General features: G+C 71.7%; 122 protein-coding genes, 2 pseudogenes and 3 riboswitches (2 of these 127 running past the window's edge). Of the genes and pseudogenes, 64 read left to right on the top strand and 60 right to left on the bottom strand.

Translation table 11 applies throughout. The features are described 5' to 3' along the window. Positions 1–285, bottom strand: the 5' end (the start) of a protein-coding gene (locus EES41_RS34445; RefSeq protein WP_123081803.1) for an NAD(P)/FAD-dependent oxidoreductase. It extends 951 nt beyond the left edge of the window; 285 of the gene's 1,236 nt are visible here — the first part of the coding sequence; its start codon is at positions 283–285; its stop codon lies off the left edge, out of view. 103 nt (positions 286–388) lie between these two features. Next, positions 389–892 (bottom strand): TspO/MBR family protein, encoded by a 504-nt coding sequence (locus EES41_RS34450; RefSeq protein WP_123081804.1) that lies wholly within the window; start codon positions 890–892, stop codon positions 389–391. 253 nt (positions 893–1,145) lie between these two features. On the opposite strand from EES41_RS34450, the gene EES41_RS34455 reads away from it, so the two are divergent. Both EES41_RS34455 and EES41_RS43330 read left to right on the top strand, forming a co-directional pair. Further along, positions 1,146–1,379 carry a DUF6480 family protein gene (locus EES41_RS34455; protein WP_123081805.1) on the top strand — a complete coding sequence of 78 codons (234 nt, stop codon included), beginning with the start codon at positions 1,146–1,148 and terminating at the stop codon, positions 1,377–1,379. A 52-nt stretch (positions 1,380–1,431) separates the two neighbouring features. Continuing rightward, entirely contained in the window at positions 1,432–1,944 is a 513-nt protein-coding gene (locus EES41_RS43330; RefSeq protein WP_250569220.1) for a DUF5133 domain-containing protein, read from the top strand. Positions 1,945–1,979: 35 nt separating this feature from the next. On the opposite strand, the gene EES41_RS34465 is transcribed toward EES41_RS43330, so the two are convergent. Together EES41_RS34465 and EES41_RS34470 are read right to left on the bottom strand one after the other, a co-directional pair. Next, a complete protein-coding gene (locus tag EES41_RS34465; RefSeq protein ID WP_123081806.1) occupies positions 1,980–3,149 on the bottom strand; it encodes a glutamate--cysteine ligase in 1,170 nt (389 codons plus the stop codon). Between the two features lie 104 nt (positions 3,150–3,253). Further along, the gene (locus tag EES41_RS34470; RefSeq protein WP_123081807.1) at positions 3,254–3,499 is read right to left on the bottom strand and encodes a DUF6479 family protein; all 246 of its coding nucleotides are present in this window, start codon (positions 3,497–3,499) and stop codon (positions 3,254–3,256) included. A 182-nt stretch (positions 3,500–3,681) separates the two neighbouring features. Between EES41_RS34470 and EES41_RS34475 the strand changes: the two genes are divergently transcribed. The 7 genes from EES41_RS34475 (at position 3,682) to EES41_RS34500 (ending at position 10,834) form a co-directional block, all read left to right on the top strand. Continuing rightward, positions 3,682–4,371: a HemK2/MTQ2 family protein methyltransferase gene (locus EES41_RS34475; protein WP_254211680.1), complete on the top strand. Its 690-nt coding sequence runs from the start codon at positions 3,682–3,684 to the stop codon at positions 4,369–4,371. Continuing rightward, the gene (locus EES41_RS34480; RefSeq protein ID WP_123081808.1) at positions 4,355–4,624 is read left to right on the top strand and encodes a CDGSH iron-sulfur domain-containing protein; all 270 of its coding nucleotides are present in this window, start codon (positions 4,355–4,357) and stop codon (positions 4,622–4,624) included. The genes EES41_RS34475 and EES41_RS34480 overlap by 17 nt, the downstream gene beginning before the upstream one ends. A gap of 23 nt (positions 4,625–4,647) precedes the next feature. Further along, the gene (locus EES41_RS34485; protein WP_174261777.1) at positions 4,648–5,676 is read left to right on the top strand and encodes an iron-containing redox enzyme family protein; all 1,029 of its coding nucleotides are present in this window, start codon (positions 4,648–4,650) and stop codon (positions 5,674–5,676) included. A gap of 37 nt (positions 5,677–5,713) precedes the next feature. Continuing rightward, on the top strand, positions 5,714–7,222 hold the full coding sequence (locus tag EES41_RS34490; protein ID WP_123081810.1) for an FMN-binding glutamate synthase family protein: 1,509 nt from the start codon (positions 5,714–5,716) through the stop codon (positions 7,220–7,222). Positions 7,223–7,243: 21 nt separating this feature from the next. Continuing rightward, a complete protein-coding gene (locus EES41_RS34495; protein ID WP_123081811.1) occupies positions 7,244–8,977 on the top strand; it encodes a thiamine pyrophosphate-dependent enzyme in 1,734 nt (577 codons plus the stop codon). Between the two features lie 107 nt (positions 8,978–9,084). Continuing rightward, entirely contained in the window at positions 9,085–9,252 is a 168-nt protein-coding gene (locus tag EES41_RS41715) for a hypothetical protein (RefSeq protein WP_164496023.1), read from the top strand. After that, positions 9,245–10,834 carry an NAD(P)/FAD-dependent oxidoreductase gene (locus tag EES41_RS34500; protein ID WP_123081812.1) on the top strand — a complete coding sequence of 530 codons (1,590 nt, stop codon included), beginning with the start codon at positions 9,245–9,247 and terminating at the stop codon, positions 10,832–10,834. The genes EES41_RS41715 and EES41_RS34500 overlap by 8 nt, the downstream gene beginning before the upstream one ends. Before the next feature lie 31 nt (positions 10,835–10,865). Here EES41_RS34500 and EES41_RS34505 read toward each other — a convergent pair whose 3' ends face one another. The 3 genes from EES41_RS34505 to EES41_RS34515 all read right to left on the bottom strand — a co-directional run bounded on the left by EES41_RS34505 (position 10,866) and on the right by EES41_RS34515 (position 12,929). Further along, positions 10,866–11,435 carry a GNAT family N-acetyltransferase gene (locus EES41_RS34505; RefSeq protein WP_123082883.1) on the bottom strand — a complete coding sequence of 190 codons (570 nt, stop codon included), beginning with the start codon at positions 11,433–11,435 and terminating at the stop codon, positions 10,866–10,868. Positions 11,436–11,475: 40 nt separating this feature from the next. Continuing rightward, positions 11,476–12,606, bottom strand: a complete 1,131-nt coding sequence (locus EES41_RS34510; protein ID WP_123081813.1) for a glutamate--cysteine ligase — start codon at positions 12,604–12,606, stop codon at positions 11,476–11,478. 101 nt (positions 12,607–12,707) lie between these two features. Beyond that, a complete protein-coding gene (locus EES41_RS34515; RefSeq protein ID WP_123081814.1) occupies positions 12,708–12,929 on the bottom strand; it encodes a hypothetical protein in 222 nt (73 codons plus the stop codon). 360 nt (positions 12,930–13,289) lie between these two features. Between EES41_RS34515 and EES41_RS34520 the strand changes: the two genes are divergently transcribed. The 7 genes from EES41_RS34520 to EES41_RS34550 all read left to right on the top strand — a co-directional run bounded on the left by EES41_RS34520 (position 13,290) and on the right by EES41_RS34550 (position 17,916). Next, positions 13,290–13,760 carry an SHOCT domain-containing protein gene (locus EES41_RS34520; RefSeq protein WP_123081815.1) on the top strand — a complete coding sequence of 157 codons (471 nt, stop codon included), beginning with the start codon at positions 13,290–13,292 and terminating at the stop codon, positions 13,758–13,760. Between the two features lie 446 nt (positions 13,761–14,206). Further along, positions 14,207–15,199 carry a polyphosphate kinase 2 gene (gene ppk2, locus EES41_RS34525; protein WP_123081816.1) on the top strand — a complete coding sequence of 331 codons (993 nt, stop codon included), beginning with the start codon at positions 14,207–14,209 and terminating at the stop codon, positions 15,197–15,199. 33 nt (positions 15,200–15,232) lie between these two features. Beyond that, positions 15,233–16,372, top strand: a complete 1,140-nt coding sequence (locus tag EES41_RS34530; RefSeq protein ID WP_123081817.1) for a YihY/virulence factor BrkB family protein — start codon at positions 15,233–15,235, stop codon at positions 16,370–16,372. 7 nt (positions 16,373–16,379) lie between these two features. Continuing rightward, the gene (locus tag EES41_RS34535; RefSeq protein ID WP_123081818.1) at positions 16,380–16,793 is read left to right on the top strand and encodes a phage holin family protein; all 414 of its coding nucleotides are present in this window, start codon (positions 16,380–16,382) and stop codon (positions 16,791–16,793) included. Further along, positions 16,790–17,197 (top strand): DUF3618 domain-containing protein, encoded by a 408-nt coding sequence (locus EES41_RS34540; RefSeq protein ID WP_123081819.1) that lies wholly within the window; start codon positions 16,790–16,792, stop codon positions 17,195–17,197. The genes EES41_RS34535 and EES41_RS34540 overlap by 4 nt, the downstream gene beginning before the upstream one ends. A 166-nt stretch (positions 17,198–17,363) precedes the next feature. Next, positions 17,364–17,600: a three-helix bundle dimerization domain-containing protein gene (locus tag EES41_RS34545; protein WP_123081820.1), complete on the top strand. Its 237-nt coding sequence runs from the start codon at positions 17,364–17,366 to the stop codon at positions 17,598–17,600. A 106-nt stretch (positions 17,601–17,706) separates the two neighbouring features. Continuing rightward, positions 17,707–17,916, top strand: coding sequence for an I78 family peptidase inhibitor (locus EES41_RS34550; protein ID WP_123081821.1), 210 nt, complete (start codon positions 17,707–17,709; stop codon positions 17,914–17,916). Positions 17,917–17,941: 25 nt separating this feature from the next. Here the strand turns inward: EES41_RS34550 and EES41_RS34555 are convergent, their stop codons facing one another. Together EES41_RS34555 and EES41_RS34560 are read right to left on the bottom strand one after the other, a co-directional pair. Further along, entirely contained in the window at positions 17,942–20,458 is a 2,517-nt protein-coding gene (locus EES41_RS34555; protein WP_123081822.1) for an NPP1 family protein, read from the bottom strand. A 136-nt stretch (positions 20,459–20,594) separates the two neighbouring features. Next, on the bottom strand, positions 20,595–21,797 hold the full coding sequence (locus EES41_RS34560; protein WP_123081823.1) for an erythromycin esterase family protein: 1,203 nt from the start codon (positions 21,795–21,797) through the stop codon (positions 20,595–20,597). 58 nt (positions 21,798–21,855) lie between these two features. Here EES41_RS34560 and EES41_RS34565 point away from each other — a divergent pair, with 58 nt between their 5' ends. Further along, positions 21,856–22,596, top strand: coding sequence for a TioE family transcriptional regulator (locus EES41_RS34565; RefSeq protein ID WP_123081824.1), 741 nt, complete (start codon positions 21,856–21,858; stop codon positions 22,594–22,596). A gap of 38 nt (positions 22,597–22,634) precedes the next feature. Here EES41_RS34565 and EES41_RS34570 read toward each other — a convergent pair whose 3' ends face one another. Both EES41_RS34570 and EES41_RS34575 read right to left on the bottom strand, forming a co-directional pair. After that, positions 22,635–22,910, bottom strand: a complete 276-nt coding sequence (locus tag EES41_RS34570; RefSeq protein ID WP_123081825.1) for a hypothetical protein — start codon at positions 22,908–22,910, stop codon at positions 22,635–22,637. A 238-nt stretch (positions 22,911–23,148) separates the two neighbouring features. Beyond that, entirely contained in the window at positions 23,149–23,811 is a 663-nt protein-coding gene (locus tag EES41_RS34575) for an EF-hand domain-containing protein (RefSeq protein ID WP_164496024.1), read from the bottom strand. 223 nt (positions 23,812–24,034) lie between these two features. On the opposite strand from EES41_RS34575, the gene EES41_RS34580 reads away from it, so the two are divergent. Further along, on the top strand, positions 24,035–25,282 hold the full coding sequence (locus tag EES41_RS34580; protein WP_254211681.1) for a glycosyltransferase family 39 protein: 1,248 nt from the start codon (positions 24,035–24,037) through the stop codon (positions 25,280–25,282). Positions 25,283–25,291: 9 nt separating this feature from the next. On the opposite strand, the gene EES41_RS34585 is transcribed toward EES41_RS34580, so the two are convergent. The 5 genes from EES41_RS34585 to EES41_RS34605 form a co-directional block, all read right to left on the bottom strand. Next, positions 25,292–25,987, bottom strand: a complete 696-nt coding sequence (locus EES41_RS34585) for a hypothetical protein (RefSeq protein ID WP_123081828.1) — start codon at positions 25,985–25,987, stop codon at positions 25,292–25,294. A 57-nt stretch (positions 25,988–26,044) separates the two neighbouring features. Next, positions 26,045–26,872: a phosphatase PAP2 family protein gene (locus EES41_RS34590; RefSeq protein ID WP_254211682.1), complete on the bottom strand. Its 828-nt coding sequence runs from the start codon at positions 26,870–26,872 to the stop codon at positions 26,045–26,047. A gap of 74 nt (positions 26,873–26,946) precedes the next feature. Then, complete coding sequence (locus tag EES41_RS34595; protein WP_073796402.1) at positions 26,947–27,900, bottom strand: YihY/virulence factor BrkB family protein; 954 nt, start codon at positions 27,898–27,900, stop codon at positions 26,947–26,949. A gap of 52 nt (positions 27,901–27,952) precedes the next feature. Then, positions 27,953–29,749: a diacylglycerol kinase family protein gene (locus EES41_RS34600; protein WP_123081829.1), complete on the bottom strand. Its 1,797-nt coding sequence runs from the start codon at positions 29,747–29,749 to the stop codon at positions 27,953–27,955. 194 nt (positions 29,750–29,943) lie between these two features. Then, the gene (locus EES41_RS34605; protein WP_123081830.1) at positions 29,944–30,513 is read right to left on the bottom strand and encodes a TetR/AcrR family transcriptional regulator; all 570 of its coding nucleotides are present in this window, start codon (positions 30,511–30,513) and stop codon (positions 29,944–29,946) included. 138 nt (positions 30,514–30,651) lie between these two features. Between EES41_RS34605 and EES41_RS34610 the strand changes: the two genes are divergently transcribed. Continuing rightward, positions 30,652–31,800: an NAD(P)/FAD-dependent oxidoreductase gene (locus EES41_RS34610; RefSeq protein WP_123081831.1), complete on the top strand. Its 1,149-nt coding sequence runs from the start codon at positions 30,652–30,654 to the stop codon at positions 31,798–31,800. Between the two features lie 176 nt (positions 31,801–31,976). Here EES41_RS34610 and EES41_RS34615 read toward each other — a convergent pair whose 3' ends face one another. Further along, entirely contained in the window at positions 31,977–32,198 is a 222-nt protein-coding gene (locus tag EES41_RS34615; RefSeq protein ID WP_123081832.1) for a helix-turn-helix transcriptional regulator, read from the bottom strand. Then, the gene (locus EES41_RS34620; RefSeq protein WP_123081833.1) at positions 32,198–32,683 is read right to left on the bottom strand and encodes a DUF2975 domain-containing protein; all 486 of its coding nucleotides are present in this window, start codon (positions 32,681–32,683) and stop codon (positions 32,198–32,200) included. Before EES41_RS34620 ends, EES41_RS34615 begins: the two co-directional genes overlap by 1 nt. 202 nt (positions 32,684–32,885) lie before the next feature. Here EES41_RS34620 and EES41_RS34625 point away from each other — a divergent pair, with 202 nt between their 5' ends. Together EES41_RS34625 and EES41_RS43335 are read left to right on the top strand one after the other, a co-directional pair. Next, complete coding sequence (locus EES41_RS34625) at positions 32,886–33,308, top strand: DUF3052 domain-containing protein (protein ID WP_123081834.1); 423 nt, start codon at positions 32,886–32,888, stop codon at positions 33,306–33,308. 180 nt (positions 33,309–33,488) lie between these two features. After that, a pseudogene (locus EES41_RS43335) lies at positions 33,489–33,632 on the top strand (IS630 family transposase); the annotation flags it as partial. A gap of 27 nt (positions 33,633–33,659) precedes the next feature. On the opposite strand, the gene EES41_RS34635 reads toward EES41_RS43335, so the two are convergent. Continuing rightward, a complete protein-coding gene (locus tag EES41_RS34635; RefSeq protein ID WP_123081835.1) occupies positions 33,660–34,322 on the bottom strand; it encodes a M15 family metallopeptidase in 663 nt (220 codons plus the stop codon). Between the two features lie 198 nt (positions 34,323–34,520). Here EES41_RS34635 and EES41_RS34640 point away from each other — a divergent pair, with 198 nt between their 5' ends. Both EES41_RS34640 and EES41_RS34645 read left to right on the top strand, forming a co-directional pair. Beyond that, positions 34,521–34,682 carry a hypothetical protein gene (locus EES41_RS34640; protein WP_037790678.1) on the top strand — a complete coding sequence of 54 codons (162 nt, stop codon included), beginning with the start codon at positions 34,521–34,523 and terminating at the stop codon, positions 34,680–34,682. A gap of 248 nt (positions 34,683–34,930) precedes the next feature. After that, positions 34,931–35,287, top strand: coding sequence for a PRC-barrel domain-containing protein (locus EES41_RS34645; RefSeq protein ID WP_008736995.1), 357 nt, complete (start codon positions 34,931–34,933; stop codon positions 35,285–35,287). A 100-nt stretch (positions 35,288–35,387) separates the two neighbouring features. Here EES41_RS34645 and EES41_RS34650 read toward each other — a convergent pair whose 3' ends face one another. Further along, positions 35,388–36,176, bottom strand: a complete 789-nt coding sequence (locus EES41_RS34650; protein ID WP_123081836.1) for an alpha/beta fold hydrolase — start codon at positions 36,174–36,176, stop codon at positions 35,388–35,390. Positions 36,177–36,327: 151 nt separating this feature from the next. Between EES41_RS34650 and EES41_RS34655 the strand changes: the two genes are divergently transcribed. Together EES41_RS34655 and EES41_RS34660 are read left to right on the top strand one after the other, a co-directional pair. Then, positions 36,328–37,224 carry a LysR family transcriptional regulator gene (locus tag EES41_RS34655; protein ID WP_123081837.1) on the top strand — a complete coding sequence of 299 codons (897 nt, stop codon included), beginning with the start codon at positions 36,328–36,330 and terminating at the stop codon, positions 37,222–37,224. A gap of 58 nt (positions 37,225–37,282) precedes the next feature. Then, complete coding sequence (locus EES41_RS34660) at positions 37,283–37,609, top strand: hypothetical protein (RefSeq protein ID WP_123081838.1); 327 nt, start codon at positions 37,283–37,285, stop codon at positions 37,607–37,609. A gap of 104 nt (positions 37,610–37,713) precedes the next feature. Here EES41_RS34660 and EES41_RS34665 read toward each other — a convergent pair whose 3' ends face one another. The 6 genes from EES41_RS34665 to EES41_RS34690 all read right to left on the bottom strand — a co-directional run bounded on the left by EES41_RS34665 (position 37,714) and on the right by EES41_RS34690 (position 46,268). After that, the gene (locus EES41_RS34665; RefSeq protein WP_123081839.1) at positions 37,714–38,436 is read right to left on the bottom strand and encodes a dienelactone hydrolase family protein; all 723 of its coding nucleotides are present in this window, start codon (positions 38,434–38,436) and stop codon (positions 37,714–37,716) included. A gap of 190 nt (positions 38,437–38,626) precedes the next feature. Beyond that, a complete protein-coding gene (locus EES41_RS34670) occupies positions 38,627–39,511 on the bottom strand; it encodes an ECF transporter S component (RefSeq protein WP_123081840.1) in 885 nt (294 codons plus the stop codon). Further along, on the bottom strand, positions 39,508–41,166 hold the full coding sequence (locus EES41_RS34675) for an ABC transporter ATP-binding protein (protein ID WP_123081841.1): 1,659 nt from the start codon (positions 41,164–41,166) through the stop codon (positions 39,508–39,510). The genes EES41_RS34670 and EES41_RS34675 overlap by 4 nt, the downstream gene beginning before the upstream one ends. Beyond that, positions 41,163–42,359: an energy-coupling factor transporter transmembrane component T gene (locus EES41_RS34680; RefSeq protein WP_123081842.1), complete on the bottom strand. Its 1,197-nt coding sequence runs from the start codon at positions 42,357–42,359 to the stop codon at positions 41,163–41,165. The genes EES41_RS34675 and EES41_RS34680 overlap by 4 nt, the downstream gene beginning before the upstream one ends. Before the next feature lie 4 nt (positions 42,360–42,363). Then, complete coding sequence (locus tag EES41_RS34685; RefSeq protein ID WP_123081843.1) at positions 42,364–43,344, bottom strand: hypothetical protein; 981 nt, start codon at positions 43,342–43,344, stop codon at positions 42,364–42,366. Further along, on the bottom strand, positions 43,341–46,268 hold the full coding sequence (locus EES41_RS34690) for a prenyltransferase/squalene oxidase repeat-containing protein (protein ID WP_123082885.1): 2,928 nt from the start codon (positions 46,266–46,268) through the stop codon (positions 43,341–43,343). Before EES41_RS34690 ends, EES41_RS34685 begins: the two co-directional genes overlap by 4 nt. A gap of 216 nt (positions 46,269–46,484) precedes the next feature. Beyond that, positions 46,485–46,554, bottom strand: a riboswitch (cobalamin riboswitch). Between the two features lie 120 nt (positions 46,555–46,674). Next, positions 46,675–46,813, top strand: a riboswitch (cobalamin riboswitch). A gap of 110 nt (positions 46,814–46,923) precedes the next feature. On the opposite strand from EES41_RS34690, the gene EES41_RS34695 reads away from it, so the two are divergent. After that, a complete protein-coding gene (locus EES41_RS34695) occupies positions 46,924–48,342 on the top strand; it encodes a hypothetical protein (RefSeq protein WP_123081844.1) in 1,419 nt (472 codons plus the stop codon). Positions 48,343–48,427: 85 nt separating this feature from the next. On the opposite strand, the gene EES41_RS34700 is transcribed toward EES41_RS34695, so the two are convergent. Next, entirely contained in the window at positions 48,428–48,916 is a 489-nt protein-coding gene (locus EES41_RS34700) for a DUF4430 domain-containing protein (RefSeq protein ID WP_123081845.1), read from the bottom strand. A 166-nt stretch (positions 48,917–49,082) separates the two neighbouring features. After that, positions 49,083–49,156: riboswitch (cobalamin riboswitch) on the bottom strand. Between the two features lie 142 nt (positions 49,157–49,298). Between EES41_RS34700 and EES41_RS34710 the strand changes: the two genes are divergently transcribed. Further along, positions 49,299–49,943, top strand: a complete 645-nt coding sequence (locus EES41_RS34710; RefSeq protein WP_123081847.1) for an L-threonylcarbamoyladenylate synthase — start codon at positions 49,299–49,301, stop codon at positions 49,941–49,943. 36 nt (positions 49,944–49,979) lie between these two features. On the opposite strand, the gene EES41_RS34715 is transcribed toward EES41_RS34710, so the two are convergent. The 4 genes from EES41_RS34715 to EES41_RS34730 all read right to left on the bottom strand — a co-directional run bounded on the left by EES41_RS34715 (position 49,980) and on the right by EES41_RS34730 (position 54,273). Next, the gene (locus tag EES41_RS34715) at positions 49,980–50,621 is read right to left on the bottom strand and encodes a carbonic anhydrase (protein ID WP_123081848.1); all 642 of its coding nucleotides are present in this window, start codon (positions 50,619–50,621) and stop codon (positions 49,980–49,982) included. A 94-nt stretch (positions 50,622–50,715) separates the two neighbouring features. Then, a complete protein-coding gene (tsaD, locus tag EES41_RS34720) occupies positions 50,716–51,777 on the bottom strand; it encodes a tRNA (adenosine(37)-N6)-threonylcarbamoyltransferase complex transferase subunit TsaD (RefSeq protein WP_123081849.1) in 1,062 nt (353 codons plus the stop codon). Between the two features lie 254 nt (positions 51,778–52,031). Then, positions 52,032–52,373 carry a hypothetical protein gene (locus EES41_RS34725; RefSeq protein WP_123081850.1) on the bottom strand — a complete coding sequence of 114 codons (342 nt, stop codon included), beginning with the start codon at positions 52,371–52,373 and terminating at the stop codon, positions 52,032–52,034. 196 nt (positions 52,374–52,569) lie between these two features. Next, positions 52,570–54,273: a redoxin domain-containing protein gene (locus EES41_RS34730; protein WP_123081851.1), complete on the bottom strand. Its 1,704-nt coding sequence runs from the start codon at positions 54,271–54,273 to the stop codon at positions 52,570–52,572. A gap of 502 nt (positions 54,274–54,775) precedes the next feature. Here EES41_RS34730 and EES41_RS34735 point away from each other — a divergent pair. The 4 genes from EES41_RS34735 to EES41_RS34750 all read left to right on the top strand — a co-directional run bounded on the left by EES41_RS34735 (position 54,776) and on the right by EES41_RS34750 (position 58,051). Then, positions 54,776–55,015, top strand: a complete 240-nt coding sequence (locus EES41_RS34735; protein ID WP_037790668.1) for a chaplin — start codon at positions 54,776–54,778, stop codon at positions 55,013–55,015. 236 nt (positions 55,016–55,251) lie between these two features. Next, complete coding sequence (locus EES41_RS34740; protein ID WP_123081852.1) at positions 55,252–55,899, top strand: fasciclin domain-containing protein; 648 nt, start codon at positions 55,252–55,254, stop codon at positions 55,897–55,899. 353 nt (positions 55,900–56,252) lie between these two features. Continuing rightward, positions 56,253–57,521, top strand: coding sequence for a molybdopterin-dependent oxidoreductase (locus EES41_RS34745; protein ID WP_254211823.1), 1,269 nt, complete (start codon positions 56,253–56,255; stop codon positions 57,519–57,521). Continuing rightward, on the top strand, positions 57,518–58,051 hold the full coding sequence (locus tag EES41_RS34750; RefSeq protein ID WP_123081854.1) for a hypothetical protein: 534 nt from the start codon (positions 57,518–57,520) through the stop codon (positions 58,049–58,051). The genes EES41_RS34745 and EES41_RS34750 overlap by 4 nt, the downstream gene beginning before the upstream one ends. On the opposite strand, the gene EES41_RS34755 is transcribed toward EES41_RS34750, so the two are convergent. Then, positions 58,021–58,695 carry a bifunctional 2-polyprenyl-6-hydroxyphenol methylase/3-demethylubiquinol 3-O-methyltransferase UbiG gene (locus tag EES41_RS34755; RefSeq protein WP_254211683.1) on the bottom strand — a complete coding sequence of 225 codons (675 nt, stop codon included), beginning with the start codon at positions 58,693–58,695 and terminating at the stop codon, positions 58,021–58,023. The two genes, EES41_RS34750 and EES41_RS34755, sit on opposite strands and share 31 nt — an antisense overlap. A gap of 361 nt (positions 58,696–59,056) precedes the next feature. Here EES41_RS34755 and EES41_RS34760 point away from each other — a divergent pair, with 361 nt between their 5' ends. Next, complete coding sequence (locus EES41_RS34760; RefSeq protein ID WP_123081855.1) at positions 59,057–59,908, top strand: helix-turn-helix transcriptional regulator; 852 nt, start codon at positions 59,057–59,059, stop codon at positions 59,906–59,908. Between the two features lie 29 nt (positions 59,909–59,937). Here EES41_RS34760 and EES41_RS41720 read toward each other — a convergent pair whose 3' ends face one another. Continuing rightward, positions 59,938–60,219 carry a hypothetical protein gene (locus EES41_RS41720; protein ID WP_164496025.1) on the bottom strand — a complete coding sequence of 94 codons (282 nt, stop codon included), beginning with the start codon at positions 60,217–60,219 and terminating at the stop codon, positions 59,938–59,940. A 406-nt stretch (positions 60,220–60,625) separates the two neighbouring features. Between EES41_RS41720 and EES41_RS41725 the strand changes: the two genes are divergently transcribed. From EES41_RS41725 to EES41_RS34785, 4 genes are all read left to right on the top strand, one after another. Continuing rightward, the gene (locus EES41_RS41725; protein ID WP_164496026.1) at positions 60,626–60,976 is read left to right on the top strand and encodes a hypothetical protein; all 351 of its coding nucleotides are present in this window, start codon (positions 60,626–60,628) and stop codon (positions 60,974–60,976) included. A 94-nt stretch (positions 60,977–61,070) separates the two neighbouring features. Further along, positions 61,071–61,778 carry a hypothetical protein gene (locus EES41_RS34770; RefSeq protein ID WP_254211684.1) on the top strand — a complete coding sequence of 236 codons (708 nt, stop codon included), beginning with the start codon at positions 61,071–61,073 and terminating at the stop codon, positions 61,776–61,778. 348 nt (positions 61,779–62,126) lie between these two features. Then, the gene (locus tag EES41_RS34780; RefSeq protein WP_123081859.1) at positions 62,127–62,387 is read left to right on the top strand and encodes a hypothetical protein; all 261 of its coding nucleotides are present in this window, start codon (positions 62,127–62,129) and stop codon (positions 62,385–62,387) included. Positions 62,388–62,446: 59 nt separating this feature from the next. After that, positions 62,447–62,782 (top strand): hypothetical protein, encoded by a 336-nt coding sequence (locus EES41_RS34785; RefSeq protein WP_123081860.1) that lies wholly within the window; start codon positions 62,447–62,449, stop codon positions 62,780–62,782. 49 nt (positions 62,783–62,831) lie between these two features. Here EES41_RS34785 and EES41_RS34790 read toward each other — a convergent pair whose 3' ends face one another. Continuing rightward, positions 62,832–63,674 carry a DUF4436 family protein gene (locus EES41_RS34790; RefSeq protein ID WP_123082887.1) on the bottom strand — a complete coding sequence of 281 codons (843 nt, stop codon included), beginning with the start codon at positions 63,672–63,674 and terminating at the stop codon, positions 62,832–62,834. 275 nt (positions 63,675–63,949) lie between these two features. Here EES41_RS34790 and EES41_RS34795 point away from each other — a divergent pair, with 275 nt between their 5' ends. Next, positions 63,950–65,521, top strand: coding sequence for an alpha/beta fold hydrolase (locus EES41_RS34795; protein ID WP_250569225.1), 1,572 nt, complete (start codon positions 63,950–63,952; stop codon positions 65,519–65,521). Positions 65,522–65,533: 12 nt separating this feature from the next. Further along, positions 65,534–67,144: an alpha/beta fold hydrolase gene (locus tag EES41_RS34800; protein ID WP_254211685.1), complete on the top strand. Its 1,611-nt coding sequence runs from the start codon at positions 65,534–65,536 to the stop codon at positions 67,142–67,144. 66 nt (positions 67,145–67,210) lie between these two features. Here EES41_RS34800 and EES41_RS34805 read toward each other — a convergent pair whose 3' ends face one another. The 5 genes from EES41_RS34805 to EES41_RS34825 all read right to left on the bottom strand — a co-directional run bounded on the left by EES41_RS34805 (position 67,211) and on the right by EES41_RS34825 (position 70,666). After that, complete coding sequence (locus tag EES41_RS34805; RefSeq protein WP_164496027.1) at positions 67,211–67,687, bottom strand: MarR family winged helix-turn-helix transcriptional regulator; 477 nt, start codon at positions 67,685–67,687, stop codon at positions 67,211–67,213. A 190-nt stretch (positions 67,688–67,877) separates the two neighbouring features. Continuing rightward, positions 67,878–68,825 (bottom strand): M56 family metallopeptidase, encoded by a 948-nt coding sequence (locus tag EES41_RS34810; protein ID WP_123081863.1) that lies wholly within the window; start codon positions 68,823–68,825, stop codon positions 67,878–67,880. Next, on the bottom strand, positions 68,822–69,202 hold the full coding sequence (locus tag EES41_RS34815; RefSeq protein ID WP_123081864.1) for a BlaI/MecI/CopY family transcriptional regulator: 381 nt from the start codon (positions 69,200–69,202) through the stop codon (positions 68,822–68,824). The genes EES41_RS34810 and EES41_RS34815 overlap by 4 nt, the downstream gene beginning before the upstream one ends. A gap of 148 nt (positions 69,203–69,350) precedes the next feature. Next, on the bottom strand, positions 69,351–70,292 hold the full coding sequence (locus tag EES41_RS34820; RefSeq protein WP_123081865.1) for a M56 family metallopeptidase: 942 nt from the start codon (positions 70,290–70,292) through the stop codon (positions 69,351–69,353). Continuing rightward, positions 70,289–70,666, bottom strand: a complete 378-nt coding sequence (locus EES41_RS34825; RefSeq protein WP_073780950.1) for a BlaI/MecI/CopY family transcriptional regulator — start codon at positions 70,664–70,666, stop codon at positions 70,289–70,291. Before EES41_RS34825 ends, EES41_RS34820 begins: the two co-directional genes overlap by 4 nt. Positions 70,667–70,786: 120 nt before the next feature. Between EES41_RS34825 and EES41_RS34830 the strand changes: the two genes are divergently transcribed. The 6 genes from EES41_RS34830 (at position 70,787) to efeU (ending at position 76,168) form a co-directional block, all read left to right on the top strand. Beyond that, a complete protein-coding gene (locus EES41_RS34830; protein ID WP_123081866.1) occupies positions 70,787–71,470 on the top strand; it encodes a DedA family protein in 684 nt (227 codons plus the stop codon). After that, on the top strand, positions 71,467–72,075 hold the full coding sequence (locus tag EES41_RS34835) for a phosphatase PAP2 family protein (protein ID WP_123081867.1): 609 nt from the start codon (positions 71,467–71,469) through the stop codon (positions 72,073–72,075). The genes EES41_RS34830 and EES41_RS34835 overlap by 4 nt, the downstream gene beginning before the upstream one ends. Positions 72,076–72,086: 11 nt before the next feature. Beyond that, the gene (locus EES41_RS43340; RefSeq protein WP_164496028.1) at positions 72,087–72,767 is read left to right on the top strand and encodes a phosphatase PAP2 family protein; all 681 of its coding nucleotides are present in this window, start codon (positions 72,087–72,089) and stop codon (positions 72,765–72,767) included. A 69-nt stretch (positions 72,768–72,836) separates the two neighbouring features. After that, positions 72,837–73,988 carry an iron uptake system protein EfeO gene (gene efeO, locus EES41_RS34845; protein ID WP_123081869.1) on the top strand — a complete coding sequence of 384 codons (1,152 nt, stop codon included), beginning with the start codon at positions 72,837–72,839 and terminating at the stop codon, positions 73,986–73,988. Between the two features lie 28 nt (positions 73,989–74,016). Continuing rightward, positions 74,017–75,300 carry an iron uptake transporter deferrochelatase/peroxidase subunit gene (gene efeB, locus EES41_RS34850; RefSeq protein ID WP_123081870.1) on the top strand — a complete coding sequence of 428 codons (1,284 nt, stop codon included), beginning with the start codon at positions 74,017–74,019 and terminating at the stop codon, positions 75,298–75,300. Between the two features lie 22 nt (positions 75,301–75,322). Continuing rightward, a complete protein-coding gene (gene efeU / locus EES41_RS34855; protein ID WP_123081871.1) occupies positions 75,323–76,168 on the top strand; it encodes an iron uptake transporter permease EfeU in 846 nt (281 codons plus the stop codon). Between the two features lie 52 nt (positions 76,169–76,220). Here the strand turns inward: efeU and EES41_RS34860 are convergent, their stop codons facing one another. Together EES41_RS34860 and EES41_RS34865 are read right to left on the bottom strand one after the other, a co-directional pair. Further along, positions 76,221–76,661 (bottom strand): ATP-binding protein, encoded by a 441-nt coding sequence (locus EES41_RS34860; RefSeq protein ID WP_254211686.1) that lies wholly within the window; start codon positions 76,659–76,661, stop codon positions 76,221–76,223. Beyond that, positions 76,658–77,539 (bottom strand): MEDS domain-containing protein, encoded by an 882-nt coding sequence (locus tag EES41_RS34865; protein ID WP_164496029.1) that lies wholly within the window; start codon positions 77,537–77,539, stop codon positions 76,658–76,660. The genes EES41_RS34860 and EES41_RS34865 overlap by 4 nt, the downstream gene beginning before the upstream one ends. A 327-nt stretch (positions 77,540–77,866) precedes the next feature. Between EES41_RS34865 and EES41_RS34870 the strand changes: the two genes are divergently transcribed. From EES41_RS34870 to EES41_RS34890, 5 genes are read left to right on the top strand one after another with little or no spacing between them, the layout of a single operon-like run. Beyond that, positions 77,867–78,670 (top strand): sigma-70 family RNA polymerase sigma factor, encoded by an 804-nt coding sequence (locus EES41_RS34870; protein WP_123081873.1) that lies wholly within the window; start codon positions 77,867–77,869, stop codon positions 78,668–78,670. Continuing rightward, a complete protein-coding gene (locus EES41_RS34875; protein WP_164496030.1) occupies positions 78,657–79,106 on the top strand; it encodes a hypothetical protein in 450 nt (149 codons plus the stop codon). Before EES41_RS34870 ends, EES41_RS34875 begins: the two co-directional genes overlap by 14 nt. Positions 79,107–79,126: 20 nt before the next feature. Next, positions 79,127–80,428: a class I SAM-dependent methyltransferase gene (locus EES41_RS34880; protein WP_123082890.1), complete on the top strand. Its 1,302-nt coding sequence runs from the start codon at positions 79,127–79,129 to the stop codon at positions 80,426–80,428. After that, on the top strand, positions 80,425–81,240 hold the full coding sequence (locus tag EES41_RS34885; protein ID WP_123081875.1) for a DUF1295 domain-containing protein: 816 nt from the start codon (positions 80,425–80,427) through the stop codon (positions 81,238–81,240). The genes EES41_RS34880 and EES41_RS34885 overlap by 4 nt, the downstream gene beginning before the upstream one ends. After that, entirely contained in the window at positions 81,237–81,899 is a 663-nt protein-coding gene (locus EES41_RS34890) for an alpha/beta hydrolase (RefSeq protein ID WP_123081876.1), read from the top strand. The genes EES41_RS34885 and EES41_RS34890 overlap by 4 nt, the downstream gene beginning before the upstream one ends. Before the next feature lie 56 nt (positions 81,900–81,955). Here the strand turns inward: EES41_RS34890 and EES41_RS34895 are convergent, their stop codons facing one another. The 3 genes from EES41_RS34895 to EES41_RS34905 form a co-directional block, all read right to left on the bottom strand. Further along, complete coding sequence (locus EES41_RS34895) at positions 81,956–82,978, bottom strand: MerR family transcriptional regulator (protein WP_123081877.1); 1,023 nt, start codon at positions 82,976–82,978, stop codon at positions 81,956–81,958. 34 nt (positions 82,979–83,012) lie between these two features. Next, complete coding sequence (locus EES41_RS34900; protein WP_123081878.1) at positions 83,013–83,711, bottom strand: SDR family NAD(P)-dependent oxidoreductase; 699 nt, start codon at positions 83,709–83,711, stop codon at positions 83,013–83,015. 79 nt (positions 83,712–83,790) lie between these two features. Beyond that, positions 83,791–84,294: a DUF427 domain-containing protein gene (locus tag EES41_RS34905; protein WP_123081879.1), complete on the bottom strand. Its 504-nt coding sequence runs from the start codon at positions 84,292–84,294 to the stop codon at positions 83,791–83,793. A 125-nt stretch (positions 84,295–84,419) separates the two neighbouring features. On the opposite strand from EES41_RS34905, the gene EES41_RS34910 reads away from it, so the two are divergent. Continuing rightward, on the top strand, positions 84,420–84,860 hold the full coding sequence (locus tag EES41_RS34910) for an SRPBCC family protein (RefSeq protein WP_123081880.1): 441 nt from the start codon (positions 84,420–84,422) through the stop codon (positions 84,858–84,860). Here the strand turns inward: EES41_RS34910 and EES41_RS34915 are convergent. Together EES41_RS34915 and EES41_RS34920 are read right to left on the bottom strand one after the other, a co-directional pair. Next, on the bottom strand, positions 84,857–85,222 hold the full coding sequence (locus EES41_RS34915; protein ID WP_254211688.1) for a UBP-type zinc finger domain-containing protein: 366 nt from the start codon (positions 85,220–85,222) through the stop codon (positions 84,857–84,859). The genes EES41_RS34910 and EES41_RS34915 overlap by 4 nt on opposite strands. 180 nt (positions 85,223–85,402) lie before the next feature. Next, positions 85,403–85,813, bottom strand: coding sequence for a RidA family protein (locus EES41_RS34920; protein WP_123081881.1), 411 nt, complete (start codon positions 85,811–85,813; stop codon positions 85,403–85,405). A gap of 77 nt (positions 85,814–85,890) precedes the next feature. On the opposite strand from EES41_RS34920, the gene EES41_RS34925 reads away from it, so the two are divergent. Continuing rightward, on the top strand, positions 85,891–86,259 hold the full coding sequence (locus EES41_RS34925) for a helix-turn-helix domain-containing protein (protein WP_123081882.1): 369 nt from the start codon (positions 85,891–85,893) through the stop codon (positions 86,257–86,259). A 10-nt stretch (positions 86,260–86,269) separates the two neighbouring features. On the opposite strand, the gene EES41_RS34930 is transcribed toward EES41_RS34925, so the two are convergent. Beyond that, positions 86,270–87,283, bottom strand: coding sequence for an NADP-dependent oxidoreductase (locus tag EES41_RS34930; RefSeq protein ID WP_174261778.1), 1,014 nt, complete (start codon positions 87,281–87,283; stop codon positions 86,270–86,272). A gap of 112 nt (positions 87,284–87,395) precedes the next feature. Here EES41_RS34930 and EES41_RS34935 point away from each other — a divergent pair, with 112 nt between their 5' ends. The 4 genes from EES41_RS34935 to EES41_RS34955 all read left to right on the top strand — a co-directional run bounded on the left by EES41_RS34935 (position 87,396) and on the right by EES41_RS34955 (position 90,307). Then, positions 87,396–87,992 carry a TetR/AcrR family transcriptional regulator gene (locus EES41_RS34935; protein ID WP_123081883.1) on the top strand — a complete coding sequence of 199 codons (597 nt, stop codon included), beginning with the start codon at positions 87,396–87,398 and terminating at the stop codon, positions 87,990–87,992. A gap of 371 nt (positions 87,993–88,363) precedes the next feature. Further along, positions 88,364–89,176 carry an inositol monophosphatase family protein gene (locus EES41_RS34945; protein ID WP_123081884.1) on the top strand — a complete coding sequence of 271 codons (813 nt, stop codon included), beginning with the start codon at positions 88,364–88,366 and terminating at the stop codon, positions 89,174–89,176. 50 nt (positions 89,177–89,226) lie between these two features. Continuing rightward, complete coding sequence (locus tag EES41_RS34950; RefSeq protein WP_123081885.1) at positions 89,227–89,862, top strand: NADPH-dependent F420 reductase; 636 nt, start codon at positions 89,227–89,229, stop codon at positions 89,860–89,862. A gap of 151 nt (positions 89,863–90,013) precedes the next feature. Then, positions 90,014–90,307, top strand: coding sequence for a hypothetical protein (locus tag EES41_RS34955; protein ID WP_123081886.1), 294 nt, complete (start codon positions 90,014–90,016; stop codon positions 90,305–90,307). Between the two features lie 74 nt (positions 90,308–90,381). On the opposite strand, the gene EES41_RS34960 is transcribed toward EES41_RS34955, so the two are convergent. Further along, complete coding sequence (locus tag EES41_RS34960) at positions 90,382–90,876, bottom strand: MarR family winged helix-turn-helix transcriptional regulator (protein ID WP_123081887.1); 495 nt, start codon at positions 90,874–90,876, stop codon at positions 90,382–90,384. A gap of 66 nt (positions 90,877–90,942) precedes the next feature. Here EES41_RS34960 and EES41_RS34965 point away from each other — a divergent pair, with 66 nt between their 5' ends. Next, positions 90,943–93,069 carry an MMPL family transporter gene (locus EES41_RS34965; protein ID WP_123082893.1) on the top strand — a complete coding sequence of 709 codons (2,127 nt, stop codon included), beginning with the start codon at positions 90,943–90,945 and terminating at the stop codon, positions 93,067–93,069. 68 nt (positions 93,070–93,137) lie between these two features. On the opposite strand, the gene EES41_RS34970 is transcribed toward EES41_RS34965, so the two are convergent. Next, a complete protein-coding gene (locus tag EES41_RS34970) occupies positions 93,138–93,374 on the bottom strand; it encodes a hypothetical protein (protein WP_123081888.1) in 237 nt (78 codons plus the stop codon). A gap of 270 nt (positions 93,375–93,644) precedes the next feature. Next, the gene (locus EES41_RS34975; RefSeq protein WP_123081889.1) at positions 93,645–93,851 is read right to left on the bottom strand and encodes a hypothetical protein; all 207 of its coding nucleotides are present in this window, start codon (positions 93,849–93,851) and stop codon (positions 93,645–93,647) included. A gap of 128 nt (positions 93,852–93,979) precedes the next feature. On the opposite strand from EES41_RS34975, the gene EES41_RS34980 reads away from it, so the two are divergent. Further along, entirely contained in the window at positions 93,980–94,855 is an 876-nt protein-coding gene (locus EES41_RS34980; protein ID WP_123081890.1) for an alpha/beta fold hydrolase, read from the top strand. Positions 94,856–94,865: 10 nt separating this feature from the next. Here the strand turns inward: EES41_RS34980 and EES41_RS43345 are convergent. Continuing rightward, a pseudogene (locus EES41_RS43345) lies at positions 94,866–95,051 on the bottom strand (TetR family transcriptional regulator); the annotation flags it as partial. 17 nt (positions 95,052–95,068) lie between these two features. After that, positions 95,069–95,992, bottom strand: coding sequence for a LysR family transcriptional regulator (locus tag EES41_RS34990; protein ID WP_123081891.1), 924 nt, complete (start codon positions 95,990–95,992; stop codon positions 95,069–95,071). Positions 95,993–96,063: 71 nt separating this feature from the next. Between EES41_RS34990 and EES41_RS34995 the strand changes: the two genes are divergently transcribed. Next, entirely contained in the window at positions 96,064–96,714 is a 651-nt protein-coding gene (locus EES41_RS34995; RefSeq protein WP_123081892.1) for a maleylpyruvate isomerase family mycothiol-dependent enzyme, read from the top strand. A gap of 209 nt (positions 96,715–96,923) precedes the next feature. Beyond that, positions 96,924–97,796 (top strand): DUF4394 domain-containing protein, encoded by an 873-nt coding sequence (locus EES41_RS35000; protein ID WP_123081893.1) that lies wholly within the window; start codon positions 96,924–96,926, stop codon positions 97,794–97,796. Positions 97,797–97,899: 103 nt separating this feature from the next. Here EES41_RS35000 and EES41_RS35005 read toward each other — a convergent pair whose 3' ends face one another. Beyond that, complete coding sequence (locus EES41_RS35005; RefSeq protein ID WP_174261779.1) at positions 97,900–98,673, bottom strand: response regulator; 774 nt, start codon at positions 98,671–98,673, stop codon at positions 97,900–97,902. A gap of 119 nt (positions 98,674–98,792) precedes the next feature. Here EES41_RS35005 and EES41_RS35010 point away from each other — a divergent pair, with 119 nt between their 5' ends. Together EES41_RS35010 and EES41_RS35015 are read left to right on the top strand one after the other, a co-directional pair. Beyond that, complete coding sequence (locus EES41_RS35010; protein ID WP_123081894.1) at positions 98,793–100,397, top strand: CHASE3 domain-containing protein; 1,605 nt, start codon at positions 98,793–98,795, stop codon at positions 100,395–100,397. Further along, positions 100,394–101,587 carry a PP2C family protein-serine/threonine phosphatase gene (locus EES41_RS35015; protein ID WP_123081895.1) on the top strand — a complete coding sequence of 398 codons (1,194 nt, stop codon included), beginning with the start codon at positions 100,394–100,396 and terminating at the stop codon, positions 101,585–101,587. Before EES41_RS35010 ends, EES41_RS35015 begins: the two co-directional genes overlap by 4 nt. Positions 101,588–102,003: 416 nt before the next feature. Here the strand turns inward: EES41_RS35015 and EES41_RS43935 are convergent, their stop codons facing one another. The 7 genes from EES41_RS43935 to EES41_RS43945 all read right to left on the bottom strand — a co-directional run bounded on the left by EES41_RS43935 (position 102,004) and on the right by EES41_RS43945 (position 105,983). Beyond that, complete coding sequence (locus EES41_RS43935; protein WP_302186182.1) at positions 102,004–102,126, bottom strand: hypothetical protein; 123 nt, start codon at positions 102,124–102,126, stop codon at positions 102,004–102,006. A 218-nt stretch (positions 102,127–102,344) separates the two neighbouring features. Beyond that, entirely contained in the window at positions 102,345–103,070 is a 726-nt protein-coding gene (locus tag EES41_RS35025) for a DUF4839 domain-containing protein (RefSeq protein WP_123081897.1), read from the bottom strand. Between the two features lie 326 nt (positions 103,071–103,396). Beyond that, the gene (locus tag EES41_RS43940) at positions 103,397–103,531 is read right to left on the bottom strand and encodes a hypothetical protein (protein ID WP_302186183.1); all 135 of its coding nucleotides are present in this window, start codon (positions 103,529–103,531) and stop codon (positions 103,397–103,399) included. A gap of 287 nt (positions 103,532–103,818) precedes the next feature. After that, positions 103,819–104,040 carry a hypothetical protein gene (locus tag EES41_RS35030; protein WP_164496031.1) on the bottom strand — a complete coding sequence of 74 codons (222 nt, stop codon included), beginning with the start codon at positions 104,038–104,040 and terminating at the stop codon, positions 103,819–103,821. 76 nt (positions 104,041–104,116) lie between these two features. Beyond that, positions 104,117–104,545, bottom strand: coding sequence for a hypothetical protein (locus EES41_RS35035; RefSeq protein ID WP_123081899.1), 429 nt, complete (start codon positions 104,543–104,545; stop codon positions 104,117–104,119). Between the two features lie 576 nt (positions 104,546–105,121). Next, positions 105,122–105,829 (bottom strand): DUF1345 domain-containing protein, encoded by a 708-nt coding sequence (locus tag EES41_RS35045; RefSeq protein WP_123081901.1) that lies wholly within the window; start codon positions 105,827–105,829, stop codon positions 105,122–105,124. A gap of 19 nt (positions 105,830–105,848) precedes the next feature. Further along, a complete protein-coding gene (locus EES41_RS43945) occupies positions 105,849–105,983 on the bottom strand; it encodes a hypothetical protein (protein ID WP_302186184.1) in 135 nt (44 codons plus the stop codon). A gap of 495 nt (positions 105,984–106,478) precedes the next feature. On the opposite strand from EES41_RS43945, the gene EES41_RS35050 reads away from it, so the two are divergent. The 3 genes from EES41_RS35050 to EES41_RS35060 form a co-directional block, all read left to right on the top strand. Beyond that, complete coding sequence (locus tag EES41_RS35050; protein WP_123081902.1) at positions 106,479–107,648, top strand: NAD(P)/FAD-dependent oxidoreductase; 1,170 nt, start codon at positions 106,479–106,481, stop codon at positions 107,646–107,648. Positions 107,649–108,033: 385 nt separating this feature from the next. Continuing rightward, positions 108,034–108,573 (top strand): hypothetical protein, encoded by a 540-nt coding sequence (locus EES41_RS35055; protein ID WP_250569053.1) that lies wholly within the window; start codon positions 108,034–108,036, stop codon positions 108,571–108,573. A 269-nt stretch (positions 108,574–108,842) separates the two neighbouring features. Continuing rightward, positions 108,843–108,939, top strand: partial view of a hypothetical protein gene (locus tag EES41_RS35060; protein ID WP_123081904.1) — the 5' end (the start) only. 434 nt of this gene lie beyond the right edge of the window; the window shows 97 of its 531 coding nt (coding positions 1–97); the start codon lies at positions 108,843–108,845; its stop codon lies beyond the right edge, outside the window.

Raw genomic sequence — 108,939 nt, forward strand, 5'->3', positions numbered from 1 at the left:
GAGCGTCACCCGGCGGGCCGCGGTGTCGAGCGCGGTGGCCGTCGCGCCGAGACGCAGGTCGACGTCGTGCTCGGTGTACCACTGCTCGGGATGTACGTAGGCCTGCTCGCGCTCCTGCGTTCCCAGCAGGTAGCCCTTGGACAGGGGCGGACGCTCGTAGGGGCGTTCACGCTCCGCCCCGATGAGGACGAGCGGCCCGTCGAAGCCCTCCTCGCGCAGGGTCTGGGCGGCTTTCGCCCCGCCCAGTCCTGCTCCGACGATCACGTAGGCGCTGTTCGTGGTCATGGCGGTCGCTTCCCTCGATCGGCGGGCGGTCCGGGTGGAGCCAGATTTCCACGGCCCGGCCCTCGCGCGTGGGTGCGGGGCGGCGGATCCGGCGGCGTGTCGCTCACCGGTTGCGCCGGGCGATGTCGGCGTTCAGCGCGGTCGCGAAGGCGCACCAGGCGACGTACGGGGTCAGGGCGAGTCCCGCCGCCGGGTCGATGCGGTGCACCTGGCGCAGCAGCCGGACGTTCGAGGCGTCCAGCAGGAGGGTGCCGGCCAGCCCGGCGCGCGGGCTTCTCCGGGCGAAGAAGAGCCAGCTCCACGCCGCGTTCAGGGCGAGGTTCACCCCCAGGGCGACGGCGAGCCCGCGCCGCTCGGGCCCTTCGGCCCGGTGCAGCGCCCGGCCGGCCGCCCAGGCGATCGAGCCGTACAGGGGTGTCCACACCGCTCCGAAGGCCCAGGGCGGGGGTTGCCAGGGCGGTTTCCGCAGCGACCGGTACCAGCGGGAGCCGGGGTCCACCGCCCAGCCGCCGATGACCGCGCCGGCGACGACGGCGGTCGCGCTCGCGGCGTAGCCCTTCCAGCCGGGCCCGCGTTCCCCGGCGTCGTGTCCCGAACCGAGCCTCATGCGAGGAGGCCTGCCCCGGGGACGCCGCCGTACGCACGCCTCCGTCGCCGACTGCCCCACCGGACGGACGGCCCCGTCGCGCCGCCGCCTGGACCGCATCGGTCCTGGCAGCCCTGCGACGATCCGTCCGTGTCACGCGTGAGGTGCCGGGGTACGGGTAGGGGCCGGGCACAGACGCTTTCGGAGCCCGCCGGATCACGCCGGAGCCACCCGTGGTGAGGCGGTCGCGGGCCGTCGGGGCGAGGAGGACACCATGTCCGTACACATTCCGGGCTCCGAACCGGCCCCGCGTGGTTCCGCGCCGCGTGTCGTTGGCGGCGTGCCGCCGGGGGAGACGCCGCCGGGCGAGTCGAGTACCGGCTCCGGCGCGGGCCCGTACCGGCCGCTCACGCGCGGCTGGGGCATGGCGCCGCTCGTGGCGATCTGCGCCCTGGCCGTCGTCTGCGCCCTGTTCTTCCTCGCCTACGCCATCGTCCTGCTCGTCTGACCGGGAACGCGGCTCGCGTCACGGCCCGCCGCGCCGCACGAAGGGGTGTGCCATGAAATCCAGAGCCTCGACGCCCCCCGCCGCGGCCGGCTCACGCCCGTACGACGCCCGAGGGGCCGCGGCCGGGGCCGCCGTAGCGTGGGCGGTCGGCATGACCATGGCGACCGTGCCCTGCTCGGCGCGTGACGCCGGGCGCGTCCTCGCCGCCGCGGCGGCCCGGGTCGAGATCAGCGTCGCCGAGCTGGCGGCAGCCATGGTCGCCGAGTCCCGGGGAACCCCGCCCCCCGCCCTCATCGGCCGGGCCCTGAGCCAGGCCGTCCAGGCGGCGCGGACCTCCCCCGACGCCCGGTCCGGCCGGGCGGTGCCCGGACTCATGCCGAGCACCGACGACGCCGAACACGCCCTCGGCCGGTTCTTCGAAGCCAGACTGCGCCTGGTCGCCACACCCGCCGACGAGCCCGCGCGACGCGCGCTGGAAGACGCGATCTACACCCTCTGCGTCCTGATGGCCGAGCCCGGCGCACATGCCGCCGTGGTCGCGGCCGTCCAGTACACGGAGACCTGAACACCGCGCCGTTTCGGCCGGCGAGTTCGGCGGGATCAGGCCCAGGTGGTGAGGTCGGCCAGGTGGTCGACCACGGCGCGCAGACTGCCGGAGCGGTGCAGGGCGGCGCGCTGGCGGGCCGCCCCGGTGCCCTTCCGCAGGAGCGCGCCGAGGAGCCGGTGGACCTCGGCCTCGTCGCCCGCCGCCCGCAGGCCCGGGGCGGCTGCCGCGACGAGGGCGGTGATCAGGGACCGGGCCGGTACGTGCTCGCCGGTGAAGGGGTTGAGGGCGAGGCCCGTGGGGCCGTACTGGGCGGCGTAGCGGTGGGCGTCGCGCAGGCGCGGGACGGGGACGTCCGGGGGCGGTCGCCGTTCTTCGGCCTGAGCGAGCAGCGTGGCGCACAGGCCGCGCAGGAGCAGGGCCACGAGAACGGTGGTGTCGAGGTCGGCGTTGGTGTCCGCGACGCGGAATTCCACGGTCGGCTGGTGCTCGGACGGGCGCGCGAACCAGTAGATCATCCGCCGGTCCATCAGGATCCCGGAGGCGACCAGGGCCGCGGCGGACTCCTCGTACGAGGCGCTGTCCAGCAGCGGGGAGGGCTCCGCGGTGGGCCAGCGGCCGAATTCCACGCAGCGCCAGCTCGCGAAGCCGGTGTCGACTCCGCCGGCGAACGGCGAGTTGACGGCGAGGGCCTGGAGGACGGGCAGCCAGGGGCGGACGTGGTTGGCGAGGAACAGGGCCTGCGCGCGGTCGGCGGCGCCGACGTGCACGTGGCAGCCGCAGACGATGCCCAGGTTGCCGTCCACGAGGGCGCCGAACTGCCGGGCCATACGGAGGTAGCGCGGGGTGTCGGTCACCGGGATCGGGGCGTCGGGGGGCACCACGGCCGTGCCCGAGGCGACGAGCAGGCAGTCCGAAGCGCGCGCCGCCTGGGCGGCGGCCGCCCGGAGCAGGGCCAGCTGGGCCCGTACGTCCGTGGCTGTGGTCGCCGGGCGGGTGCAGACCTCGACCATGCAGCGGTAGAACTCCTCCTGCACCAGATCCCCGAGGAAGCGCGAAGCCGCCTCGATCACCGGGCCGGCGCGCGGCACCGGGGCCCTGGTCAGCCGGTCGACGAGGAGGAACTCCTCCTCGACCCCGAGCGTCGGCACCACCGCCCGGCCGACGGCGTCGCGCCCCGGGAGCGGGACAGCGTCCGGAAGAACACCCTGCTCGGTGACGACCATGTCCCTCGTCTACCCCGAATGCGGTCCTGAAACAGGGGGGGGCGAAGGGGCGGGCATCGGCGACGGCCGGGGCCGTCGCCGGACCCGGCCGCGGTTCCCGCTGTTCAGGGGCGGTGCGGGGAATCGGATCCGGCTGCCGGGGCGTCCGTGTCCGGCGTCTCCCAGGACGACTGCCGCGCCCGTGCGGCCCGGCTCTGGTCCGACGGCCGCGCGCCCGGATCCTTGCCGGCCGCGTCGCGGCGGGTGCCGTACCAGAAGGCGGCGATCAACAGCACGGCCACGACCACGCCGGCCAGGATCAACAGGAGGGACGAGGAACCGGATGCTGCGAGTGGTGCGGGAGTAATCATGGCCCGCGCCTACCCCGCATCCGCCGGTTCGCACGCCCCGCCGGTTCGCACGCCCCGCGGGACGGACCCGGGATCCGAAGATCGCCCCGTTCCTGTATGGGACTCCCCTCAGCGGGCAGGCGAAGCGTGCCCGCCCAAGGCCGCCCCCGTCCGCGCGGCCCCGACCGACCCGGAGGAACGCGTTGACCAGTACCGCCCTCACCCGGGGGGACACCCTGTCCGCCGGCCTGATCGCCCTCCCGGGCGTCTACCGGCCCCAGGCGGACACCCGGCTCCTCGCCGAGGCACTCACCCGCGAGGACTTCGGGTCCCGCCGGGACGTGCTGGAGATCGGCACGGGAACCGGCGCACTGGCCCTGCACGCCGCCGGCAGGGGAGCCCGGGTCACGGCGGTCGACGTCGCCTGGCCCGCCGTCGTGACGGCCCGCCTGAACGCGCTGCGCCGGCGGGTTCCCCTGCGCGTCCTGCACGGCGACTTCGCGGCCCGCACCGAGGGTCGCCGCTACGACCTGGTCGTGGCGAATCCGCCGTACGTCCCCGCCCCCGCGACCCGGCCCCCCGCGCACGGCCCCGAGCGGGCCTGGGACGCGGGCCCCGACGGGCGCGATGTCATCGACCGGATCTGCGCGCGGGCCCCGGCCCTCCTGCGTCCCGGCGGCGTCCTGCTCATGGTGCACTCGGGGATGTGCGGGGCCGAGGAGACCGTCGACCGGCTGGCCGGGGCGCGGCTGATCGCGGAGGTCACGGCCAGGGCCTCCGTACCGTGGGGGCCCGTCCTGCGCTCGCGGCGGGCCTGGCTGGAGCGGCAGGGCCTGGCGGCCGGAGCCGAGGAACAGGAAGAGCTGGTGGTCATCCGTGCCCAGTACCCCTGACACCACCCCTGGCCGGGGCGGCGCGGCGGCGCCCGCCCGCCGGGTCCGCGTGGACCCCGAAGGCCCGGTCCTGGTCGAAGGGCCGGTCGAGATCGCCCTGGACGACGGGACGGTCGCCCGGTCCGACCGGTTCGTGGTCGCGGTCTGCACCTGCCGCCGCAGTCGCGCCTACCCCTGGTGCGACACCAGCCACCGCCGGCGCGAGCGAGCCGCCGCGCCGCCCGAGGAGCCCGAGGAGGGGAATCCGTCATGACACCGCCCACCGGGAGCCCGACCGTGACCGCTGACCGCCCTGCCCACCCCCGCCCCCGCCTGGTCGACGGGCGGGGCGAACTGTCCGGCGCCGTGACCCGGGCCCTGCGCTCCGGCGGCCCTCCGCGGTACGCCCACGAATCCGTCCTGAAGGCCGACCCCTGGGGCGAGGACCTCCAGCTCGCCCTCTACCTCCTGTACGAACCGCACTACCGCGGCTTCGACGGCGTGGATGACGCCCGCGAATGGGACCCGGAACTGCTGCGGCTGCGACAGGCCCTGGAAGCCCGCTTCCTGCACGCCCTGCGCTCCGAGCCGTCCGACGCGCCCCGATCGGTGGAGGAGGCCTTCGCCCCGCTGCTCGTCGAGCCCGTAGACCTCTCCGGCAGCCTCAGCCACCACCTGGAGACCGACGGCGAACTCTGGCAGCTGCGCGAGTACGCGGCCCTGCGCTCCCTCTACCACCTGAAGGAGGCGGATCCGCACGTCTGGGTGATCCCCCGCCTCACCGGCCGCGCCAAGGCCGCCATGGTCGCCATCGAGTACGACGAGTTCGGCGCGGGCCGCGCCGAGCGGATCCACGCGAGGCTCTTCGCCGACCTGATGGCCGACCTCGGCCTCGATCCCACGTACGGCCGCTACCTGGACCACGCCCCGGCCCCCCTGCTCGCGACGGTGAACCTGATGTCCCTCTTCGGACTCCACCGGGCCCTGCGGGGCGCCCTCGTCGGCCACTTCGCGTGCGTCGAGGTCACCTCCTCTCCCGGGTCGAGGCGCCTGGCCAAGGCCATGCGGCGGTGCGGGGCCGGAGCCGCCGCCGAGCACTTCTACACCGAGCACGTCGAGGCCGACGCCGTCCACGAACAGGTCGTGCGCCACGAGGTCATCGGCGGTCTCCTCGCCGACGAGCCGGACCTGGAGGGCGACGTCGCCTTCGGCTGCGCGGCGACCGTCCTGCTGGAGGACCGCCTCGCCCGGCACATCCGCGACGCCTGGGACCACGGACGCAGCGCGCTGCGCGCGCCCCTGCCCCCGGCAGACGCGCCGCGCTGACGCGGTTGACGTCCCGGCTTCGGGACACACGCGCGGCGTGCTGAAAATACTTCTCTTCGTCCTGCTCGGAGCGCTCGCGGCGCTGGCCGTCCACGACCTCGTGCAGCGCCGCCATTCCCTCCTGCGGAACTACCCGCTGCTCGGGCACCTGCGGTTCGCCCTGGAGGCGCTGCGCCCGGAGATCCAGCAGTACTTCATCGAGCGGAACTTCGACGGCCGCCCCTTCGACCGCGACACCCGCAGCATCGTCTACCAGCGGGCCAAGGGCACCGACGCCGAGGAGCCCTTCGGCACCGAACTCGACCTCTACCGGGCCGGAAGCGAATACCTCACCCCGTCCATGGCCCCGCGCCCCGTGCGCTCCGACCCGCCCCGGGTCCGGATCGGCGGCCCCGACTGCACCCGGCCGTACGACATGGCCCTGCTCAACGTCTCGGCGATGAGCTTCGGCTCGCTGTCCGGCAACGCCGTGCTGGCCCTCAACACCGGTGCCCGGATGGGCGGCTTCGCGCACGACACCGGCGAGGGCGGCCTTTCCGAATACCACCTCGGGCCCGGCGGGGACCTCATCTGGGAGATAGGCACCGGCTACTTCGGCTGCCGCACCGACGACGGGGACTTCGACGCCCGCCAGTTCGCCGAGAAGGCGGCGCACGAGCAGGTCAAATGCGTCTCGCTGAAAATCAGTCAGGGCGCCAAGCCGGGCATCGGGGGAGTGCTGCCGGGCGCCAAGGTGAACGCGGAGATCGCGGAGGTCCGCGGTGTCCCACAGGGGCGGACCGTGATCTCGCCGCCCTACCACCGCGTCTACTCCACGCCCCGCGAACTGGTCCGCTTCCTGGCCCGGATGCGCGAGCTGGCCGGCGGAAAGCCCGTCGGTTTCAAGCTGTGCGTCGGCTCCCGCCGCGAGTTCCTCGCCGTGTGCAAGGCCATGCTGGAGGAGGACACCACCCCCGACTTCATCGTCGTCGACGGCGCGGAGGGCGGCACGGGCGCTGCGCCGCTGGAGTTCGCGGACAACGTCGGCCTGCCGCTCGGTGAAGGGCTGATGACCGTGCACAACGCCCTCGTGGGCACGGGGCTGCGCGACCGCATTCGGATCGGGGCCTCCGGCAAGGTCGCCACCGGGAGCGACCTCGTCAAACGCCTGCTCCAGGGAGCCGACTACACCAACGCCGCCCGCGCCATGATGTTCGCGATCGGCTGCGTCCAGGCACAGCGCTGCCACACCAACGCCTGCCCCGTGGGGGTCGCCACCCAGGACGCGCGGCGGGCCCGCGCCGTCGACGTCGACGACAAATCAAGGCGCGTCGAGCGCTACCAGAAGGCCACGGTCAAGAGCGCCCTGCAGATCATGGCGGCGATGGGCGTCGACGGCCCGTCCGGGCTGCGCCCCCACCAACTGCTCCAGCGGGTGGACCCGCACACCGTGCGCTCGTACGCGGAACTCCACGACTGGCTCGCTCCCGGGCAACTGCTCGCATCACCGCCCGAGGGCTGGGCATCCGACTGGCGGGCGGCCGACCCGGACCGCTTCGCCGACTGAGACCGAGGGAAGGGCACTCCTGTGGCACGCACCGTGGCCCGTGTGATCATCGACGCGCTGAAGGACCTGGGCGTCCGGCACGTATTCGGCGTCGTCGGAGACGCCCTGAACCCGCTGACCGACGCGATCCGCACCACCGAGGAGCTGACCTGGGTCGGCTGCCGGCACGAAGAGGCCGCCGCCTTCGCCGCAGGGGCCCAGTCCCAGCTCTCCGGCACCCTCGGGGTGTGCATGGGCACGGTAGGCCCCGGCTCCGTACACCTCCTCAACGGGCTGTACGACGCCGCGAAGAGCCGTACGCCCGTCCTCGCGATCTGCGGACAGGTCCCGCTCGCCGAGATCGGCAGCGACTACTTCCAGGAAGTCGACAACGACCTCCTCTTCCGCGACGTGTCCGTCTACCGGGCCACCGTCACCTCCCCGGAGCAGATGCCGCGGATGCTGGAGTCCGCCGTACGCGCCGCCGTGACCCGAGGCGGCGTCGCCGTGCTGACCGTCCCCGGCGACCTCGGCGACCAGGAACTCGGCGACGACCGCCCGGCGCGCTTCGCCCTCGAACGCGCCGTCACCCGGCCCGACGGGCCGGCCCTCGCCGAGGCCGCCGAACTCCTGAACGCCGCCTCGCGCGTCACCCTCCTCGTCGGCCGCGGAGCCCGCGACGCCCGTACCGAGGTCCTCCGGGCCGCCGAACTGCTCTCGGCCCCCATGGTGCTCACCCTGAAGGCGAAGGAGGGCTTCGAGGACGACAACCCCTTCCAGGTCGGCCAGACCGGCCTGATCGGCAACCCCGCCGCCTCCCACGCCCTCGACCACGGCGACACCCTCCTCATGCTGGGCACCGACTTCCCCTACCGGGACTGGTACCCGAAGGACTGCAAGGTGGTCCAGATCGACACCCGTGAGGAGCACCTGGGGCGCCGGGTCCCCGTCGACGTGGGCCTCGCCGGCGACGTGGGCGCCACGCTGCGCGCCCTGCTCCCGCTGCTGAAGGAATCCGGGGCCCCCGACCGCGCGCACCTGGACGACGCCCGGGAGCGGTTCGTGAAGTGGGAGGAGGGCCAGCGGCGCCTGGCCGACCCCGAGCACGAGCACCGCTGGACCGGGAAGCTGCGCGCGGCGCTGGACAACCGTGACCACGAGATCCGGCCCGAGGCGCTGGCCGCCGCGGTCGACGCGTACGCCGCCGAGGACGCCGTGTTCACCTCCGACACCGGCATGGCCACCGTCTGGCTCTCCCGCTTCGTCACCATGCGCGGAAGCAGGCGCCTGATCGGCTCGTACAACCTCGGCTCGATGGCCAACGCCATGCCCCAGGCCCTCGGCGCCCAGCTCTGGGCCCCCGACCGGCAGATCGTCGCCTTCTGCGGTGACGGCGGACTCGGCATGCTCCTCGGCGACCTGATGACCCTGGCGACGTACCGGCTGCCGGTCAAGCTCGTCGTCTTCGACAACCGCCGGCTGGGCATGGTCAAGCTCGAACAGGAGCAGGCGGGCCTGCCCGAGTTCGGCACGGAGCTCGACAACCCCGACTTCGCCGCCGTCGCCACGGCGCTCGGCCTCACCGGGATCCGCGTCACCGATCCGGCCGATCTCCACGACAGCGTCCGCCGGGCGTTCGACACCCCGGGCCCGGTCCTGCTGGACGTACTGACCAACCCCGAGGAAGTGGCCGTACCGGGCAAGCCGACCGTGGCGCAGGGCTGGGGCTTCGCCATCGCCAAGATGAAGGAGATCCTCCCGAGCCGCGAGGGCTGACCGCCGGGAGGGCGGGATGCGGGGCGGTCCGGGGTGGCGCACGATGACCGTGACACCACCCCTGACACTGCCCCTGACACCGCCCCGTGGACGGAGGGACGTCTTCCATGGCCGTCCGGCATCAGCTGATCCGGCGCTCACCGCGCGAGGTCTCGGAGTCTGGCACCTTCCACAGCCCCGCGGTCGAAACCCTGCTCCAGCTCCGGCACCGGGGCAGGCCGGCCCGCCTGGCCACGGTCGTGGAGCGCGGCGGCGCCGGCGCGCGCCGTGCCTGACGCCGTGGTGATCGGCGCCGGGCCCAACGGCCTGGTGGCCGCGAACGTCCTCGTCGACGCCGGCTGGTCCGTCGAGGTCCTGGAGGCGCAGGAGGAACCCGGAGGCGCCGTCCGCAGCGACCGGGGCGTCCACCCCGACTACGTCTCGGACATCTTCAGCGCCTTCTACCCGTTGGCCGCCGCCTCGCCGGTGCTCGCCCGCCTCGACCTCGCCGCCGAGGGCCTGCGGTGGAGCCACGCCCCGTCCGTACTCGCCCACCCGCTGCCGGACGGCCGGTGCGCCGTACTGGAGCGCCGCACGGCCGATACGGCCGCCGGGCTGGCGGAGTTCGCCCCCGCCGACGGGGACGCCTGGCGGGACATGTACGAGGTGTGGAGCCGGGTCGGGCCGGACCTGGTGCGGTCCCTGTTCACCCCCTTCCCCCCGATCCGTGCCGGACTCCGCCTGGCGGCGAGGCTCCGGGCCGCCGGCGGGCTGCGGCTGGCCCGCAACCTGGCCCTTCCCGTACGCCGTCTGGGTGAGGAGCAATTCGCGGGGGAGGGCGGCCGGCTGCTGCTCGCGGGCAACGCCCTGCACGCCGACCTCGCCCCCGAGGCCGCGGGCAGCGGCGGCTTCGGCTGGCTGATGTCGATGCTCGGGCAGAGCCACGGCTTCCCCGTCCCCGTCGGCGGCTCCGGAGCGCTGACCGCCGCCCTGGTGAGCCGGTTCCGGCGCCGCGGAGGCGTTCTGCGCTGCGGTCAGCGGGTCACCTCCGTCGTCGTACGGGGAGGCAGGGCCGTGGGCGTCAGGACCGCGGACGGGGAGGGAACCAGCGCCCGGCGGGCCGTGCTCGCCGATACGTCGGCGACGGCCCTGTACCGGGACCTCGTGGGCGAGGAGCACCTGCCGGGCCGGCTGCTGCGGGACCTGGAGCGCTTCCAGTGGGACTTCTCGACCTTCAAGGTCGACTGGGCGCTGACGGGACCCGTGCCGTGGACGGCGCCGCGAGCGGCCGGCGCGGGCACGGTCCACGTCGCCGACGGCATCGACGCCCTGACCCGCTTCGCCGCGCAGATCGCGATGGGGCAGGTCCCCGACGAGCCGTTCGCCCTGTTCGGCCAGATGACCACGGCGGACCCCAGCCGCTCACCCGTCGGCACGGAATCGGCGTGGGCCTACACCCACCTCCCGCAGCGCGTCACCGCCGACGCCGGCCCCGACGGCATCGCCGGCCGTTGGGACACCCGCGAACAGGAAGCCATGGCCGACCGCCTCGAAGCGCAGGTGGAACGCTTCGCGCCGGGCTTCCGCGCCCGGATCCGCGCCCGCCGGATCCTGGCCCCCGGCACCCTCCAGGCGATGAACGAGAACCTCCACAACGGCGCCATCAACAACGGCACCACCGCCCTCCACCAACAGGCGATCTTCCGCCCCACCCCCGGCACCGGCCGGCCCGAGACGCCAGTGAGGGGCCTCTACCTCGCCTCCGCGGCCGCCCACCCGGGCGGAGGAGTCCACGGCGCGCCCGGGGCGAACGCCGCCCGGGCGGCGCTGCGCCGGCACGGCCTCCACGCCCTCCTCCACCACGCGCAACGCGTCTGACGCGTACCGAGGTGACGGCCCGTCGGCAGTCTCACGAAGCGCGGGCCCTGCGCGCCGCCCGCGGCGCATCGCGACGGGTCCGGTACAGCACGCACCGGCGGAGCGGCCCTTCCGGCACGCTCGGATCCTCGAAGTCATCGGCCGGGTCCCTGGTCATGCCGATCCGGCGCATCACCGCCTGCGAACGAACGTTCCCGGCGGTGGTCGTGGCGATGACCTCCGGCAGTCCGAGGACCTCGAAGCCGAACGCCAGGCAGCTCAGGGCGGCCTCGGTGGCGTAACCGTGGCCCCACGCCGAACGCGTCAGCCGCCATCCGACGTCCACCCCGGTGAACGGCATGTCCGCGTCCACCTCGTCCAAGCCGGCCCGGCCGATGAACTCACCGGTCGCCCGCACTTCGAGCGCCCACCAGCCGAAGCCCCGCTCGTCGAACTCGGCCCGCATGAGCGCCGCCACCGCGTCGCTCTGCTCCCGCGTCAGCAGTTCGCCCAGGTGCTCCCGGACTTCGGGATCGGCGTTCATCGCCGCCCACGGTTCGAGGTCGGACTCCCGCCACCGGCGGAGCAGGAGACGGTCGGTGCGCAGTTCCGGTTCCGGCATGCCGACCACCCAACGCCACCGCGTTCAGGGTGTCCAGCGGTTATTTCGAACCCCCGGCGCCGCCCGTCGTCCGCCGCGCGCAGTGCCGGACGACAGCGGCCAGGTCCCCGTCCGACCGCAGCAGGTCCCGCTGTACGCGCGCGCCGTTGCCGTGCTCCAGGAGGTCCGCGACGCCGGTCCGTACGAGGTGTTCGTCGCCGGAGTCGGCCAGCGCGTCGCCGACGTGCAGGAGGAGTGCTTCGATCGCCGTCTCGGGCGAGGTCTCCCGCAGCGAGCGGGGGTGCAGCAGCGGGCCGTCGAGCCCTGAGCGGCCCGCCTGCCAGGACGCGAGCCGCAGCAGACCGGTACTGACCTGCGCGGGCGGTTCGCCGGCCCGCCATTCCCGGGCCGCCGTCTCGACCAGCGCCCGTACGAGGCCGGCCAGCAGGACGGGGGTCGAGGCGTCGAGGCACACGTCCGCCACTCTGATCTCCACCGTGGGGTACGTGGCGGACAGCCGGGCGTCGAACCAGAGCATTCCCTTGTCGCGGAGCACGCCCGAGTCCACCATGGACCGCACCTCCGCGTGGTAGCGCGCCGGAGAGCCGAACACGTCGAAGGGCCCGGCCGAGGGGAGCCGGTTCCACACCCGGCTCCGGTAGCTGCCGTACAGGGTGTCCTCGCCCTGCCAGAACGGCGAGTTCGCGCTCAGCGCGGTCAGCAGGGGCAGCCAGGGCCGGATGCGGTCCAGCACGCCGACGCCTTCCTCGTCCGACTCGACCGACACGTGCACGTGGCAGCCGCACGTCAGCTGCTCCTGGGCGGTCATGCCGAACTGCCGCGCCACCCATTCGTAGCGGTGGCCCGGCGAGATGGAGGGCTGGACGGCCAGCGGGGACGTCGCGATCGCCGCCACGACCGCACCGGCCGTCGCGGCGTGCCGGGCGGCCTCGGCCCGCCACCGGACGATCTCCTGGTGCAGCTCGTCCATGTCGGTCACCGGTTTCGTGGCGAACTCGACCTGCTCCTCCTGGAGTTCCGACTCGAACGTGTGGCTGCGCCCCTCGCCGACCCCTTCGCCGGCCGCTTGGGCCCGGTCGGCCGCGGCGAGAACGGCTCCCGCCACGGCCAGCGGCGCCCCGCTGTCCGCGTCCGCCAGCAGCAGTTCTTCCTCAACGCCCACGCTCCGCATACGACCGCCCATCGCTTCGTCGACCCTTCTCCAGGTCGGTTGTCCCCGCCTGCCCGGGCCGGCGGTGGGTATGCGGAACCGCGGCTGCCGGGGTCGGCGGACTAGAGGCGGAAACGGCCGCCCCGTCCGTCGCGGTCGCCGCCCGTTTCGTCGTTGAACCAGTAATCACCGGCGGCCAGATACCGGCGGGAAAGCCCGCTCTTGCCGGGGATCTCGACGGTGACCGCGAAATCGCCCACCACGGGGACTCGACCGGGCGGGACCTCCGCCGACAGGGCGAAAGCGACCTTGGCGCGCTCCTTGCGCGGGGCACGTTCCAGCATCAGCAGCTCCTCACAGCGGGGATGGGGTACGGGCTCATCGTCGGCGGAGGACCCGCAGCGCGCATGCCGGCGCCGGTGCCATCACCCGACCGCTACACCTGGTGACCGAAGAGATGCGAACTGCCACCATCCGTGCGAGTTTTGGTGATGGACGGCGCGCGGAAACCCGAACAGGGCGGCGCGTGTCCCCCGCACGCAGGGCCCGGTCGGGCCGGTAGTCACCTCGGCCGGGTCCTGTCGCGCACTCGGGCCTCGATCGGTCCGGCACGGGGCGGGATGCCGACGGGGGCCCGCGGATGCACGATGGTCAGTACAAGAGGGCGTATGTCCCCCGGACGCACGGCCATGTGGAGGGACGAATTGAACACTCAGGTGTACCTCGCGTACGACTTCCCGCTGTTGAGCGTCCTGTGGACCATGCTGGGGTTCGCCATCTGGGTCCTGTGGTTCTTCCTGCTCTTCAAGATCATCTTCGATATCTTCCGCGATGACGCCCTCGGAGGCTGGGGCAAGGCCGGCTGGCTGGCGTTCGTCATCGTGCTGCCGTTCCTCGGGGTCTTCGTCTACCTCATCGCCCGCGGCAAGGGCATGGGACAGCGGGAGCTGGACCAGGCGCGAGCGCAGCGCAAGGAGTTCGACTCCTACGTCCGCGAGGCCGCGGCCCCGCCGAGCGGTGCCGAGCAGCTCGCCAAGCTGTCCGACCTGCGGGCGCGCGGAGACATCACGGACGAGGAGTTCCGCCAGGCGAAGGCGCTCGTCCTCGGCGACGCCGTCCCGGAGAGCCACGCCACTTCCGTCACCGGCCTCACCGGCGACGAACAGCAGCGCTGAGGAGCACCCGCCCGTGTGGGGGCCGTCACAGGTGTGATCTCCGGGTTACGGGACATACGCGTCTTCGGCTGGAGCTGAGCGGTTCCAGTGGGCTGGACCGTGCGCGCCGGCCTGACCGGCGCGCACGGCCCTCACTGAACCCGAGGGCCGCGCGGGGAACGTCCGGTTCTGGAAGATCGTTCATCCAGACGCGGGCGAGTATGTGGGCGATACCCGTGCGGAACCGATAGCCTGCGGAGTAGGGCATCGGGCCGAAGCCTTTCGGGCCACTGCGTCCAGCCCCCCTCATACGCCCTGACCTGTCACCCCCCCGGCCGGTCAGGGCCCGCCCCGTTCAGCCATCCCCCCCCCGGCTGGACGGGGCCCTTTGCGTTCCGTCCCCGTTCCGTCCGGCCGCGCGCGCACCGTCCGGGGCATCACCGCTGTGTGTGGGGTACACGCAGGGTATGAACCAGTACCAGGAAGAGAGCGGACCGCAGCCCGAAGAGGTGCTGCTCGCGGGTCTGAGCGTGGACGCGACCCGGCCGGAGCAGCCGGTACTGCTCGACGCGTCCGGAGCGCCGATACGGACCTGGAGGGAGAACTACCCGTACGACCGAAAGGTCCGGCGGGCGGAGTACGAGCGGACGAAACGCATCCTGCAGATCGAGCTGCTGAAGCTACAGCGCTGGGTCAAGGACACCGGCGCCCGCGTGGTGGTGATCTGCGAGGGCCGGGACGCGGCCGGCAAGGGCGGCACCATCCAGCGTTTCACCGAGCGGCTCAACCCGCGGAACGCCCACATCGTGGCCCTGGACAAGCCGAGCGAGCGGGAAGCCGGCCAGTGGTACTTCCAGCGCTACATCGCCCACCTGCCCGGTCGCGGCGAGATCGTCTTCTTCGACCGCTCCTGGTACAACCGCGCCGGCGTCGAGAAGGTCATGGGGTTCTGCACCGACGCGGAGTACCAGCGCTTCCTCCGGCAGTGCCCGGCCTTCGAAGCGATGCTCGTCGAGGACGGCGTCCTGCTGATCAAGTTCTGGTTCTCGGTCTCCCGCGCCGAACAGCGCACCCGCTTCGCGATCCGCCAGGTCGACCCCGTACGCCAGTGGAAGCTCTCACCCACCGATGTCGCGTCCCTGGACCTGTGGGACGCCTACACCACCGCCAAGGTCGAGATGTTCCGGGCCACCGACACCGACCACGCACCGTGGACGGTGGTCAAGAGCAACGACAAGCGGCGCGGGAGGCTGGAGGCGATGCGCAGCCTGCTGTGCCGCCTGGACTACGCCAGCAAGGACGAGGCGGCCGTCGGCCGGCCCGACCCGCTGATCGTCGGTGCCGCCGACACCCTCCTCGAAGCGGGCGAGGAACCGGCGGACCTCTCACCCACACCCCTGGGAGGCCCGCCCACCGGCCCCGGCCACCACCCGGGCCCGCGATTCACCGGGCCGTCATGACATGAGTGGCGCTGAGATGGACAGCCGCAGGACATGACACACGAACCGAAGCCGGCACCCGGCAACGAGCACGACGGCTCGCGAACCGGCCGCGCAAGCGGGGCCGGCCCCGGCCCCGAGGTGGAGGAGCGGGCGCCGGACCGGCTCTCGGACCTTCCCGGGCGGTCCTGGAAGGCCGTGCTGCACGGCACGCTCCAGGAGTTCAAGGACGACGAGCTCGCCGACCGGGCCGCGGCGCTCACCTACTACGGGGTGCTCGCCCTCTTCCCGGCCCTCCTCGTACTGGTGTCCCTGATCGGCCTCGCGGGCGAGTCCGCCACGAAGGAGGTCCTGGACAACCTGCAGAAGCTGGCACCCGGGTCCGCCCGCGACGTGGTCACCGACGCGGTCCGGCAGATCCAGGGCCACTCCGGCGTCGGATCCCTGCTGGCGATCGTCGGCCTGGTCGTCGCCGTGTGGTCGGCGTCCGGCTACATCGCCGCGTTCATCCGGGCCTCGAACGCCGTCTACGACATGCCGGAGGGCCGGCCGGTGTGGAAGGTCCTGTCGCTGCGCATGGCCCTGACCGTCACGCTGATGGTCCTGGCCTGCGCCAGTGCGCTCATCGTGGTCTTCTCCGGCAACCTGGCCCGGCAGGTGGGCAGCTCCCTGGGGATCGGAGACACCGCCCTGACGGTGTGGTCGATCGTGAAATGGCCGGTCCTGGTCATCCTCGTCACCATCATGATCGCGCTGCTCTACTGGGCCGCGCCGAACGCCAAGGGCCGCGGATTCAAGTGGGTGACCCCCGGCAGCTTCCTGGCGCTGGCGATCTGGATGGCGGCCTCGGCCGGTTTCGCGTTCTACGTCGCGAACTTCGGCTCCTACAACAAGACGTACGGCACCCTCGCCGGTGTGATCGTCTTCCTCGTGTGGCTGTGGATCACCAACCTGGCGATCCTCCTCGGGCTGGAGTTCGACGCGGAACTGGTCCGCCAGCGCGCGATCGCCGGCGGCCTGCCGGAAGGAGAGGAGCCCTACGTCCAACCCCGGGACACCCGCGCGTGGAGCGACGAGGAAGCGTCGGAGCACGGAGCGGTGACCGCGCGTGAACACGGCTCACCCGGGGAACCCGCGAGGAAGGCGGCCGACCGGCAGGTCGGCGCCTCTGATGGACCGAGGAAGGCAAGGTGACCTCGTCATGACCACGATGGAGCGGCCGGTCCGCCACACCGAGGAACCGGTGAGCGTGCTGGTCTCGCGAGCCTCGCAGCAGATCTCGGAGCTGGTCCGAGAGGAGATGCAGCTGGCCCGCGCGGAAATGACCCAGAAGGGCAAGCGCTTCGGGAAGGGCGGCGGCCTCTTCGGCGCCGCCGGGCTCCTCGGCATCCTGGCGGCCCAGGCGCTGGTGGCGGCCTGTATCGCCGCCCTCGCGCTGGTACTGCCGGTATGGGCGGCAGCCCTCATCACCACGGCGGCGCTGGCGGCGATAGCCGCCGGGGTGGCCCTGGCCGGAAAGAAGCAGATCGACAAGGCAGGCACCCCGGCCCCCCAGCAGACCATCGACAGCATCAAGGCAGACGTGGCCCAGATCAAGGAGAAGGCACACCAATGAACGACGAAGCACGCACCAACATCGGGACCCCCGCCCCGGCCTCCGAGAGCCCCGCGCCCGAAGAACTGCGCGCGCAGATCGAGCGCACCCGTGACGAGCTCGGGAAGACCGTGGAGGCGCTGGCGGCCAAGACCGACATCAAGGCGAGGGCGAAGCAGAAGGCGGCCGCCGTGAAGGAACAGGCCGCCGAGAAGGCCACTCTGGTGTCCGACCAGATCCGTACGAAGACCGAACGGGCCGCGCACCTGGTCAAGGACAAGACGACCGACCCCGACCCGCTGTTCGACCCGGCCGGCCGGGCCGCGACGGCCGCCCGCGCCAACCGCACGCCGCTCCTCGTGGCAGCCGGCGCGGCCCTGGTCGTCGTCCTCCTGGTGCGCCGCGGCCGGGGGCGCCGCCGGTAGCCGGCGCGCCCCGACCGCCCGGGAGCCCGGTCGGCAGGCGGAGCGGACCGGGTCGCGGCCCGGCGGCCGCCGCCGCATCTGGCTGATGATCTCCTTCCGGCTGCATTGTTTCCTCACCAATGTGGGCAGTGAGACTGAACGGGCACGGCTACAGAATTCAGGAGACATGACGCAGCGATTCCACGACGAGGACGGCACCCTCCAACACCTCGCCGACCGCCTCGCAGCCGCGTATCCCGACGTCGACGCCCGCATCGTCGAAGCCACGGTCGATGAAGTCAGCCGGGAGTTGAGGGGCGCGAAGCTGAAGACGTTCCTTCCGATCCTCGCCGAGCGCAAGGCCCGTCTCACCCTCGACCGGTATCGCGCCGCCCGATCGGAGGGCGAGCCGGAAGGCGTCTGACGGGAACGACCGGGTTCCCGCCGCCGGGCGGGATGCCGCGATCGCCGCCGAGGACCACTGCCGCCCGTGGGGCGTCGGGACGACGGAGCCGGGGCAGACGAGAGCCATGACTGCTACCTCGCCCCCCGGCCCCGTCGACGACCTGGCACGCTACGTCGGTCTCGAAACAGCTGAGGCCGAGCGCCGAGCCCGCTCACGGGGCTGGCGGATCCTGCGCTCGGTAGCGCCCGGCGCGATGGTGACCATGGAGTTTCGCGCCGGACGCCTCAACTTCGAGGTGGAGGAGGACCGGGTGAAGCGCGCCTGGCAGGGGTGAGCGCTCCGGGTCCGGCCGCCCTGGGTCAGGGGGTGAGGTTGTCGCCTCCCTGGTTCTCCCATGCCTGGACGCGGTCGCCCTGGATGACGAGGTAGTCGGCCCGGTTGTCGCCGGTGACGTCTCGGAAGGCCACGGCGGTGTCCGGGTAGAAGGACTCCTTCGCGAAGTACTTGTGCTCGGTCCAGTTGCCGTCGGACATGCCCGTCATGTGGTTGACGTAGGCGTGCACGGCTCCGGTCCTGCCGACGACCAGGTAGTCGGCCTTCCGGTCGCCGTTGATGTCGCCCAGCCGCATGCGGGCGCGGGGCCCGGCCTTGGTGCCGGTGGCGAAGGTGTCGATCTTGGTCCAGGTCATGGTGTTCGGCACGTGGACGTGGGCGTCCATCGAGCCCGCGGGGCCCACGACCAGGTAGTCGTCCAGGCCGTCGCCGTTGACGTCTTCCAGGCGCACGTCGTCGCGGGTCCAGCCGAGACTGATACCGCTCTCGTCACCCGGCTTCTTGGTGCCGTGGTAGTACGGGAACACCCGGCCCTGCGCCTCCCAGTGGATCTTCCCGTCGCTGCCCGGCCTGTTGAGGAACGACCACAGGGAGCCCTTGGCGCCCAGGATGAGGTAGTCGTCGAGGCCGTCGCCGTTCATGTCGGCGAAGCGCACGGAGTCCCCGGGCTGGCCCACGCCGGGGGCGATGATGCCCTGGTCCACCCAGTGGATCCGGCCGTCCGCCCCCTGGGTGTTCAGCGCGGCCCGCACCGAACCGTCCGGGAAGATCTTCACGTAGTCGGCCCGGTGGTCGCCGTTGAGCTGGACCAGGTCGATCCGGCCCGCCGGACCGCCCATTCCGGGGGCGATGACCCCCATCGGCTTCCAGCCCTTGCCCAGGTCGGCGGCGGAGTCCACGCCGCAGGTCTTCGGGTCGCCCTCGGCGCCGTCGGGGGTGCGGATCCATCCGCGCTGGTGGGCGGTGGTGATCCCGGTGAAGAAGGCCTTGGCCATCTTCCGGTAGCCCGTGTCGTTCGGGTGGGAGGTCTCGGCCAGGTCGGACGGGGTGACCGCGCCCATGCCGACGAGCAGGACGTGCTTGCCCTGCCCGGCCCGCTGGGCCACGACGCCCGGCAGCGCCGCGTTGAACGCGTCGATCTTCGGCTGCATGCCGGCCTTGACCGACGGGATCAGAGTGGCGACCAGCACCGTCGCGCCGGGTGAGTCCGCGAGCACCTGGTCGATCAGAGCGCCCATCCGCTTGGGCGCGCCCGCGAGGTCGTGGCTCTGGTTCATGTCGTTGGTGCCGATGTGCAGGGTCACCACGTTCGGCTTCGTCCGCGCGACCGTGCAGTGGGCGATGGACGCCACCTGGTCGATGCGCCGCCCCGGGTAGCCCTCGTGGTCGTCGTCGGGCAGGCTCCCCGACTGCTGTGAGCCGACGAAGGCCACGTCATCGGTGTGGGCCTTGAGGGACTTCCACAGGTCGGCCCGGTAACTCGACTTGGTCGAGCTGCCCACCCCGTACGTGATCGAGTCCCCGAGGGGCATCACCCGCAGGTGCGCGCCGGTGGGGCCCGGGGTGCCGCCCGGTTCCCCGCCCGGGTCGTCCGGCTCGGGCGGGAACCCGGGGGAGCCCTCGTCGCGGTCGAAGTCGAACGAGATCAGCGGGACCTGCACCTCGGTGCAGATGACGGTGCCCTCGACGGTCGTCGTGCACTCGCTCTGCGGTGTGGAGATCGAACCCTTGATGTTCGCCGCGAACTGCGAGTCCATGATGCCGATGGTGGCCTTGCCGAAGTCGTACTCGAACAGGTCGTCGCGCAGTCCGCCCGGGAAGCCGTTGTAGGACACCAGGGTCGAGCGCCGCCACTGCCCGTAGTGGTTCTCGGGCGGTTCGTCGCCCGCCGTCGCGAACCGGAAGGCGTGGGTGGCCCCGCCGTCCTTGTGGTAGACGATCTTCGGGTGGTTCCCCTCCCAGCGGACCTTGTCGGCCGCCATCACCTTGTACCCGCCGTGCGCCGAGGCGCCCACGTACTCGGCCTTGTCGTTGCGGACCCAGACCGCGATGTGCTCCCAGTCGTGGACGTGGCCGCCGGCGTCGGCGACGTTCTGTACGGCGACGTCCTTCTCGAAGTAGTAGTCGTAGAGGTAAACGCACCAGCCGGAGTTGCAGCGCTGGCGGGAGTAGGCGTTGGTGTTGTCCAGGTCCGACCGGTCGCGGCAGTCGCGTTCACCGGTGGTGTTGTCGTGGCCGAGGCCTTCGGAGATCCGGCCGTCGGGCCCGATGGCCGGGACGTTGTAGCAGCCGTCGGTGTCGTAGTCGAGGGCCGGCTGCCACTTCAGGTCCGCCGCGGTGGCGTTCTGCGGGAGGGCGCGCGGCGGGTCGGCGGCGGCCGCCGCCGCGGGCGGGGCCGGGAGGACGACGAGGCCCAGCAACAGCAGGACGGTGAGAGCGGCGCCGCCGGCGGCGCCGGCGAGCCCTCCGCGCGGACCGCGGTGCGCGCGTCTCGCTCTCTTCGCGTCGACGACCGGTGGGGTCGTCGATATTGCAAGGTGCATGCCAACTCTTTCTGTGGGGAGGCCCGCGAAGCCCGAGCGACCCGCGGTCCTCCGTAACACAAAGGATCATGCACACCGGTGTCCACGTTCCAGTGCGGACAGGAGCGGAAGACTGTCCACTCCTGTCCGACAGGCCCTAGCTCCGCGGCAGGTCCTTGACGAACACGAGGCCGTCGCCGTTCTCCAGATGGGCCGGGTCGAGCGGCGCGTAGCCGAACCAGGGGGACACGCGGCGCCCGAGCGGTGTGCCGCCGAGTGCGGCGGCCAGCCGAGGGGCGTCGATGACGCAGCGGTCCTCCGGGAGCGCGTACAGGAGTCCTTCGACGGTGTCAGGCGCCGGCGTGTCCACCCCCTGGTGCCGGATCGTGCCGAGGGCCGTGGCCACGAAGGCGTACTCCGCGCCGAGTTGGGCGCTGACCAGGGCGCCGGCGCTCCACCACTCCAGCGGCCCCTGCCACATCCGCACCGTGCTCTTCTCCCGTTGCAGATGGGAGTTGTGGGCATGGACGAGGGCCGGCCCGCGCGCGGCGACGGCAAGCAGATTGTGGGCCATCATCATGTCCCGCAACGCGCACAGCCGCGTCATGCGGGCCGGAGAGGTGTCGGCCATCGCGTAGTGGTAGCGCAGCAGGCCGGTCGCGGTGCGCCCGTACAGGCACGCCCGGTCCCAGTCGTCCCGTCCGGTCGCCGTGATCAGGTGCGGCGTCTGCGCGTCGAGCAGTGCCACGAGCTCATCGGCGAGCAGCCGCAGCCGACCGGCCTCGGCCGACTGCCCCACGGACCGGGCCGGGTCGGTCATCGCGGCGGGATCGGTCCACCGGTCGTCCGCGCCGAGCAGACGGTCGAGCGTTTCCGCGGTGCAGGGGAGAAGTTCCGCGTCCACCCCGGTCGAGAGGTAGCCGTGGAGTGCGGTGAGGGCCTGCCGGGGGCTCGCGGCGCCGGAGATCTCCAGCGGGCCGTCGAAGCCGGCGAAGCGGACCCGCTCGGATGCGGGCCGGCCCTCGTTGTGGGCGCGCATCCAGCGCACGAGCTCGCGGTTGGCCGCGAGAGCGCCCCAGGCGTGGCTGAAGCCGCGCTCCACGGCCTCGTCGAGGCTGCCCGTGCCCGAGGTGACGTAGTCATCGACGACCAGGCCCATGAGGCAGTCGCTCTCGATCGCGATCGTCCGGTAGCCCTCCTGTTCGACGAACTGCCGGAAGAGCTCGTTGCGCAAGCCGAGCAGCGCGTCCTCGCCGTGGGTGGGCTCACCCAGGGCCAGCAGCCGGGGCCGGCCCGGGAGCAGCCCCATGACGGCGGCAGCATCGACGGTACGGACGGCGTCCTTGATGTCAGTAGCCATGCCTTCAACGGTATCGTTGAACTTTCGGTTGAAACTTTTCCCCGATACCGTCGGCCTCATGCGGCAAAACCTTCAAAGCGGTGAGCGGCTCAGGCCGGTCGATCTGGCGCGCGGGCACGGTCTGTCCACACAGGCGGTCAGGAACTACGAGGAGGCCGGGATCCTCCCCGCCGCCGCCCGCACCCCCCACGGCTACCGCACCTACACCTCGGTCCACGCGAGCGCCCTGCGCGCGTTCGTCGCCCTGGTTCCCGGCCACGGCCACCAGACGGCGACGTCCATCATGAGGGCGGTGAACCAGGACGCGGTCGAGGAGGCGTTCCGGCTCATCGACGAGAGCCACGCGCAGCTCCTCGACGACCGGCGCACCCTCCAGGCCGTGGAGAACGCGCTGCGCGACCTGGGCCCCACCGCGGCGCCCGAGCCCGGCGACACGTTCATCGGGCCGCTGGCGGACCGGCTCGGCATCAGGCCGGCGACGCTGCGCACATGGGAGCGCGCCGAGCTGGTGCGCCCGCGCCGAGACCCGCGGACCGGGTACCGCGTCTACGACGAGAAGGACGTACGGGACGCCAGGCTGGCCCACCAACTCAGGCGGGGCGGCTACCTGCTGGAACAGATCGCCCCGCTGATCGCCCAAGTGCGGACGGCCGGCGGTCTGGAGCCGCTGGAGGCCGCCCTGGGCGACTGGCGCGGCCGGCTGTCCGCCCGCGGGCGGGCGATGCTGACCGGCGCGGCAGAGCTGGAGGCGTACCTCCGCAAGCGCGGACGGGACGCCGACGCCCACGCCCACGTATGACGAGGAAGACCGGCACCGGTGATCCCCGCGGCGCGGGGCTATCGGGGCTCGTGTGCCGCCGCACGGCAGGCGCCGTTCGCGGCGCCGCCGGGCACCCCGGCTCCGGTCAGCCCGTTCACACAGCCCTGGAGGTCGCCGCTCACGCCGCGGTGGCAGGCCGCGGTGACCGCTTCGGTGGCGCCGGCACCCGCCTGGGTGGCCATGCCGGTGCAGGCGGGGATGTCCGCCTGGGCGGCGGGGGCGGCGAGAGCCGCGCCGCCGAGTGCGAGGGTCAGGCCGGTGAGGACACCGGCGACGCGGGTTGACGTGCGCATGGGAGTCGCACCTGCTTTCCGGGATGTCACACGGAGGAAGGACGACGCCCAACAGGGCTCGGCGAGGGCTCCGAGGACCTGCCGGCGGGCCCGCAGCCGGCCCGCCCCCTCGCTCATGGCACGCAGGGAGTTACGGAGGCGCGCCTCCCGCTGCTTCCACCGTACGACCGGGGGCGCCTCGCCACGAGCGGGCGACGGCGCGCGCCGCCCCGCTACGCCCCGGGCGCCCGGCGCGGGCTCAAGGCGTCGTGTGAGGAGGCACCGTGTGGGGAGGACTCGGGGTGTAGCGGGGGAGGGGGCCGTAGAGCCAGTTGCCGGGGAGGTCGGGGTCGGTGCCGGTGAAGTACTCGTGGAACGCCTGGGCGAGTTCGTCATGGCTGATGCGACCGTCGCCGTCGCGGTCCAGGCGGGTGAAGGCGGTGGCGGCGTCGTCGGCGGCCACGCCGTAGGCGGCGAGCCAGCGGGTGAACTCGGCGGCCTGGAGGTGCTGGTCGCCGTCCGTGTCCATCGCGGTCATGACGGCTTCGACGACGGGCAGGACGGCGGTGCCGAAGTCGGTTTCGCGGGAGACGCCGTACCAGGCGGTGGCGAACTCGTCCTCGTCGAGCTCCGCGTCCATCCCGCGCCCGAGCTCGCTGGACATGCGTGCCCAGCCAGCGTCGTACTCGGCCCGCAGTTTCCGGGCGGTGGCGGAATCAGGCGCCTGACCTGCGGCTTCCGCCAGGCGTTCGGCGATCGCGTCGTAGTCGGCCTTGGTGACCCGGCCATCGCCGTCACGGTCGAACAAGCCGAACCGGTTGTGCAGTTTGGCCAAGATGAGCTCGTCCACGGAGTTCCGCCCGCTTCCCTCGAAGGTGGTGTCCTGTCCCCGGGGGAACGACCCGTGAGCCCGTTCGGTCACCGCTCCCACCACGTCCCTCGCCCGTCCGGCGGCGTCCGCGCCCGGAACGCGCGCAGCGGCTGCGCGGATCGGTGCTGGACGCCACTGCCGGGCGCGGCGGCCCGGCCCCCCGGGCCCCCGGGCAGGGGCCCGCAGGCCACGTCGTACCGTGTGGGTCTCAGCACGCGCACCCGGGTCCGTAGCGGCCGCCCGGCGCGCTCGGAACGGCCCGACAGGACGGCACGTGACACAGACCCGGATACGCGCCGGTTCGGACGGTTCGGTGGGGGGACGGCGAGCGGCGGCCCGTCCCGCCGCGAAGGCCTCCGGGGCCACGGCGGGCGGCGCGTGGGCCTCCTTGCGGCGCGCGTGGGCGGCGCTCGCGCTGCACGTCGCCCTGCGGCTGGCGGGTGTCGGCGTACTCGCGGTGTGGGCCCACCGCAAGGGGCTCGGACTCCACGAGGTGCTGGCGACGCGGTGGGACTCCATCTTCTACCTGAGCATCGCCGAAGACGGCTACACCGGCCCCATGGAGCCGGCCTGTCAGCTCGGCGGCCCCACCTGCAAGCTGGCCTTCTTCCCCGTGTACCCCTGGCTCACCAGGGGCGTGTCCACGGTGACGGGACTCCCCGTCAGCTGGGCCGCGTGGGCCGTCGCCCTGCTGGCATCGCTGATCGCCGCGTGGGGCGTCTTCGCCGTCGCGGAGAAGCTGCACGGCACGCGGGTCGCCTTCTTCGCCGTGGCCCTGTACGCGATCGTCCCGCACGCGCTGGTCCAGTCGATGGCCTATACCGAGCCGGTGTTCGTGGCCCTCGCCGCCTGGTCCCTGTACGCCGTCCTGTCGCGCTCCTGGCTCACGGCCGGGGTGCTGGCCATGGTCGCGGGAGCCACCCGGCCGTCCGGGTCCGCGGTGGTGGCCGCGGTCGCCCTGTCCGCCCTGTGGACGCTGCTCGCGTCCTTCCGCTCCCGGGGCGGGAGCGCCGCGCGGCGGCACACCGCGCGCCTGTGCGCCGCGCTGGTCCTCGCCCCCCTGGGCTGGACGGCGTTCTTCGTCTGGGTCGGCCACCGGCTGGGCCGATGGGACGGCTACTTCATCGAGCAGCGGGCCTGGGGGTCCACCTTCGACGGAGGCCGCTACACCCTGGAACAGGTGCGGCGCCTGTTCACGGCGCCCGACACCACCCTCAACCAGGTAGTGGTCGCGCTCACGGTGGCCGCTGCCGTCATCCTCCTGATCGTGCTCCTCACACAGCGTCCGCCGGCCGCGGTGTGGATCTACACCGGGGTGCTGGTCCTGATAGCCGTGGGCGGCGCGGGCTTCTTCCACTCCAAGGCGCGCTTCCTGCTGCCGGCGTTCCCGCTGCTCTTTCCCCTGGCCGCTGCGCTCGCCCGGGCACGGCGCACCACGGTCGTATGGGTCCTGGCCTCGGCGACCGGGCTGTCGGCCCTCTACGGCGGCTACCTCGTCCTGGTCTGGCACCGCTCACCCTGATACGGGAACTCAGACGCCCCGCGCTCCGCCGAGAGCCGCGCGGAGATCGGAGTCGGCGAGGTCGTCGAAGGTCGTGCCGAGGTGGTTGAGCTGGGCACGTCGTTCCGTGTCGCCCCGCTCGACCAGGGCCGCGGCCCACGAGGCCTTCCGCTCGCCGGTGACCCCGGCCGCCTCGTGGAACAGTGCGTACAGGGCGTACCAGCGCACGGAGTCGTCGTCGTCCTCGGCCAGCCGCAGGAGGGCCTCGACGACCCGGTCCTGCGCGCGCTCGGGGTCGGCCAGACAGGGCAGCGCGGCGGCGACCGCGAAACGTACGGGCTGCGCCGCGTGGGCCTGATGGCCGAGGACCAGATCGAGGGTCTCGTGGGCGTTGTGGTGGCCGAGGACGGAGATCAGCCACCCCAGGACCCAGGCGTCCGGCTCGCTGGGCATCTCCGCCAGGACGACTTCGACCGTCTCCGCGGTGAACGGCCGACGGCCCTCCTCGTCGTGGGCACCCAGCTCGCGCAGAACCCGCGCCCCGAGCTCCCGCTGAGCCGGCTCCTCGTGCCCCAGCAGGGATGCCGCACGCTCGAAGACAATTCGGGTGGGCCGCCCGTGCAGGGCGACCAGGCAGGGGACGGGACCGTCATCCTCCCGGCCGATCTCATCCAGGGCGCCCACGAACAAGTCGTCCGTGTCCGCCCCGACTTCATCGATCCCCATGCCGCTCCCTCTCGTGATGTTCCGATCACCAGTATCGGCTCCGCGGCCCTCACGCCCTCACCGCCGCCCGTCAGGACGGGCGGCGGCCGCCACGGAGGCTTCGGGGTCGGCGGCGGAGGAGAGTTCGGGCTCCAGGCCCTCGCTGACCGCCGTACGACGACGCCCGGTGTCGGCCCGCCAGGCCTCGAAGACCAGGGTCGTCGCGGTGACCACGGCGATGCCGAGCAGCCAGCCCCCCACGACGTCGCTCACCCAGTGCACCCCGAGGGCGACCCGGGTGTAGCCCACCCCGAGGACCGCCGTCACCGCGAACGCCCAGGGCACCGCCCGCCAGGCGCGCGGCACCAGCGGGAGCAGGACCAGGAGGAGGACGGCGCAGGAGGTCGTCGCCGTCATGGCGTGACCGGAGGGGAAGGAGAAGCCGGGCGCGTGGGCGACGGGTTCCGGCAGGTGCGGACGGGCCCGCTCCACGGCGTTCTTGACCAGGAGCCCGATCAGCGCGCTGGACGTCGCCGTGACGACGGCCCAGGTTGCCAGCCGCCAGGCCCGTCGGCTCAGGAGCCACACCACCAGAGCGGCCACCAGCAGGCGCATGGTCACCGGGTCCCACACCACGCCGGTGAGGAAGTCCAGGAAGCGCACCCAGGCCGGGTGTTCGAGGGCGGTACGGTGCAGCCGCTCCGCGGTGGTCCGGTCGAGCCGGTGCAGCGGCGCCCACTGGGACTCGACGAGTACCAGGGCCAGGGCGAACGGCACCGCCACGGCGGCCGTCGCCGTCACTGTCAGCACGAGTCTGCGGCCGAAGGCCGCGTCGGGCCCGGAGTGCCGGGAGATCAGTGCTCGGACGGTGTCGATCCGTCGGGTTCGTGCGGTGCGCTGTGCCATGGGGGCGCAGTCTCCCTTCAGGGGTGGGAAAACGGCCGGGTGGGTGTGGGTGCGGGTAGGAGTACGGCCTGGTGTCAGACCCCCGGGTCCCGGGTGACCGGCTCCTTCGTCCCGGCGCGCACGGCTTCCAGCTGGGCCGCGAAGGACAGGCCGAGGAACAGCGCCAGGGACGTGAGGTAGGACCACAGCAGCAGGGACATGATCGCGCTGAGGGGCCCGTACACGCTGGTGAAGGAGCTGCTCGCACCGACGTACAGGCTCAGCGCCCCGGTCGCGACGAGCCACAGCACCAGGTAGACGACGGCGCCGAAGGCGAGCCAGGTGTAGCCGGGCTGGGCGCGGCGCGGCGAAAGGCGGAAGATCGCACTGGTGGCCAGCACCGCCAGCAGCACGCCGACCGGCCAGCGCAGGAGGTCCCAGGCACGGGTGGTGGCCGGGGTGAAGTGGTAGACCTCGGCGAACGCGTGCGTCAGATGGGAGCCGAGGACCGTGAGGACGAAGCTGAGTCCCAGGGGGAGCCCCGCCAGGGCCGCCATGACGAGGCCGCGCGAGTACTTGAGCAGGAACGGCCGGTCGCGTTCGTTGCCGTAGATGCGGTTGGCGCCGCGCTCGACCTGGCACAGGCTCGTGGTGACGTTGACGAGGGAGAACAACAGGCCCAGCCAGAGGGCCGCCTGGCCGCCGTCGCCGGCGTGCCGGCGGCTCTCGCGCAGGGCCTCGTCGACCATCTCCTGACTGGGGCCGCTGGTGATCCGGCTGATCGTGAGCTCGGCCACGCGCCCCACGCCCTCGGTGTGCAGGACGCTGGAGAGGCCGATCGCGGCGATGGCCAGCGGCACGATCGACAGGACGGTCTGGAGTGCGAGGGCGCGGGAGTGGCTGAAGCCGTCCGCGTAGCGGAAGCGTATGAAGGAGTCCCTGGCCAGGCTCCAGCTCCCGTAGCGGCGCAAGGCGGCCCATGCCTCGTCGCCCGACAGCTCGTCGCCCTGCACGTCGCGTCGCTGCGGTACCCGGGTGGCGGTTCCCATCGTCTCGTCATCCTGACTGTGTGTGCTCCGGCGCGGTGGGCGCCGGAACGGTTCAGTGGTGCGCGGTGTGCGGCGTCTGCGAGCTGTGGCCGGGCGCGTGGGGGAGTGCGGTGGCGCCGGGAGCGCGGGGCAGTCGCATCCTCAGGGCGCCCGGTTCGATGCCGGCGGTCAGCAGGGCGCCCTCGCTCATGCTGTCGCCGTCGACCTCGCGGGCCTGGGCGCGGGCGAAGCGGACCTCGATCCGGGTGGCGCTGAAGTACTCCAGGGAGCCCCCGGCGACGACGTGGGGCCCGTTCGGCCCGTTCGGCCCGTCCGGATCGCCGGGGGAGGGGGCCGGGGCGGGCCTGCGTACGACACGGGCGGCCAGGTGCGTGGCCGCGGCGAGCCAGCCGGCCGCTCCCCGGGGGTCGAACAGTACGATCTCCAGCCGCCCGCTGTCCGGACGCGCCCTCGGCAGCAGTTCCAGGCCGCCCTGGAGCGTGCCGACGTTGCCGATGACGACCATCCGCGCCCGGCGCCGGATCCGGCGTCCCCCGTCGAGGCGGATGATCAGCCGCATCCGGGGGTCCCGCAGGTGCCGGGCCGCCGACAGGGTGTAGGCGACCCAGCCCAGGCGGGCCTTGAGCGCGGGAGAGGCGTCGCGGACCATGGCGGCGTCGAAGCCGGCGCCCGTCATGACGGCGAACCGGGTCGGCGGGAGGCCGTCACCCTCGACCCGGCCGACGTCGATCCCGAAATCCCCGCCGCCCAGGGCCTCTTCGAGCGCCGTCGCCGGGTCGGCCGGGAGGTCCAGGTTGCGGGCCAGGAGGTTGCCGGTGCCGCAGGGTACGAGCGCCAGCGGGATGCCGGTGGCGGCCACCACGTCGGCGCAGGCGCGCACGGTGCCGTCGCCGCCGCAGGCCACGACCAGATCCACGCCGCCCGCGGCGCACTCTTCGGCGAGGCCGCCACCGGGCCGTTCCACCGTGGTCGAGGTCCACCGCTGGTCGGTGAATCCGTGCCGCCCCAGCCGGGTGCGCACCTGGGTGGCCAGCTCGTCCGGGCAGTTGTGCGGGTGGCGTACGACGACGACCCGGCGGCCGGTCGGCCGACCGTCCGCGCGGGCGAGCCGGCCGGGCTGAGCGGGTACCTCTTCGGCCCCGCCGCGCGGAACTCCGTACGGTGTCCGGTCGCTCGCGGAGTCGCGGTCGCGGTCGCGGCCGTACAGGAACACGAACCCCATGACGAGCAGCGTCGCGCCCCCGTTGAGCAGGCCGCCCGCCACATCGGAGGGGTGGTGCATTCCCCGGTACACCCGGGACAGTCCGACCGCCGGCGGAACGAGCAGGAGTACCCCTGCCGTGAGGTACCGCCAGGGACCGCGCGTACGGCTCAGTACCAGGGTGGCGAGCCCTCCGTACAGGGCGACGGACGCGCCGACGTGCCCCGACGGGAAACTCGATGTGGGCGGCGCCCCGTCCAGCTGGGGGACATCGGGGCGGGGCCGTTCCACGAAGATCGTGACGAGGAGGAACACGGCCGACTGGACGGCGACCGACGCGCCCAGGAACACGGCCTCCGTCCACCGCGGGGCGCGCGGCAGCACCAGCAGCGCGGCGACGCAGACCAGCGTCACGCCGACGATGCCCTCCGTACTGGCCATGAGGGACAGCCCCGCGGAGAGGCCGTTGCCGAGGGGGCTCCGGTGCTCGGCGAATGCCCGGGGGAGCCGGTCCTCCAGGGTGAGCGGCCAATGGCCGTCCGCCACCCGGGTCACGAAGAATCCCAGGAGGATCATCAAGGTGGCCTGGGCCGCCACGAGCCACACATGTCGGAGGCGTCTCGCGGCCCCGCCGTTCTCCGTCGTCATGGAGCCCTTGTTGCCCGTCGCGGCCCGATGATGCGCCCGTATCCCCTGGTCATGCGTCGCAGGCGTGGCTGGAACTCATGGTCCCGTGCCAGTTCCTCCCGGGGGACGCTGCGGAGCGCAGGACCAGTCGTTGACGCGCTTGCACGGGTAGCCCTCCAGCATCCCGCCGTAGGACGAGTAAGTCGCCGCACGGCTCAAAGGCCCGTGGCGCTCCATCCGTTCTCAAGGAGATCGAAGGCGGCGTCGAGGGCTTGCTCGGCATCGGCGGCACCGCGCGCGAAGGCGGAGGCCTCCAGGGCGAAGCGGGCCAGCGCGGCGCTGCGCAGGTCATCGGACGGGGCGCCGGTGTCATCCGCGATGGCGTGGGCGAGGGCGTCCTGGCGGCGCATCCACATGCGGTGGGCGTAGTCGCTGAGGGCGGGGGTGCTGACCACCAGGTCGAAGAAGTCGCCGTAGCCGGTGTCGGAGTCGGCGTGGCGGATGCGGACGCGTCTGACGTGCGCGCGCAGGGCCTGGGGGATGGTCGTGCCGGGGGTGCGGTCGCGGACGGCGGAGACGATTGCGGCCTCCTGGTCGGCCTCTTCGTCGAAGACGAGGGCCTCTTTGCTCGGGAAGTACTTGAGGAGCGTGGTGGTGGACACGTCGGCCGCCTCGGCGACGTCGTGCAGGGTCACGCCGTCGTAGCCGTGCTCGATGAAGAGGCGCAGGGCGGCGTCGGCGAGCGCCTTGCGGGTGGCGGCCTTCTTGCGTTCGCGTCGTCCCATGGTGGTCGTCATTCTTGCATCGTACGCTATCTTGCCTGATGTAAAAACTTGCACCATTGAACTTATTGAGTCGTTGTGCTTTTGTGGAACCGCCGCCGTCGGTCGTCGGCGCGACCAGCCCAACCGAGGAGAACGCCCGTGACCCCCACCCGCACACCCGCCCGCATCGCCGTGATCGGCGCCGGCCCCGGCGGCCTGATCTGCGCCCGCATCCTCCAGCGCCACGGCATCGACGTCACCGTCTACGAACTCGACGCCTCCGCGACGGCCCGCGACCAGGGCGGCACCCTCGACATGCACCCCGACACCGGCGGGCACGCCCTGCGCGCCGCCGGCTTGTGGGACGACTTCGCCGCCTTGGCCCGTCCCGAGGGCGAACAGTGGCGCCTGGCCGGGCGCGACGGGCGGATGACGTTCGACGCGGCTCCGCCCCAAGGCGGCCAGGGGAGTCCCGAGATCGACCGCGGGCAGTTGCGCGATCTCCTCCTCGGCTCCCTCGCCCCCGGGACCGTCCGTTGGGGCCACAAGCTGGACCACGTCGAACCGCTCGGCGACGGCCGCCACCGCCTGCACTTCGCCCATGTCCACACCACCGACGCCGACTTGGTCATCGGAGCGGACGGCGCCTGGTCGCGAGTGCGCCCGTTGGTGTCCGACGCCATGCCCGTCTACACCGGAGTCACCTTCGTCGAAACCGGCCTGAACGACGCCGATGCCCGTCACCCGGCACTGGCCGCCCTCACCGGCGACGGCACGATGATGGCTCTCGACGACAACCTCGGCATCGTCGCCCAGCGCAACAGCGGTGGCCACATCCGCATCTACGTCGGCATGCGCACGCCCGAGGACTGGCACCGGCAGGAAGGCGTCGACCTGGCCAACCCCCGCGCCGTCCGCAACGCCCTGCTGGAACGCTTCGCCGACTGGAGCCCGGCCCTGCGCGGCTTCATCACCGAGACGGACACCGGTTACGTCAACCGTCCCCTGTTCGCCCTTCCCGTCCCCCACACCTGGAACCACACCGAGGGCGTCACCCTGCTGGGTGACGCCGCTCACCTGATGTCCCCGTTCTCCGGCATGGGCGCCAACCTCGCCATGCGAGACGGCGCCGACCTCGCCCGTGCCCTCGTCGACCACGCGGCCCTCGACGACGCCATCACCGCCTACGAGGAGCTCCTCCTGCCCCGCTCCATCGACGCGGCCGAGGGCGCGGCCGGCGCCCTCGACGGCGCCTTCGCCGCCGACAGCGCCGAACAGATCCTCGCGCACATGACCGCCCACCACTGACCGGGCACCCAGGCGATACGCGGACCAGCCCTTCGCGACCCGTCCCGTAGCCCTGTCAGTGACTCAAATGTTCTTGCCGCAAAAGCCGATGCCGGCCACGCCCGCGAGGGCCTGACCGGCATCGGCCGCAGGGGGGTACGGTCGGATCGGCAGTGGTACGTCCGACCTCGGGCGCGTCAGCCGTCCGCGGCGTCCTCGGCCTCCCAGCGCAGCAGGTCGCCCGGCTGGCATTCGAGTACGTCGCACAGCGCTGCGAGCGTCGCGAAGCGCACCGCCTTGGCGCGGCCGTTCTTGAGCACTGCCAGGTTGGCGGGCGTGATCCCCACGCGGTCCGCGAGCTCGCCCACGGACATCTTCCGCCTGGCCAGCATCACGTCGATGTCGACGGCGATCGGCATCAGATGACCTCGTCCAGCTCGGCCTGCATCTGCGTGGCTTCGACGTCGCGCGCGACCGCCTGGGCGAGCAGCATCCGCAGCACGAGCACGATGAGCGCGACCCCCAGGATGGCCAGGCCGATCCCGCCCATGATGACGGTGACGCCCGGGTCCTCCCGCTGGCCCGGCGCGTTGACGATCGTGACCGCGAACCACATGAGGGCAGCGGCCACGATCGCGCCGATCACGACGTCCACGTACCGGAAGGCGGCGTGGGAGAAGACGGTGCCGCGCCGCACCATCGTCACCAGCCGCCAAACGCAGACCAGGGCGGCCTGGGCCGCGAGCATGCCCAGGATCGTGATCACGCGCAGCGGGGTCAGCGGAAGCGTCTCGTCTTCCGGGTCGGTGAACAACGCCCACACCATCGATGCCTGTACGAACACGGTGCCGGTGAGCACCACCGCGAGCACGGCGCGCAACGCGCCCACTGCCAGCTTTCCCATAACCCCATCCCTCCATCGACTTACGATGGGAATCTATCGAATCTCGATAGGTAGAGCAAGGGGTGGAGGTGTGGGTGAGCGGCGGCCGCGGCCATCGACGCCACGTCCGTCTTGGTGCTACCTGCCCGACATCGCCCCCTTTCTCTGATTGGCTACCGGGGTGACGTGCGCCGTGGGGCGTGCCCTGGTGACGAGAGGCCCGGTGTCGGCGGCAGTGGATCAGGCGGAAGAGCGCGCGAGCGCGGCGGCGCGGATGGGGTTCGTGCCGGGGCAGGTCGTCCAGGAGATCGGCCATGGCGGTGACGTGGACGAGGAGCTCCGCGAGGGGATCGCCTCGCTGACCGGGAAGCCGCTGGAGGGGGAGGAGCTCGACGACGTCGCCGACGCGGTCCTGCTCTGGTTCCGCCTCGACGACGGCGATCTCACGGACGCCCTGGTGGACTCCCTCACCTACCTGGAAGCCGACGGTGAGCTCTGGCTGTGCACCCCGAAGTCAGGACGCGCGGGGTTCGTCGAGGCGGGCGACATCAGTGAGGCGGTGGCGACGGCCGGACTGTCCCGGACCAAGGCCATCGGCATCGCCGGTGACTGGACCGGCGTCCGCCTCTCCCGGCCGAAGCACTAGCGGCGCCCTGCGACGCCGCAGAAGCCATCGCCGTGCCCGTTTGGGCCCTTGGCAGACACCGGGCCAGGACCTGACGCGGACGGCTCGCGAACGACGTCCTCCGCCCCACAGCCCTGCCCGCGAAGGCCCGGCACGAGCGTGCCGGGCCTTCCGCCCTCGTCGCGTTTCAGTCGTCCTTGCGTCCAGACCCGGGCCCTGCACGCCTACCTCCGCTGGCACAACAAGAACGCCCGCCACCCCGACGTCCTGGCCGCCCAACGCCGCGAACGCGCGCGAATCCGCAGCGAGAAAGGCATCCGTTGGGGTGGACGACTCGCCGCGTGACCGGTCGGACAGGCAAGGCCAGGCCGGTTATCCGGGCGGGGTGATCTCCTTCGGGCCGTAGCAAGCGGCGGACTTCCCCGTGACCAGAGCCCAGTAGCGGTCGCCGAAGGACCAGTGCCACCATTCCGTGGGGTAGTTCACCAGCCCCGCCACCGCCAGCGCGGAACCCAGCAACCTCCGGTTGGCACGGGCCTCCTCGCTGATGTTGGCGGCATGGGTGTAGCAGGCGCCCTTGCTCTCCTCCGGGGCCGCGTTCATCCGTGTGCCCAGGTCCAGTTCGCGCCCACCAGCATCGGCCAGGGTGAGGTCGACGGCAGCGCCGGCGCTGTGCGGAGCGATGTCTGGCGGTGACACATACCGGCTCGCTGCCGAATAGATCTGCCGGGCGGACCATTCCGGGTGGATAGCCCGCAGCTGGCTCGCGTACTCCTCGAAGTACTCCCGCTGAAGAGAAGGGGGCCGATATCCCTCGACGAACAGCAGCCGCAAGTCCTGGGGAAGCCCCGCCTGGGCCCTGAGCAGCCGCTCCAGCACGCCTTCCCGCAGGTAGGCGAAGGCATCTGCCGGGTCTTGCTTGCGTGCATCGACCAGCAGCGAACCGGCGGCGCGAACGTCCACAAGACGTTCACCGCACTCCGCAACGGGTATGGCGGCGACCTTCGGGTCCGACATCAACACGATCTCGCTCATGACGCGATCATCCCGCAAGGCTCAACCCGCCGAACCTATGCGGTCAGGGCACTAGCAGGCCAGGAGCCGGCCGCGGCCGCGGCACGCCCCGGCCGGTCGGCGGACGCTATTTCCCGTCCGCGCCGATAAGAAACAGATAAATTTCGAGCGCATGGCTGCGGAGTGCCCGGGCAGATGACTGCTCGGAGGTTGATAACTATGGTTCCCCTGCTTCTCGTTCTTCTGCTGGTTCTGCTTCTTTTCGGTGCCGGTTTCGCGGTCAAGATCCTTTGGTGGATCGCGATCGCGGTGCTGGTCATCTGGCTGCTGGGCTTCGTCGCCCGCCCGAAGGGCGGCAGCGGTCGCTGGTACCGCTGGTAGCGGGCATGACTGCCCACCAGGTGTGATGTGGGGCCCGTACCGTCCAGGTGCGGGCCCCACACCTGTCTCCCGCGCCACCGTGGCCGCCCACGTGCGGGACCGCACTTGCGAAAAACTGTTCCGATTCGGATGCGTGGTCTGAATTCTTCAGGGCAGGCGTGATTCCGACGGCGCCGCTCTTCCCCGGTTCTCACGGATCGTGGGTATGAAGTGGCCTTTGGTACCGATCATTTTGGAGGGATTTTCGTATGACTGCCAATGTGTGGGGCTACCGCGAGACGTCCGGCCGTACCGCTGGTTCCGACCTGACGGGCTACAAGGTCGAGGCGACGGACGGCTCCATCGGCAAGGTCGACAAGCACTCCGACGACGTCAACTCCGCGTACATCGTGGTCGACACCGGTCCGTGGATCTTCGGCAAGGAGGTTCTCCTGCCGGCGGGCACGATCGAGCGGATCGACGCGCAGGAGGAGAAGATCTACGTGGGTCAGACCAAGGAGCAGATCAAGGCGGCTCCGGAGTTCGACAAGGACGCCCATCTGGGCAACCAGGAGTACCACCGCCAGGTCGGCGGCTACTACGGAGATCTGTCCAACCGTCTCTGACGGCACGGTGAAGCGGGTGTGGGGCGGGGCGGCAACCACCGGGTTGCCGCCCCGCCCCACACCCGCTTCACCGGTCACCGCCGCCCGGCGCGGCGGGCCTTCAGGCCGCCCGTTCCGGCATCGATGCGAGCGCCGCGCGCAGTGCCGTGTTGAAGCGCTCGGGCTGGTCCTGCTGGGACATGTGGCCCGCGCCCTCGATCACCGTGAGCCCGGCCCCCGGGATGAGCGCCGCGCACTCCCGGGGCACCTTGAGGGGGACCTCGGTGTCCAGCTCGCCGTGGAGGAAGTGGACCGGCACCCGGAGCCCGCCCAGGCGGGGGCGGGGGTCGTAGTCCGCCTGGTCGGCCACGAGGCGGTCGATCAGGTAGGTGGAGTCCAGGAGCTGTCGCACCGTCCGGTCGATCATGGCTCTGTCGGCCCCCGACCGATACCAGTGCGGCACGAAGTCGGCCAGTGCGCCGGCACGGTCCGCCCGCAGGTCGGCCAGCAGCCTGGCCATCGCCTCCCGCGTGCCGGCCGCGAAATGGTGCACCCCCGCGTCCACCGGGATCACCGCACCGATGCGCTGGGGCGCGGCCAGCGCCGCCTCCAGCACGAACGCCCCCGCGATCGACGAGCCGATCAGCACGGGTGCCTTGAGCTCCAGCGCCTCCAGGAACTCCAGGGTGTCGTGGGTGACATCGGCGATGGTGTAGCCGGTCGCGGCCCGCTCGGACCGGCCGCAGCCGCGCCAGTCGACGGTGACCACGTGGTGGTCGCGGCTCAGATCGGCGGCCTGCGCGTCCCACACTCGGCCACTGGTGCCCCAGCCGTGCAGGAAGACCAGCGGGCGCCCCGCGCCGTGCGCCTCGTAGTAGAGGCTGGTTCCGTTGACGTTCGCGACTCCCATGGCGGTCCCTCTCCGTTGTGCGGCCCGGTGTCCCTGCGCCGCGTGCGACGCAGGAGGTCATTCCAGCCGAGGAAGGCCTTCCGTCCAACGCGCGATCCGCACGTAGACTCATCGATGATCATGATGAATCGGGCGGGGACGGGAGGCGCTCGTGGAGCTGCGCCAGATCCGGTACTTCGCCGTGGTGGCCGAGGAACTGCACTTCGGGCGCGCCGCCGATCGGCTGCACATCGGTCAGCCGACCGTCAGCCAGCAGATCCGCAGGCTGGAGCGGGAGTTCGGCTCGCAGCTGTTCGACCGCACGACGCGGAGCGTCACGCTGACACACGCCGGGCGGGTGTTCCTGCCGTACGCGCGCGCCCTGCTGGACGCCGAACGGGCCGCGTCCGAGGTGATGACGGGGCTGCGCCGCGAGCAGGACGCCACGCTGCGGCTGGGTACCAGCACCGGCCTGGGCCGCCGGCTGGAGAAGACGCTCTCCGCCCTTGCCGAGCACGCGCCCGCGCTGATGGTGGAGCTGGTCAGCGTGCCCCTGGCCACGCGTCTGCGACACGTACGGGACGGGGAGCTGGACGCGGCCTTCGTCCGGGGCGCGGATTCCCTGCCCGGCTTGGAAGTGCTGCCGCTGTGGGAGGAGGAGCTGGTCGCCGCCCTTCCCGCGCGTCATCCACTGGCCGCGGACCCCGAGGTGGCCGCGGCGGACCTGGCCGGGCTGCCCCTGCGGATCGCCACGCACGAGGAGAACCCGCCGCTGGTCAAGGCCGTCACCGCGGCCTGCCGGGCGGCGGGCTTCGAGCCGACCCCGGGACCGGCGTTCACCAACGACCAGGACACCCTGGCCGCCATCGCCGCGGGCCGCCCCACATGGACCGTCTACTACGCCGCCCAGGCCGCGATCCAGCCGGCCCCGGGCGTCGCCTTCCGCCCGTTCGCCACGCCCGCACCGACCGTCCCGACCTCCCTCGCCGTGAGACCCCACCCCCCGTCCCGCGAGCTCGCCGCTCTTCTGGAGGCCTGCCACGGCCTCGACGCGGACAACCGCCGATGACGTGCTGTGCGTTCGGCCGGCCAGGGCAGCGTCAGTAGGTGCTGTGAGAGGGTGATGCGTGTCCTACTACCTGCGGTTTTTCTTCGAACACGGCGTTCACACCCCACTGTGGCCAGGTCCGTCCGGTGATCCCGATCTCGACAGTCCCTACGGATACCCCTGCGAACTGGAGCGGTTGCCGATCAGTTCGGGCATCCAGGCCGAACTGGCGCGACTGGCCGATCTGTACGACTCGTCGCTGGACTGGGAGTACCCGCCGAATCCGTCTCCGTGGCCCAAGGAACAACAGGAGCTGTTCACACGGGAGGCGGACGCCGCGTTGGAGGCTCTCCTGCGTGAGCTGGGTGAGGGCTGGACGGTGGAAGACCAGCGCCGGCAGTTCTGACCGCACGGTCGTTCACGATCCCTCCCGGACTTGTCGGCGGTGGGCGGCGTCCTGGTGGGCGCCGCCCACCGCCTACTGGTTGCTGCCGGGCCGGCGGCCCGGCGTCACTTCAGGTGGCGGTCGTAGAACCGGTTCCCGTCCTCCACCTCGAACCACGGGGTGCCGGTGTGTCCGCCCGGGTTGGCGTGCAGCGTCTTCTCCTTGCTGCCGAAGGCGTCGAACAGGTCGAGGGCCCGCTGCCGGGGGTTCCCCTCGTCGTCCCACTGCAGCAGGAACAGCAGCGGAACGGTGACCTGCCGGGCCTCCTCGCGCTGGGCGCGGGGTACGTAACCTCCGGCGAAGAAGCCGGCGGCCGCGATGCGCGGCTCGACCGCCGCGAGGTGGATGCCGACGGCGGTCCACCCCGAGTACCCGACCGGGCCGCCGATCTCGGGCAGCGCAAGGAGGGCGTCCAGGGTGGTCCGCCATTCCGGGACCGCCTTTTCGACCAGCGGGCCGATGAAGGACTCGAAGATCGCGTCGACCGGCTCGCCGGCCCGCATCGCCCGGCGGAGGTCGGCGCGCGCCTGCTCGTCGGCGGCGGAACGGGGCCGGTCACCGCACCCGGCGGCGTCGATGGCCGCCACCGCGTAGCCGTGCGCCGCAGAGTGCCGGGCCCGGGCCACCAGCCGGGCCGCCCCCCTGGGCAGGCCGTTGTTGTGGGCCATCAGGATCAGCGGGACCGGTGCGGCGGATTCGGGGGTCCACAGGGTGCCGGGGATCTCGCCGAGGGTGAATTCGCGTACGAGGACGCCGTCGTCGAGGCGCTGCTCGGAAGTGAAACGCATGGTCGTGCCTTTCGGGAGTGCTCGTGAGCGGCGCTCCCGGACGACCTGCCTATCGTCCGGCCGTGACCCCGGAGGGGAGCACCCATGTCGATACTGCGTTCACGGGTACCACCTCCTCGTTCTTTCGCACGGCCTCCGGAAACGTAGCAGTGGTCTCCGTCGTCCGCCAACCGCTTTCCGCACGGGCTCGTTACGGGCTCGCCGGCGGGGCCCCGGGACGGTCGTGGCCCGTACCGCCTTGGGAGCTGAAGCGGACGGGAGCTTGGAAGCGGGCCTTGCGGGCCGCGCGGCGGAAGACGGTGAGGACCGCCGGTCCGGCCAGGCAGACGCAGACGAAGTTCGTGACGGCGCGACCGGTGTCCCAGCCGAGCGACGTGGCCAGGTCGAAGGCCAGGTAGCGCTGGAACTGCTCGGTGAAGGGCAGTCCCGGCAGGTAGGCGATGGAGCTGTTGGGGTCCAGGGAGAAGGGCCAGAAGGAGAGGTTGAGGAGGAAGCCGAAGAGGTAGCCGGAGACCGATCCGTAGACGGCGAGCAGGCCGACCTCGCGGCGGCCGCCGGCCTTGGGAAGGAAGCCGGCGAGCATGCCGACGAAGGCGCAGCCGAACATCTGGTACGGCATCCAGGGCCCGACCCCGCCCGTGATCAGGGCGGAGGCGAAGAGCGAGGTGCAGCCGAGGGTGAAGCCGAAGCCCGGGCCGTAGACCCGGCCGGCGAGGACGAGGATGAAGAACACCGTCTCGATGCCCGCCGTGCCCGCACCGAGGGGGCGGATGGCGGCGTTCACCGCGGACAGGACGCCCAGCATGGCCAGCGCCTTGGAGTTGATGCCGCCCTCGGCGATCTCCGAGATCACGACGCACAGGACGATGACCAGCAGGACGCCGAAGATCAGGGGCGGGGCGTAGTTCGAGCCGAACTTCCCCGGGGCGACGAGGAACGGCCAGAAGAAGGCGACGATTCCGAGGAACGCCGCCATGGCGATGACGATGCCGGCGCGCGCGTTGATCCGGATCGCAGCGGTGCGTGCGGAGGCGGAGGCCGTGGCGGAGGCGGTGGCGGCGGCGGGCGCGGTCATGGGGCGGGGTCCGTTCCGTCGTCGGTGAGGGCGGAGGCCACCTGGGCGACCGTGAGGTAGGGGAGGGGGGAGAGGATCTTCGCGGTCTGCGGGGCGAAGACGGGGGAAGCGACGATGACCTCGGTGGTGGGGCCGTCGGCGACGATGTCGCCCTCGGCCATGACCACGACGCGGTCGGCCGCGCGGGCGACGAACTCGACGTCGTGGGTGGAGATGACGACGGCGCGGCCCTCAGCCGCCAGGTCGTCGACGATGCGGATCAGCTCGTTCTTCGCCTGGTAGTCGAGGCCGCGGGTGGGCTCGTCCAGGAGCAGCACACGGGGCGCCGCCGAGAGCTGGATGGCGAGGACCAGGGCCAGCTTCTGGCCCTCGGAGAGGTCGCGGGGGTGCGTGCCGTCGGGAATGCCCGGCGTCAGGCGGTCCAGGAGGGCGCGGGCGCGGACCCGGCCCGGACCGCTCACCCCCGATTCGCTGTCCGCCTGGTCGAGTTCCTGCTTGACGCTCTCCAGGTAGAGGAGGTCGGTGGGGGTCTGCGGGACCAGACCGACGAGCCTGCGGGCCTCGGCCGCCGACAGCTTCTGCGGATCCGCGTCCTTCCCGCCGTCGGCAGCGGGTACGGCGACGGAGCCCGCCTTGCGGGGACCGGAGCCCTGGAGCGCCCACAACAGGGAGGACTTGCCCGAGCCGTTGCGGCCCATGAGGGCGGTGATCTCCCCGCCGCGCAGGTCGAGGCCGACCTCGCGCACGGCCGGGACGCCTTGGTACGCGACGGTCACCCCGCGGGCCTTCAGCAGCGTGACGGGGTCGGCGGCGGGCGCCGGGCGCACGGGTACGGGCGTCGCGTCGGCCAGCCGTGCCCGCAAGGGTGCGGCGGCGCGTCGCGCGTCGCGGATCGAGAGCGGCAGCGGGGACCATCCGGCGGTGCGGCCGAGCTCCACGATGGGCGGTGCGATGGACGACGTACGGAAGACCTCGGCGGGCGGCCCGGAGACGACACGCCCGTCGCCGGGGAGGTGGATGACGCGGTCGGCGTACTGGACCACGCGCTCCAGGCGGTGTTCGGCGAGCAGCACGGTGACGCCGAGGTCGTGGACGAGGCGGGTGACGGCGGCCAGGACCTCCTCCGCGGCCGTGGGGTCGAGGGCGGAGGTCGGCTCGTCCAGGACGAGTACGCGCGGGTGGGCGGTGAGGACGGAGCCGATGGCGACCCGCTGCTGCTGGCCGCCGGAGAGCTCGTGCAGGGCGCGGTGGCGCAGGTCCGCGAGGCCGAGGAGGTCCAGGGTCTCCTCGACGCGCTTGCGCATGGTGGCGGGTGGCACCGCCAACTGCTCCATCGCGTAGGCGAGTTCCTCCTCGACGGTGTCGGTGACGAAGCCGTCGAGCGGGTCCTGCCCGACGACCCCGACCACGTCGGCGAGTTCGCGCGGCGGGTGTTCGGCGGTGTCGCGTCCGTCGACGGTGACGCGGCCGTAGAGGGTGCCGCCGGTGAAGTGCGGTACGAGTCCGTTGACGGCGCCGAGGAGGGTGGACTTGCCGACGCCGGTGTGGCCGACGACGAGACACAGCTCGCCCTCCTCGACGGTGAGGTCCACCTCGCGCAGGACCGGTTCGGCCGCGTCGTCGTACTGGACGGTGACCTGGTCGAAGTGGATCATTTGGGTTCCTCGTTGCGCTGTACGGGGACGGGTGCGGATACGGTCGCCCGGACGGGAGCGGTCGGGGGCGGGGCGAGGAAGCCGGCGGCTCCGGCGAGCAGGATCGCCGCCGCCGGCACGAGCGGCAGGGTCGGCCAACTAAGCGGGTAGATCGAGGGGTTGAGCTCGGCGGCGTTGAAACCGGCATTGCTGAACAGCAGGACGGCCGACACCACCCCGCACCCGGCGACGGTCCACTCCGCGGCCCGCCACGGGTCGGGCCGGTAGGTCGTACGGGTGATGCGGCGCCCGCCGAGCCGGAGTCCGGCGAAGCACAGCAGCGCGCCCGCTCCCATCGTGGGGAGCCCGAGCAGTTTCGGCGCGGTCGCGTCGAGGAGCCCGTACGCGCCCGCGCACAGCCCGCACATGCCGAGCAGCATCAGCGCACCGGTCAGGCGCCGGGAGCGGCGGGTGGCGGTCCCGGCGCGGCCGTAGCCACGGGAGTCCATGGCGGCCGCGAGCCGCAGCGAGCGTTCCAGGGCGTCCTCCAGAACGGGGACGATGATGCCGCGCAGGGCGCGCGGGCCCTTGGGGCGGCCGGCGCGCAGCCTGCGGGCGCGGTGCACGCGCTGGACGCTCGCCACCAGTTGGGGCGCGACGCTGATGGAGACGGTGACCGCGACGCCCAGCTCGTACAGCGCGCCGGGCAGGACCCGCAGGGCCCGTTTGGGGTTGGCGAGGGTGTTGGCCGCGCCGATGCAGCACAGCATGCAGGCGAGCCGCAGTCCGTCGGTGGCCGCGGAGAGCAGCGCTTCGAGGGAGACCGGACCGCCGAGCTGGATGCCCGCGTACCAGTCGGGGGTGGGGATGTGGGGGAGGGAGAAGAGGAAGTGGTCCCGCGGGGTGATGCCGGTGGCGAAGACCGCCCGGAAGGTCACCCGGATCGCGACGACCGTGAGGGCCAGGTAGAGGTAGTACTTGAAGCCGCGGGCCCAGGGGGCCTCGGTACGCCGCATGGTGATGACGTAGCCGAGGACCGCGAGGACGAGGAACAGCAGCAGCGGGTTGTTGGTGCGGCTGACGGCGGTGGCCAGGGCGAGCGCCCAGATCCACCAGGCGACCGGGTGCAGGGTGCGGGGCAGACGGTGGCCGCCCGGGTCCGGCGCGGTGCCGGACCCGGGCGGCGTGGCCGCGGCCGTGGTGGTGCGTGACACGCGGCTACTCCGTACGACGGCGGCGCTTGGCCGCGAACACGGCGGCGGCGCCGATCAGCAGCACCAGCGCCCCGGTGGCGACGGCGGGCAGGTACGAGCCCGCGTCGTGCTCGGCATCGGCGGCCGGCGCCGCCTCGACCACCTGGGGCCCGGGGGCCTGAGCGGCCACCGCTCCCGTACTGGTCGACGGCGACTGCGATGGCGACGGCGACACCGAAGGCGAGGGTGAGGGTGAGGCGCTCCCGGCGGGCGGGGCCGAGGCCGAGGGGGAGTCGGGGGCGGACGGGACGGGGGCCGCCGCGCCCTGCGCGGGCGGGGCCGCCGCAGGGGGTGTGCGGTCGGCCGGCGGCGGGTTCTCCGGCCTGGGGCCCGTGTTGACGTCCGGCGGCAGGGGAGCCGCCGTACGGGTGTCCTTCGGAGCCGGAGCCCCCGCGGGCTGGGTGTTGTGGGCCCGCAGCTGATCGGGGGTGACCGTGGGCTTGCCCTCGGTGCCCTCGATGTTCGTCCCGCCGAAGATCCACAGGTCGACGCTGCCCGGCTTCGGCTTGTAGAGCATCGCGCCGAGCTGGCTGTACTCCCAGGTGTTCTGCCCCGGGTTCGCATGCCAGTACGACCAGTACGCGGAGGCAGGCGGGGTCAGGACGCAGTCGTCCTGCTGCGGGGTCGGGTACTGCTTGCCGCCCTGGTGGCCGCTGTAGCCGATGCGGCAGATGAAGGCGGGTCCGTCGTGGCCGGTGCCGGTGGTGGCCCAGCCGCCCTGGTTGAGGAGCTCGTAGCCCGTGGTGGGCGTGGTGCCGCAGGAGCGGTAGACGGGCCCGCCCCAGTGGCTGAAGTCCACGGCGAGCACGACTCCGGAGGAGGTGGTGCACTGGCCCATCGCCTGGGGGGCGGCCCCGGCCGGGCCGACGGTGGCGGCGAGGGCCGCCACCGTCAGCCCGAGGGCCGCCGTCAGGCGGGCCAGGGCGCGTGTGACGCGGGAGCTCATCGGTCCTCCTCCGCAGGGTTGCGGCGCGTACGGGCCATGACGACGAGCCGCCATCCGGCCAGGGTCAGTACGGCCGCGGCGCCGGCCAGCGCACCGACCTGGACGCCGGTGGAGGCCAGGACTCCGCCCGAACCGCCGGTCACGACCGCGCTGTTGCCGCCGGCGGAACCGGTGGTGGTGCCGGTACCGCCGGCACCGCCGGAGGCGCCCGAACCGCTGCCGGAGCTGCCGGAGCTGCCGGAGTTGCCGCCGGCGGAGCTGGTGCCGTTGGAAGCGCTCGGGCTTTCGCCAGGGGTGATGATGACGGGAGTGCCGCTGGTGCCGCCGGATCCGGTGGTCCCGCCCGTACCGCTGGTCCCGCCCGTGGTGTTGCCCGTGCCGCCCGTCCCACCGGTGCCGCCGGTGCCGCCCGTACCGCCGGTGCCGCCCGTGCCGCCCGTTCCCGTCGAGGTGCTGGGGATGGGTTCGGGGGTGGTGCCCTCCAGGCTGCGGGTCAGGGTGGCGAAGGAGATGCCGGTGGCGCCGCCCACCGCCTGGGTGGAGGCGCGGACGTCGGAACCGGGCTGGCCGCCCTTGGCGACGTTGAAGCCGCCGTCGGTGTTCTGCTGGGTCACGAGGAACTTACGGGCCTTGCCGATCTGGGCGCCGTACTTCGGCGCGTCGAGGGACATGCCCTGGATGGCGAGGGCGGCGGAGTTGACCGAGTTGCCCGACGCGCCGGGGAAGCCGCCGTCGTCCTTCTGCTGGGTGGCCAGCCAGGCCAGCGCCTTGTCCACGGCCGCCTGTGCCTTGGCGTCCGGAAGCAGGTCGAGGGCCATGGCGGCCATTGCGGTGGAGTCGACCTCGGCCCCGCTGGACGTCCCGATCAGACTGGGCCAGGCACCCGAGGACTCCTGGAGGCTCTCCAGGTACGCGATCGGCTCGGCCGCCGCGGCACCGTCACCGGCGCGGACCTGGGCGATGATGCCGAGGGACTGGGAGAACACGGACGGGGCGTTGGTGTAAGCGCCCTTGGCGGCGCAGCTCCGGTCGGGCGCGGTGCTCGGGGCCGGGCAGACGGCCTTGGCGAGGGCGGCGATCAGGTCCTGTCCGCCGAAGGCGCGCGGGTTGCGGCCGACGGCCTCCGCGAGGACGGCGGTCTTGCCGATGGAACCCCCGCCGGCGTGCTTGGTGCCGATCAGGGTCCAGTCGTGGACGCCGCGCCCCTTGCCGTCCTTGCCGCCCTTGTCGAGGAAGTCGACGACGTTGCGCAGGGTGGCGTTGTCCTGGCCGGTGGCGGCCAGGGCGTAGGCGCCGTCGATGGTCAGACCGTAGTCGGCGAAGCCGCTGCCGGGCGCGTTCTCGTAGTAACGGCCCTGGATCAGACGGGCCTTGTCGGTGAGGTAGGCCGTCCCCTTCTTCGCGTCAGGCCCCTCGCCCGGCGCAGCCGTCGGCGGAACCGCCGGCGGGGTGGTCAGCGTCACCAGGTCGCTCTTGGCGGCGGCGAGCACCACCGGCGCGGCGGCGAACACCCGCGCGTCGGTCTCGCCCTCCTCGAAGCCGAAGCCGCCCGCGGGGAGTTGCTGCTTGGAGAGCCAGAAGAGGCCCGCGTCCGCGTAGGGCGTGTCACCGAGGGCGCGCAGCGCCTGGGCGGCCCGTGCGGTGGCGGCCGGGGCGCCGGTCGTCATGTACGAGGCGGAGGGCCAAGCCCCGGTCGCCAGCTGGGACTTCCTCAAGTAGGCCCGGGCCTTCGCGACCGCCGCGTCGTGGCCGCCGGCCCGCTTGAGGGCCAGGGCGATGAGCCCCGTGGAGGCGGCGTCGCTGTCGCACCATCCGCCGGAGCGGATGAGGATGCCGGTGAACCCACCGTCCTCGCACTGGAGGCCGGCCAGCCGGTTCACGGCGTCGGCCGGGGGCGTCACGCCGCCGTTCAGCAGGGCGATGACGGCCATGGCCTGGGCGTCCGACTGGCCGGTGGTGCGGAAATCGCCCTTGGTGAGGCAGCCGTCGACCGTCTCGCCGTCACCGATGTCCCGGGGACAGACGTACTTGACCAGGTCCCCGAGCAGGTCGTGCCCGCCGAAGGCCCGCGGATCCCTGCCGGTGGCCTCGGCGACGAGCGCGAGGCGCGCCGCGGCGGTGGCGTCGGGGATCCCGTCCTTGCCGACCGGGTAGGCGTACGCGTCCGTCTGCGCGGGCGTGGCGAGGAAGTCGGCGGCCTTGCGGGCCGTCGCGCTCTTGGGGTCGGCGCCCGCGAGCGCGTAGACGGCCTCGGTGGTGAGGAAGTGGTTCGCCGTCGTGGCGCCCTCGTCGACGACCCTTTCACCGTCGGTCAGTTGCCCGGTGAGCCACCGGGTGGCGGCGGGCAGGTCCACGGTGCCCGGCGGCACGGTGGGCGGGCCCGTGGGCCCGGTCGGGTCCGGGCTGGGGCCGCCGCCTGCGGCGCGTACGTCGTCGGGGGAGAAGGTGGGCTTGCCGGAGGTCCCGCCGATGTCCGTACCGCCGAACACCCAGGCGTCCACGTCGCCGTCCTTCGGCGTGCGGGCCATCGCGCCGAGGGGGCTGTAGGTCCAGTTCTTCTGGCCGGGCGAGGCGATCCAGTACGACCAGTAGGCGGTCGCCTGCGGTGTGAGGACGCAGGCCTCTTTGTCCGGAGTCGGGTACTGGGTACCGGAGTTGAAGGAGCCGTTGCCGATGCGGCAGATGAAGGCGGGGCCGTCGTGGACGGTGCCCTCGGTGGTGAAACCGGCGTCCCGGAGCAGTTCGTAGCCCGTGGTGGGCGTGGTGTCGCAGCCGCGCTCCACCTTGCCGCCGAACGGGCCGAAGTCGACGGCGACGACGGCGCCGGCCGTGGCGGTGCACCCCTCGATCGGGTCGGCCGCCGCGGACGTCGTCCCGGTGACGAAGACCGCGCTCGCGCCGAACGTCAGCAGCGCCGCCGACATCAGCGACACCAGCCTCATTCTTCCCGTGCGTCGCTCTGCTAGCTCTGCGGTCCCCACCACGGCCCCTCGTGTCAGCCGGGCGGACCAGTGCGTGGCAAAGGGCTTCCCGCACGCACGGAGCGCGGTGCGCAATGCGCGGTGCGCAGGGCGCGGAAGAAGCCTTCGAACCACGCCGTAGTCCGCGACGGCGTTTCTCGCTGCAAAAACCTGGCTCCAGGCATTCCGGCTCGCCCGGCGATGCCGGGCCTACGGTTGCGGGTCAGCGCCGGATTCAGACCGGCTTCCCCTGGAGCTGAGTGCTTATCAGTCGGAGTGGAACACGCTGATAAAGGCAGCGTCAAGGTGTCTTGCATCTCATCCAGGAGCGCTCCCGGCGGGTCCGGGCGGCCCGTCTCGCGGTGGCTGGCGGACCCTTGATCACTCGGGTAGCGTCCTGGGCTGCCAGATGGGGGAATCCGGTGGGAAGCCGGAGCTGACGCGCAGCGGTGTGGGACGGCGGGGGCCGTCTCCGAGCCCGAATGCCCATACGGCGATGCAGTACAGGAAGCCGTACCACGCGTTCCGGGCGGCGGCCCTCCGGCATGCCCGCCCGTGCGTCCGCACTGGACGTGGAGCGCCGGATGAGGTCGGCGTCCGCCGATTCCAGGAGCAGGCCATGTCCCGTCCCCGTCCCCGCACCTCCCGCCGCCTCGCGCTCGTCGTGCCCGCAGCGCTCGGCGCCTTCGCGCTCACCGCGCTCCCCGCGTCCGCGACCTCGTCACCCGCCCAGATCGCCACCTCCAAGACCAACGGTGTGGCATACCTCAAGTCCCTCCAGGCGGCTGACGGTTCGTACGCCGGCTCCGGCCTGTCCAACGAGTGGGCGTTCAGCACCTTCGCGGCGGCCGGCACTGCCGTCGTCGACGTCTACCCGGGTGGCGACACGACGAAGAACGCTCGCACCGTCTACCGCAACCTGCTGTCGACGGCGGGCTGGCCGCAGGCCTCCCCGGTGGTCACGGACTACGAGCGCGGCACCCTCAACGCGTACGCCGCCGGCATCGACCCTGCCCGCGTGTCCGCCTCCCGCAACCTCGTCGCCAACATCTACTCCTACTGGCAGACCGCGGAAGCCGGCTACTTCGGCCCGTCGGGCAACTTCAACGGCACGGTCTTCGCGGCCCTTTCGCTGGGCGGCGCCAAGACGCAGGCCGGCGGCGCCCGTGTCCCGCAGGCGCTGACGGACTCGATGGTCGCCCGCATCCGCGCCAACCAGCACGTGGACGGCGGCTGGACGTACCAGAAGGGCGAGGGCAATCCGACCGTCCTGAACTCCGCGGGCGACGTCGACATGACCGGCGCCGCCATGGCTGCCCTGTGCGTGTCCGGCGTACCGAACACCGACACGGACGTCGTCCAGGCGAAGAACTTCCTGAAGGGCACGCTGGTCTCCGGCAGCGGTGCCTTCAACTCCCTGTACGGGGTGAACACCAGCTCCAACGGCTGGGGTGTCGCCGGTCTCAACGCCTGCGGATTCAACCCGCAGACCGGGGACTTCCTCACCGGCAGCGGCAAGACCCCGATCGACTTCCTGATCGCCAATCAGTACAACCCGGCGGGCGGCTTCAAGTACAAGCCGTCCGACACCGTGCCCTCCGCCTACTCCTCCATCGACGCGCTGCGGGCCGTCGCGGGCGGCGGCTTCACGACGGCCCCGCCCGTTCCGGTCACCCCCGGGGCCCCGCAGTGGGTCGCCCAGTCCACCTTCACCGCCGGTACGGCCACCCAGCTGGCGCTGACCGTCGACGACGGCGCCGGCAGCCTCAAGGTGTGCTCGGTCGCCTTCACCCCGACCGGTACGACCACCACCCTCGGGGACGTCCTGAACGCGGCGACCACCGCCGCGACGCCTTCCGGCTGCGTCACGAGCGTGACCCCCTCGTCGGGCACCGGCACCGTCACGGCCGTCAACGGCAAGGCCAACAGCGGCTCCAACACCTGGAAGGTCAGCGTCGACGGCTCCGCCTTCGCCGGCGCGGCCCGCAACAAGGTCGTGGGCGTGGGCGACACCATCGCCCTGCGCTGGGGCGCCTGACCTCCGGACCCCGGTCGGTGCTGCGGGCCTTCGGGACCGCAGCACCGACCGTGTGCGAAAGCGCCGGCCGGGCGAACGTGCCGTACTAGAAGGCCGTCCAGGTGAAGGAGACCTGGTCACCGGCGTTGATCTTGAACTGGCAGCCGCCGACCGGGGTGGGGGCGCCGTTGACGGCGATGCTCCAGTAGGCGGAACCCCCGCCGCTGACGCTCTTTATGGTGTCGACCGAGAAGTCGTCGAAGGACGCGTACCAGGTGCCGTCCCAGGTGAAGCCCTTCTTGTGGGCGGCGTCATCGAGGGCGGCGGTCGGGGTCGGGACCTTGGACGGGTTGGCGCCGCCGTTGGTGCCGTCGCACTTGTGGGTGCCGCCGGTGGCCGTGGTGACGTCGTGGCCCTTGGTCTTGACCTTGCCCTTGAACAGCAGCCCGTCGGGCCCCTGGACGGTGAGGTTCACCTTGACGGCGGCGTTGGTGTTCGGCTTCGGCTTGGCCTCGGCCACCGTCGGAGCGGCGACGAGGGCGAGCCCGAGGGCGACCGTGGTGATCACGGAGCGGCGGGCGAGGATCTGGCGCATGGAGTGCCTTCCTGAGGGATCTCCGGGTCTGCTGACGCGAACCCGCCGACCCGCACTCGCGCACACCCGAGCCGGCGTCCTCGGGGAGGGCGCACGGGGGTGCCGAGTCAGGCTGGGGCTTCGAACTGCAGACCGTGACAGTGGGAAGCGGTGCACATCGCACCCCGGGTTCTCCGACTCACGGCGCGGATCGCGCCGTTCACGGTTGCAGGTCAGCGCCGGATTCCCACCGGCTTCCCCCAGTTGTGCATGCATTCGGTTGTGGGCTCAGGCCGCCTGGGCCGGAGCAGAACGCATCGTACGGCCTGAGCGGGTCGCCCGGAAGCGGTAGCCTGCGGGCGCCATGAAGTCGCGGCACGAGGGGCCGTGCGGAGGGAGAACGATGGCGCTTCGATTTGACTGTTCGGCCCAGTCCGGACGAGCCGAGGGTCTGCGCGAGGCCGCCGCCGCGGTGCGCCGGGGTGAGCTGGTGGTGCTGCCCACGGACACGGTGTACGGGGTGGGCGCCGACGCCTTCAGCCCCGACGCGGTCGGTCGTGTGCTGCGGGCCAAGGGCCGGGGCCGGCAGATGCCCTCACCGGTTCTGGTCGGTTCCCCGGCCGCCCTGGACGGCCTGGTCACCGATCTGTCGGGGCAGGCGCGAGAGCTCATCGACGCCTTCTGGCCGGGCGGGCTGACGCTGGTCGCCCGTCACGAACCGTCGATCGAGTGGGACTTGGGCGAAACACACGGCACGGTCGCGATCCGGATGCCCGCCCATCCCGTGGCCATCGGCCTCCTCGACCAGACGGGACCGCTCGCGGTCTCCAGCGCCAACCTGACCGGCCGGCCCTCCCCGCAGGACTGCGACGCGGCACGGGCCATGCTCGGCGACACGGTGGCCGTCTACCTCGACGCGGGCCCGACCCCGGCGGACGTCCCGTCATCGATCGTCGACGTCACCGCCAAGACCCCCGTCCTGCTGCGGGAAGGCGCACTGAGCGCCGCACGGCTTCGAGAGGTCGCACCGGACCTGCGGGAACGCTGAACACCGGCCGCAGTGTTCCGTGCGGCGCCCCCGATGTCACGAGGCCTGGACGGCGGGCACGGGAAGACCGTGCGCGGCGACCAGCTGCGCGCTGCCGTCGGCCAGCCGGTAGGACAGGCCGGCCACGGCGAGGCGGCCGGAGGCCACGCGCTCGGCGAGTACGCGGGAGCGTTCCAGCATCAGATCGACGGTGTGCCGGATGTGCTGGTGAAGGATCTCATCGGCAGAGTCACGCCCGGCGGCGCGGGCCGCCAGCACGCTCGGGGTGACCCGCTCGACGACGTCACGCACGAAACCGGCTGGCACCTGGCCGCCGTCGGCGGCGGCGGTGGCCGCCGCGATGGCCCCGCACGAGTCATGGCCGAGCACCACGACCAGCGGGCAGTCCAGCACGCTCACCCCGTACTCGATGCTGCCCAGCACCTCCGCCCCCACGACGTGGCCCGCCGTGCGCACCACGAACAGGTCGCCCAGCCCCTGGTCAAAGATGATCTCCGCGGCCAGACGGGAGTCGGAGCACCCGAACATCACCGCGAACGGCTGCTGTGCCGGGGCGGTCTCGGTGCGGCGCGCGGCGTCCTGGTTGGGGTGCTCCGGCGAGCCGGCGACGAACCGCAGGTTGCCGGACAGCAGCATCTCGAAGGCGTCGGCGGGCGTGGGCATCGATATCTCAGTCATGACCGCAGGCTACGGTCCGGCGCCGCGCGACGCACAGCCAGGCCCTACCGCCGCGCGGAGCTCGCCGGCCCGGGACCGGCCGGACGGTGGGGTTTCATCGGGGGACGGCTACGGGCCGGGCGGGGAGCGGCGTCAGGGAGGCGTATTCCAGGGGCGCGGACGGGTCGATGGACACGTTCAGCGGGGCGGGCTCCGCGCCGGAGCGGACCAGCAGGTCGCCGACGGCCGCGATCATGGCGCCGTTGTCCGTGCACAGGGTCATGGGCGGAACGCGCAGTTCGATGCCCGCAGAGGCGCATCGCCTTTCCGCCAGGGCCCTGACCCGCGAGTTCGCCGCCACGCCGCCGACCACGATCAGCGTCTTCACGCCGTAGGCGCGGCAGGCCGCGAGGGCCTTGCGGGTCAGCACGTCCGCGACGGCCTCCTGCAGCGCGGCGGCCCCGTCGGCGACCGGCGGCTCCTCCCCGCGCTGGCGGTGCTTCTCGGCCCAGCGGGCCGCGGCCGTCTTCAGGCCGGAGAAGGAGAAGGCGTACGGGTCGTCCCCGGGCCGGGTCAGCGGGCGCGGGAAGGCCACGGCCTTCGGGTCGCCGTCGCGGGCGGCCCGGTCGATGGCGGGCCCGCCCGGGTACGGCAGGCCCAGGATCCGGGCGACCTTGTCGAAGCACTCGCCCGCCGCGTCGTCGAGGGTGTCCCCGAGGTGCAGGATCGGCTCGCGGACCAGATCCCGGACCAGGAGGAGCGAGGTGTGGCCGCCGGAGACGATCAGCACCACGCACGGGTGGGGCAGCGGACCGTGTTCCAGGGTGTCGGCGGCGACGTGCCCGGCCAGGTGATGGACGCCGTACAACGGCACCCCGGCCGCGTACGCCAGCGTCTTCGCCCCGGCCAGACCCACCTGGAGCGCGCCCGACAGGCCGGGCCCGGTGGTGACGGCGACCGCGTCGATCTGGCCGAGCCGCAGCCCGGCCTGGTCCAGGGCCTGCCGGACGACCGGGTTGAAGGCGTGCAGGTGCGCGCGGGCGGCGATCTCGGGCACGACGCCGCCGAAGCGGGCGTGCTCGTCCATGCTCGACGCCACCACGTGCGCGAGCAGCTTGCCGTCCTTCACGATCCCCGCGCCGGTCTCGTCACACGACGACTCGATCCCGAGCACCACCGGAGAGCTCACCACAGCACCCCTCTTCCTGCCTGAGCGGCGTTATTGCAACCTTGTCGCAATAAGGATAGGGCACGGGCCGGCGCCGTCGTCGGGGGCATTTCCACTGGTCAAAGCCTGAAGGTCGGCCGCCCGTGGTCACCACGTCCGGCCCGAACGCGCCGGCCGTGACCGGCCGTCAGGGGCGTGGGGGCTGACTCCGCGGCCGGGAGGCGCCGCGAACGCCCGCCTCCCGGACCTGCGGTCATGCGCGGCTACGAGACGACGCACCACCAGGCGCTCTCGGGGAGCCGCCAGCCGGCACCGACCTTGGCGTCCGCGCGGTTGCCGTAGGTCGCGCGGCAGTAGCTGTAGATCCTGTGCTTGTCCAGGGTGCCGATCCACGTGATGGCGGCCGGGAAGGACAGGCCGTAGCAGTACAGGCCGTCCGGCGACCACGTGTAGTGGCTGGCGCCGAACACGCCACCTCCGTATTGCTGCTGGCAGGCACGGGTCGGATTCACCTGGTAGGAAACCGATGCCTGAGCCGGCGTGGCGGCCATGACGGACGTGGCCAGCGCCGCGGCCGTCATGAGGGAGAACAGGGCCTTCTTCAAGTAGACCTCCGAGTTTCCGGATGCGCGTCGTGGCTTGTGTGCGTCGGCGCGCCTGAAGTCTGCTCGTTCGGTCGGATGATCTGACCCCAAGGTAAAAAATATATGAAAGTATCAAATATCTGGTCGAAATCCATTCGTTGGATGACCTGTCTCATCGCCTTTCTGTCCGTTTGCAGGAGCCGCGCCTGCTGTCCGGCTATCCGAAGGTGAAGGCGAAGGCCTGGATCCCGGGGGCGGGGCGGAGCTCCAGCCGGCCCTTGCGCGGGTGGTCGTCGTCGGTGAGACGGTAGAGGGTGGGGGCGCCGTGGACCTGGATGGTCTTGGTCTTTTTGCCGTCGATGAGGACGGTGACGGGGCCCTCGCCGGCGAGGACGAGGTTGGCGTTCTTGGCGCGGTAGGTGATCGCGAGCCGGGCGTTGTCGCCGGCGGTGAACTGCTCGTAGGCGGCGGTCCAGGTCCCGTCGAGGGAGAGCCCGTTCAGCGGGATGGCCGCCGGGAAGCGGTAGGCGGCCGGCCGGCCCAGCATGAGGGGGGTGCCGGTGTAGCCGCGCAGGCGCGGGGTGTTCAAGTAGGTCTCGGGGGTGCGGCCGGCTGTGAGGCGGTCGTTCCCGCGGCCTGTCCTGGGCGGCAGTTTGACGCCGGGGTCGGCTTGCCGCAGCAGGGTGCGGATCAGGTCCTCGGTCTGGTCGTAGCGGCCCTCGCCGAAGGTGAAGTGGCGGACGGTGCCGTTGGCGTCGATGAGGTACTTGGCGGGCCGGAAGCGGTTGCGGTAGGCGTTCCAGGTGGCGAGCTGGTTGTCGAGGGCCACCGGGTAGCCGACGCCGAGCTTGCGGGTCTGGTCGGCGACGTTCCCGGGGTCCTTCTCGAAGGCGAACTCGGGCGAGTGGACGCCGATGACCTGGAGGCCGCTGCTCTTGTAGGCGCGGTCCCAGTCCCTGACGTGCGGCAGGCTGCGCCGGCAGTTGATGCAGGAGTAGGTCCAGAAGTCGATCAGAACCACTTTGCCCCGGAGCGCGGTGAGGTCGACGGGTTGCCCGTCCGGTGTGTTGAGCCACTTGGTGATGCCGTTGACGGGCGGGGCCTGTCCGCAAGGGCGGAGCTCGTTCACGCCGTCCTCGCAGGCGGAGAGCTCCTTGTTCGAGTCGTCGTAGAGGCCGGACAGTTGCCGGCGGGCGGTGTCGCTGTCCTCGACCTCCTTCTGCGCGGCGGCCGTGTAGTCGGGCAGCGTCCGCTGGAGGGCGGTGGTCGCGTCGAAGGCGAGGGCGAACGCGAGCACGATCGTCAGGGTGCCGGCGGCGATCCGCAGACCGCGGGAACGGGTGCGGAAGGCGGCGACCCGCGCGCTGACCCGGCGACCGGCGAGAGCGAACACCAGCAGCGGGATGGCGGTGCCGAGGGCGAAGGACAGGGTCAGGGCGACGATGTCGGAGCTGATCTGGCCGCGCGCACCGGCCACCGCGATCGCGGCCAGGACCGGACCCGCGACGGGCGGGAAGATCAGACCGAGGCCGGTCATGACCAGCACGCCCAGTCCGAGACGGCGGAGGATGTCCTGCGGCGGGCCGAGCGCCGAGATGATGGTGACGCCCAGCAGGGTGAAGAAGCCGAAGCTGACCACGATCCCCGTGACGACGGCGTAGGGGCGCCGGTTGCGGCGCGGGTGGGGCGGCCGGACCGGGGGATCGTCGACCAGTACGGCGCTGCCCCCGTCGGGGACCGGCCGCGCGACGTCCCGATCGCGCGCCGCCGAGGGCGGGCCCGTCTCGGATGGGCCCGTCTCGGGTGGGAGCCCCGCATCGCCTCCGCCGGCGAGGAACACCGCAGGCAGGACCGGCAGGATGCACGGGGACACCGCGGTGATGAGGCCGCCGAGCAATCCGATGAGGACCAGGGTGAGCATGGGGACCGCCTCCTACAGGGGGAGGGCCGGTCGGTCCGTCCTCCTCAGCGGGTGATTCGTAGCTCCGTCACTCTCGGATTGGCATCCTTCGCGCGATGTCGTGACCCGTGGTGCACGGCGATCCGAGCGGTCCGGTCCCCTCCCTCGCCGCCGCGCGCGGAGGCGCGCGACACGCGGAAGGGACACCACAGACGATCTTCAAGCGCTCCACGGCGATGACGCCGGACCGCAAGCGCCTCGGTCGCGGTCCCGGACGTCCTGACGTCCTGACGTGCTCACGGATCCGTGACGGCGCCGGCCCGGGAGCAGGTGGCCGGGGGAACGCGCCTCGCTCCGGTCATTCGGCCGTACGGCCGGAGCCGTCATCCGTTCGAGGGAAGGAGCCGTCCGCGGCCAAGCCGGAGCGGGCCCGGGCGACGAAGGGGGGACGCGGGCCTGATCCAGGGCCTGCGCATCGCCCCACACGGGGCGGCGCTGAGAGTTCGTCAAGGGAGACATCGTTATGTCGCGTGTTCTGAAGAGTGCAGCCCTCGCCCTGGCCGCCGGCGCCGTGGTGGTGGGCGGCGCCTCGATGGCTTCGGCCGACGCGGGCGCGCAGGGTGCCGCCATCGGCTCGCCGGGCGTGCTGTCGGGGAACCTGATCCAGGTCCCGATCCACATCCCGGTCAACGCGTGCGGGAACTCGGTCAGCGTGATCGGGCTGCTCAACCCGGCCTTCGGCAACACCTGCGTCAACGCCTGACGGCCGGCCTGAGCCCGGCCCTCCCCGCTCGCGGGGAGGGCCCCGCTCGTCAACACGGCAAAAGACCTTCACTCGATCGTATGAGCGGCCCATCCGGCGTGCTCGGGACGCCGAATGCAGGTCGTGAGGGGCACCGGATCCGGTCGCCCCGCATCGCACACCTGCTCCGCCGCCGTATCCGGTCCGCAGGTCCCGCTTCTTTCGTCACCACACACAGACATCCCATGGAGAACACAGTGCACACGCTTCGCTTCCGTCGTACCGCCGTCGCCGTTGCCGCCGCCGCCGTGCTGCCCTTCGCGCTGACCGCATGCTCCGGGGACAGCGACTCCTCCGCCGCGGGTTCCGCCGCCTCGGCGAGCACGGACGGATCCGCCTCGGGCGCCGCCTCCGAGCCGGCGATGGCGATGGACAAGCCGTTCGGTTCGGCGTGTGCGGGCGTCCCGAAGGAGGGCGCGGGCTCGTTCGACGGGATGGCCAAGGACCCGGTCGCCACGGCCGCCTCGAACAACCCGGCCCTGTCGACGCTGGTCTCCGCCGTGAAGAAGGCCGGCCTCGTGGACACCCTGAACAACGCCAAGGACATCACCGTCTTCGCGCCCACCAACGACGCCTTCGCCAAGATCCCGAAGGCCGACCTCGACAAGGTCCTCGCCGACAAGGCCATGCTCACCAAGATCCTCACCTACCACGTCGTGGGCCAGAAGCTCACCCCTCAGCAGCTGGAGAACGGCTCCTACGACACCCTGGAGAAGACCAAGCTCACCACCAGCGGTTCCGGTGAGTCCTACAAGGTCAACGACACCTCGAACGTCGTCTGCGGCAACGTCCCCACCGCCAACGCGACCGTCTACATCGTCGACACGGTCCTGATGCCCAAGTAACCGTACGGTCAGGGCATCCGTACGACAGAGCGCCGGGTGGGTCCGGTCACCGCACGCGGTGACCGGCCCCACCCGTGCGTTCACGGCCCGACCGCCTTTGCCCCGACCGGGGGAGTGAGGCGGTTCCGCGTGTCATGTGCGCGGTTCGGAGCGCGGGTGAGGGATGTTCTCCCCGGCTCTCCTGTCTGACAGGACCTGTGCGTACGGAGGTGTCCCGGTTGGATGCAAACGGTGGTGAGCGGGACCAGCGCGATCAGCGGGACCAGCCGGCCGGTGTCCCCGGGCGTCCGTCCGCCGCCCCGGTCCCCGAGCCGACCCCGACCGCGTCGGCCGCGGAGCGGGTGCGAGCCGCGGTGGGCCGGGCACGGGCGGCCGGCCCGCCGCCCGGACCGACGCGCCCCGGTTTCTGGCGCAGCCCCCTGCGCGGGCCGTGGCTGACCGGAGTGTTCGGGCTGGTCCTGCTGGCGGGGATCACGGTGCTGTTCGTGACGGGCCTGCTGTCGTACGCCGCCTACAACCCCGACCTCGCCGCGCGCAACGACCAGACACCGGACAAGGGGTGGCTCGGCTTCTACCTGTTCACCTGGCCCACCTCCCCGTACTGGCTCTACCGCCTGACGCAGGGCGTGCACACGGTCCTCGGAGTGGTCCTGGTCCCCGTGCTCCTCGCCAAGCTGTGGTCGGTCATCCCGAAGCTGTTCGAGTGGCCTCCCGTGCGCTCCCTCAGCCACGGGCTGGAGCGCCTCTCGCTCCTGCTGCTGGTCGGCGGCGCCGGCTTCACCTTCGTCACGGGCATCCTGAACATCCAGCTGGACTACATCTTCCCCGGCTCCTTCTACGTGCTGCACTTCTACGGCGCCTGGGTGTTCATCGGCGCCTTCGCCCTCCACGTGACCTTCCGCCTTCCCCGCGCCGTCCGGGCGGTGCGGGCGGGTCGGGGCCACCAGCCCGATTCCGGGTCGGCGGAAGCGGCCGGTCTGGTCTCTCCCCGTCCGGCGCCCGCGACGATCTCCCGACGGGGCGCGCTCGCCATGGTGGGCGCCGGCTCGTTCGCGCTGCTGGTGGTGACGGCCGGGCAGAGCATCGGTGGCTGGTGGCGCCAGACGGCCCTGCTGGCTCCGCACGGGCGTGACCCCGGGAAGGGTCCGAACGGCTTCCAGATCAACAAGACCGCCGCCTCCAGCGGGATCCGGCCCAGCGACATCGGCCCCGCCTGGAGGCTGACCGTCCGCGGCGCCGGGCGGCAGGAGGTGCTGACGCGCCAGATGCTGCTGGCGATGCCGCAGCGGCAGGCGGCACTGCCGATCGCCTGTGTGGAGGGCTGGTCCACGCCCGACCAGCAGTGGTCGGGCGTACGTCTGACCGATCTCGCCGCCCTCGTGGGACTCGGCACGGACACCCCGAAGGTGCTCGTCGAATCCGTCCAGCGCGGCGGTTCCTTCTCCTCCGTCGTCCTGGCCCCCAACCAGGCCCGTGACGAGCGGTCCCTCCTCGCGCTGCACGTCAACGGGGCCGACCTCTCGCCCGACCACGGCTACCCGGCCCGCGTGATCATCCCCGCGGCGCCCGGCGTCCACAACACCAAGTGGGTCACCCGCCTCACCTTCGGAGAGCCCGCATGACCCGCCCCGCCGACGGTCCGGCCGCTGCCTTCCGCAGCCGCTACGGCGCGTCCCCGCTCCACCTCCTGCTCACCCTGGCCTCCTTCGCCCTCGCCGGCTACGCCGGGATCCGTCTGCTGGCGGGCGACCCGACGGGCGTGGCCATCTGGTTCGTCGGCGCGGCCCTGCTCCACGACCTCGTCCTGCTGCCCCTCTACTCCGTCACCGACCGGGCCGTCCAGCTCCTCCTCCACGCGGACCGGGCCCCGCAGGAGGGCACGCCCCGGCCGGGCGTCAACTACCTGCGCGTGCCCGGCTTCGTCTCGGGTGTCCTGTTCCTGGTCTACTGGCCGCTGATCCTGCGACAGGGCGGCCACTACACCGCCTACACGGGCCTGTCCGCGGACGGATTCCTGGCCCGCTGGCTCCTCGTCACCGCAGGTCTGTTCCTCGTCTCGGCGATCTTCTGGACCGTACGGACCTGGCTGCGCCTGCGACCGGAACGCACAGCGGCCAGGGCTCAGACACACGCCCGCAGGGCCACGAAGTGACGTGTCCCGGGCACGGTCCACTCCTCGACGGGAGACCAGCCCGACAGCCGGGCGTACCGGACCACCGCCCCGGATCCCGCTCGGGCCCACGCGAAGACGGTGCTGATCGCCGCCTGCCCGGCATGGATCCGTACCCGTCGCCTCTCGTCCACCTCCGTGGGCGCGGCCTCCACGATCAGGAGCCCTCCCGGGTGTACCAGGTCGTGGACGCGCCGCAGCAGGTGGAGCGGGTCGCCCCCGATGCCGATGTTGCCGTCCATCAGGAGCGCCGTGTCCCACGTGCCCTCGTCCGGTACCGGGCCGAAGACCGTACCGCTGCGCGCGGGACCGCCCCGGCACACCGTGGAGATGACGGCCACCGGGGAGACGTCGATGCCCAGGACGGTGTGGCCCCGCGAAGCGAGTGCCTCGACGAGGCGTCCGGCCCCGCATCCGAGGTCCAGGACCCGCCCGGAACAGCGCTCCAGGACCGTCCGGTCTGTCGGGTCCACCAGCCGCGACCAGCGGCCGACCTCCAACGGGAAGGTCCAGCCCTCGCAGTCCCGCAGCGTGATGTCGCCGACGGGAGCGAACATCGCCTCCGCGTACGGGCCGCGGCTCCATGGCTCCGGTGATCCGATCAGCTGCCGTTCGGAGATGCTCACACGGGCTCCCTGAGAATCGTGTACCTGGCAAGAGCCGCCACCCGCGCCCCGGGCATCGGGCCCGGCCGCTCCTCCGCTCCGCCGACACCGGAGCGGACTCGCACGAGGCTAGAACGCCGGGTCCCGCCCCGCCCGGCGGGAGTGGCAGACGGCCGATCCGCGCCGTCCGGGGCGTGCGCCAACTGCGCGGGACCGGTGAATGCCCCGGCGCAGCGCCGGGCGCGTTGGGCCTCTGGGCTGAATAGGTGATCTTCGTGGTCCTGGTGTGGCTCCTTGGTGGTCCGGATACGCAGAATGCTTTTGCCGCTTGTCCTGGGTGTGCGTCTCAGTGTGAGGTCCTGTAGTCGGAGGTACACCGCCCATGGCGGCGAACGGAAGCCCCACCATCAGAAGGCGGCGCCTTGGTGCGGAACTCCGCCGCCTGCGCCGTGCCGCCGGTATGACGGCCCAACAGGTGGCGGGGCGGCTTCTGGTGTCCCAGTCCAAGATCAGCCTGCTGGAGACGGGGCGTCGCGCCATCAACCCCCGTGACGTGCGGGATGTGTGTGAGCTCTACGCGGTCACCGACCAGTCGTTCGTCGCCGCGCTGATGCGGATGGCGAGCGAGTCCGGACGGCAGGGCTGGTGGGTCGCCTACGGTGACGTCCCCTACGGCGTGTTCGTCGGGATGGAGACCGAGGCCGCCTCCATCCACTCGTACGAGCCACTGGTGATCCCCGGCCTGCTGCAGACCCCCGCCTATGCCGCCGCGGTCATCAGGGAAACGAACCCTCACATCACGGCCGGGGAGGTCGCCACCCGTCTTGAGGTGCGGTTACGGCGCCAGCATCGCGCCCACCATCCGGCCCGTTCCCTCCGGTTGGGGGTCGTCCTGGACGAATCGGTGTTGCACCGCGCCGTCGGTACCGCCGGGATCATGCGCGAGCAGCTCGAACACCTGCACCTCCTCAGCGCCCAGCCGCACGTCACGACGCAGGTCCTCGCACACGACGCGGGAGCGCACCCCGGTGTCTCGGGGCAGTTCTCCATCCTGACGTTTCCCGACAGCGACGCGGGAGTCGTGTACCTGGAGCGCTTCACCAGCGACCTCTACCTGGAGAAGCCGGCGGACCGCCGGCCCTACCAGTTCATGTACGACCACCTCCAAGCACAGGCACTCGGCCCCGAACAGAGCCGCGAGTTCATCCACGACGCCGTCCGGATCCACACCTGACCCCCGTGAGCCGCAGGCGGTGTCCGTACTCAGCCGGCAATACCACCTCCCGGACCGGACAGTGCTCCGCAGGCGGCACAGGTGGTCGCGCCCGCGGGCTCTCGTACCGGCGCGGCAGCCACCGGCACTTCCGGGTAGGAGGGCCAGGTGGCTTGCACATTCATGTCCAGAACATGCCTGAAGCGTTGCTGGCGCCTCAGTTCGAGGATGTCCCCGTGCCGCATCCGGCCCACCCCCGACGATGCCAACGCGCCCCAGAACGCTCCCAGTACGGCGCAGATCAGCACAACCTTCAACAACACGTCTGCCACAGCAAGTCCTTTCCGATGGCGGACTGGTTCAGGGGCTCGCGGTCGAACCCTCGCCAACAGTTCGTCATAACGCTTCGGCATATGCAGAGTTATGCCCCGCCTCCTTGTTGCAGCCATAAGCAGCACCTGTCGGATTACCGTTACTTCCGACTTCCATCAGGCGGTCCGGCGGCTCGGCGGGGCCGGACGGGAACGCGACGGCCAGGCGATTCGCCGGGGATCGGGCGGCCCCGCCCGGGCGGGGTCAGAGCGCGTGTGAGCCGTGCGAGCCGGGGGCGCGCTCCCCTGCGGCGCGCCGGTCGCCGCCGCGCCCTCGCGGGCCTGAGCTGCGACGACGTGCTGTGGGAGGGCGCGCGAAGCGAAGCCCGACAGGTCAACCTGGGTACGCTCCGCCATCATCACCCGCATGGCGCATGCCCTGTCCGAGGCCGGGAGCGTTAGTTGGACTATGACAACGGCAAACCTTGACGCAATCCTTCATCGGTATACGGCGGGGGAGGTTCCCTCCATGGGTTCCGAGGCTCCCCGGATGGGCAAATGGGCATTCATGCCGGCCTCATCGGACCGCGCCCAGAGCGAGCACGCGACCCTGTGCCACGAAGGCGGGGAAATCGAGCTGAGATACTCGTCCGCGGTCTTTGAGGACTTCCTTAAGGCGATCGAAGTGATCCATCACGATTTCGATCGACGGTCGCAGGACCTGGACGCGTCCCGGATGTGCGCCGACGATCAAGTGAGGCTCCGCTCCCTTGTATGAGCCATACGGTCATCACGGCAGGAACGGCTTTCCCGTCCAGCCGGATCCCCACACCTTTCGGCAGGTACCGGATCCCGAAGAGGACATCGCCGCGATGCACGCGGCGTTCGGGCTGAGCCAGCAGAACGGCGCATGGGATCCGGCAGAGGAGCTCGCCTGTCTCCTTCAGGGGAGCATGGCCGCCGGCCAGGGGGAGACCTTCGACCGGGTCGTCTTCGACGATGAAGACGACACGATCCGTACCACCGGTCTGGTGGGCGGACCGTCGGACACCATCGGGCTGCCCCGGACACACGTGTCCGGCGGGCACCGTCGGACCGCCACGGCGAAGGGGTCGACAGCGCCGCTGATGCGGACGGGCAGCTTCTGCACAGCGGTACTGGTGGCGATCATCGCCGCCGTCGTGAGCATCCTCAGCGGCCTCGCCCTCTGCGACGCCCTCCGGCACAGTGCCACGCCTCACACCGCCCATGATGTGGTCAGCTGGTGGCCGCTGCTGATCTACGGGCCCTGGATGGTCGGCTCCCTGTCCATCCTCAGGGCGGCCCTGCACCAGCGCCGAGCCGCCCACTCCTGGTCCATCGTCCTGTTGTTCTCCTTGCTGGCCACACTCCTGTGCGTGTCCCAAGCGCCGAGAACGTTCGCCGCCCAGGCCTCGGCGACCCTTCCCGCCATCGCCGCGCTCGCCTGCTTCCAGCAGCTCGTCCGCACGATCACGCTCACCCGACCCCCTCGCCAGCCGACGCCACGACACCGCAATTCCAGGCCCTCCCCCGCCTCGAAGCTCCATCACCGGGCATGACGGTCACGCCTGGGAAGGCCCCGGCCGGAAGCGGCGCGACGCGTCCGCGGTAGTTCTGTGCTCGGAGTGCGGTCGCCCGGGTGCGTCGAGAGCGGTGAAGACCGTGACGACGCCCCGGCGGAGCGGGGCCACCACGGCCATCGACGGACACGCGACAAGCGCCAGCCACATGGAGAGCGGGGTCCTTCCCGGAGCCGAAGTGATCATCTTCACCTGGGGAACGACAATCGGATCCAATAAGTCACGGGCGATCCGCGATCCGCGATCCGCGATCTCGGCAGGCCGGCTCACGAAGCGCTGACGCACCACTCACCGCACCCCCCCAACACCCGCAAGAGGAGAGCGACCATGCCCTACGAGACTTCCTACGCCGAGCGGATCCAGTACAAACAGCTTCAGGACGCCGCCTACCAGGCAGGACTGGACGCCGTCACCAACCTTGAGGCAGCCCTCGCGCTCGCCGGCCTGGCCCTCCCCTCCCTGGCCAACGACGGGCCCCTGGGCTCCCGCGGATTCGTCCGGCTCGGCGGATGCAGCGTCGCCCTCGCCAACCAGCTCGCCGAGGTGATCGCCGCGGGTGCCCACGTCCTCCAGGAGCACCGGACATGAGTTGGCGCCCTCCCACCACACCTTCCCCCACCACCAACCGGACTCCCGGAGGTCCTGGCATGAACACGTGGCGAGTTCCCCCACAGTCGCCGAAAACACCGGAGGAGCTCGACCCCTACCGCTTCCCCGGTCTGCGGGGATTCGAGCGCAACAAGGACAGGTGCTTCCAGAACTCCGCGCCGAGCCAGAACCCGAACCCGAGCCCGAGCCAGGAGGAGCAGGAGCCCGTCAGCCGGATCAGCGCGACGGACCACCGGCGCCTCGACCTGCACGCCGCGCTGACCGCCGCCGGAATCCCGCCACGCGCCGGGGACCTGCGCGCCATCGAAGCCGTCTCCGCACTCGACGACGCCGTCAACGCGGCCGTCCAACGATGGATCACCGGCGCCCGATGACCGACCGCACCCGAGCACAGGCCCGGGCCATCCCCGGGCCTCGCCGGCCTCAGCGGGCGGGCCGGGGGTCGTCGTCCGGCTGGAGGGCGGTGCGGACGCCGGTGAGGACCACGGTGATCAGGCAGAGGGCGATGAGGGTTTCGGCCCACAGGAAGGCGAACCAGTCCAGCACGCAACCGATCGGGGGTGTGCCGGGAGCCGTGTTGCGGAACGCCGAGAGGGCGAACAGGGTGGCGGCCATCCAGGCGAGGGCGGGCCAGACCAGTCCCTCGACGCGGGTCGTCAGGTACCAGGCCCCCAGGAGCACGGAGGCCGCGAGCGCCCACATCACGACCATCATGAAGACCGCGAAGACGAGCACGCTCCCCGATCGGGACAACCTCAGCGCCACGACGGCCGATTGCCGGGAGGGCGTTTGTCTCGCGGAGGCCGAGAAGAGCGTGTCCTTGTTGGAGAAGTGCAAGCGCACCGGCACCTGCTCGTCCCCGAGCTGCGCCTGGAACCCGATGGCGGTCGCGTAGCTGTCGAACGGGTAGTCGCTGACCGACCCGCCGGTGAGCGCGACCTGCACGTCCCTGGTCTCAAGCCGCTCGTGCGCCTTGAACATCAGATCGCCCAGGGTGGCCCCGGAGGTCCGGAGTCTGAGATCGGCCACCGGTGCGGACCCCTCCGCTTCGCCGAGGGTCCCGCGTGGAGTGACCCAGACGCGCAGCACCAGCTCTCTGGCCGTGGCGTCGACGTTCTGGACGACGGCATCCACGTCCACCCGGTCGGCGGCCGAGGCGCCGACGGTGTGGACCGCGTCGACCGCCTGCCGCTGGGTGAACTGCAGCCACGAGCCCACGCCCACCGCCACCACGATCAGGACCGCGATGGGCAGCAGCACCGGCAGGATCGACCCGCCGGAGCCGCGTGGGCGAGGCGGGTCCGGCGGTGGGCCGGACGGTGGGCCCGACGCTGGGGTCACGGTGACTCCGACGAGGTGGGTAGGGGGTGTCCCATCGTGTCGGACGGCCGGGGGATACGGGTCGTGACCACTCCGCGTGCACCCGAACGCTTCACCCGGTAGCGTCGAAAGCGCATGTTCGGCCCACAACGTTCCCGCAAACCGCTGCGGCCCGGTCCCGTCAGAGGCCGCCGCCGATGTCGGCAAAGGAACGAGATCACATGCCCAAGCACACGATCCACGCCGTGACCGCCGCGGCGGCTCTGGCCTGCCTGGCAGCGTTCTGCCCCACACCGGTCAGCGCCTCAACGGCATCCGCCCGCATCGCCTGGCCCGGGGCGACGCCCGGCGCGACGCCCGGCCCGGCAGCCCCCCGGTTCGTCCCCGGAGCCTGTCCGAAGCCCCCCGAGCCCATCGAAGCGCTGAGCAAGGCGCGGTGCGGTTTCCTGGAGGTCCCCGAGAACCGCTCCCGCCCCGGCGGCCGGACCGTCAAGCTGGCCGTGGCGATCATCGCGTCCGCCGCGGCGAAGCCCGCCGCGGACCCGGTGGTGTTCATGGCGGGCGGCCCCGGTGCCGACACGTTCGACGACATTCCGTTCCTCATCGACTCCGGCCTGAACAAGGACCGCGAGCTGATCGTCATGGCTCAGCGCGGCAACCTGTACGACCAGCCGAACCTCGCCTGCCCGGAGGTCGACCGGTTCAACGCCCAGGCCGTGGGCCTGGGTTACGACGCCCCGCAGGCCGAACAGCTCATGCTCAAGGCGGTGAAGGACTGCCGCGCCCGCCTGACGGCCGACGGCGTCGACCTGAGCGCCTACAACACCACCGAGAACGCCGCGGACTTCGCCGACCTGCGCAAGGCGCTGGACATACCCCGGTGGAACGTCTACGGCTACTCCTACGGCAGCAACCTGGCCCTCACGTACCTGCGCCTGCACCCCGAGGGAATCCGGGCGGTGGCGATCGACTCGGTCACACCTCCCAAGGACGTGACCCTGCCGTGGACCTGGGGCAGCACCGCCGAGGGAATCCACAACATCTTCGAGGCGTGCGCGGCGCAACCGGCCTGCAAGGACCGCTACCCGGACCTCCCCCGCACGCTGACGGAGCAGGTGCGCAAGCTGGAGGCCCACCCCCTGACGCTGAACGTCAAGCCGCCGAGCGGAGGGAAGCCGGTCAAGACCGTCCTCGACGGGGGCGCGCTGCTGAACCTGATCGTCGCCTTCACCCCCCGGCCCAAGGACATCCCGGCGGCGCTCGACGAGCTCAGCCGCGGAAACCCGCAGCGCTTCGCGCAGGCCCGCGCCGCCGGCTCGGTCCAGCCGGTCGGCATGTTCGCGCACGGCCTGACGAACTCGATAGCGTGCGGCGAGTGGGCTCCGGGCTACTCGGAGTCCGACGTGCTGAAGGCCGGGCGCAAAGCCTTCCCGGGGTGGCCGGACACGGTCCTGGCCCAAGCGCCGCAACTGCCCTTCCAGTACCCGATGTGCGGTGTCTGGAACGTCCCGGACCGCGCGAAGGTCCAGCGGTTGGCGACGGTCAGCTCGGTGCCCGCGCTGCTGGTCTCCGGCACGTTCGACGTGAAGACCGGGGCGAGCTGGGCGAAGGGCGTCGCCCGCGACCTGTCCCGCTCGACCTCCATACAGGTCCCCGGAATCGGCCACTGGGTGGTCCCGCAGTCGCCCTGCGCGCAGCACGTGCTGGCGTCGTTCTTCGCCCGCCCTACCGCGCCCGACACCTCGTGCGTGGACGGTCTCGAACCCACACCGTTCACGATCATCCCGAAGTAGCGGGGAGGCCAGATGACACGCCACCACGCGCCCCGTCGTCGGAGCGTCGTACGACGACTGCGGGCCACGTCGGCCGGCCTGGCGACGGGGCTCCTCGTCACCGGCCTGCTCGTGGCGCCCGCCCAGGCACGCTCTCGCACCGACAGCAGCACCGGCCCCGCGGCGCCGATCGGCACGACCGCCCGCACGGCGGGCGACGCCCGCTACGAACCGGGCCCCTGCCCCAGGACGCCGGAACCGATCGAGGCGCTCAAGGGGGCCCGCTGCGGAACCCTCACCGTCCCCGAGAACCGTGCCAAGCCGACCGGCAAGACGATCAGGCTCGGTGTCGCGATCGTGCCCGCCGAGTCCCCCACACCGAAACCCGACCCCATCGTGTGGCTCGCGGGCGGACCCGGCGACGACGCGGTCGGGGAGGCGAAGATGGCCATCGACGGCGGCCTGAACCGCGACCGCGACGTGGTCTTCATGTCCCAGCGCGGCACGTACTCGGCCGAGCCGAACGTCCTGTGCCCCAACATCGACGAGTTCAACGCCCGCGCCGTCGGCCTCGTCTCCGACGCGCCCTCCACCGAGCGCCTGCACGTCGCGGCCACGAAGGCCTGCCGCGACCAGCTCGCGGCCCGGGGCATCGACCTCAGCGCCTACAACGACACCGAGAGCGCCGCCGACTACGACGACCTGCGCACCGCGCTCGGCATCAAGCAGTGGAACCTGTACGGCATCTCCTACGGAACCCACCTGGCACTGGTCTACATGCGCCTGCACCCGGGCGGCCTCCGCTCGGTGGCCCTCGACGGCATACTGCCGCCGTCCAAGGGCGGGTCGGCCCTGACCTGGAGCAGCGCCCGGCAGGGCCTCGACGGCCTGTTCAAGGCCTGCGCGGACCAGCCCCCCTGCGCCAAGCGCTACCCGGACCTGCCGGCCACCTTCGACAAGCTCGTCCGCGACCTCGAAGCCAAGCCGGTCACGACCACCGTCACCCTTCCCGGGAGCGACAAGCCGGTGAAGGTCGTACTGGACGGCGGGGCCCTGGTGAACTGGATGACCTCCGCCACCCACGTCGCACCCCAAGTCCCCATCGCCCTCGACGAGCTGGCGCACGGCAAGCCCCAGCGGATCGCCAGGCAATGGGCCGGCGGCAAGCTCAGCCCCGCGGCCATGGGCAGGGTCGCGCACGGTCTCGTCTACGGAGTCTTCTGCAGCGCGTGGACTCCGTACGAGAGCCAGGAACAGGCGCTCCGAGGCGGCCAGATGGCGTTCCCGTCCTTCCCCCGCTCGGTGCAGGCCCAGGCTCCGCAGCTCACGTTCCTGCGTCCGGACTGCGCCGCCTGGAACGTCCCCGCGGCCGCGCCCTCGATCCGGGACGTCACGCGCGGCGACATCCCCACCCTCGCCCTGTCGGGCGGCTTCGACTCCCAGACCGGTGCGGACAACGGGCCGTACGTCGCCCGTACGCTGAGCAAGGCCAAGGTCGTCACGGTCCCCTACGAGCCGCACGTGGTGTTCGCCACCTCGAAGTGCGCCCAGGAGATCGCCACCTCCTTCTTCAACACCCCGGCCGCACCGAAGACCGGATGCCTGAAGGGCCTCGAACCGCCCGAGTTCGAGATCGGTCCCTGAGCCGGCGCGGAGGTACGGACCGATCTCAACGCGCCCCGCTCTTGGCCGACCGGCCGGCCGGCTCGTCTAGATCCGGGAACCCGGGTGCGACCCACCGGATCGGGCGGCGCTCGCGCACACCCGGCGCAGCAGGTAGTGCAGTTGCGCGCGCTCACCCTTCGTGAGGGACGCCAGGAGGACGTCCTGTACGCCGCTCACGTGGTCGAGCGCGGTCGCCCGGGCCGCGGTACCCGCCGCGGTGAGGGCCATCACCTCCTGCCGGCCGCCCGCGTTGACCACCAACGCCTGGACCAGCCCCTGGCTCTGGAGGTCGTCCAGCACCCGTGAGGCTTCGGCCGGCGGGGCGCCCACCCGCGCTGCGAGGTCGCGCCGCGCGTGCGGCCCGAGATCGGCCAGCACCTTGAGGATCGATTGGTGGAGCAGGCTCGACCCGCGCGCCTCCAGGCTCTCGGCCATCAGCGCCTGGGCGGATTCGCCCGCCGCCGCCAGGAGTTCCACGGTCGTCCCGGAGGGATTCGATGCCCCGTTCCCCCTGTCGTACACGTCGCATCCAATCACTGGGGAGGGGGACGCCACCTCCGAGCCGACCCGCTGCGGTCGGCCGTCACGCGCTGCCGCGCGTGCACACGGCACTTGGGGGCGTGCCGAGGTACGTGCGGCAAGTCCAGGCTCACCATACTTACACCCAGGGTGATTGGTCTACATCAAAGTCGACGCTCAGGGGCTCGGCAGCTCAGCGGCTCAGCAGGGCCCGTGCGGTGAGCTCCACGTACTCGTGCAGCCCGTACGCCAGGCCCAGCGCCAGTACCGCCGACACCGCCACCGCGGTCGCCAGGCCCACCGCGGCGGCCTGTGCCCCGCGGGCCCGAGGCCGGACGGGCGCCGGCCGCAGCAGGGCTTCGACCCGTTGCGGGACCGGCCCGCTACCCACCGACAGGAGGGGGCCGTGGCCCTTGCCGGGCTGCCCGGTGGAGGCGGCGGCCAGCGCCGCGCGTGCGATGGCGGTCGCCGCCAGCCGACGGTTGCCCACGGAGGAGGCCGCCGTCTCGTCCGCCCACCGTTCGAGGTGCAGGTCCAGGGCGGGGCGCAGGGAGCGCAGGGCCGGGTGCACCGCAGCGGCGAGATAGGCGGTGACGGACAACAGGTGGTGGCGGCCCGCGAGATGGGCCCGCTCGTGGCCGAACAGCACCTCGCGCTCCGCCGGGCCGAGAGCCCGGATCATGCCCGTCGTCACCACGATCCGTCCGCTGCGCCCCCGCCACCCCGGCAGCGCGAACGCCTGCGGGTCGGGGCCCGGTACCACCAGCAGGTCACCGTCGGGCACCGCGTCGCCCGTGGCGGACCAGGCGCGCGCGAGCACGGAGCGGTGTTCGTGCCAGCGGCGGACCACCAGGACCGTCTGGAGGGCCAGCGCCACTCCGGCCGCGGCGGCGACCGGCACGGTGGCCGGCCACTCGGCGGCCGCGCGGGGGAGGGGAACCTGTTCGAGGGCGGCGAGGAAGGGGACGTGGAACAAGCCGATCAACGCCGCCACGGTGCCCACCGCCAGCAGCAGGGCCGCCCCGGTCAAGGCCGCGCAGGCCTCTCGCGGCGGCAGCAGCGCCGCCAGCCGGCGGGCGGCAGCCGCCGCGCCCCACGGCAGTACGAGCGCCAGCATCACCCCGGCCAGCACCAGGGTCATTCGCCGTCCTCGGACTCCATGAGCAGGCGCCGCAGTGCCTCCTCGTCGTCCCCGGACAGTGAGGACACGAACCGCTTCAGTACGAGGTCGCGCTGCGGCTCCCGGTCCAGCTCCCGCCGCATGCGGCCGGCCGCCAGGCCGGCGGCGTCGTCCGCCGCCGCGTAGGCGAAGCCCCGGCCGGAGCGGGTCCGTACGAGCGTGCCCTTCTCGTGCAGCCGGGTCAGGATCGTCGTGACCGTCGTTCGGGCCAGGTCCCGGCCGAGCGCGCCGTTGATCTGCTGCGGCGTCAAAGGCTCTTCGGCCGCCCACAAGACCGCCAGCACGTCCGCGACGAGCTCGCCGTGCGGACGCCTCGCGTCCCGACCGTCCTCCACCATCCCGCTACCGCCCTGCTGTGCCGATACGTAGGTTTGCCTTGCCTCACTCTACGGGGCGTGGATCAGGCCGGGCCCCGGCCGTACTGCCATGGCCGACCGGGCCCGGAGGGCCGGCGCGACGCGGCCCCGTACTCCTCGGCGTGGTACCTCAGGGGGATTCGCCCTGGGCGATCTCGATGCCGTCGTGGAGCTCGTCGGCCGCGTGGAGGGACGCCCCGGCGGACAGGGCCACGCAGGACAGCAGCGCGAGTGTCGCCGCCCGGCGGACGAGGGGCCGTATCGCCCTGCCGGGGTCGGGGCCGCCGAGCAGAGCGGCGACGCGCTTCGGAACGGGACCCGCGGTCGCCGCGAGGGCCGGACCCGGGCGCGTGGTCGCGACGGCGGACGCGGCACGGGCGGCCAGAGCGGCCCGCGCGATGGCCCGGGCCGTGAGTCCGCGATCTCCGACGGCCGCGGCCGCGGACTCGTCGGCGCTGCGTTCCACCGCGTAGGCCAGGGGTTCGCGCAGTGCGCGAAGGCCCGGGTGGCACAGGCCGGCCAGGTCGACCACCGCGGTGAAGAGGTGGTGGCGGTCCTTGAGGTGGGCCCGCTCGTGGGCGAGCAGGGCCTCGCGTTCGGGCGCGGAGAGCGCGCGGATCATGCCGGTGGTGACCACGATGCGGCCGGGGCGGCCGGGAAGCGCGTAGGCATCGGGGTAGTGGTCGGCCAGGACGACGAGCTCGCTGTCCGAGCGGGCCGCCAGAGCCCGTGCCCGCCTCAGCCGCCGCTGTCGCCGCCCGGCTCCCCGGACCAGCAGGGTGGTGCAGCAGACCAGGAGGGCCGCCGCCACGGCGGCGACGGCGACGACGGCATCCGGCGCCCCGGAGGCGAGCGGTACGAGCAGGTGGCCCACGGCGGCCACGGCGGGCACGTGGGTGGCGCCGGGGACGACGAGCAGGGCCAGAGCGCACGTGCTCGCGCCGGCGAGGCCGATCGCGGCCAGGGCCAGCACCAGGACGGCGTGCCGCGGCGGCAGGCTCGCGGGAAGCCGACGGGCGGCTGGACCGGCGAGGAACGGCAGGACCAGCGGCAGCCACACGGTGTAGATCACGAAGGGCGTCCGTCCCCGTCGAGCAGCGAACGCAACAGGCGCTCGTCCTCGTCGCCCAGCTGCGAGACGAACCGGCTCAGCACCGCGCCCCGGTCCTCGTCCTTCGCCAGTTCCGCGTGCATCCGCCGGGCGGTGAGTCCCGACGCGTCCTCGGTCGGGAGATAGGCGAAGCCGCGGCCGGACCGTTCCCGGCTCACGGTCCCCTTCTCGTACAAGCGGGTCAGGATCGTCGTCACCGTCGTGCGGGCGAGCGCACCGCCGAGAGCCTCCTGCACCTGTCCCGGCGTCAACGGCCGTCCGGCGGCCCAGAGCGCGGCCAGGACCCCCGCCTCCAGCTCGCCGGCGGGACGCCGCTCCCCGTGTGTGTCGCCCATGCGCTCGCTCCTGTCCTCACCGGTCGTCTACAGTAACGTAGACCGTCTACAGAGTTGTAGTCGTAGGTGGCGGGGCGTGGCCCGGCCCCTGTTCCTCTCACCTCACGGGAGCTGCTCGGCATGCCCCTGCACATCCTCGCGGCAGCGTCGCGGACGCTCGGTCCACAGGCCGTCAACCTGCTCGACGCCGGCTCGCTCCTGTCGGCCTTCGGCGCTCTCGGCGTCGCGGTCGTCCTCTTCGTCGAGACGGGTCTCCTCGTCGGCTTCTTCCTCCCCGGCGACTCCCTGCTCTTCACCGCCGGCCTCCTGTGCGTGCGCGGAAACCACGGGCCGGTGCACCTCTCCCTCCCGCACGTCTTGTGCGCGGCGGTGGCCGGCGCCCTCCTCGGCGCCCAGACCGGCTATCTCATCGGCCGCCGAGGCGGACGCGCCCTGCTCGCTCGAAGCCGCAGCCGCAAACTCCACGAAGGCGCCGAACGGGCCGAGGGACTCCTCGACCGCTACGGACACGCCAAAGCCATCCTCCTGGCCCGCTTCGTCCCGATCGTGCGCACCGTCGCGAACCCCATGGCCGGCGCCCTGGGCGTTTCCGCGCGCGTCTTCACCCTCTGGCAGGTCATCGGCGGCCTCGTGTGGACCGTCGGCCTGGTCCTCGCCGGCTACGCCCTCGGCTCCTCGGTTCCCGACATCGACCGCTACCTCCTGCCGATCGTCGCCCTCGTCGTCCTCGTATCACTCACCCCGCTGGCGGTGGAGACGATCCGCCGCCGCAGCGACCGCACCTCGAACGGAAACCCGCATTGAGCCTGCTCGCCCTGGACGGACCCGCCGTCGACGGAAACCTGTACACCTGGCTCACGGGAGTCGCCCGGCAAGCCCCCTCCTGGCTGGACGGCCTGATCTCCGCCTGGTCCACCTACGGCCTCGCCCTCTTCGCGGTCCTGATGCTCCTCGGCTGGTGGCGCGCCAGGGAGGCCGGTGATCCGCACGCAACGGCTACGGCGCTGGCCGCGCCCCTCGTGGCGACCGCAGCCTTCCTGGCCGATACGGGCATCAAGTCCCTCGTCCGGGAACAGCGGCCCTGCCAGACCCTGCACACGCTGACGCTGGAGGCCTGCCCGCCCCTGGGCGACTGGTCCTTCCCCAGCAACCACGCCGCCATCGCGGCCGCCGCCGCGACGGCCCTGTGGCTCGTCGACCGCCGACTCGCGGCGATCGCGGTCCCCGCCGCGCTGCTCATGGCCCTGTCCCGCGTCTGGGTGGGCGCGCACTACCCCCACGACGTACTTCTCGGCCTCGCCGTCGGCGTGTGCGTCGCCTGGCCGCTCACCCGTGCCGCCCGCCACGCGGCTCCGCTCGTGAAGCGGCTGGGCTCCACCGCGCTGCGTCCTCTGGTCGCCCCCCGGTGAACCCGGGCGCGGTGTCCCTCCCGACGCGCTGGGCGCTGGTCTCGGCCCTGTCCGCGTCCCTGTTCGGGCTCTTGGCCCTCCTCGTGACTGCCCGCCACGGGACCCCCTGGGCCCTGGACCGGAGCCTGCACCTGTGGTCGGTACGGCACCGCCCCCCGGTCCTCTTGGCCCTCGCCCGCGCGATCACCGCGACGGGTACCGGTCCCGTTCCCTACCTCTGCGCCGTCACCGCGGGCCTCGTCGTGGGCGTGGGCCGGGGCGCGTGGGGCCGGTTGTTGCCGGTCGCGGGAGCCCTGGGGTTCCTGCTGCTGGTCCAGGGCATGCGTTACGCCGTCCTGTTCGCGGTGTCCCGGCCCCGCCCGCCGGCCGGGGGCTGGGCCACCCACGCCCACGGGTTCGCCTTTCCCTCCGGCCACACCAGTACGTCGGCCACGGCGGCGGGGCTGCTGGCATGGGCCCTGTGGCGAACGGCCACTCCGGCCGCCGCCCGGGCCGGCTGGTGCGTGCTGGCCTGCTGGGCCGTCGCGGTCGGCCTGACCCGCGGTTACCTCGGCGTGCACTGGCCCAGCGATGTACTGGGCGGCTGGCTCTACGCCCTGACCTGGCTCGCTGCCGCGACCGCGTGCGCCGCGAGGACGTACCGCACCGACCGGCCGGCGCCGCCCGGCCCACGATCGTCTACAGTTCCGTAGACGACAGGGCAGCCTTGCCTTACCGTGGCCCATCGAAGTCCATCCGCTCCGCCCTGCCTGGGAGTACGCATGTCCACCACTGCCCGTTCGGCGCTCCTCGCGACCACCGGTCTCGCGATAGCCGTCGCCGCCGCCACGGGGTGCGCCCAGAAGAGCGGCGCCAGTGGCGACGGCGCGATCAAGGTGGCGGCTTCTGACACCGCCTGCGAGCCGTCCAAGACCGAGTTCCCGGCGGGCAAGGCGACCATCGAGGTCGAGAACAAGGGCGCCAAGGTCACCGAGCTGTACCTGCTCTTCCCGGACGGCCGCATCGTCGCCGAGCGCGAGAACATCGGCCCCGGCACCAAGGCCTCCATCACCGCCGAGATCAAGGCGGGCGACTACGAGTTCGCCTGCAAGCCCGGCATGAAGGGCGACGGCATCCGCACCAAGGTCAAGGCAACCGGCAAGGGCGGCGAGAAGCGCAGCCCCGAGCTGGACGCCGCGGTCGCCGCCTACCGCGCGTACGCGCAGGAGCAGGCCGACGAGACCTTGCCGAAGGCGCAGGCCTTCGCGGACGCCGTCAAGGCCGGGGACGTCGAGGCCGCGAAGAAGGCGTACGCCGTCTCCCGCATCGGCTGGGAGCGCACCGAGCCGGTCGCCGAGTCCTTCGGTGACATCGACCCGAAGGTCGACGTCCGCGAGGACGGCCTGGAGGCCGGCCAGGACCCGGCGAAGGACTGGACGGGCTGGCACCGCCTGGAGAAGTCCCTCTTCCAGGACGGCAAGATCACCGACCAGGACAAGAAGCTCGCCGACACCCTGATGGCCGACCTCACCGACTGGCAGAAGAAGGTCGGCCAGGCGGAGATCACCCCCACCTCGATGGCCAACGGCGCCAAGGAGCTCCTCGACGAGGTCGCCACCGGCAAGGTCACCGGTGAGGAAGAGCGCTACTCCCACACCGACCTGGTCGACTTCAAGGCCAACGTCGAGGGCGCGCAGAAGGCGTACGAGCTGCTCAAGCCGACCGCCGAGAAGAACGACCCGGCCCTGGTCAAGCAGCTCGACACCCAGTTCTCCGCTCTCGGCGTCCTGCTGGACAGGTACCGCGCGGACAAGAACGGCTACGACTTCACCTCCTACGACAAGGTCGGCGACGCGGAGCGCAAGGAGCTGTCGGACGGGGTCAACTCCCTGGCCGAGCCGCTGTCCAAGCTCGTCGCCGCCGTCGCCAAGTAACCGCGGTCAGGGAGAGGCAGGAACCACCATGACCGATCTGGTCAACGAGTCCGACCAGCAGCAGCGGGAGCCCGAGGACGTCGCGCCCCGGCCATCGCGCCGCGCCCTCCTCGGCTGGGGTGGTGCCGGGCTCGCGCTCGGCGCCGCCGCGGCGGGCGGTACCGTCGCGGCGCTCAGGAGCGGCACCGACACCGTGCCGGCCGGGATGACCGGCTCGGCCGTGCCCTTCCACGGGGAGCACCAGGCGGGCATCGCCAGCGCGGTCCAGGACCGTCTGCACTTCGCGGCGTTCGACGTGACGACGAAGGACCGCGCCGCCCTGGTGCGGCTCCTGAAGGACTGGACGCGGGCGGCCGAGCGGATGACCGCGGGCCTCCCGGTCGGCGAGGGCGCCGTCGGCGGCCTGCCCCAGGCCCCGCCGGACGACACCGGCGAGGCCCTCGGCCTCAAGCCGAACCGGCTCACGCTGACCATCGGCTTCGGCCCCGGCCTGTTCGCCAAGGACCGCTTCGGCCTGGAGGACAAGCGCCCCGAGGCCCTGGTCGACCTGGAACAGTTCCCCGGCGACAACCTCGACGCGGCCCGCTCCGGCGGCGACCTGTGCGTCCAGGCCTGCGCGGACGACCCGCAGGTCGCGGTGCACGCCATCCGCCAGCTCGCCCGCATCGGCTTCGGCAAGACCGCGATGCGCTGGTCCCAGCTCGGCTTCGGGAAAACCTCCTCGACCACCCCCGACGAGCAGACCCCGCGCAACATGATGGGCTTCAAGGACGGCACCCGGAACATCTCGGGCACCGACACCGCCGCCCTGGACAAGCACGTGTGGGTCGCCTCCGGCGACGGCGCCGACTGGATGACCGGCGGCTCCTACCTCGTGGCCCGCCGCATCCGCATGCACATCGAGACCTGGGACCGCACCCCGCTCCAGGAACAGGAGGACATCTTCGGCCGCGACAAGGCCGAAGGCGCCCCGGTCGGCAAGCCCAGGGAACACGACGCACCGTTCCTGAAGGCGATGAAACCGGACGCCCACGTCCGCCTCGCACACCCCGACAGCAACGACGGCGCGACGATCCTGCGCCGCGGCTACTCCTTCACCGACGGCACCGACGGCCTCGGCCGGCTCGACGCGGGCCTGTTCTTCCTCGCCTACCAGCGCGACGTCCGCAAGGGCTTCGTCCGGATCCAGCGGGCGCTGTCGAAGAGCGACTCGCTCAACGAATACATCCAGCACGTGGGTTCGGCCGTCTTCGCCGTCCCGCCGGGCGTCCGCGACACGGACGACTGGTGGGGCCGGACGCTGTTCGTGTGACCACCGGAAGGAAAACAACGCCGTGTTCGGCAACTACCTGATCGGGCTGCGCGAGGGGCTCGAAGCGAGCCTGGTCGTCTGCATCCTCATCGCCTACCTCGTGAGGACCGGCAACAAGGGCAAGCTCGGGCCGGTCTGGCTGGGCGTCGGTCTCGCCGTGGCCCTCTCACTGGGCTTCGGAGCCGCCCTCCAGTTCGGCTCCTCCACCCTGACCTTCGAGGCGCAGGAACTGCTGGGCGGCGGCCTGTCGATCATCTCGGTCGGCCTGGTGACGTGGATGGTCTTCTGGATGAAGCGCACCGCGCGGCACCTGAAGGCCGAGCTCCACGGCAGGCTTGACGCGGCCCTTGCCGTGGGAACCGGGGCCCTGGTCTTCACCGCGTTCCTGGCCGTCGGCCGCGAGGGCCTGGAGACCTCCCTGTTCATCTGGACCGCCGTCCAGGCCACCGGCGACGGCATCCGCCCCCTGATCGGGGCGATGCTCGGGCTGCTCACCGCCGTAGTGCTGGGCTGGCTGTTCTACCGGGGCGCCCTGAAGATCAACCTGGCCAAGTTCTTCACCTGGACCGGCGCCATGCTGGTCGTGGTGGCCGCGGGCGTCCTCGCCTACGGATTCCACGACCTCCAGGAGGCCGGATTCCTCCCCGGCCTGCGCTCCCTGGCGTTCGACATCAGCGACACCATCCCCTCCGACAGCTGGTACGGAACCCTGCTCAAGGGCGTGTTCAACTTCCAGCCCAACCCGACGGTCCTCCAGACCGCGGCATGGGCGCTCTACGTCATCCCCGTGATGGCCCTCTTCCTCGCACCACCGCGCCGCACCACTGCCTCCGCCGGAAGTGCGGCCCCGACCCCGACGAGGACCTGATCCGTCTTCGGCCCCGGCGCCGCCCAACTGGCCGACGCCCTGCCCGACATGGCTACGTGGCTGCGTCGCTACGTACGCCGAGCCGCATGGTGTAGGTGACGCGGGCGCCGACGGTGTCCGTGGCGATTTCCATGCTGTCGGTCATCTGGCGCACGAGCCAGAGGCCGCGTCCGTCCTCGGCCGCTCCCAAGTCGGGCAGGGAGCGGGGGACACTGCCTTCGTCGAAGCCCGGGCCCTCATCGCTGACCTGGCAGCGCAGCGCGTCCCGGCTTTGATAGAGCCTGAGCGTGCCGGATCCTCCGCCATGGCGTACCGCATTGCAGACCACCTCGTGCATGGCCAGGACGAACTCGGCGCGGCGCGGCTGGCCGAGTCCGGCGATCAAGGCGAGCTCGTCGACCCGGAGGCGCAACTTCCCCAGGTCCACGGCGCGGAAGCGCGTGTCCAGCAGGAGTTCTTCTGCCTCCAGGGCGGGTGTCAGCCGCAAGGTCACCACACGCTCCCTTCGTCCTCGACCAGGAACAGGGTTCCCACCCCGCGCGCTCCGAGGCGGCGGAGCAACTCCGCGTTGAACGGGGAGCAGCGAACCTCCACCCGCCTGGCCGGGCGGGCTTGCCGGACCTGACGGAGCACCTCTGTCCCGCAGGTCACCGAAAGGAAGGACACCGGGGTGAGGTCGATGAGCAGGGGATGATCGGCGGACGGTCCGCTGAGCGCATCTTCCAGCGCGGCGCTCCACTGCGCGCGGGTCGACCAGTCGGCTTCCCCCACCAGCCGTAGCCCGTGATCGAAGTGAAAGGCGCCCAGCTCTCCGGGACGCTCCAGGAGTGCCACCGGATGCCCGACGCGCATGGCCTCCACCGTCTCGGGGGTGAACCGGCGGCGGTCATACGAACAGATCTCCGCGTAAAGGCGGTCGGTGAACAGGGCTTCCGCATGCGTTTCCCGGTGCATGACGCCCTCGACGTCCATGCCGAGGTCCTGGACCCACGCCATGTCGATGATCGAACGCAGCCCCGCGTACCCTTCGGACCGAGCCTGCTCGGTCTCCTCGCGTAAACGGCCCATCTGGCGCTCAGCGGTGAAACTCCGGTGCGGATCGATGAGTTCCCGCATGCTGGTGAACCGCAACTGGCCACGGCTCACGGCCGCCTCGGACACCCCGTCAGGGAACAGCTGGCGGAAGGCCTCGTCATGGGGTACGTCCGGATCGGCCATGACGACGACCTTTTCGCCCCGGGCCAGTCCAAGCTGTGCGAAGACCCCCAGCACCCCCCATCTCAGCTCGTCGTCCTCGTAATGCGCGAAAGCGTGATCTCCCAGGCGCATCTGCTCTACCGCCAAGGTGTGGGCATCCACAGGAACGGCCATGCCCCCCTCCCTTCGTCCGACTGGCCCCACCGGCTCCAACAGAACCGACATGGCCACGATGAAGACAGCGACGCTACAACTCGGCACGCGGGCGTGGGTCCCCGGAACGGTTTTGGATGAAATTTGAACCATACGGGACGCTTCCTGTCCGTGCGGCCTCTCCGGGACGGGTGGCGATTCGATGCAGAACCGGTGCGACTTGAAATGAGGAATCCGCTGAGCGCACGCTCATACGGCCGGACGCGATTGGCCCGGTGGCAGCCCGGTCACAGCTGAGCGGGCGCCCGCTCCCGTACCGGCTCCGGCCGGGCAGGAAGAGGAGTCGTCATGAGCGACGGACGTTCGGTTCTTCCTGGCAGGTCGTTGCCCAGCGGCCCCCGTGCCCCGTTCTGGCCGGATGCCCGGCCCAGCTCGGCCACCTCGCCCGCCTCGGCAGATCCGACGGACGCGGAGATCGGCGCCGGTCTCGCGAGCGGGGACGAGCGTTCCCTGGAGCTTGCCTTTCGCCGATGGGGCAGGCTGATCCACGGGCTGGCGAGCCGGACGCTGGGCGATCCGCTGGAGGCCGAGGACGTCACCCAGCAGGTGTTCCTGGCGGCCTGGCGGGGGCGCGGCTCCTACCGCCCTGACCGGGGCCCGGTCCCCGCATGGCTGGTCGGTATCACCCGGTACAAGATCGCCGATGCGCTCTCCGACCGCACCCGAAGGCTCTCGCTGGTGGCGGAGGCCGCGGCCGGCCCGCCGCCGCAGGCGGCTGCCGGCGGGGAACTCGACCGCCTTCTCGACAGGGTCGTGGTCGCGGATGAACTGGAGCGTCTGTCTCCCGCTCAGCGGGACGTCCTGGCACTCGCCTACTTCGCGGATCTGACCCAGCAGCAGATCGCGCAGCGGACCGGAATGCCACTGGGCACCGTGAAGGCCCATTGCCGCCGCGGGCTGCTCCGGATGCGCGTACGCCTCGCTCCCCAGGCTTCCGCCGCGCCGACGGCCCCCGAGGCCGGACCCCGGACGGGCGGACGGGGATCGGGCCCATCCGGGAGGGGGTCGGCACCGAATCAGAACGGAGGACGGGCGCGAAGGGCGCCCGCGGTCCATGGAGTGCGAGGGGGAGGGGATCATGAGCGGGCTTAGCGTCACGGTGATGGTGGGGGCGGGTGTGGCCGGCCCGCCAGCCGCGTCCGCGCTCTCGCGCGGGCAGGACGTGGTCCCGTACGAGGTGGCCACCCATGGCTCCTTTGGCTCCTTCCCGAAACGCGGCGGGTTCACTGCGTGCTTCGTGGCCCACCGCGTCTTCCCGCTCGCCTCCGCGATCCGGCCCTGCCCCCCGGACACCCCGCTTCGACACCCGGCGGACCGCCACCGGTTCCCGTCCCGCACGGCACGCCCCGCGACGGTGCGGGTCAGCAACGACCTGAACCGCCTGCGCAGGCTCGCCGCGGCCGAGCCGCACCCCGTCACCCCCAACGCGGACGGCGGCGGCGGCGAGGGCGCCGTCCCCGCCCGCACGGTCCACGAACAGCCCGTCCGCCCCCGACCCGTTCCCGAGACCCGAAAGGGCCTGCTGTGACCATCTCCCCGCCGCCGATCCTGACCGCGTACGCCAGCGGCTACGAGTCCGCCGGCGCCGCGCCCGTCGACCCGGCGCGCTGGCCCGACGTCGCCCGCCTTCCCCGCTCCACGGCCCTGCGTACGGCGGTCGCCCGGCGGATCGTGGAACACGCGCTCTCCAAGGCCCCGTTGCGGATACGGCACGGCGCCCGGCACCACGGCGGGATCCCCGCACCCGCCGACGGCGGCGGCGGACACCCCGCACTGGTCCTGCACGATCCGGCCGCGTTCCACCGCAGGATCGGCGCGGACGGCCTCATCGGCTTCGGCGAGTCCTACATGGCCGGCGAGTGGGACGCCGACGACCTGGTGGCCGTCCTCACGGCCCTGGCCTCCCACGCCGACGACCTCGTACCCGCGCCCCTGCGCCGGCTCCGAGGCGCCTGGGTCCACCGGCGTCCCGCCGACGACCGCAACAGCCTGGAGGGGGCCGGCGACAACGTCCGCCGCCACTACGACCTGTCGAACGACCTCTTCGCCCTCTTCCTCGACCCCAGCCTGACCTACTCCTCGGCGCTCTTCACCGAGCTGCCCGCCACGCACGGGGACCTCACCGCCGCCCAGCACCGCAAGATCGACCGGCTCCTCGACCTGGCCCGCGTCGGGCCGGGCACCCGCCTGCTGGAGATCGGCACCGGCTGGGGCGAACTCGCGCTGCGCGCCGCGGCCCGCGGCGCCGAGGTCCTGACCGTGACCCTCTCCGCCGAGCAGCGCGACCTCGCCGTACGGCGGATCGCGGCCGCGGGACTGTCCGACCGGGTCACGGTCGAGCTGCGCGACTACCGTCAGGTCCACGGCCACTTCGACGCGGTCGTCAGCGTCGAGATGATCGAGGCGGTCGGCGCCGAGTACTGGCCGGTGTTCTTCGCCACGCTCCGCCGACTGCTCGCGCCAGGCGCGAGCGTGGCGCTGCAGGGCATCACCATGCGGCACGAAAGCATGCTGAACACGGCCCGCACGCACACCTGGATCAGCAAGTACGTCTTCCCCGGCGGGCTCATCCCCTCCCGGGAGGCCATCGCGGGGGAGAGCGCGGCCGCCGGTCTGCGCATCACCGACGACACCGGCTACGGCGACCACTACGCCGAAACCCTGAAGCTGTGGCGGGAAGAGTTCCTGCGGCAGGCCGAGGCCGTCACCGCCCTCGGTTTCGACCGGGTGTTCCTCCGCATGTGGGAGCTGTACCTGGCCTACTCCGAGGCGGGATTCCGCTCGCGCTACCTCGACGTACGCCAGCTCCGCCTGGTCGCCGACGGTCCCGTACCGGGGAGCCCGCGATGAACTGGAGCGCCTTCGCGAGCAATCTGGCCGCCTCGGCCGGAGCGGCCCTCGCGGTGATGCTGGCCACCTTCGCGATCGCCCTCCGGCTAGGGATCCACCGGATCGTGGACATCGCCTGGGGCATCGCGTTCGCCGCCGTCGCCCTCGTCACCTGGGTCCTGTCCGCGGGCTACGGGGACGACCTCCGCAGGCTCCTCGTCCTGGCGGCCACCTGCCTGTGGGGGCTGCGGCTGGCGCTGCACATCGCCCGGCGCGCCCGCGGTCACGGCGAGGACCCCCGCTACGCCGCCATGCTCGCACGGGCTCCCGGCAGCCCCGCCCGGTACGCGCTGCGCAAGGTCTACCTCCTTCAGGGATCCCTGGTCTGGCTCGTCTCGCTGCCCGTGCAGGCCGCCGCCTACCTGCCGGGCGGTCCCGACCCCCTCATGGTGCTCGGGCTCGTGCTGTGGGCTGCCGGCCTGGGCTTCGAGGCGGTGGGAGACCACCAACTCGCAACGTTCAAGTCCGACCCCGCCAACCGGGGCCGGATCATGGACCGGGGCCTGTGGGCCTGGACCAGACACCCCAACTACTTCGGAGACTTCCTCGTCTGGTGGGGCCTGTACCTGACGGCGTGTACGACCTGGCAGACAGCGGCCCTCACCCTCGTCTCGCCCCTGACCATGACGGGACTGCTCGTCTGGGGCAGCGGCAAGCGGCTCCTGGAAGCCCATATGGCCGACCGCCCCGGCTACGCCGACTACAAGGCCCGTACCAGCGGATTCCTGCCCCGGCCCCCGCGCGGGACCACTCTCCCGCCGGTGGCCCGATGACCGCCTCCGCGGCCCTCGGCCCGCGATCCCCGCGCGATCCGGCGGGTGCGCTCCTCGTCCATCGCGCTCCCGCCGTGCCCACGGCGGCCGTGCTCCTGCTCCACGGAGGCAGGGCCGAGGGAATGGAGCCACCGCCCCGGGTCAACCTCCCCGCCCTGCGGATGCGCCCGTTCGTGGCGGCCGCGACGAGCGCGCTCGATGGCAGGAGGGTGCTCGTGGGGGAGGTGCGCTACCGGCACCGGGGCTGGAACGGGGACCGCCGCGACCCGGCCAGGGACGCCCAAACCGCCCTCGACATCCTGCGCGAGCGGGCCGGGCCGCTTCCCGTGGTCCTCATCGGCCACTCCATGGGCGGCCGTGCGGCCCTGCGCGCGGGCGGCGACCCGATGGTCCGGGGCGTCATCGCCCTGGCCCCGTGGCTGCCCGCGGGGGAACCCGTAGCGCACCTCGCGGGGCGGAGGATCTACGTCCTGCACGACCCGGCCGACCGCGTCACCGCCGCTTCGGACTCCTGGGCCTTCGTCCACCGCGCCGCCGCGGCCGGTGCCGAAGCCGCCGCGATCCCCATGGCGGTCGGCGGGCACACGATGCTCCGCTCCGCCTCGACCTGGCATCAGCGGGTGGCCCAACTCACCGCGGGCCTCCTCGCGGACGACTGAGCAAGCCGGCGCGGACACCGCCTCGCGAGGCGGTGTCCGCACAGCGGCGAACGAGGTCAGCCGCCGGCCTGGTCCGGAGCGGTCAACGAAGCGGACGCGAGGGCGCAATGCCGGGTGAGGACGTCCAGCGCCTCGCTCAGGCTGGCCGGACAGAGCATGCCCGGTGCGGCCGTGCGCTTTCCCCAGCCGGGGCCGGCCAGCACCACGAGCGGATGGGTACGGGCCCCCTTGATCCCGAAGCCGGTGTTCGCGACGAGGCGGGCCACGGCATGGCTCGCGGTGTGGCGGGACTGCGACCACAGGACCACAGCTGACGGGCCCAGCCGCCGCACCGCCGCGTTCAGCGCTTCGGCCGGAACGGCCGCGCCCAGCATCCGCATCGGCAGTCCGCGCTCGGTGAGGCAGGCCGCGAGGGCTTCGAGGGGAAGCGTGTGCGGCTCACCCGGAGCACAGGACAGCAACACCGGCGCCGCCTCAGCGGGCGGGGCGCTGCCGGTGATCCGCCGCAGGGCCGTGGAGATGTGCCAGGACAGCAGGTGTTCCACCTCCACGTAGCGGTCGTCCGAGGACTCCCACTTGCGGCCCACCGCGTGCAGGGTGGGTGCCATGACCTCTTCCCAGGCCGTCACCAGCCCGTGCGTGGCCACCAGGTCCGCGAGGAGCTCGTCCAGAACCGGGCCGTCCAGCCGCACCGCCGCGCGGGCCAGACCCCGGAATTCCTGGCGGACCCCACCGAGCGGCAGACCGTTGCCCGACCCCGGACCGCGGCCTCGCCGCGCACCGGCGGTGGGCTGCGGTGTCCCAGCGGTGGCCAGGGGCGCGGCAGCGGAGCCAGGAGGGCGCCCGGCCCGGGCAAGGGCCGTGCCGGCCGCCTCCGCCGGGGGCACCCCAGAGGTGGTCAGCCGGCACATCTCCTCCAGCATCGCGATGTCCTCGGGCGCCCAACGCCGGTGCCGGCCGCCTTCGCGCACCGAGGGCCCGATCCCGTACCGGCGGTCCCAGGACCGCAGCGTGGTGGGGGAGACCCCCAGACGCCGGGCCACCGCCCCTGTGGTGATGCGGTAAGGCGTGTCAGGCATGTCACCAGCCTACGAAGCGAGCCGAGCGTGCGGGCTAGGGCGTGACCCGGACGGAGTCCGGGTCACGCCGCCCGGCGTGGGCGGCCAGGGCCGGTGCGACCACGAGTCGTGACACCGCCTCCTCCGGGTCGCCGCCCGGCCCGAAGGCCGGGGCACGGCCCACCACCGGGCGCTGGGCGAACCCCGTGTCCAGATGCGGCAGGCGCGCGTCGGTGACGGTGATGTGCCGGCGGCGGGCCTCACGCCCGGCGACCCCCAGCCAGGTGGCCAGAGCCGTCTTCGCCGCCGCGTAGTCGGCCATCCCGAGGGCCGGCCGGTCCACGATCTCCCCGGTCACCACGACGGCCGCACCACCCGCGTCGAGGACCTCAAGGGCGCCGCGCGCCACCGTGATCGGGGCCAGCGCGTTGACGGTGAACAGATGCTCGCACGCGGGGATCGATACCTCCGTGGCCGGACCGAAGCCCGCCACGCCGACCGCCACCACGACGGCGTCGAGACCCCCCAGCGCGTCCCGCGCCCACCCGGCCAGACCGGCGCACCGGTCGAGGTCATAGGCGTCGAACACACGCCACGGCCGCCCTCCGAGCGCCTCGGCCCGTTCCTCCAGCCGGCCCCGGTTCCGTCCGGCGAGCGCGACTTGCGCTCCGTGTCCCGCCAGCTGCCGGGCGGCCACTCCACCGACCGCGCCGCCGGCTCCGACCACAAGCATCCGCCGGCCCGACTCGCCCATGACCACGCTCCTTTCGGTGAGCCCGCCCCCACCCCTTCTTCGGGGGCCACGGCGTTGCCGGATGCGGGACGAGCCCCGATCACCAGCCCAAGGTGCCGGACCCGCCCTTGAAGGGGCCCTCGATCTCGTCCGTGATCCAGCCGCCGTAGAACCCGCCCGGCTGGGCGCGCACCCGCTCCCCGTCAACCGTGCACACCTCCACCCGGTCGGGGTAGAAGGCCAGGTGCCCGGTGAGAGCCTCGTATCCCGGTCCCGGCGCTTCGTAGCTCCAGGCGGCATCGGGCACGGGAGGGTGGTCTGCCGGCCCTCGCAAGGTCCAGTAGGCGGCCATGCCCTTCCACTCGCACGCACTGCGGCGCCCGGAGTCGGACAGCAGCTCGACGCGTACGTCCGCGGCCGGAATGTAGAACACCGGCGGGTGACTGGTCTCCAGCACCCTGAGACAACGGTGGGAGTCGGCCAGTGCCACGCCCCGATCCCGTACCACCACGTGGCGCGTGTCGGGTTCGATCCGGGGCGGACGCGGATAGTCCCACACCGATTCCCTCCGCACACGGCCCTCTGCGCCTGATGTTCCGCTCATGACGTCGTCTCCCGCTCTTCACGTGGCCCGGCTCCGGTGGTGCATCCGCGCGGCCCTCCCGGAGAGAAGGCAGTAGGTCGGTGGAATCTCGATTCGGCCTGACGGGCCGGTAAGGGGCAGCTGTCGTGATCACGGTGCAGCGGGACATTCTCGTCGGACTTCCCCTCAACGACTTGGTCGCCTACCTGGAGGACTTCACGCGAACCGAGGAATGGGACCCGGGAACGGTGCGCTGCGTGCAGGTCGGCGAAGGGCCGGTGCACCAGGGAACCGAGTGGCGGAACACCTCTCGTTTCCGCGGCCGGACCAGCGACCTGCGCTACCGGCTCGCGTCCCGGGAGCCGGCCCGGCTCTTGTTCGTCGGTGAGAACAAGACCGTCACGGCCACCGATGACCTGACCTTCCAGGCCCGGTCGGCCACGACCACGCTCCTCACCTACACGGCGTCCTTGCGGTTCAAGGGGGTGGCGCGGCTGGCCGCACCCTTCTTGAGGCCCGAGTTCGAGCGGCTGGCGGACGAAGTCGCCGCCACGCTGCCGTCCGCGGCGACCACCCTCCGCGGTTAGCACGGCTGCCGCCGTGAAGTCCCCGAACCGCTTTCGCCGGAGCGGACCAGGAAGACCTCGTCGGCGAAGCACCAGGCCCAGTCCTCGCCGGGATCCAGCGAGAGCACGACCGGATGCCCGCTCCGCACGTGGTGGTCGTGGGCGTGCGCGCCCCGAGAGCTGTCGCAGCATCCGACGCGTCCGCACGTCACGCACCGGCGCAGCCGCACCCAGCTCCATCCGCGCGCCAGACAGTCCGGGCAGCCGGCCGGCCGGGCGGGCGAGGACATCGCGGAGGGCGCCAGGAGCGCGAGGTGCGCGCAGGCCCGCCCCTCCGGCCGGCCGCCGTCGGCCGCCACCTGCCAACCGAGACCACCCACCATCGACCCTCCTCACCGCGTCAGCCCGCCTCCGCTCCGGACGGGGAGGCCTTCCGTACTCGATTCCTTCGGCCCGAGGGGCGCGGACGGATGCGGCCACGGCTGATTCGTCCGGTCTCACCGAGCACGCCCCCCCGCCCGCCGGAGCAGGGGGCGGCCCGCGACGCCCGTGCGCCCCGGGCATCAGTCGAGCAGCGCGGTCGCCTCGACCTCGACGAGCACGTCCGGCTCGAAGAGGTAGTCGACACCGATGAGGGAAGCCGGTGGCATGGGGAGCCGGAGCCCGATCTCATCGGCGACGGCCTCCACACCGGCCATCAGGTCGCCGATCTTCTCCGGGCTCCACCGGGTCACGTAGAACGTCAGGCGCAGCACGTCCGCGAACGACGCGCCCGCGCCCGACAGTCCGACGGAGGTGTTGCGCAGCGCCTGGGCGACCTGACCGGCCAGATCGCCGGGCGCGACCGGAGTTCCGTCGGCCCGGCGCGCGATCTGCCCGCTGACGTGGACGTGCTTCGTCCCGGTGCCGACGGCCACGTGGTGGTACGGAACCGGCTGCAGCATGCCTTCCGGCGTGAAGTGCTGAACAGTCATGGCTGTTCCTCCTTCGAACTAGGTATTCGTAAGCTACTTAGTGGAAGAAGGACACTTCAACGAGACCAGGTTTCGCCATGGATACCGACGACGAATTCCGCATCGACCTCCCGCACCGCGAACTGCTGGACCAGATCCTCGACAAGTGGTCGCTCAGCGTCCTCAACGAGCTGTGCGAACGCCCGTGCCGCTTCAACGAACTGCGCCGGGCCGTCCCGCAGGTCACGCAGAAGTCATTGACCGCGACGCTGAGACGACTGGAACGAAACGGCGTGATCGAGCGCGAGGTGGTCTCCACCCGCCCGGTGGCGATCAGGTACCGGATCACACCGCTCGGCAAGACCCTTCGGCCTCCGGTGGACGTGCTACTGGCGTGGGCCTCGGAGAACATGCCCGCCATCGCACGCGCACGCGAAGCCTTCGACGCACAGGCCGGGAGCCACTGACGGCGTGCCGTTACGCGACGGTGAGCACGATCTTGCCTCGGATGTGCCCTCGGGCGGCGCGTTCGTGCGCCGCGCGGGCGTCCGCGAGCGGGAACGTGCTGTCGAGTGCGACACGCACCGCGCCCGTGTCGAGCAAGCGCCCCAAGTCGGCAAGCTGAGCGCCGTTCGACCGGACCTGGGTGCCCGTGACGGTGATGCCCAGCTCCGCGTTCTCCCTGTCGTCGAACTCGCCGAAGTACACGGGGTAGAGGGACCCGCCGCGCTTCACGGACCGCAGGAAGCGCCTGCTGTGGGGACCTCCTACTGTGTCCAGGACGAGATCGACGTCACGGGCGACTTCCTCGGGCCGTTCCTTGGTGTAGTCGATGAACTCATCCGCGCCGAGTTCGCGCAGGAACGTCTCGTGGGCACCGGAGGCCACGGCGATGACCCGGGCCCCCTTCCACTTGGCCAGCTGAAGAGCGAGGTGCCCCACGCCGCCGGCGGCGCCGTTGACGAGCACCGTGGTCCCGCTGTCGATCGCCATCGGGCGGTGCCGGGCTTCCTGGAACGGCGAGGGGTGGTCGTGCCCGAGTTCGATCAAGAACTGCCACGCCGTCAGCCCGGACATGGGCAGGGCGGCGGCGTGCGCGTGGTCGACGGTGGCCGGCTTGCGGGCGAGGTCGGTCGCCGGTGCGGTGACGTACTCGGCGTACGCGTTGCCTTGGAGGGCGGTGGGGAAGCGCAGGAGGCCGATCACCTCGTCTCCGACCGAGAAGCCGTTGGTGTCGGCGCCGAGCTCTTCCACGACGCCTGAGATGTCGGTCCCCGGAGTCAGGGGAAGGCGGAACGGGGGCCTCAGCTCGGGAGGTACGTCGGGCATTCCCTCGCGGGCGTACCAGTCGGGAGGGTTGATGCCGGCCGCGTGCACGCGGACGAGCACCTCACCCGGTCCCGGTTCGGGAACCGGCACCCTCTCGTAACGCAGGACTTCAGGGCCGCCGAAGGTGTGCAGCCGGATCGCCGCCATGGTGCGCGTCGTCATCGTTCTCTCCTGTCCGTGTCGCGGGATACGCTTATCCGGATCGGCGATCCATATAAGTGGATCGCTGATCCGAATATATGGACCACTGATCCGGATAGTCAAGGTGTGACAGATGCGGGCCGATGCCAGGAAGAACCGCGACCACCTGCTCGCAGTAGCGGGCGCCGCCATCGCCGAACAGGGCGTCGAGGTGTCGCTGCGCGACGTCGCGCGCAGGGCCGAGGTCGGGCTGGCGACGCTGCTGCGGCACTTCCCGACGCGCGAGGCGCTGCTCGAAGCCCTGCTCCGCACGAGCTTCGACGAGCTGACGGGCAGGGCGCGCGAGCTTGAGACGTCGAGTTCTCCCGAAGACGCCCTCGTGCGGTGGCTGCACGACTGCGTCGTGTGGACGACCGAGTACCGGGGCGTGACCGTGCTGATGGCGGCCGCCATCGAGGACACCGAATCCGCGCTCCATGCTTCGTGCGTCACCCTGCGCGCCGCCGGTGCGCGACTGCTCGCTCGGGCCCAGGAAGCGGGCAGGGCGCGGAGCGACATCGACGGCGCCGATGTGTTCGCGCTGGTGGCCATGCTCGCTTGGCTCGGCGATCAACCCTCGCTCGCACCGCGCGCCGATCGCCTTTTCGGCATCGTCGCGGGCGCGATTCTGACGACGGCGGAGAGCGGCCACGCCGAGGGGGGAACGCCGCTGCCCGCCACGCCGCGCTAGGCCGACACCGCGCCGACGTCGACTCCCTCGTTCCGGCACCCGAGGTCGCCGAGGTCGCCGGGCGGTGCGAAGAGTGCCTGGATGGTTTCCGTGTTGGTCCCGGGCCGTGCGGGTGACCACGTCGGGGACGGTGACCACCAGGTCGCTGCCGAGGGCGAGTTGCAGAGCGAACGCGGCGGTGGGTCCGGAGGCGGCGACGCTGCCCTCTTCCCGTAGCGCGTCCAGGGCTGTGAGCAGATTCAAATCCAGTTGCATGCCAGTAACTCCACAAGTGACAAGCATGCACTTGTTGTTAATGGTCGGGCGGCCTACCTTCGAAGTGCGGGGGCGAGAAACACCACCTCGCACCCATCGACTCCAGGGAGCCCACCATGACCACGACCATGCCTTTCCACGCCGACGCGACGCTCCTGTCCGATGTCACAACTGCCGTGAAGGCCGCCGGCGTTACGCTGCGCGACCGCTACACCCCGCACGCCCGGGGCATGAGCATGAGCGGGATCGTCGAGGAGATCCACGCCAACGACGACGCGGTGCTGGACGTGCTGCGCGCACCGCTGCTGCGGGCCCGGCCCGGATCGCAGTGGGCCGAGGACGAACTGGCCGGCGGACCGCTCCCGGCCGGGGAGTGGTGGGTCGTCGACCCCGCCGAGGGCAACATCAACCACGTGCACGGCATGGACGACTGGGCCGTCACCGCCACCCTCGTCCGCGACAACCAGCCGGTGCTCACCGTCGTCCACCTGCCGCTGACCGGCGACACCTACACCGCCGTCGCCGGAGGCGGTGCCCACCTCAACGACCGGCCTCTGAAGGTGTCCGCCAAGACGGACCTGGGCGCCGCGCTCATCGGCACCGGCCAGGCCAAGCCCGGCGAGGACGAGCGCACCTTCCGGCGGATCGGTGACTCCGTCACCGCCATGCTGATCAACGGCTTGGTCGTACGGGTCTCCGTTCCCGCCACGATGCAGCTCATCCACGTCGCCGCCGGACGCATGGACGCCTTCTGGCAGTTCTCCGACGTCCGCTCCGGCCTGGTCGCCGGCGCCCTGCTGGTCTCCGAGGCCGGAGGCACCGTCACCGACCTGGCGGGCGAACCCTGGACCACGGGTAGCCGCGACTTCCTGGCCGCCGCCCCCGGCATCCACGCCGCCGCCCTCAAGGTCCTGTCACCGACCGTCTGACCGGACGCCCCCCGCTCTTCCCACCCTGATACCGCAAGGAGCATCACCGCATGACCAACATCGGCATCCTGGGCGCCGGCCGCGTCGGCACCAACCTCGCTCGCAAGCTCTCCGCGGCCGGACACCACGTCACCCTCGGCGGCCGGAGCCCGGAAGACACCACCACCCCTCCCGCCCCGCGGATCACCTTCGCCGACCAGCGCACCACCGCCCGCACCGCGGACATCGTCATCAACGCGACCCCCGGCGACAGCGCCCTGGAACGCCTCACCGACCTGCGCACCGAGCTCTCCGGAAAGATCCTCATCGACGTCTCCAACGCCACCCGCGACACCGATGACGGCCTGCCCGGCGACCTCTGCTACCCCGGCAGCAGCCTCGCCGAGAAGCTCCAGGCCGCTCTCCCCGACACCCATGTGGTCAAAACCCTCAACACCATGCTGTTCATGGTCATGACCGCTCCCGAGACCCTGGCCACCCCACCGACCGCCTACGTCTCCGGCGACGACGAGAACGCGAAGAAGACCGTCACCGGCCTGCTCGGCGACCTGGGCTGGCAGCCCGCATGGATCGAGGATCTCGGCGACATCACCACCGCCCGCGCCACCGAGGCCATGATCCTGGTCGTCCCCCACGTCCTGCGCCGGAACGGCTTCGCGCCCTTCGCCGTCTCCCTCGCCCGCTGACCCGCCGAGGCCGGTCGGGCCCTCCCGGGAATCGGCGCGTCACCCGGGCGTGGCCTCCCCGACGCTCCCGGGTGCGGAGGCTAAGATCGCCGACGCAGTGGAGTCTGCGCACGCCAATGGCGGGTGCGCCCCCAGCGGATGAGGTGGTGTCGTGGCCGTTCGGGACAGGAGCGAGGTCATCGGGCAGAACGGCCTGGTGGTACTGCACGTGGCGGTCGGCCACAAATCCTCGGTCGAGATCCGTGAACCGCGCGACGTACTCAGCCTCACCCGCAAGGTGAACGGGGTGTCCATCCAAGTGGTCGAGGACCCGAACTTCACCACGCTCAAGACCGCTCAGACCCTCCCGTGGGGAGCGATCCGCGCTCAGGGACCCGAAGGGGTCGAGATCCGCTACCGCATCCGCACCCGCGGGGACGTAACGGGGACCCCGGAATTCGACTGACCTGACCAGCTCCTCGCCCCCGGCGACGGTTCGCTCGGGGAACACCGCCGGGTGGGGCGGACGGACGGATGTCCTCAGCGGCGTTCGCGGGCGAGCTGGTCGTTCATTTCGCTCAGGAACCGCACCACGACGTGCAGTTCGTCCGCCTTGAAGAGCGCGCGTGCCGCGTCGGTGGACCTGGCGAGCGGCCGGAAGTATTCGCGTGCGGCCTCGCGGCCGGCCTGGGCGTAGTGGATGTGCACCACGCGCCGGTCGCCCGAATCCCTGACCCTGCGGATGTGGCCCGTCCGCTCCAGCCGGTCCAGGCAGGCCGTCACCGCGCCCGAGGTGAGGTTCATGCGGGCGCCGAGCCTTCCCGGGGTCATGGGGCCGCCCTCCTGATCGCGGTCGGCGTCCAGCACGGCGATCAGCGCCTGCACGTCGGTCGGGTGCAGACCCTGGGCGTGCGCGAACTCCTGGGCGATCCGGTTGAACTCCGCGTTCATCGCCCGCAGCAGCACGGCGAACGACTGCAACCCGATCGGGTCGTCACACGGAAGTACGGGCGGGGGTGTGTCGGCGCTGCGCATCCCCCCAGCATATGATCTCTCGACGATTGAGATACTTGATGCTTGAGTTAAGGGAGGGACGTGCCGGTGAAGAGCTCGTCGTGGTGGATCCGATGGCTGGTGCCCGTGGTCCTCCTGGTGATCTGGCTGGGGATCGGCGGGGCGCTCGGCCCCTACGCGGGAAAGCTCGGTGAAGTCGCGACGAACGACCAGGCCGCGTTCCTGCCCCAGAGCGCGGAATCCACCAGGGTCCTTGAGGCGCGAAGGGCCTTCGAGCGGTCCGAGTCGGTGCCCGCGATCATCGTCTGGCAGGCGCGGGACGGCGGGGACGTCACCACCGCGCAGCAGGAGGAGGCCACCCGCGCCGTTGCCTCCCTGGCCGGGCGGAGGGGCATCAGCGAACCGCCGTCGCCCGCCCTGCGATCGCGGGACGGCCAGGCCCTCCAGGCGGTGGCCCCGCTCGCCCCGGACCTGGGCGACGAGTTGCCGGCCGTGCTCGCCGAGGTACGCGCGGCGGCAGACTCCGTAGCCGGTCTGAGCGCGCAGATCGCCGGACCGGCGGCCACCCAGGCGGACCTCGCGGACGCCTTCTCGGGCATCGACGGGATCCTGCTGGGCGTGGCGCTCGGAGCCGTCCTGCTGATCCTGCTGCTGGTCTACCGGAGCCTGCTGCTGCCACTCGTGATCATCATCAGTGCGGTGTTCGCCCTCGGTCTGGCCTGCGCCGTCGTCTACGCCCTGGCCGACCGCGGCATCGTGCGGGTCGACGGCCAGGTCCAGGGCATCCTGTCCATCCTGGTCATCGGCGCGTCGACCGACTACGCACTGCTGCTGGCCGCACGGTTCCGGGAGGAACTCGCCGCGCGCGGCGACCGCACGGCCGCCGCGGTCGCCGCCGTCCGGCGCTCGGCGGGCGCGATCATCGCCAGCGGCGCGACCGTGGCCCTGGGCCTGCTCGCCCTGCTCGCCAGCGACCTCACCAACAACAGGGCCCTCGGTCCGGTCGGAGCGATCGGCATCGTCTGCTCCGTCCTGGCCACCCTCACCTTCCTGCCCGCCGTCCTCGCCCTGATCGGCCGGGCCGCGTTCTGGCCCGCCACGCCCAAGCCCGGCGACGCCACGGCGGAAGGCCACCGGGTGTGGCGGCGCATCGCCTCCGTCATCGACCGGGCTCCGCGCCGGGTCTGGGCATCGACGACGCTGCTCCTGCTCGTCCTGGCCGCGTTCTCTCCGAGCCTGTCGTCCAAGGGCGTCCCCCTGGACGAGATCTTCGTCAAGGACGCCCCCTCCGTCACCGCGCAGGAAGCCCTCGCACGGCACTTCCCCGGCGGATCCGGCCAGCCCGCGGTGATCATCGCGAACGCCGCCCGAGCATCCGAGGTGCAGGCCGCCGCCACGGCCACGGACGGGGTCGCCTCGGCGGCACCCGTCACCTCTTCGGGACGGCCGGGCGGCGGCCGGCCCCGGGTCATCGACGGCCGCATCCGCATCGACGCCACCCTCGAAGCCGCCGCCGACAGCGACGCCGCGAAGAACACGGTCGCCGAACTGCGCACGCGCCTTCACGCCGTACGGGACGCGGACGCGATCGTCGGGGGCTACACCGCCCAGCGGTACGACACCGAACGGACCGCGGCCCGCGACCGTACGGTCATCGTCCCCGTCGTCCTCGGCATCATCCTGCTCATCCTCGTCATGCTCCTGCGGTCGCTCCTGATCCCGGTGCTGCTCGTGGCCACCGTCGCACTGAACTTCCTGGCCACTCTGGGCGTTTCCGCGCTCGTCTTCGAGCACCTGCTGGGCTTCAGCGGCACGGACGCCTCCGTTCCCCTCTACGGATTCGTCTTCCTCGTGGCGCTCGGCGTCGACTACAACATCTTCCTGATGTCCCGCGTCCGGGAGGAGTCCCTCGTCCACGGGGTCCGTCAGGGGGTCCTGCGCGGCCTGACCACGACGGGCGGCGTCATCACCTCGGCCGGTGTGGTGCTCGCGGCCACGTTCGCGGCGCTCATGGTCATCCCCCTCGCCTTCCTCGTGCAGATCGCCTTCATCGTGGCCTTCGGTGTCCTCCTCGACACCCTCGTCGTACGCTCCCTCCTGGTGCCGGCGCTGGTGATCGACATCGGCCCGCGCAGCTGGTGGCCCAGCGCCCTGGCCCGCGGACGGCGCCCGGCCGCCCCCGCCGGCGGCCGGCGGCTGACGGCTGACGGCTGACGGCCAGGCACCCCTCCGGGCGCCGTGCCCCGCCGCACGACGTCTACCGGGTGCCGAGCGGGAGTTGGTCAGCGGTTGCCGGGGCTCAGCAGCGTGGCGGCCGCGGCGACGAAGGCGAAGGATGCCTCCTTGGCCGTATGCCGCCGGGCGTCCAGCTCGGTCCGGTCGGTGGCCCTGCGCAGCGCGTAGGTGGCATCTGCGGCCTGCCGGGCGGGGCCGGCGAGTTCGGGGACCAGGACCTGAAGGCGAATGTGGGGTGCGGTGATCGCCGCCCGGGTGTCGTGAGACCTCGTCTCGGCCTCCAACTGGTGCTCGGTGCCCGCCCCGTCAGGGCCAGGCGTTCCCGATGGAACATCGCCGAGCGGTGGGCGTCGAGGGCGGCAGCGAAGTCGGTGACGGCGCTGAGCTGGTCCTGGCGGTGGCTCTCGTTGCGCGCCTCGGTGCGTGCGGCGCGTGCCGAACGGTGTTGGAGGAGTCCGGCGGTCAGGGCGCCGGCGAGGGTGCCGAGTACGGCAACGATCGAAGGCCATATGGACATCAGATGTCGGGTCCTCTCGGGAAGTCGGTTCGCGGGGTCAGTTCGACGTACCTCCGGAGACGTGTACGTGCGCGGAGCCGTGCTCCTCGAAGCGGATCCCGCCCCGCAGGTAGTCGGCGCTGTCGTCCCCGCCCTCAGGGGCGGCGGGTGTGGCCTGGTACAGCCACCAGCCGGCGGACGCCAGCACGGTCACCACCGCTCCGGCCGAGAGCCAGATCGCGATCTTTGCGCGGCGTGTGGACATCAGAACCCCCAGAAGATGATCACTGAACGTGTTCAATGACGCGCCCCGGCTCCCGTTGGTTCCGCGCCGCGTCAAGCGAGGGGCGGAGGCGCATCGACCCCGAGCGGCCGCGGACATAGAATCTACTCATGAGTAACTTAATGAATGCGGTCGATCCCGCGGTCACTTTCGTCCTGATCCACGGCGCGGGCAGCAATGCCTACGGCTGGTCTCCGGTGGTGGCCGAACTGGGACTGCGCGGGCACCGTGCGGTCGCGGTCGACCTGCCCGGCCACGGCCCCGGCGCCTACTTCCCGCTCTCCTACCAGGCGCCGCAGGACCTGGCGCGGCTGCGTACGGAACCCTCCCCGATCGCCGGGACGACCCTGGCGGACTGCGCCGCGCACGTGGCCGCGGTCGTGCGGCGGGCCCATCGCAACGGCCCGGTGGTCCTGGCCGGCCAGAGCCTCGGCGGCGTCACCCTCAACGCGACGGCCGACCTGGTACCCGAGCTGATCTCACACCTGGTGTACGTCTCCGCCTTCTGCCCGGCGAAGCGGGCCTCGATGAACGAGCTGATGGCGACCCAGGAAGCAGCCGCGAGCCACATCTTCAGGATGACCCCCGTCCCGACCCCTGCGGAACTCGGAGTCACCCGCGTCAACTGGCGCAGCAACGACCCGGACTTCTTCCGGATCGCCAAGGAGGCGATGGCCGCCGACTGCTCCGACTCCGAGGTCAGGACCCTGCTCAACATCCTCGAACCCGACGAGTCGGCCGCGCTCGGAGCCTCCGACGGCCGCGGCCTGCCCCACAAGTGGGGCCGGATCCCGCGCACGTTCGTGCGGTTCACCGAAGACCGGGCCCTCCCGCCCGCCCTCCAGGACCTGATGATCCGGGAAGCTGACGAGACGACCCCGGACAACCGCTTCCGCGTACGGTCACTGGCCGCCCCGCACATCGGCCCCCGCGACCCGGCACTGCTGGCGGACGAACTGGAGCAGGTGGCCCGACTCTGCCGCTGAGCCGGAGGCACCGCAGGGCGGCGGCGACCAGGCCTTCGAGGGCCTCGCGCGATACTTCGCCGCCGCTCACCAGTCGGTCGAAGACCAGCCCGTCGATGCAGGTCAGCAGGGTGTGAGTGCGATTCTCCACGTCCGGGGCGCCATGCGCGGTGAGGAGCGGCCGGACGGCTTCGCGGCCCGCGTTCTCACGGGGTACGGCCCGTACAGACGCGATCACCTCGGCCCCTCACCAGCCTTCGGCAGGGCCGCGCGCAAGCGGTCGAGGAACGCCTGGGCCGCCGGGCTCGCGGGTCCGGTGGCCGGCCAGGCGAGGACGATACGGGCACGCACCCCGGGTTCGACGATCCGCAGGGTGCGCAGCGCGCCGTCCAAGTCCGAGTCATCCTCGCCGAGGGGCAGTACGGCGACGCCCAGGCCTCGGGCGGCGAGTTGCGCGAGGACGTGGGGGGCCGCCGCCTCGAACGCGACGTGGGGGCGGAATCCGGCCTGTGCGCAGGCGCGTTCCAGGGCCGCGCGAACTCCGGTTCCGCGCGGCAGGCAGATCAGCGGACGGCCCCTCAGATCTGCCAGGGGCACGCTGGAGCGGTCCGCGGGGGTGAGGAGGGGATCGTCGGACGTGACGGCGGCGACGAGCGGAGCGTCGATGACCGTGCGGTAGGAGATGCCGGGCGGGGGCGCTTCCCAGGTGGGCCCGAGGAGGGCGATGTCGATCTCTCCGGACAGGAGCGCGGCCTGCATCCGCGCCGAGGTGTCTTCGGTGAGCGCGATCTCCAGCGCCGGATGGGCGCCGTGGAAGTCCGCGAGGAACGAGGCGATGTCGAAAGCGCGGCTCGTGGCACCGGAGACCAGCCCGAGGGTGACCCGGCCGCGCAGCAGTCCGGTGTGCTCGTCCACGGTCTGTCGCACCGCGTCAGCGGCGGCCAGTGCGGCCCGCGCGTAGGGCAGGACGGCCCGGCCCACCTCGGTCGCGGTCACCGACCGGTTGGACCGGTCGAGCAAGGGCTGCCCGAGCTCCTTCTCCAACTGGCCGATCTGGGCGCTGAGGCCGGGCTGGGACAGATGCAGCCGGGCGGCGGCGCGGGTGAAACCGCCTTCCTCGACGACGGTGACGAAGTAGCGCAGCTGGCGGAGCTCCATAACCAGTGATTCTAGATCGCAGCGCATCTCTCTATTGGAGTTATGTCTCGGCTGGCCGCAGGCTTGATCGTATGGAGAACCCGACATCTCGAACGGGCAGGAATGCCGAGCTCAGGGCGTGGATCGCGGCGGAACGCCGGGAGCTGGCCGACCTCCTCGATACCCTGCGGGCCGATCAGTGGGACAGGCCGAGCCTCTGCGCGGGGTGGCGGGTCCGTGAGGTCGCGGCCCACATGTCCCTGGGGTTCCGGCTCTCCCTGCCGGCGACGATGGGAGAACTGGCCAGGGCGCGGGGCAGCCTGCACCGGATGACCGACCGCGTCGCGCGCAGGGACGCGGCTGCCCATTCCACCAGCGAGCTCGCCGCGTTCCTGCGGGGCGGTGCGCACCACCCCTGGACGCCACCGATCGGAGGGTTCCCGGCGGCGCTGGGCCACGACACCGTGCACGGACTGGACATCACCGTCGCTCTCGGCCTCGGCCGGCGTGTTCCCGAGGACCGGCTGCGCCTGCTGCTGGGCGCGATCCGGCCGAGCGGCCTGAGGTTCTTCGGCGCCGACATCTCCGGAGTACGGCTGTGCGCCGAGGACCTGGACTGGTCGTACGGCTCCGGCTCTCCCGTGCACGGCGCAGCGCAGGACCTCCTCCTGCTCGCCTTCGGCCGCCGGCTTCCCAGCGGTCGCCTCCGCGGCGCAGCGAGCAGCCGCTTCACCACCGCCTGAACCCGGCTACCGCTCACCCTCGCAGCGCGCGATGGCGATCTCAGCCCTCAGGGCCATCGTCCTGGCGTTGACTCAGATGAGATGCAGGTGGGCTGTTGGGGTGGTGTTGGGCAGCCGGAACGGTCCTGCTGCGGACCGGTGCCGAAGTACCGGTGGCCCTGCCCGCAGGGTGGGCCGGGTCACGAGCCGTACTTCCGTGAAGGGTGAACATGCGTACTGGCATCACTGTCCTCGCCGCCTCCGCCGTCCTCGCCGCACTCTGCACCGCACCCGCCGGGGCGGCTGCGGGCGCCGACACCGACCCCCCGGACCGGATCCTTCCGGCCCTGGACCTTCGCGCCGTCGGGCTGACGGTCGACCAGCGGCTGGTGAAGTTCGACGTCGACCGGCCCGCCAGGACCTCCTCGATCGGGCAGGTGTCCGGCCTGCTCGGCGACACCAAGCTCATCGGGATCGACTTCCGCGTGCAGAACGGGAAGCTGTACGGCGTCGGCGACCAGGGCGGCATCTACACGCTCGGCACTGCCAACGCCCAGGCGACCAAGGTCTCCCAGCTCAGCGTCGCGCTCTCCGGCGTCCAGTTCGGTATCGACTTCAACCCGGCCGCCAACCGGCTGAGGGTCATCTCCGACACGGGCCAGAACCTGCGCCACAACATCGACGACGCCACCGCGCCGCTCGTGACCACCGTCGACGGCACGCTGACGAACCCCACCACGCCGCCGTCGATCGCGACGGGCGTCACCGATGCCGCCTACACCAACAACGACCTGAACGCGGCGACGGCAACCTCGCTGTTCGACCTCGACACGACGGCCGACCGGATCTCGCTCCAGTCCCCGGCCAACGCCGGCACGCTCGCCCCGACGGGGAACCTGGGCGTCAACGCGGCCCCGGACGCCGGTTTCGACATCTACTACAACCCGAGGGCCGGCACCAACAAGGGCTTCGCGACGATCGACGCCGGTAGGGGCTACGGCCTCTACGAGATCAACGTCCTGACCGGCAAGGCCACCGGCCTGGGCTCGTTCCCGGCCCGCCAGCAGGTCACCGACATCGCCCTGCCGCTCAACCAGAACTGACCGGCCCGGCAATCGGGGAGCCGGGACCGCTCGGGGGCGGTCCCGGCTGCTCTCGGCCTCTCCCGGCTGCTGTCGTTTCCGTCGCGGGCCGGCCCGAAGGCGGTCAGGTGCGGGGCGGGTGGATGGCGGTGTCGAGGTAGAAGGCATCGATGCTCTGGACGGCCTTCTCGAACTCTTCCAGATTGACGGGCTTGGCCACGTAGGCGTTGGCGTGGCTGGTGTAGGCGCCGGCGACGTCGTCGGGCGCGGTCGAGGTGGTGAGGACGACCACGGGGATCGTCTGGAGGTCCTCGTCGGTCTTGAGGACCTTGAGGAGGTCGCGGCCGTTCATCCGGGGCATGTTCAGGTCCAGGACGATCAGGTCGGGGCGCACGCTCCCGGGCGCGCGCAGGTGTTCGAGGGCGGCGAGTCCGTCGGTGACCTGGACCAGGTTGCGGGTGCCGCGTTCGGAGAGGGCTTCCTCGATGAGCATGGCATCGGCCATGTCGTCCTCGACGAGGAGGACGTCGAAGGGCCGGGCGGGGGTGGTCATCATCGGATGCTCCATGGGTGCTTCGTCGGAGTGCTGGAAAAGCCCCGGCCAGCGGCGCCGCGCGCCCTGGCGGGTCATGCCGCAGGCGGAACCGATCTGCGGGTAGCCGGCGCCCGCGCGGGCGGCGGCCACGGCCGCGACCCGCTGGAGGCGTTCGGCGGCCTGCTGGAGCTGGTCCAGCAGGTGCAGCAGGGACAGGGCCGGCGCCGGATCCCCCGCCGGCGCGGGCGGGGCTTCTTCCAAGAGTTGCTGGGCGAGTCGTCTGGCTAGCTGGCCGACTGCCGCGTCCGCGACCGCTGCCGTCTCTTCGGGGGTGGTCCGCAGTGCGAAGTTCTTGCCAGGCATACCTCGCACCTTAGGGGCAGATCCGCCCCCGCGACAACCAGCGTTGTCGAACACCCTTTACAGTATCTCCGGCCGCCTCTCGCGCGGGCGGCGTATCGGCGGAGGGCAGGGCGGACGGCATGAGCGGGAACACAAAAGCGCGGACAAGGCGCTTTTCCACCTGGACGACGCGGCGGTGGCTGCGCGCCGGGGTGGCGGTGTCGCTGACCGTCCTCACCCTGCTCGGAGTGATGGGCGCCTGGGTCCTGGGGCGGACGGAGTCGATCAGCGACACCCTCGTCAACACGAAGTCCCCGGCCCTGAGCACGTCCTTCCGTCTGGAATCGGCGCTCCTGAACCAGGAGACCGGCATCCGCGGCTACGGCCTCACCGGGACCCCCGACTTCCTGGCCCCCTACCAGCAGGGCCTCACCGATCAGGCGACGCACACCGAGACCCTGACCAGGCTGCTCCAGGGGGACGCGGCCCGGCTGCGAGACCTGACAGCCGTGCAGGACGCGGTGGAGACCTGGCACGAGCGGATCGCCGGGCCGATCGCCTCCTCACCCGCCGGAACGGCCTCTCCCCTGACCGCCGAGCGCGCCGCGGAAGGCAAGGAAACCTTCGACGCCATCCGCGCCGCCCTGTCCAGCCAGCAAGATCGCCTGCGCGCGGACCGGGCCCGGGCAGTTCAAGACCTCTCGGACACGATGGTCCTGCGGAACTGGGTGTTCACCGCGATCGCCCTGGTCATCGCCGCCCTCACCGTGCTGGTCTTCGAAGGGCTGCGCCGCGGCATCACCCGCCCCCTGGAGCAGCTCGGCGCGGACGCCCGCATCATCGCCAACGGCACCTTCGAGCACCCCATCACCTCCACCGGCCCCGCCGACCTGCGCCGCCTCAGCAGCGAGATCGACTTCATGCGCCGCCGCCTCGTACGCGAGCTGGCGTTCACCGAGGAGGCCCGCCAGCGCCTGGACGCGCAGGCGGCCGACCTGCAGCGCTCGAACGCCGAGCTGGAGCAGTTCGCGTACGTCGCCTCCCACGACCTGCAAGAGCCCCTGCGGAAGGTCTCCAGCTTCACGCAGCTCCTCCAGCGCCGCTACGGCGGACAGCTCGACCAGCGTGCCGATCAGTACATCGACTACGCGGTCGACGGCGCGAACCGCATGCAGACGCTCATCAACGACCTCCTCGACTTCTCCCGCGTCGGCCGCGTCCACCACGAGCTCCAGAGCATCGAGCTGGAGACGGTGCTGAACCGGACCTTGTCCTCCCTCAGCGTCAGCATCGAGGAGTCCGGTGCGGAGATCACGCACGACCCGCTGCCGCCCCTGGTCGCCGACCCCACCCAGATGGGCATGCTCTGGCAGAACCTCATCGGCAACGCGATCAAGTTCCATCGTCCCGGCCAGACGCCCAAGGTCCACATCTCGGCCGAGCGCGAGGGCGACCTCTGGCGGTTCGCGGTCACCGACAACGGCATCGGCATCGCCCCCGAGTACGCCGAGAAGGTCTTCGTGATCTTCCAGCGGCTCCACACCAAGGACGCGTACTCCGGCAGCGGGATCGGCCTGGCGATGTGCAAGAAGATCGTCGAGTTCCACGGCGGCACCATCGCCATCGACCCCGACCACCGCGACGGCGCCCGAATCACCTTCACCCTCGCCGACGAGCCCCCCAGGGCCACGGACATCTTCACGATGCCGGAGGCCGTCCGGGACGGCGCGGAGCCCTCAGCATGACCACACCCGCCACCAACAGCCCCGCCGGACCACCGCCGGACCCGCTGTACCGCATCCTGCTCATCGAGGACGACCCCGCGGACGCCCTCCTGGTCGAGGAGATCCTCCACGACACGGGGCTGAGGTTCGAGCTGACCACGCGCACCACCCTCGCGCACGCCCGTGCCGTGATCGCCGGGAGCGAGGTCGACTGCATCCTGCTCGACCTGCACCTGCCCGACGTATCCGGCACCGGCGCCATCGCGGCCGTCCGCGAGCTCGCCCCGCACACCGCGGTCATCGTCCTGACCGGGCTGTCGGAGAAGCAGGCGGGTTCCGAGGCCATGGCCGCCGGCGCCCAGGACTACCTCGTCAAGGGCAGGGTCGAAGCCGAACTGCTGCACCGCACGATCCGCTACGCCGTCTACCGCAGCCGGACCGAACGCGTGGCCGTCGAGGCGGAGAAGGCCCGACTGCGCGTCGCGGAGAACGCACGACTGGAACGGGGCCTGCTGCCCCAGCCCATCCTCGACACCTCCACCGTCACCGTGACCAACCGGTACCTGCCCGGCTCCGAACGCGCCCTCCTCGGCGGCGACTTCGTCGACGTCGTCGAAGGCGACGACGGGAGACTGCACGCGGTCGTCGGCGACGTCAGCGGACACGGCCCCGACGCCGCGGCCGTCGGTGTCTGCCTCCGCATCGCCTGGCGCGCCCTCATCCTGGCCGGACACCGCGGCGCCGACCTCCTGCACCTGATGGAGCGCATCCTGATCGCCGAGCGCGGCAACCTGCCGCTGTTCGCGACCTGCACCCTCCTCACCCTCGACCAGCGGGCCTCCACCGCCACGCTCCACCTCGCCGGCCACCACGAACCCCTCCTCACCACCGCCGAAGGCACCCGCGAGGTAGCGGCGGAACACGGAATAGCTCTCGGCATCGCCCCGAATCTCGGCGCCTGGCCCGCCACCGTCGCCCCGCTGCCCGCCACCGGAGCCCTGACCGTCTACACCGACGGCCTCACCGAGGGCTACAGCGGCACCGGCATCGAACGCCTCGGCGCCGAAGGGCTCCTCGACCTGATCAACAGCCTTCCGCCGGCCGACCCCGGCGCCCACGTCGACCGCCTCATCAAGGAGACCCAAGCCCTGAACGCCGGACGCCACACCGACGACCTCGCCGTCCTCCGCCTCGACTGGGACAACCGGTAGGTACGGATCTGACGCACCAGCCGGCCGCGCGTTCCGCGCCGACGAGGAGTCCGGAGCAGCCGTTTGCGCCTCCGGCTTCGGGCGAGTGATTCGCCCGGCCCCGGCTCCGAGGCAGGGGAGGTGCGCCTGTGTAGTTCGTCAGGGTGGAGAGTTGGCTTGCTGGTGATGCCGGCTGGTGAGGGGATTCAGTGGGGGCATCGGGTGGAAGGCCGAAGGTGCGAGCGGTCGAGAGTGGCGGGACGTCTATGACCTGCTGGAGGCCCGTTCGGCAGCGGCCGAATGCGTGGGTGCGTGACGGCTCGTTGCAGGAGTTGGCGATGCTGGTGTTCTGTCGTAGTGATCCCGGGAGCCCGGGTCGCCCAGGACGGCACCCGTCGGGGGAAGGCCTGAGGCCCGGTGCGCCTCGTCCGCGACGATCAGTCCCATCCCCGAAGGCCGACCGTGTGCGCGCGTTCCAGGATGTCGAGGCCGATGAAGGCGTACGGGCGGGCGAAGACGGTGAGCTTGCCGAGCGGCCGAACCCAGGCAAGCGCGTCCATGTAGGTGGTGTTCGGGAGGGGCGTTTCCTCACCGGGCGGGAGGAGATCCGGATCGCCGCCTGGGTGGCAGACCAGCAGCACGGTCTGTTGGAAGGCCTGATCAGTGACGTTCTTCAGCGAAACGATCGCAGCAGCGTGAACTCGCGAATCTAGAGATGATCATCGCTGAGAGAATGGCCGGACCCGCTGGTCCGTGATGACGAGGCTGCCCATCTTGACTACCGGGTTTCCGTCGACACGGGGTTGAGGAAGAAGAGGCACTGGGCCGTGTTGAATTCGCCTACCTCGGCGGCGAAGCGGAACTTATTGCCTGCGCCGACGGTGGTGGGGATCTTCTTGCCGGTCAGTTTCAGGTCAAAGACGTTGACGTCCTCGTACTTGAAGGCCGGGCCGACTCCCGTGTTCGGTCCCTCGTCGCCTGGGCCCAGGAGGAAGTCGTAGCGGGTGTCGTAGTCACCATGGGGCGCCATGTTTACGATCGACCCATCGAACGCGACCGTCTGGCCCTTGTGTCTGTTCGCGAAGTCCAGGTTCGCCTTGTCGCACGGGTTCGCCTTCAGCAGCGCCGCGAACTCCGGGTTGTTCTGAGGTGTGATCACCTCAGTGGCAGCCGACTTGGCCGCAGTCGGAGTGGACGTAGCGGAAGGCTTTTCGCTCGCAGCGGTCGTCGCCTTTTCTGACTCGCCCTTCTTCTCGCCTCCGTCACTGAGTGCAGAGGCAGCGCCGATGATGATGGCCAGGATCACGAGGACGGCGGCCGCCGTGCCGATCAGGAGCCACGGCTGAGGCTTCTTCGGCCTACGGAAGTTGAGGGTGGAGCGCAGCCTGCCCTGGGCCTGCTCCACGAGCTCCCAGCCGTCCTTCTGCATCTTCGAGATCACCAAGCGGTCGGTGCCGCGAACTGTCCGCACGGTCTTGTACTCGTACTTGATCTCATCGGTCATGCGGCTCCGCGCTCCCCTGAATGAACTGCTCATATCAACGCAGCGCGAGCATAGGGGACTCCGCGAGGAACTCGGCATCACCGACGTCACCCGCAGCCCCGAGCTCGTGATTCGGACCAACGCGCGCTCGGTCGGAGGCAGACGTGAGTCACGGCCGAGACGGCAAGGCCCGCCACCAGTCCGGATCAGGACATCTGCAGCAGCAGAACAACCCAGGGTGACGATCTGATCGGTGGAGGACGTCAACGACCAACCACAATGAGATCTTTGACTACTTCTCGATCCAAAGCTCCTGCTCCTGGGGACAGCTCAGCGTGGTGCTCGGCCTATAGCTGACCGAGGCCGCGGCTGTCGAGATAGTCGATCAGCGCGGCCTCCGTCCGGCGCAACTGGTCGCGGTCATCGGCGGGTAGTGATGCGAGTGCGTCGACCAGGACCCGCTTGCGCGGAACGTGGACCATGTCGCCTGAGTAGATCCGGCATCCCGAGCACCAGGCCAAACCGATGCAGCGCTCGAAGCTGGAGGACTTGGGCGGATGGCAGCGGTACTGGTAGGAGCGGACAGGCTCGTGGCAGACAACGCAGATCCAGCGGTCACCATCGAAGACGGACCAGCCGCTCCCTCTCTTGCGCCAGGACTTCCGGCCGCCGCCCGGTGCTCTTCAAGTCGTCATGGCGATCATTCTGACTCAGGCGACACTCGATTGCCTCTGACTGTCCTCGTGTTTCGAAAGGATGAGGGCACGGTCTAGCGGTCCGGGGTTTCTTCGCCGCCGACCGTCGCGTAGCCGTCGTAGTGGAACAGGCGGTCGATCTCGACGGCTCGGTCGGCGGCGGCCGCGCGCATCCGCGGCAGTGCGGCGACATCTGGGGAAGGATCGGCCGGACGTGCTCCGCGCATGCTGAGCCGGCTCAGATTCTCCTCCGCCGGCCGGGACTGGACGGTCCCCAGCAGGTGTCCGTCCAGCACGGAGGCGGACGCTGAGTCGATCGGCCCAAACCGCGAGGAGGTGGCCACTCAAGCGGTGGCCCGCGACACGGCCCCGTCAGAGGTCAAGGCTCACTACCCAGTAGTCGTACTCCTCTGCGGTGACACCGCAGATGCGGTCGCCGTGCGAAGAGCGGGCGATGAATTCGATGCGCCCCTGGTCATCGACGAGGCGGGATACGTCGGCCGTGTCGGTCAAGCGCACACGGACCCAGCCGACGGCAGAGCTGTCGGTCACGACCGCCGTGAGGAGGAACGTCCCGTCTTCGCCGACCACACCGGCCTGACGGGCATGGTCGAGCCACAGCTGGTGGACCCCTGAGAGCACCCCCTTCAGGGGAAGGGACGCAACGGGCTCCACGCCGAAACCCGCCATCGCGCGCCAGGCGGTTTCGACCGACGGACCGGGTTCGTTGCCCTGGACCGCGTCCACATCGAGGCCGCTGCTTCGAATGAGCTCGAAGAGGTTGTCCGTGCTGGTGGGCACCTATTTCTCCTCGTAAAAGAAGTGGTGGTCTCCGCCGGGCTTGTCGATGGCCGGTAGCGCTCCATTGTCCCGTAGCCGTCGACGGTGTTGTCCCAACCGAAATTCACTCCGGACCGCGACTGGTCCTCGAGCGTGCTTCCCTTCGGTCCTCCCGCGTGGACTCGACGACGATGAGAGGGAGTCGTGCCGTTGCGGTTTTCCAGCTGGGCGATGGGCGCGATGCCGTCGGCGTCCGGGTCACCGCCTGGCGGGGTGAGGGATGACCAGGCCGTCCTCGTTGACCAGCACGCTCCGATCATCGATGCCCAGGTCGGACCGAACCAACGGCCGCTGGCGTACCCCGACTCCGCGCACCGGGTGATATCGGTCTGCGGAGGGAACATCCGGCCCGAGGCCTAGGCCGACGGAGCCGGTGCCGTCGCACCGCTTCTCACCGTCGGGCCGTTCGCCCTTGTGCGGACCGTCCGCATCGTTGCCTGCCCGGCCCCGGCCCTCACCCCGGTGCTCGCCGGACGAAGGGGAAGTGCCCCGGACGTTGTCCGGGGCGCTCTCGCTGGGCGGAGGCTCGGCGGTTCGTCAGGCGAGGACGTTGACGGCCCGGGCGATGACCAGTCCCAGGATGACGAGCGAGACGATGGACTGGAGGGTCATGACGCTCTTGGCCCAGGGGGTGAGTGGCATGACGTCGGTAGGGCTGAAGGCCGTGGAATTGGTGAATCCGAGGTAGAGGTAGTCGATGTAGCGGGGACGCCAGTGCGAGGCGTTCAGTTCGGGGCTGAGATGTTGGGGAAAGGCGAGTGCGGGAGTGGCGGGCATGTGGTGGGCCCGGGCGGCCGGCCCGCCACTGTCCAGTTCGAAGTACAGCAGGGAGAACGTGATGACGGTGGAGGCCCAGACGCTGCCCCCGACCAGCAGGAGGGTCGTGGCCGAGTTGGTCTCGCTCCCGCCGTGGATGAGGTCGTCGATGAGCCGGATGGTTGACCAAATGGCGCCGCACGCCATCACGCTGACCAGGGCGATCGACACCCCGCGCAAGGCCGCCGAGCGCCGGCTGATCCGAACGGGGTCGCCCGAGATCAGCGCCACCAGGAGGAGGCCTTCCGCGAGGGGGAGCGCCCATCGGGGTCCCAAGCGCAAGTCGTCGGGCAAGAGCAAGGTCAGCACCGCCGAAGCGATGACCGCTCCGGCCATCGGCCAGCGGGTCTCGGCGCGCACCGCGGGCTGTGACTCCGGCTCGTGCGGATGGCTCGTACGGTTCGTAGCGGATGAGTCGTTTCCGGTCACGGCCGTCTGCTGCCCGGGCTCAGACCGCGACGTCCGTCACGGTCACCCGACGTCCGGGGCTGTGCGCGACGAGTGCTCGGTCCGCGTGGGTGGAGGCGGGGGTGTCGTGCAGCGGGAGACGCTCGGCGACGGTCGCCCCTGATGTCGCGCTCATCTGCGGCTCCTCGTAGGTGAAGGCGTGCGACCGTTCCCCGCTCGCTGCGCTGGGATCTTGGACGCCAGGCTAGTCTGCGGGGAAAACGGCGAGGTGACCGACACGCTCCGCATTCGCATCCACATGCCTGGCGGACGAAGCCGCGCCCGCCCACGACGATCGGCAAGATCGAACGGTTCCACAGGGCGCTGCGCAAGGAGCTCTTGAACCGCCCCTGGACCCGTCAGGTTGTTGAAGGACGTCGCGCCGCCGGAGAACGGCTTGGTCTCGTCGGCAGCGGTGGTGACGGCGCAGAAGCGGACGGGCGGGGGGACACCCGGCCTGCTGATCCGCGCTTCCGTGATGGCCTCGCCCGGGAGGCCCAGGCCTCGTCCGGCCGATCACGTCCGGAGCCGGCTGTGGGTGCCGTGTCGGTGGCTTGTCGGCGAGGTCCGGCAGTCTTCCAGAGACGGCCGGCCAGAGCTCACTGGGCGGCCCCGATCGCGAGGAGCCACCATGCGCATACCCGTCACGATCATCGGCGCGGGACTCGGCGGACTCACGCTGGCCCGCGTCCTGCACGTCCACGAAATCCCGGTCACGGTCTACGAGGCGGAGTCCTCCCCGACGGTACGCACGCAGGGCGGAATGCTCGACATCCACGACTACAACGGGCAGCTCGCCCTCAAGACGGCCGGTTTGACGGACGAGTTCCACGCCATCGTCATGGAGGGCCGCGAAGCACTGCGGATCCTCGATCGGGACGGGACCGTCCTGCTCGACAAGGCCGACGACGGCAGGGGCGGACGCCCCGAGGTGCAGCGCGGCGAACTGCGACAGATCCTGCTCGACTCGCTCCCGGCCGGCACCGTCCGGTGGGGCCACAAGGTCAGCAGCACCCGCGCCCTCGGCGAGGGCCGCCACGAGGTGACGTTCGCCGACGGCAGCACCGTCGTCACCAGCCTGCTGGTCGGCGCGGACGGCGCATGGTCGCGGGTCCGGCCGCTGCTCAGCACCGCCACGCCCGAATACGCCGGCACGTCGTCCGTCGAGACGTACCTGTTCGACGCGGACACCCGGCACCCCGCTGCCGCGAAGACGGTCGGCGGCGGGATGCTGATGGTGCCCGCGCCGGGCAAGGAGATCTTCACTCACCGGGAAAGCGGCGACACCCTTCACACGTACGTGATGCTGGCCAGGCCGCAGGACTGGTTCGCCGACATCGACTTCACCGATCCCGCCGCGGCCGCCGCGCGCATCGCGCGGGAATTCGACGGCTGGGCACCGGAACTCACCGCCCTGATCACCGACGGCGACACCGCGCCGGTCCTGCGCCACCAGTACGCCCTGCCCGCCGGGCACCGGTGGGACCGCGTGCCGGGGGTGACCCTGATCGGCGACGCCGCCCACCTCTCGCCCCCGAACGGCGAGGGCGCCAACCTCGCCATGCTCGACGGCGCCGAACTCGGCCAGGCCCTCGCCGCGCACCCCGACGACATCGAGGCCGCGCTCACCGAGTACGAGCAGGCGATGTTCCCTCGCAGCGCCGAAGCCGCCACTTCTGAAGGTGGCGGGGCTGTGGGGATCGACACCGAGCACAACACGGCCCAGGCCCTGACCGACATGATCACCAAGAAGGCCGATGAAGCCGCGCAGGCTGAAAGCCCTTCCACCGTCCCCCGGTAGGCGAACGCCGCACGCCGGCGCCCCGGCTCGCTTGCCGGTTGACCGCACCACGTCCACTGCGATGCACTACGGGCGGGGGAGCGGCGTGTGGCACCGCCGCAAGCGCCATCGCCCGCGTACGGTCCCGACCGGCCGGGCCGTTTCGGCTCCGTCCGTCCTGCCGACGCATTCCGGTCGGCCGTCCCACCGATGTGGGCACGGCCCCTTGCGACGATGATGTACAAGGCTCGGACAGGCCATTCACCGCTGTCCACCGGTCGGTTGACAGCCGGGTCCGTCGGTCGGTTGTCCCGGTCCTCGCTTCCGCTCCCTAGCGTTGAGGGTGGAAGGTGCGGGAGAGCCGTAGGGCGCCTCCGTACTCATCGAGATGAGGGGTGACTCGCCCATGAGCCCGTTCTTGACCGCATTGATCGCCAGCGGGGTGATCCTGATCATCATCCTGTCCACCGACCTGGGGACCCGCAAAATCACCAACATGCGGTTGCTGCGCTCGATCATCGCTGTCGTGATCGTGATCGCGCTCTTCGTCCGCACGCTCCCACTGGGCGGGAACGACCCCTGGCTCCAGCTGGCGGGCATCGGCACGGGAGCCGTCTGTGGCCTGCTCGCCGCGGCCCTGCTGCCCGCCCACCGGGGTACCGACGGCGAGGTCTACACCAAGGGCGGCATCGCCTATGCGATCGTCTGGACCTTGATGTCCGCCTCCCGCGTGCTCTTCGCCTACGGTTCCGAGCACTGGTTCACCAAGGACGTGATCCTGTTCAGCATCAACAACAAGCTGAGCGGCCAAGACGTCTACTCGAACGCCTTCGTCTTCATGGCCCTGGCCGCGGTCCTCGCACGCACGGCTGTTCTGCTCGTCAAGCGCCGCCGGCTGGGCGGAGCCCAGGCTCCGACGGCTGACACCCTCGTACGCTCCTCATGACGTCCTCGGCCTTCGGGACGTACGGGTCCGGCAACCGTTCACTTCGCCGGCCGGCCCGCCGATGAGCAGGCCGCTCTGATACCGGACGCGCTCAGGTCCTGCGGCGACCCCGCCGCCTGAGCGCTCCGGCCGGCGCCGGCACACACCGGGACAAGCCGAGACCGTCCTGTGCGTCAAACGCTCCTGAACCCGCCGGCCGGCCGATCTCCACCCCCGTCTCCACCCTGGGGTCCAGGTGTCGCGAGCCGCGCCGCAGCAGTCTGGAGGGCATGACAGCAACCGAGTGGATCACTGACATCGCCCTCATTCTGATCGTCTTCCGGCAGCTGCGGGAAGGCCGGCTCGACCGCAAGACCTTCCTGCTCC

Origin of the sequence: Streptomyces sp. ADI95-16 (assembly GCF_003721495.1) — a bacterium.
GTDB classification, from domain to species: Bacteria; Actinomycetota; Actinomycetes; order Streptomycetales; family Streptomycetaceae; genus Streptomyces; species Streptomyces goshikiensis.

Bases quoted from the DNA above. Each gene is read 5' to 3' on its own strand.
- EES41_RS34450 (WP_123081804.1), bottom strand. From the start codon at position 892: ATGAGGCTCGGTTCGGGACACGACGCCGGGGAACGCGGGCCCGGCTGG.
- EES41_RS34455 (WP_123081805.1), top strand. From the start codon at position 1,146: ATGTCCGTACACATTCCGGGCTCCGAACCGGCCCCGCGTGGTTCCGCG.
- EES41_RS43330 (WP_250569220.1), top strand. From the start codon at position 1,432: ATGAAATCCAGAGCCTCGACGCCCCCCGCCGCGGCCGGCTCACGCCCG.
- EES41_RS34465 (WP_123081806.1), bottom strand. From the start codon at position 3,149: ATGGTCGTCACCGAGCAGGGTGTTCTTCCGGACGCTGTCCCGCTCCCG.
- EES41_RS34470 (WP_123081807.1), bottom strand. From the start codon at position 3,499: ATGATTACTCCCGCACCACTCGCAGCATCCGGTTCCTCGTCCCTCCTG.
- EES41_RS41715 (WP_164496023.1), top strand. From the start codon at position 9,085: ATGGCCGTCCGGCATCAGCTGATCCGGCGCTCACCGCGCGAGGTCTCG.
- EES41_RS34505 (WP_123082883.1), bottom strand. From the start codon at position 11,435: ATGCCGGAACCGGAACTGCGCACCGACCGTCTCCTGCTCCGCCGGTGG.
- EES41_RS34510 (WP_123081813.1), bottom strand. From the start codon at position 12,606: ATGCGGAGCGTGGGCGTTGAGGAAGAACTGCTGCTGGCGGACGCGGAC.
- EES41_RS34515 (WP_123081814.1), bottom strand. From the start codon at position 12,929: ATGCTGGAACGTGCCCCGCGCAAGGAGCGCGCCAAGGTCGCTTTCGCC.
- ppk2 (WP_123081816.1), top strand. From the start codon at position 14,207: ATGAACCAGTACCAGGAAGAGAGCGGACCGCAGCCCGAAGAGGTGCTG.
- EES41_RS34530 (WP_123081817.1), top strand. From the start codon at position 15,233: ATGACACACGAACCGAAGCCGGCACCCGGCAACGAGCACGACGGCTCG.
- EES41_RS34535 (WP_123081818.1), top strand. From the start codon at position 16,380: ATGACCACGATGGAGCGGCCGGTCCGCCACACCGAGGAACCGGTGAGC.
- EES41_RS34540 (WP_123081819.1), top strand. From the start codon at position 16,790: ATGAACGACGAAGCACGCACCAACATCGGGACCCCCGCCCCGGCCTCC.
- EES41_RS34545 (WP_123081820.1), top strand. From the start codon at position 17,364: ATGACGCAGCGATTCCACGACGAGGACGGCACCCTCCAACACCTCGCC.
- EES41_RS34550 (WP_123081821.1), top strand. From the start codon at position 17,707: ATGACTGCTACCTCGCCCCCCGGCCCCGTCGACGACCTGGCACGCTAC.
- EES41_RS34555 (WP_123081822.1), bottom strand. From the start codon at position 20,458: ATGCACCTTGCAATATCGACGACCCCACCGGTCGTCGACGCGAAGAGA.
- EES41_RS34560 (WP_123081823.1), bottom strand. From the start codon at position 21,797: ATGGCTACTGACATCAAGGACGCCGTCCGTACCGTCGATGCTGCCGCC.
- EES41_RS34565 (WP_123081824.1), top strand. From the start codon at position 21,856: ATGCGGCAAAACCTTCAAAGCGGTGAGCGGCTCAGGCCGGTCGATCTG.
- EES41_RS34570 (WP_123081825.1), bottom strand. From the start codon at position 22,910: ATGCGCACGTCAACCCGCGTCGCCGGTGTCCTCACCGGCCTGACCCTC.
- EES41_RS34585 (WP_123081828.1), bottom strand. From the start codon at position 25,987: ATGGGGATCGATGAAGTCGGGGCGGACACGGACGACTTGTTCGTGGGC.
- EES41_RS34590 (WP_254211682.1), bottom strand. From the start codon at position 26,872: ATGGCACAGCGCACCGCACGAACCCGACGGATCGACACCGTCCGAGCA.
- EES41_RS34595 (WP_073796402.1), bottom strand. From the start codon at position 27,900: ATGGGAACCGCCACCCGGGTACCGCAGCGACGCGACGTGCAGGGCGAC.
- EES41_RS34600 (WP_123081829.1), bottom strand. From the start codon at position 29,749: ATGACGACGGAGAACGGCGGGGCCGCGAGACGCCTCCGACATGTGTGG.
- EES41_RS34605 (WP_123081830.1), bottom strand. From the start codon at position 30,513: ATGGGACGACGCGAACGCAAGAAGGCCGCCACCCGCAAGGCGCTCGCC.
- EES41_RS34615 (WP_123081832.1), bottom strand. From the start codon at position 32,198: ATGCCGATCGCCGTCGACATCGACGTGATGCTGGCCAGGCGGAAGATG.
- EES41_RS34620 (WP_123081833.1), bottom strand. From the start codon at position 32,683: ATGGGAAAGCTGGCAGTGGGCGCGTTGCGCGCCGTGCTCGCGGTGGTG.
- EES41_RS34635 (WP_123081835.1), bottom strand. From the start codon at position 34,322: ATGAGCGAGATCGTGTTGATGTCGGACCCGAAGGTCGCCGCCATACCC.
- EES41_RS34640 (WP_037790678.1), top strand. From the start codon at position 34,521: ATGGTTCCCCTGCTTCTCGTTCTTCTGCTGGTTCTGCTTCTTTTCGGT.
- EES41_RS34645 (WP_008736995.1), top strand. From the start codon at position 34,931: ATGACTGCCAATGTGTGGGGCTACCGCGAGACGTCCGGCCGTACCGCT.
- EES41_RS34650 (WP_123081836.1), bottom strand. From the start codon at position 36,176: ATGGGAGTCGCGAACGTCAACGGAACCAGCCTCTACTACGAGGCGCAC.
- EES41_RS34665 (WP_123081839.1), bottom strand. From the start codon at position 38,436: ATGCGTTTCACTTCCGAGCAGCGCCTCGACGACGGCGTCCTCGTACGC.
- EES41_RS34670 (WP_123081840.1), bottom strand. From the start codon at position 39,511: ATGACCGCGCCCGCCGCCGCCACCGCCTCCGCCACGGCCTCCGCCTCC.
- EES41_RS34675 (WP_123081841.1), bottom strand. From the start codon at position 41,166: ATGATCCACTTCGACCAGGTCACCGTCCAGTACGACGACGCGGCCGAA.
- EES41_RS34685 (WP_123081843.1), bottom strand. From the start codon at position 43,344: ATGAGCTCCCGCGTCACACGCGCCCTGGCCCGCCTGACGGCGGCCCTC.
- EES41_RS34690 (WP_123082885.1), bottom strand. From the start codon at position 46,268: ATGTCGGCGGCGCTGCTGACGTTCGGCGCGAGCGCGGTCTTCGTCACC.
- EES41_RS34695 (WP_123081844.1), top strand. From the start codon at position 46,924: ATGTCCCGTCCCCGTCCCCGCACCTCCCGCCGCCTCGCGCTCGTCGTG.
- EES41_RS34700 (WP_123081845.1), bottom strand. From the start codon at position 48,916: ATGCGCCAGATCCTCGCCCGCCGCTCCGTGATCACCACGGTCGCCCTC.
- EES41_RS34710 (WP_123081847.1), top strand. From the start codon at position 49,299: ATGGCGCTTCGATTTGACTGTTCGGCCCAGTCCGGACGAGCCGAGGGT.
- EES41_RS34715 (WP_123081848.1), bottom strand. From the start codon at position 50,621: ATGACTGAGATATCGATGCCCACGCCCGCCGACGCCTTCGAGATGCTG.
- EES41_RS34730 (WP_123081851.1), bottom strand. From the start codon at position 54,273: ATGCTCACCCTGGTCCTCATCGGATTGCTCGGCGGCCTCATCACCGCG.
- EES41_RS34735 (WP_037790668.1), top strand. From the start codon at position 54,776: ATGTCGCGTGTTCTGAAGAGTGCAGCCCTCGCCCTGGCCGCCGGCGCC.
- EES41_RS34750 (WP_123081854.1), top strand. From the start codon at position 57,518: ATGACCCGCCCCGCCGACGGTCCGGCCGCTGCCTTCCGCAGCCGCTAC.
- EES41_RS34760 (WP_123081855.1), top strand. From the start codon at position 59,057: ATGGCGGCGAACGGAAGCCCCACCATCAGAAGGCGGCGCCTTGGTGCG.
- EES41_RS41725 (WP_164496026.1), top strand. From the start codon at position 60,626: ATGGCGCATGCCCTGTCCGAGGCCGGGAGCGTTAGTTGGACTATGACA.
- EES41_RS34770 (WP_254211684.1), top strand. From the start codon at position 61,071: ATGCACGCGGCGTTCGGGCTGAGCCAGCAGAACGGCGCATGGGATCCG.
- EES41_RS34780 (WP_123081859.1), top strand. From the start codon at position 62,127: ATGCCCTACGAGACTTCCTACGCCGAGCGGATCCAGTACAAACAGCTT.
- EES41_RS34785 (WP_123081860.1), top strand. From the start codon at position 62,447: ATGAACACGTGGCGAGTTCCCCCACAGTCGCCGAAAACACCGGAGGAG.
- EES41_RS34795 (WP_250569225.1), top strand. From the start codon at position 63,950: ATGCCCAAGCACACGATCCACGCCGTGACCGCCGCGGCGGCTCTGGCC.
- EES41_RS34800 (WP_254211685.1), top strand. From the start codon at position 65,534: ATGACACGCCACCACGCGCCCCGTCGTCGGAGCGTCGTACGACGACTG.
- EES41_RS34810 (WP_123081863.1), bottom strand. From the start codon at position 68,825: ATGACCCTGGTGCTGGCCGGGGTGATGCTGGCGCTCGTACTGCCGTGG.
- EES41_RS34815 (WP_123081864.1), bottom strand. From the start codon at position 69,202: ATGGTGGAGGACGGTCGGGACGCGAGGCGTCCGCACGGCGAGCTCGTC.
- EES41_RS34825 (WP_073780950.1), bottom strand. From the start codon at position 70,666: ATGGGCGACACACACGGGGAGCGGCGTCCCGCCGGCGAGCTGGAGGCG.
- EES41_RS34830 (WP_123081866.1), top strand. From the start codon at position 70,787: ATGCCCCTGCACATCCTCGCGGCAGCGTCGCGGACGCTCGGTCCACAG.
- efeO (WP_123081869.1), top strand. From the start codon at position 72,837: ATGTCCACCACTGCCCGTTCGGCGCTCCTCGCGACCACCGGTCTCGCG.
- efeB (WP_123081870.1), top strand. From the start codon at position 74,017: ATGACCGATCTGGTCAACGAGTCCGACCAGCAGCAGCGGGAGCCCGAG.
- EES41_RS34865 (WP_164496029.1), bottom strand. From the start codon at position 77,539: ATGGCCGTTCCTGTGGATGCCCACACCTTGGCGGTAGAGCAGATGCGC.
- EES41_RS34870 (WP_123081873.1), top strand. From the start codon at position 77,867: ATGAGCGACGGACGTTCGGTTCTTCCTGGCAGGTCGTTGCCCAGCGGC.
- EES41_RS34875 (WP_164496030.1), top strand. From the start codon at position 78,657: ATGAGCGGGCTTAGCGTCACGGTGATGGTGGGGGCGGGTGTGGCCGGC.
- EES41_RS34885 (WP_123081875.1), top strand. From the start codon at position 80,425: ATGAACTGGAGCGCCTTCGCGAGCAATCTGGCCGCCTCGGCCGGAGCG.
- EES41_RS34890 (WP_123081876.1), top strand. From the start codon at position 81,237: ATGACCGCCTCCGCGGCCCTCGGCCCGCGATCCCCGCGCGATCCGGCG.
- EES41_RS34895 (WP_123081877.1), bottom strand. From the start codon at position 82,978: ATGCCTGACACGCCTTACCGCATCACCACAGGGGCGGTGGCCCGGCGT.
- EES41_RS34900 (WP_123081878.1), bottom strand. From the start codon at position 83,711: ATGGGCGAGTCGGGCCGGCGGATGCTTGTGGTCGGAGCCGGCGGCGCG.
- EES41_RS34905 (WP_123081879.1), bottom strand. From the start codon at position 84,294: ATGAGCGGAACATCAGGCGCAGAGGGCCGTGTGCGGAGGGAATCGGTG.
- EES41_RS34915 (WP_254211688.1), bottom strand. From the start codon at position 85,222: ATGGTGGGTGGTCTCGGTTGGCAGGTGGCGGCCGACGGCGGCCGGCCG.
- EES41_RS34920 (WP_123081881.1), bottom strand. From the start codon at position 85,813: ATGACTGTTCAGCACTTCACGCCGGAAGGCATGCTGCAGCCGGTTCCG.
- EES41_RS34925 (WP_123081882.1), top strand. From the start codon at position 85,891: ATGGATACCGACGACGAATTCCGCATCGACCTCCCGCACCGCGAACTG.
- EES41_RS34930 (WP_174261778.1), bottom strand. From the start codon at position 87,283: ATGACGACGCGCACCATGGCGGCGATCCGGCTGCACACCTTCGGCGGC.
- EES41_RS34935 (WP_123081883.1), top strand. From the start codon at position 87,396: ATGCGGGCCGATGCCAGGAAGAACCGCGACCACCTGCTCGCAGTAGCG.
- EES41_RS34945 (WP_123081884.1), top strand. From the start codon at position 88,364: ATGACCACGACCATGCCTTTCCACGCCGACGCGACGCTCCTGTCCGAT.
- EES41_RS34950 (WP_123081885.1), top strand. From the start codon at position 89,227: ATGACCAACATCGGCATCCTGGGCGCCGGCCGCGTCGGCACCAACCTC.
- EES41_RS34960 (WP_123081887.1), bottom strand. From the start codon at position 90,876: ATGCGCAGCGCCGACACACCCCCGCCCGTACTTCCGTGTGACGACCCG.
- EES41_RS34975 (WP_123081889.1), bottom strand. From the start codon at position 93,851: ATGTCCACACGCCGCGCAAAGATCGCGATCTGGCTCTCGGCCGGAGCG.
- EES41_RS34980 (WP_123081890.1), top strand. From the start codon at position 93,980: ATGAGTAACTTAATGAATGCGGTCGATCCCGCGGTCACTTTCGTCCTG.
- EES41_RS34990 (WP_123081891.1), bottom strand. From the start codon at position 95,992: ATGGAGCTCCGCCAGCTGCGCTACTTCGTCACCGTCGTCGAGGAAGGC.
- EES41_RS34995 (WP_123081892.1), top strand. From the start codon at position 96,064: ATGGAGAACCCGACATCTCGAACGGGCAGGAATGCCGAGCTCAGGGCG.
- EES41_RS35000 (WP_123081893.1), top strand. From the start codon at position 96,924: ATGCGTACTGGCATCACTGTCCTCGCCGCCTCCGCCGTCCTCGCCGCA.
- EES41_RS35005 (WP_174261779.1), bottom strand. From the start codon at position 98,673: ATGCCTGGCAAGAACTTCGCACTGCGGACCACCCCCGAAGAGACGGCA.
- EES41_RS35010 (WP_123081894.1), top strand. From the start codon at position 98,793: ATGAGCGGGAACACAAAAGCGCGGACAAGGCGCTTTTCCACCTGGACG.
- EES41_RS35015 (WP_123081895.1), top strand. From the start codon at position 100,394: ATGACCACACCCGCCACCAACAGCCCCGCCGGACCACCGCCGGACCCG.
- EES41_RS43935 (WP_302186182.1), bottom strand. From the start codon at position 102,126: ATGGACGCGCTTGCCTGGGTTCGGCCGCTCGGCAAGCTCACCGTCTTC.
- EES41_RS35025 (WP_123081897.1), bottom strand. From the start codon at position 103,070: ATGACCGATGAGATCAAGTACGAGTACAAGACCGTGCGGACAGTTCGC.
- EES41_RS43940 (WP_302186183.1), bottom strand. From the start codon at position 103,531: ATGGTCCACGTTCCGCGCAAGCGGGTCCTGGTCGACGCACTCGCATCA.
- EES41_RS43945 (WP_302186184.1), bottom strand. From the start codon at position 105,983: ATGAGCGCGACATCAGGGGCGACCGTCGCCGAGCGTCTCCCGCTGCAC.
- EES41_RS35050 (WP_123081902.1), top strand. From the start codon at position 106,479: ATGCGCATACCCGTCACGATCATCGGCGCGGGACTCGGCGGACTCACG.
- EES41_RS35055 (WP_250569053.1), top strand. From the start codon at position 108,034: ATGAGCCCGTTCTTGACCGCATTGATCGCCAGCGGGGTGATCCTGATC.